Genomic DNA, 112,701 nt, shown 5'->3' on the forward strand with positions numbered 1-112,701 from the left:
TCGCCAAGCTGCGCGACATCATCGACGACCAGGGGGAACCGTGGGAAGCATCATGAGCACCGAGCCGACGCACAGCCCCGACGAGCCGCTCGACGCCGTCGACCTCGCCCTCCTGGCCGACCTCGCGCGGATCGCCGAGGAGATCGACCCCGTCCCGGACGGCCTCGTCGAGCGGTCGCTCTTCGCGATCACGCTCGCCGGGCTCGAGGCCGAGGTCATGGAGCTGGAGTACGTCCAGGCTCCCGCGACGTCCGTGCGCGGCGACGCGCCGCCCGTCGAGGCGCGCACGATCACGTTCACGTCCGAGTCCGTCACGGTGATGATCTCGCTGTCCCCGACGGACGACGGCCGCATCCGCATCGACGGCTGGGCCGCCCCCGCGACGGCGCTGCGCGTCGAGCTGCACCGCCCCGGCGTGGTGAGCGAGACGACGAGCGACGACGACGGCCGCTTCGTCTTCGAGGCCGTCGACCGCGGCCCGGCGAGCCTCGTGGTCCGCCGCGCCGACGGCGCCGGCGGCGCCGTGAGCACGCCGGTCGTCGAGCTCTAGCACCCGGTGGGCCGCGGGCGACGCCCGCGGCCCACCGGCCGCACCACCACCAGCAACCCTTCCCCGCGCAGCGGTGCGCGGGCGGCCGCCCGTCGACGACGACGCGCGCGGCACCGGACGAACGTCATCTCCCGAGGAGGAGCACGTGAGCGAGACCCCTGAGCCCCCCGCAGCGGCGGACCCCGGCTTCTTCGGCGACCGGCCGAGCCGGCTCCAGTGGCGCACCCGCACGATCGACCCGGTCGCCGCGCAGCGTCGCGCCGGGCAGCAGTCCCCGCACCCGACCTGGTACGTGGGCGACCGCATCCTCATCCCCGAGTCGCCGTTCGACCGCGAGGGGAACCGCTCGCTGCGGTGGCTCGAGCGCGCGGCCGAGCGTCTCGGCCTCCGCGTGGAGGTGCAGCAGGAGAGCCTCGACGACGCCGAGCTCGTCCGTGAGGCGGGCCTCGACCCGGAGACGACGACCGACCTGCTCCGCACGTTCGGCTACTCCGTGCGCCTGCGCTACCGCGACGACGCCCAGGGACAGCTCCCGGACGCCTGGCACCTCGTCGAGGAGCTGCGTGGACGGCTGTGCCCCGACGACCGGCACAGCCCGCGGCTCGCGCTCGACCACATGGTCGCGCCGACCCCGTTCATCGGCGGCCAGCCGTACACCCAGCCGTTCCCGTACACGCAGCCGCACCCGTACACCCAGCCCCACCCCTACACGCAGCCGCACCCGTACACCCAGCCCCACCCCTACACGCAGCCGCACCCCTTCGCGGGCACCGCGGAGTACTCCCTGCCGGGCTCGGGCGGCCGCACGCCCGTGAGCTGGATCGGGCCCGTGCCGCGCCGCGCGCTGCCCGCGGGGGACACTCCGTGGGTCGCGGGCGACGGTGTCCGTCGCCCCGTCGTCGCCGTGCTCGACACCGGCGTCGGCGAGCACCCGTGGTTCGACGACGACCTCGAGACGCGCGGCACGATCGTCGTGCGCGACCCCGAGCTGCTCGGTCAGCCGCTGTCGACGCTGCCGCCGACGGAGTACCCGTACGAGGACCCGGAGATCGGCGGCGTGTCGGTCTCGCCCCTCACCGGTCCGCTCGACCCGGTCGCGGGCCACGGGACGTTCATCGCGGGTCTCGTGCACCAGCTCTGCCCGGACGCCGTCATCCTCGCCCCGCGCCTCTACGGCGGGTCGGGCGTCGTGCCGGAGCGCGACCTCCTGCGGACGCTGCGCCGCGTGCTCCTGTGGCACGTGCTCGGCCTGTCCGGTCACGACGGCTACGCGCCGATCGACGTCCTCGTGCTCTCGCTCGGGTACTACCACGAGCGCCCGGAGGACGCGGACTTCGACGCCCCCTTCGGGGCGCTCATCCGCGCGCTGCGCCGGTACGGCGTCGTCGTGGTGGTGTCGTCGGGCAACGACGGGCAGACCCGCCCGACCTACCCCGCGGCGTTCGCCCCGCGGATCAACCGGAAGGCGGAGCCGCCCGTGCCGCTCGAGGGGGTGACGCTGCTCCTCGACGAGCCGCCGGTCCTCACGGTCGGTGCGGAGAACCCCGACGGGACGGTGTCGCTCTTCAGCAACGACGGCCCCTGGATCACGTGCACCCGCCCGGGCGCGGCCCTCGTGTCCACGATCCCGCGCACGATCGACGGCGCCGTCGCGCCGTCGCGCCACGTCCAGGAGCTGTGGGGCCCGGGATACCGCGCGACGATCGACCCCGAGGGGTTCCAGGGCGGGTTCGCGACGTGGAGCGGGACGTCGTTCGCGGCGCCCGTCCTCGCGGGCGAGCTCGCGGCGTCGCTGCTCGAGCGGATCGCCGACGACCCGACGGACCCGGGCGTCCTGCAGCCCGGCCAGGGCGCGCCGGACCGCTGCGCCTGGCTGTGGCCGTCCATTACCCTGGCGACGGGTCTGGTCCCGACCCCGGGTGACGACGCATGAGGTGATGAGCGGTGGTGCGCAGCGGCCGGGAGGTGCTCGAGGCCCGACTGGCTGCTGCGCAGGCCGTGAACGCGCGCGGCCAGCACCGGCGCGCGAGCCGTGCGTTCGCGCAGATCGTCCAGGACGTCGACGCCGCGGGCGAGGACGCGAGCCGGGACGACGCCTACCTGGCCGCGCGCGCCCTGCTGGGGCTCGCGCTCGCCGAGTTCGAGCTGACGGGCGACGTCGACGGCGCCTACGAACGGCTCGCCGAGGTCGAGGCGCGCGGTGCCGCGCTGGCCATGCGCGACCTGGCCCTCGTCGTGCGGTCGCAGCGCGGGCTCCTGCGGCTGCGGACCGGCGACGTCTCCGCCGCGCTGGACGAGCTGGAGACGGCGGCCGAGGTCATCGACGACGCGCGCCCCCTCGACGCGGCCGTCCTGCTGCTCAACCTCGGCTCCCTGCGCCTCGAGCTGGGCGACGCCGAGGGGGCGAGCCGCGACCTCGACGACGCCGTCCACCGGGCCACCGCGCTCGGGGACGAGCTCCTGGTGTCCAAGGCCCGGCACAACCTCGGGTACGCGGAGTACCTGCGCGGCGACCTGCCGGTCGCCCTGCGCGCCATGGACGAGGCCGCGGCGCAGGCGCCGGACCGGCACGCCGCCGTCGGGCTCATCGACCGCGCGCAGGTGCTGCTCGACGCCGGCCTGCTCACGGAGGCGGACGAGGCGCTGAGCGAGGCGCGCGAGCACCTCTCCCGCTACCGCATGCTGCGCGACCTCGCGGAGGTCGAGCTGGTCCGGTCGCGCGTCGTGCTCGGCCTGCGGCGGTACGCCGAGGCGCGGCGCCTCGCCCGCTCGGCGTCGCGCCGGTTCGACCGCCTCGGCAACAGGCCGTGGGTGCTGCGCGCCCGCGTCGCGGAGCTCCAGGCGGCGCTCACGGAGCACCGCGCGACACCCGTGGGCCCGGCGCGCGCCCGTCGGCACGCGACCTGGGCGCTCGACCTCGCGCACGACGGCGAGAGCCTGGACAGCGTCTCGGGTCTCGGGATCACGGTCCCCGCGCGACTCCTCGCCGTCGAGTGGCTCGTGTCCGCGGGCGACGTGCGCGGGGCGCAGGAGGTCCTGCGGGCCGTGCCCCCGCGGCTCGGCCGCGCTCCGCTCCCCGTCCGGCTCCAGCACGAGGCGGTCCTCGCGCAGCTCGCGTTCGTGGCGGGCAACCGGCGTGCCGGCGTCCGCGCCGTGCGGCGCGGCCAGGCGGCGCTCGCGGACCACCGGGCGCGGCTGGGGTCCGTGGACGCGGTGACGGCGTCCGCGGTGCACGGCGTGCGGCTCGGCAACGTCGACGTCGAGGCCGCGCTGCGCACCCGGCGCCCCGGGACGATCTTCGACGCCGTCGAGCGTGGCCGGGCGGCGTTCGCCGGGACGGGCCGCGTGCGCCCGCCGGCGGACCCGGTCCTCGCGGACCTCCTCGCCGCCGCCCGGCGCGAGGTCGAGGCGGCCCGCGCGCTGGGGGCGCCCTCGGACGCGGCCAGCCTCGCGCGCCGGCAGGACCACCTCCAGGCGGCGCGGCGCCTCCAGGACGACGCACGACGGCGCTCCTGGCAGCACGGGGGAGGGGCCGCGGCCCCGGTCCCCGCGTCGGAACGGCGGCTGCGCGCCACGCTGGCCGACGCCGGGTCCGACGCGGTCGTGGCCGACCTCATGCTGGACGGCGACGACGTGCTCGCCGTCCGCGTCAGCGCCCGGGGTTCTCGGCTCGTGCGCCTCGCGTCGCGCGCAGCGGTCGCCGAGCAGGTGCGTCGTGCGCGCGCGGACTTCGCGGTCCTGTCGAACGTGCTCATCCCGGTCCCCATGCGCGAGGCCGCCGTCGGCTCGCTGTCCCGGACGCTGGCCGCGCTCGACGACGCGCTCGTCGTCCCGCTCGAGGCGGACGGCGACCTCCACGTCGCTGCCCGCGACCTGCTGCTCGCGCTGCCGTGGGCCTCGCTGCCCTCGCGGCGCGGGCTGCGCACGTGGGCGAACTCGTGGGTGGACCTGCGCGACGGCGAGCCGGTGCGTCGGACGGACGAGGCGCTCGTCGTCGCCGGACCGGGCCTGCGCTTCTCCGGCGCCGAGGCGAAGCTCGTCGCGTCCGTGTGGGAGGGGGCCGAGGCGCTCGCGGGGGAGGAGGCGACGTGCGAGGCCGTCGTCGACGGCCTGCGCACCGCGGGGGTCGTGCACCTGGCCGCGCACGGCACGCACGAGACCGACAACCCGTTGTTCTCGTCGCTCCGGCTCGCCGACGGCCCGCTGTTCGCCCACGAGCTCGACGGCACCGACCTGCACGGTGTGGTCGTCGTGCTGTCGGCGTGCGAGGTGGGGCTCTCGACGCCGCGCATCGGCGGCGAGTCGCTCGGTCTGACGAGCGTCCTGCTGCGGCTCGGCGCCCGCGCGGTGATCGCGAGCGTGGCCCCGCTGCGCGACGACGTCGCGGCGCGCGTCATGCCGTCGCTCCACGCCGAGCTGCGCGACGGCGCCATGCCGGGGACGGCGCTCGCCCGGGCGGTCGCCGACGAGCCCGAGCCGGTACCGCTGGTCTGCTTCGGCCCGCTGGTTCTCTGACGGCACGGGCCGCGGTTTGGAGCACGCGCCGTCGTCCCGTACGATGAGCGTGTACCCAAGACCGCCGGTCGTCCGACGCTGCCCGCAGACTCCGTCTGCAGGACGTGACGGACCGAAGTCCCGCCCACGAGGTGGAGGCCAGCGCAGGTAGCGAATCGACGACGTCCGCCCGGCCCCGCCGCGCGTGCGACTGCGAGCCCCGCGCCTGCGCGGGGCTCTTTCTCGTTCCGGGACGGACGCCGGTGGTACCACCACCGGAAGGATTGCCATGGCGAGGCCGGACAAGGCAGCCGCAGTCGCCGAGATCTCGGACAAGTTCCGCGACTCGAACGCTGCCGTGCTGACCGAGTACCGCGGGCTCACCGTCGCGCAGCTCAAGCAGCTGCGTCGGTCGCTCAGCGGCAACGCAACCTACGCCGTGGTGAAGAACACGCTGACCGCTATCGCGGCCAAGGAGGCCGGTGTCGAGGGACTCGACGCCGACCTGCAGGGCCCGTCGGCAATCGCCTTCGTCACCGGGGACCCGGTCGAGGCAGCCAAGGGTCTGCGTGACTTCGCCAAGGCGAACCCCGCGCTGGTCATCAAGGGCGGTGTCCTCGACGGGCGCCCCCTGACCGCCGCGGAGGTCACGAAGCTCGCGGACCTCGAGTCCCGTGAGGTCCTGCTGGCCAAGGCGGCCGGCGCGATGAAGGCCAAGCTCTTCCAGGCTGCCTACGTCTTCACCGCGAACACCGCCCAGGCCGCCCGCGTCATCGATGCCCTGCGTCAGAAGCAGGAATCGGAGGGCGCTGCCGCCTGATCCCGCGCCCGGGGCACGCCCCGGTCTCGTGATCCACGCAGCGCAAGCACACACCCCGCTTCTGGCAGGCCCGCACCGGGCCGCTGCCGAGCACCGACCGAAAGGAACGCCATCATGGCGAAGCTCAGCACCGACGAGCTCATCGAGCAGTTCAAGGAGCTCACCCTCATCGAGCTCAACGAGTTCGTGAAGGCCTTCGAGGAGACCTTCGAGGTCACCGCCGCCGCCCCCGCCGCCGTCGCGGTCGCCGCCCCCGCGGGTGGCTCGGGCGACGCCCCGGCCGAGGAGGAGAAGGACGAGTTCGACGTCATCCTCGAGGCTGCCGGCGACAAGAAGATCCAGGTCATCAAGGAGGTGCGCGCGCTCACGTCCCTCGGCCTGAAGGAGGCCAAGGACCTCGTGGACGGTGCCCCGAAGCCGGTCCTGGAGGGCGCGAACAAGGAGACGGCCGAGAAGGCCAAGGCTGCCCTCGAGGGCGCCGGCGCCACGGTCACCCTCAAGTGATCTCACCGGTCCCGTCCTGACGGGACCGGTCGCACGCCGCACGAGGCCCGCACCCCGCCCGGGGTGCGGGCCTCGTCGTTCCCCGGCGGCGGCGCCGGGCGGGCAGGAGGGCCCGGGGGCGGCCCCGCGGCGTCGCGCCGCGTCCCGGGGCGACCGGGATCCGACGGCGTCGGCGCACCGGCTTCACGGAACGGCCACGAGTGTGCCACCATGTGCGGGTCGACGACGCAGGACAGCGAGGTCGACAGCAACAGGTTCAGGCCCGCACGGTGGGCCGGAGGACGGGCGACGAGGCCCGTGCGAATACCGGCGAGGCGCGCAGCGTCCGGGGCCGGGTTGGGGGAGTGTGCCCCGAGGTTGTGTGGCGACGCCTTCTTGGGGTATGCTCACGCTTTGCGCTGTCCTGTGCCCCCGATCTCATATACCCCCGACCCCCTCGACGACGTACGTGCGCGTCCGCGAGGTGTCGTGGCGGCGGTGATCGTGTCCAGCCCGGCCGGTGCAGCGTTCTTTCGATCTGCAGGGAAGGACCCCTCTTGGCTGCCTCGCGCACCCCTTCTGCTCCGTCCGCCGACGCCATCGCGAACCGCACCGCATCGCGTCGCCTCTCCTTCGCCAAGATCTTCGAGCCGCTCGAGGTCCCCGACCTGCTGGGCCTCCAGACCGAGAGCTTCGACTGGCTGCTCGGCAACGAGGCGTGGCAGGCGCGCGTCGCCGCCGCGGCCGAGGCCGGGCGCCAGGACGTGCCCTCGACGTCGGGTCTCGAGGAGATCTTCGAGGAGATCTCCCCGATCGAGGACTTCGGGTCCTCGATGTCGCTGTCGTTCTCCAACCACCGCTTCGAGCCGCCGAAGTACACGGCCGACGAGTGCAAGGAGAAGGACTTCACGTACGCCGCGCCGCTGTTCGTCACCGCGGAGTTCGTCAACTACAACACCGGTGAGATCAAGAGCCAGACGGTCTTCATGGGCGACTTCCCGCTCATGACCGAGCGCGGCACGTTCATCATCAACGGCACCGAGCGCGTCGTCGTCTCGCAGCTCGTCCGCTCGCCCGGCGTCTACTTCGAGCGCGCCGCCGACAAGACGAGCGACAAGGACATCTTCTCCGCGAAGATCATCCCGTCGCGCGGTGCCTGGCTCGAGTTCGAGATCGACAAGCGCGACGCCGTCGGCGTGCGCGTCGACCGCAAGCGCAAGCAGTCCGTGACCGTGCTGCTCAAGGCGCTCGGCCTCACGGAGTCCGAGATCCGCGAGCAGTTCGCGGACTTCCCGTCCGTGCTCGACACGCTCGAGAAGGACCACGTCCACACGCAGGACGAGGCGCTCGTCGACCTCTACCGCAAGATCCGCCCGGGCGAGCCGCCGACGGTCGAGGCCGGCCGCGCGCTCCTCGAGAACTTCTACTTCAACCCGAAGCGCTACGACCTCGCGAAGGTCGGCCGCTACAAGGCGAACAAGAAGCTCGGCATCGACGCGCCGCTCAGCGACTCCACGCTGTCGGTCTCGGACGTCGTCGCGACGATCAAGTACCTCGCGGCGCTGCACGCGGACCACGCGAGCATCCCGGGCACCCGCAACGGCGAGGCCGTCGAGGTGCGCGTCGAGACGGACGACATCGACCACTTCGGCAACCGCCGCATCCGCGCCGTCGGCGAGCTCATCCAGAACCAGGTCCGCACGGGCCTGTCGCGGATGGAGCGCGTCGTGCGCGAGCGCATGACGACGCAGGACGTCGAGGCGATCACGCCGCAGACGCTCATCAACATCCGCCCGGTCGTGGCGTCCATCCGCGAGTTCTTCGGCACGTCGCAGCTCTCGCAGTTCATGGACCAGAACAACCCGCTCGCGGGCCTGACGCACAAGCGTCGTCTCTCGGCCCTCGGCCCGGGTGGTCTCTCGCGCGACCGCGCCGGCATGGAGGTCCGTGACGTCCACCCGTCGCACTACGGCCGCATGTGCCCGATCGAGACCCCTGAGGGTCCGAACATCGGTCTGATCGGCTCGCTCGCGTCGTACGGGCGCATCAACCCGTTCGGCTTCATCGAGACGCCGTACCGCAAGGTGACGGCGGGCAAGGTGACCGACGAGGTCGTCTACCTCACGGCCGACGACGAGGACCGCCACGTCATCGCGCAGGCGAACCAGACGCTCAACGCCGACGGCTCCTTCGCGGACGAGCGCGTGCTCGTGCGCACCAAGGGCGGCGAGGTCGAGATCGTCCCCGGCGCGCAGGTCGACTACATGGACGTCTCGCCGCGCCAGATGGTCTCGGTCGCGACGGCGCTCATCCCGTTCCTCGAGCACGACGACGCGAACCGCGCCCTCATGGGCGCGAACATGCAGCGCCAGGCCGTGCCGCTGGTCCGCTCCGAGGCCCCGCTCGTCGGGACCGGCATGGAGTGGCGCGCGGCCGTCGACGCGGGCGACGTCGTCGTCGCGACGAAGCCCGGTGTCGTCACCGAGGTCTCGGCCGACCTCGTGCTCGTCGCGAACGACGACGGCACGACCGGCAGCTACCGGATCGCGAAGTTCCGCCGCTCGAACCAGGGCACGAGCTACAACCAGCGCGTGCTCGTCGACGAGGGCCAGCGCGTCGAGCCCGGCTCCGTCCTCGCGGACGGCCCGGCGACCGACGAGGGCGAGCTCGCGCTCGGCCGCAACCTCCTCGTGGCATTCATGTCGTGGGAGGGCCACAACTACGAGGACGCGATCATCCTCAGCCAGCGTCTCGTGCAGGACGACGTGCTCTCCTCGATCCACATCGAGGAGCACGAGGTCGACGCGCGCGACACCAAGCTCGGCCCCGAGGAGATCACGCGGGACATCCCGAATGTCTCCGAGGACGTCCTGGCGGACCTCGACGAGCGCGGCATCATCCGCATCGGTGCCGAGGTCGGCGCGGGCGACGTCCTGGTCGGCAAGGTCACGCCGAAGGGCGAGACCGAGCTGACCCCGGAGGAGCGCCTCCTGCGCGCGATCTTCGGCGAGAAGGCGCGCGAGGTGCGCGACACGTCGCTCAAGGTGCCTCACGGCGAGTCCGGCACGGTCATCGGCGTGCGCGAGTTCAACCGCGAGGACGGCGACGAGCTGCCCGCGGGCGTGAACCAGCTCGTGCGCGTCTACATCGCGCAGCGCCGCAAGATCACGGACGGCGACAAGCTCGCCGGCCGTCACGGCAACAAGGGCGTCATCTCCAAGATCCTGCCCGTCGAGGACATGCCGTTCCTCGAGGACGGGACGCCGGTCGACGTCGTCCTCAACCCGCTGGGCGTCCCCGGTCGTATGAACGTGGGCCAGGTCCTCGAGACCCACCTCGGGTGGGTCGCGAAGCAGGGCTGGGACATCTCGCTCGCCGACGGCAAGGACCTCTCCTGGCGGGAGAACGTCCCGGAGATCGCCGCGACGTCCGAGCCCGGCCGTCCCGTCGCCACCCCGGTGTTCGACGGCGTCCACGAGGACGCGCTCACGGGCCTGCTCTCGACGACGATCCCGAACCGCGACGGCGACCGCATGGTCGGCGCCGACGGCAAGGCGCGCCTCTTCGACGGCCGCTCCGGCGAGCCGTTCCCCGAGGCCGTGTCGGTGGGCTACATGTACATCCTCAAGCTCCACCACCTGGTCGACGACAAGATCCACGCGCGCTCGACCGGCCCGTACTCGATGATCACCCAGCAGCCGCTCGGTGGTAAGGCGCAGTTCGGCGGTCAGCGCTTCGGCGAGATGGAGGTGTGGGCCCTCGAGGCGTACGGCGCGGCCTACACGCTCCAGGAGCTCCTCACGATCAAGTCGGACGACGTGCCCGGTCGCGTCAAGGTCTACGAGGCGATCGTCAAGGGCGAGAACATCCCCGACTCGGGCATCCCGGAGTCCTTCAAGGTCCTCCTCAAGGAGATGCAGTCGCTGTGCCTGAACGTCGAGGTGCTCTCGAGCGACGGCGTGTCCATCGAGATGCGGGAGTCGGACGACGACGTGTACCGCGCAGCCGAAGAGCTCGGCATCGACCTGTCGCGCCGCCCCAACGCGGCGTCCAGCGTCGACGAGATCTGATCTCGGGCAGGTGGGAGCGGGTCACCCCGCTCCGACCGACGACCCCCACACCAACCGTCTTTTTGGCGTCGGGGCCGGCCACGGCCGGTCCCGGCAGGCGAAGGAAGTAGGACAACTTGCTCGACGTCAACGTCTTCGACGAGCTGCGTATCGGCCTGGCCACGGCCGACGACATCCGTGCGTGGTCGCACGGTGAGGTGAAGAAGCCCGAGACCATCAACTACCGCACCCTCAAGCCCGAGAAGGACGGACTCTTCTGCGAGAAGATCTTCGGCCCCACCCGGGACTGGGAGTGCTACTGCGGCAAGTACAAGCGCGTGCGCTTCAAGGGCATCATCTGCGAGCGCTGCGGCGTCGAGGTGACGCGCTCGAAGGTGCGTCGTGAGCGCATGGGCCACATCGAGCTCGCCGCGCCGGTCACGCACATCTGGTTCTTCAAGGGCGTGCCCTCGCGCCTCGGCTACCTGCTCGACCTCGCCCCGAAGGACCTCGAGAAGGTCATCTACTTCGCGGCGTACATGATCACCTCGGTCGACGAGGAGGGCCGCCAGGAGGACCTCCCGAACCTCCAGAACGAGATCGACCTGGAGAAGAAGGAGATCGCGGACGCCCGCGACAACGACATCAACTCCCGCGCCCAGAAGCTCGAGGCCGACCTGGCCGAGCTCGAGGCCGAGGGTGCCAAGGCTGACGCGCGCCGCAAGGTCCGCGACTCGGCCGAGCGCGAGATGGCGCAGATCCGCAAGCGCGCCGACGCCCAGCTCGACCGTCTCGAGCAGGTGTGGGACCGCTTCAAGAACCTCAAGGTCGCCGACCTCGAGGGCGACGAGATGCTGTACCGCGCCCTCCAGGACCGCTACGGCACCTACTTCGAGGGCTCGATGGGCGCCGCGGCGATCCAGAAGCGTCTCCAGGACTTCGACCTGGAGGCGGAGGCCGAGTCCCTGCGCGAGACCATCCGCTCGGGCAAGGGCCAGCGCAAGACGCGTGCCCTCAAGCGCCTCAAGGTCGTCAACGCGTTCCTCACCACGACGAACTCGCCCACGGGCATGGTGCTCGACGCCGTCCCGGTCATCCCGCCGGACCTGCGCCCGATGGTGCAGCTCGACGGTGGCCGCTTCGCGACGAGCGACCTCAATGACCTGTACCGCCGCGTGATCAACCGGAACAACCGCCTCAAGCGTCTCCTCGACCTGGGTGCGCCGGAGATCATCGTCAACAACGAGAAGCGGATGCTCCAGGAGGCCGTGGACTCGCTGTTCGACAACGGCCGCCGTGGTCGTCCGGTCACCGGCCCGGGCAACCGCCCGCTCAAGTCCATCTCGGACATGCTCAAGGGCAAGCAGGGTCGTTTCCGTCAGAACCTGCTCGGCAAGCGCGTCGACTACTCGGGCCGTTCGGTCATCGTCGTCGGCCCGCAGCTCAAGCTGCACCAGTGCGGCCTGCCGAAGCAGATGGCGCTCGAGCTGTTCAAGCCGTTCGTCATGAAGCGCCTCGTGGACCTCAACCACGCGCAGAACATCAAGAGCGCGAAGCGCATGGTCGAGCGTGCCCGCCCGGTCGTGTGGGACGTGCTCGAAGAGGTCATCACCGAGCACCCCGTGCTGCTCAACCGTGCACCGACGCTGCACCGCCTGGGCATCCAGGCGTTCGAGCCGCAGCTCGTCGAGGGCAAGGCGATCCACCTGCACCCGCTCGTCTGCGCCGCGTTCAACGCGGACTTCGACGGTGACCAGATGGCCGTCCACCTGCCCCTGAGCGCCGAGGCGCAGGCCGAGGCCCGCATCCTCATGCTCTCGAGCAACAACATCCTCAAGCCGTCGGACGGCCGTCCGGTGACCATGCCCTCGCAGGACATGATCATCGGTCTGTACCACCTGACGAGCGACCGCGAGGGTGCCGAGGGCGAGGGTCGTGCGTTCGGCTCCGTGGCCGAGGCGATCATGGCGTTCGACCAGGGCACGCTGGACCTCAACGCCCGGGTGAAGATCCGCACCACGGACCTCGTCCCGCCGGTCTCCGGCTTCGAGGCTCCCGAGGGCTGGGAGGAGGGTCAGCCGATCCTCTTCGACACCACGCTCGGTCGCGCGCTGTTCAACGAGACGCTCCCCGTCGACTACCCGTACGTGAACTCGGTCGTCGACAAGAAGCGCCTCTCGGCGATCGTCAACGAGCTCGCGGAGCGCTACCCGAAGGTCGAGGTCGCGGCGTCGCTCGACGCGCTGAAGGCCGCCGGCTTCCGCTGGGCGACCCGCTCGGGCGTCACGATCGCGATCTCCGACGTGGCGACGCCCAAGGAGAAGGCCGTCATCCTCGAGCAGCACGAGGAGCGCGCGCTCAAGGTCCAGCAGCAGTACGACCGTGGTCTCATCACGGACGACGAGCGCCGTCAGGAGCTCATCGAGATCTGGACCCAGGCGACGGACAAGGTCGCGTCGGTCATGCGCGAGAACCTCGAGGCGAACGACCGCAACACCGTGTACCGCATGGTCGGCTCGGGTGCGCGTGGTAACTGGATGCAGGTCCGTCAGATCGCCGGTATGCGCGGTCTCGTGGCGAACCCGAAGGGCGAGATCATCCCGCGCCCGATCAAGTCCAACTACCGCGAGGGCCTGTCCGTCCTCGAGTACTTCATCGCGACGCACGGTGCCCGCAAGGGTCTGGCGGACACCGCGCTGCGGACCGCCGACTCGGGCTACCTCACGCGTCGTCTCGTGGACGTGTCGCAGGACGTCATCGTCCGCGAGGAGGACTGCGGCACCGAGCGCGGCCTGACCCTGCCGATCGCCGAGGAGCTCGCGGGCAAGCTCGTGCGCCACCCGAAGGTGGAGACGAGCGTCTACTCGCGCACCCTCGCGGCCGACCTGGTCGACCCCGACGGGAACGTCGTCGGCAAGGCCGGCGACGACGCGGGCGACGTCCTCATCGACGCCGCGGTCACCGCGGGCGTCCGCGAGGCCAAGGTCCGTTCGGTCCTCACGTGCGAGTCGCGCGTCGGCACGTGCGCCAAGTGCTACGGGCGCTCGCTCGCCACGGGCAAGCTCGTCGACATCGGCGAGGCGGTCGGCATCATCGCCGCCCAGTCGATCGGTGAGCCGGGCACGCAGCTGACGATGCGTACCTTCCACACCGGTGGTGTCGCCTCCGCGGACGACATCACGCAGGGTCTGCCGCGTGTCACGGAGCTCTTCGAGGCCCGCACCCCCAAGGGTGAGGCGCCCATCGCGGAGTTCTCGGGCCGCATCGCGATCGACGACTCGGAGCGCTCGCGCCGTCTGGTGCTCACGCCGGACGACGGCTCGGAGGAGATCGCCTACCCGGTGACGAAGCGTGCCCGCCTGCTCGTGCAGGACGGCGACCACGTCAACGTCGGCACGCAGCTCGTCCAGGGTGCGGTGGACCCGAAGAAGGTCCTGCGCATCCTCGGCCCGCGCGCCACGCAGAAGCACCTGGTGGACGAGGTCCAGGAGGTCTACCGCTCGCAGGGCGTGGACATCCACGACAAGCACATCGAGGTCATCGTGCGGCAGATGCTGCGTCGCGTGACCGTGCTCGACTCGGGCGACTCGCACCTCCTGCCGGGCGAGCTCGCCGAGCGCGGCCGCTTCGAGGACGCGAACCGTCGCGCGGTGGCGGAGGGTGGCCAGCCGGCCTCCGGCCGTCCCGAGCTGATGGGCATCACGAAGGCGTCGCTCGCGACGGACTCGTGGCTCTCGGCCGCGTCGTTCCAGGAGACGACGCGCGTGCTCACCGAGGCGTCGATGAGCGGTCGTCGTGACCCGCTCCTCGGCCTCAAGGAGAACGTCATCATCGGTAAGCTCATCCCGGCCGGTACCGGCCTTCCCCGGTACACCAAGGTCCAGGTCGAGCCGACCGAGCAGGCCAAGACGGAGCTCTACCCGAGCTTCGGCTACGACGAGATCGACTTCCCGGCGCTCGGCATGGGCTCTGGCGAGGCGATCCCGCTCGAGGACCTGGACTTCGGCGACTACCGCTGACGTCCCACGACGGGTGCCCGTCGGCTGCCGCGCCTCGTGCGCGGTGGCCGGCGGGCACCCGTCGTCGTCCCTCCTGCGGGACGACGACGAGCCCGGGGGAGCGGCCGTGCTCGCGACCTGCTCCTTTGACTCCTTGCCGGGTGGCAGGTAACCTGGTAAACCGTGCCCGCGCCGTCGGGCCCTCCGTGATGTCCCTGGCGGGACGGTGCGGGCGAGCGATCGTCGCACACCGCCGCGTGGCGGTCTCCGGACGGGCCGATGTGAGTGCCCGGGCACTCCGGATCCCGGTCCTGGTGGCGCGCTCGCGCCCACGGCCCGGAGCCGGACCATCGAGCCGGTGGTAGGTGGCTGCTGCAGCGTCTCTCGCGCTGCGGGTGCCTCGTGCGATCGGCTCCAGCAGCCAGCACGACCACCATCGGGGATAGCCCCGGTAGCTCGAGAAGACACGGAGACGTAGTGCCTACGATCCAGCAGCTCGTCCGCAAGGGGCGGACCTCGAAGGTGGGGAAGTCCAAGACTCCCGCCCTCAAGGGCTCCCCGCAGCGGCGCGGTGTGTGCACGCGCGTGTACACCACCACCCCGAAGAAGCCGAACTCCGCGCTGCGCAAGGTCGCTCGCGTGAAGCTCTCCTCCCAGGTCGAGGTCACGGCCTACATCCCCGGCGTCGGCCACAACCTCCAGGAGCACTCCATCGTGCTCGTGCGCGGCGGTCGTGTGAAGGACCTCCCGGGTGTGCGCTACAAGATCGTGCGCGGCGCGCTCGACACGCAGGGCGTGAAGAACCGCAAGCAGGCCCGCAGCCGCTACGGCGCCAAGAAGGAGAAGAGCTGATGCCTCGCAAGGGCCCGGCCCCGAAGCGGCCGCTCATCGTCGACCCGGTCTACGGGTCTCCCGTCGTCACGCAGCTCATCAACAAGGTGCTGCTCGACGGCAAGAAGTCCACCGCCGAGTCGATCGTCTACGGCGCCCTCGAGGGCGTCCGGGCGAAGACGGACGGCGACCCGGTCGTCGTCCTCAAGCGCGCGCTCGAGAACGTCCGCCCGGCGCTCGAGGTCCGCTCGCGCCGCGTCGGTGGTGCGACCTACCAGGTCCCGGTCGAGGTGCGCCCGGCGCGTGCGACGACCCTCGCGCTGCGCTGGCTCACGGACTACTCGCGCGCCCGTCGCGAGAAGACCATGACGGAGCGCCTCATGAACGAGATCCTCGACGCCAGCAACGGCCTCGGCGCCGCGGTCAAGCGCCGCGAGGACATGCACAAGATGGCGGAGTCCAACAAGGCCTTCGCCCACTACCGCTGGTAGTCCGCACGACGGGCCCCGGGGACCGGAGCGTCCCCGGGGCTGTCGGCGGGTCCGAGGCCGGTCATCCCGGTCCGAGCAGCGCCCCCGACTCAACCCATCTAACGAGGGAAGCAGACCGTGGCACTTGACGTGCTGACCGACCTGAGCAAGGTCCGCAACATCGGCATCATGGCCCACATCGATGCCGGGAAGACCACGACCACCGAGCGCATCCTGTTCTACACGGGTGTGAACTACAAGCTCGGCGAGACGCACGACGGCGCGTCCACGACCGACTGGATGGAGCAGGAGAAGGAGCGCGGCATCACGATCACGTCCGCCGCCGTCTCGTGCTACTGGAACAAGAACCAGATCAACATCATCGACACGCCCGGCCACGTCGACTTCACGGTCGAGGTCGAGCGCTCCCTGCGCGTGCTCGACGGCGCCGTCGCCGTCTTCGACGGCAAGGAAGGTGTCGAGCCGCAGTCGGAGACGGTGTGGCGCCAGGCGGACAAGTACAACGTCCCCCGCATCTGCTTCGTCAACAAGATGGACAAGCTCGGCGCGGACTTCTACTTCACCGTCGACACGATCATCAACCGCCTCAAGGCGAAGCCGCTGGTCATCCAGCTCCCGATCGGGGCCGAGAGCGACTTCACCGGTGTCGTGGACCTGCTCGAGATGAAGGCGCTCGTCTGGCACGGGGAGACCCAGCTCGGCGAGGCGTACGACACCGAGGAGATCCCCGCGGACCTGGTCGAGAAGGCCCAGCAGTACCGCAGCGAGCTCGTCGAGGCCGTCGCCGAGGCCGACGAGGAGCTGCTCGAGAAGTACCTCGGTGGCGAGGAGCTGACGATCGCCGAGCTCAAGGCCGGCATCCGCAAGCTCGTCATCGCGGGCGAGGCGTTCCCGGTCCTGTGCGGCTCCGCGTTCAAGAACAAGGGCGTCCAGCCCATGCTCGACGCGGTCATCGACTACCTGCCGTCGCCCCTCGACGTGCCGGCCATCGACGGTCACGACCCGAAGGACGAGGAGAAGGTCATCCAGCGTCACCCCGACGCCTCGGAGCCGTTCTCCGCGCTCGCCTTCAAGGTCGCGGCGCACCCGTTCTTCGGCAAGCTCACCTACGTGCGCGTGTACTCCGGTCGTGTCGAGCCCGGCCAGCAGGTCGCCAACTCGACCAAGGGCAAGAAGGAGCGCGTCGGCAAGATCTTCCAGATGCACTCCAACAAGGAGAACCCGGTCGACGAGGCGAGCGCCGGTCACATCTACGCGGTCATCGGCCTCAAGGACACCACGACCGGTGACACGCTGAGCGACATGGCGAACCCGGTCATCCTCGAGTCGATGAGCTTCCCCGAGCCCGTCATCGACGTGGCGATCGAGCCGAAGACGAAGGCCGACCAGGAGAAGCTCTCCACGGCGATCCAGAAGCTCGCCGAGGAGGACCCGACCTTCCGCGTCAAGCTGGACGACGAGACCGGCCAGACCGTCATCGGCGGCATGGGCGAGCTCCACCTCGACATCCTCGTCGACCGCATGCGTCGCGAGTTCAAGGTCGAGGCGAACGTCGGCAAGCCGCAGGTCGCGTACCGCGAGACGATCCGCCGCAAGGCCGAGAAGATCGAGTACACGCACAAGAAGCAGACCGGTGGGTCCGGGCAGTTCGCGAAGGTCCAGGTGACCTTCGAGCCGCTCGACACGTCCGAGGGCGAGCTCTACGAGTTCTCCAACGCGGTCACCGGTGGTCGCATCCCGCGCGAGTACATCCCCAGCGTCGACGCCGGCATCCAGTCCGCGATGGAGCTCGGCGTGCTCGCCGGCTTCCCGCTGGTCGGGGTGAAGGCGATCCTGCTCGACGGCGCCTACCACGAGGTCGACTCCTCGGAGATGGCGTTCAAGATCGCCGGCTCGATGGTCCTCAAGGAGGGCGTCAAGCGGGCGGACCCGGTTCTGCTGGAGCCGGTGATGGCGGTCGAGGTGCGTACGCCCGAGGAGTACATGGGCGACGTCATCGGCGACCTGAACTCACGTCGTGGAATGATCCAGTCCATGGAGGACGCGACGGGTGTGAAGGTCGTCCGGGCCCACGTACCGTTGTCAGAGATGTTCGGGTACATCGGTGACCTCCGGTCCAAGACCCAGGGTCGTGCGGTGTACTCGATGCAGTTCGACAACTACGCCGAGGTTCCTCGGAACGTTGCCGAAGAGATCATCAAGAAGACCCGGGGCGAGTGAGTCCCCACAGGTCGAAGACCCGCACAACCATCAACCTGTAGGAAACCGCAACGCCCCGCGGATGTAGGATCTCTCGGTCGACATTCGCAACGTTCGGCACATCTACCCAAGTCCCAGGAGGACCCCAGTGGCTAAGGCCAAGTTCGAGCGGACCAAGCCGCACGTCAACGTCGGCACCATCGGTCACGTCGACCACGGTAAGACGACGCTCACGGCGGCGATCTCGAAGACGCTCGCGGACACGTACCCGGACCTGCCGGCGAACACGCAGCGCAACTTCGACGAGATCGACGCGGCTCCCGAGGAGAAGCAGCGCGGTATCACGATCAACATCGCGCACATCGAGTACGAGACGCCGAAGCGCCACTACGCGCACGTCGACGCCCCGGGTCACGCCGACTACATCAAGAACATGATCACCGGTGCCGCCCAGATGGACGGCGCGATCCTGGTGGTCGCCGCGACCGACGGCCCGATGGCCCAGACGCGCGAGCACGTCCTGCTCGCCCGCCAGGTCGGCGTGCCGTACCTGCTCGTGGCGCTCAACAAGTCCGACATGGTCGACGACGAGGAGATCCTCGAGCTCGTCGAGATGGAGGTGCGCGAGCTCCTCTCCTCGCAGGAGTTCGACGGCGACAACGCGCCGGTCGTGCGCGTCTCCGGTCTCAAGGCGCTCGAGGGCGACCCCGAGTGGACCGCGAAGATCCTCGAGCTCATGGAGGCCGTGGACGAGAACGTGCCCGAGCCCGTCCGCGAGCTCGACAAGCCGTTCCTCATGCCCGTCGAGGACGTCTTCACGATCACCGGTCGTGGCACCGTCGTCACCGGCAAGGTGGAGCGTGGCACGCTCGACCTCAACTCGGACGTCGAGATCGTCGGCATCCGCTCGCCCCAGAAGACCACGGTCACGGGCATCGAGACGTTCCACAAGCAGATGGACCAGGCTCAGGCCGGCGACAACACCGGTCTGCTCCTGCGCGGCATCAAGCGCGAGGACGTCGAGCGCGGCCAGGTCGTCGTGAAGCCGGGCTCGATCACCCCGCACACGCAGTTCGAGGCGCAGGTCTACATCCTGGGCAAGGACGAGGGCGGCCGTCACAACCCGTTCTACTCGAACTACCGTCCGCAGTTCTACTTCCGCACGACGGACGTCACCGGCGTCATCACGCTGCCCGAGGGCACCGAGATGGTCATGCCCGGCGACAACACCGAGATGACGGTCGAGCTGATCCAGCCGATCGCCATGGAGGAGGGCCTCGGCTTCGCCATCCGTGAGGGTGGCCGCACCGTCGGCTCGGGCCGCGTCACCAAGATCCTCAAGTGATCTGACGCTGCCTCCGCAGCACCTCGTCGAAGGCCCGGTCCCGTCCGCGGGGCCGGGCCTTCGGCCTGCGGTCACCGTCACACCGGCGTCGCGTCGTCCGACTTGGACGACGGCGGCTTCGTGTGGCAGACTGTTCAGGTTGCCTGTTACGGGTGCGCTCTTTCACGTGTCGAACAGTGTGTTGAACCGGTCCTCTCGCCGAGGGCCAGGACCCCGGGACTTCCCCCGGGTCTGCGGGTTGAGCTCTCTGTGTCGCCATGGATCGAGTACCCCGCGGAACACACGTTCCGACAGGCTCGCACAAACGTTGTGGTCCGGTTCGCGGAGCCGTGCGTCAGCACGGAGCCCGGCGGGAGTCCACATATCCAACGGCCCTGCGCCTCTTGGCGTGTGCGCCCAGGTGCGTCGCGACTACGCGACACGCCCGAGCGCGGGGGTCGGACAGCTAGCGGTTCGAGAGAGAGAGTCAGACGACGCCATGGCGGGACAGAAGATCCGCATCCGGCTCAAGTCCTACGACCACGAGGTCATCGACAGCTCGGCGCGCAAGATCGTCGACACGGTGACGCGCGCTGGTGCAACGGTCGTGGGTCCGGTGCCGCTGCCGACGGAGAAGAACGTCTTCTGCGTCATCCGGTCGCCTCACAAGTACAAGGACAGCCGCGAGCACTTCGAGATGCGCACGCACAAGCGGCTGATCGACATCATCGATCCCACGCCGAAGGCGGTCGACTCGCTCATGCGTCTCGACCTGCCGGCTGACGTGAACATCGAGATCAAGCTCTGAGGCTGGAGGACATCATGACTACCCCCCAGCAGAACGCGCGCCCGGTCACCGCGGTGCTCGGCACGAAGCTCGGGATGACGCAGCTCTGGGACGAGGCCGGGCGCCTCGTGCCCGTCACCGTCGTCGCGGTCGGCACGAACGTCGTGACGCAGGTGCGCACGTCGGACGCCGACGGCTACGCCGCCGTGCAGCTCGCCTACGGCCAGATCGACCCGCGCAAGGTCACGAAGCCGCTCAAGGGCCACTTCGAGAAGGCCGGCGTCACGCCGCGTCGTCACGTCGCCGAGGTCCGCACCACCGACGCCACCGAGTACTCGCTCGGCCAGGAGATCACCGCGGAGGCCTTCGAGGCCGGCGCCGTGGTCGACGTCGTGGGCACGACCAAGGGCAAGGGCACCGCCGGTGTCATGAAGCGTCACGGCTTCTCCGGCGTGGGTGCCTCCCACGGCTCGCACCGCAACCACCGCAAGCCCGGCTCGATCGGTGGGGCCTCGACCCCGTCGCGCGTCTTCAAGGGCCTGCGCATGGCCGGTCGGATGGGCAACGTCCGTCAGACCACCCAGAACCTGACCGTCCACGCGGTCGACGCCGAGAAGGGTCTGCTGCTCGTCAAGGGCGCGGTTCCCGGCCCCAAGGGCGGCGTCGTCCTCGTGCGCAGCGCCGCGAAGGGAGCGTGAACCCCATGTCCGCTCTGACCGTTGACGTGCTGGACCCCAAGGGCAAGAAGGCCGGCACCGCCGAGCTCCCCGCCGAGGTGTTCGACGTCGAGCTCAACGTCCCGCTGATCCACCAGGTCGTCGTCGCCCAGCGTGCTGCCGCACGCCAGGGCACCCACGACACCAAGTCCCGCGGCGAGGTCCGCGGTGGTGGTCGCAAGCCGTACAAGCAGAAGGGCACCGGCCGCGCCCGCCAGGGTTCGACCCGTGCGCCGCAGTTCGCCGGCGGTGGCGTCGTCCACGGCCCGACGCCGCGCTCGTACGACCAGCGGACGCCCAAGAAGATGAAGGCCGCCGCGCTCCGCGGTGCCCTCTCGGACCGCGCCCGCAACGGCCGCGTCCACGTGGTGACCGGCTTCGGTGTCGACGGCGTGCCGTCGACCAAGACCGCCGTCACGACGCTCGCCAAGCTCTCCGGGCGCAAGCACGTCCTCGTCGTCACCGAGCGTGGCGACGAGCTGACGATCAAGTCGCTGCGGAACGTCGAGCAGGTCCACCTCCTGGTGGCCGACCAGCTCAACACCTACGACGTGCTCGTCTCCGACGACGTCGTCTTCACGCAGGGCGCGCTCGACGCGTTCCTGACGGGCCCGGCCACGGGTCGCTCCGCGAAGGCCGTCGCCACCTCCACCGAGGCGGACGAGACTGCTGCCGAGGAGGCCGCGAAGTGACCACCGTGACCAAGGACCCCCGTGACGTGATCCTCGCGCCGGTCGTCTCCGAGAAGAGCTACGGCCTGCTCGACGAGGGCAAGTACACGTTCGTCGTCGACCCGCGGGCCAACAAGACCGAGATCAAGATCGCCGTCGAGCAGATCTTCTCGGTCAAGGTCGCCTCGGTGAACACGATCAACCGCAAGGGCAAGACGCGTCGCACGCGTTTCGGCCTGGGCAAGCGCAAGGACACCAAGCGTGCGATCGTCACCCTCCGCGAGGGCACGATCGACATCTTCGGCTGAGCCGACGAGAGCAGATTGAGGACAGATCCCCATGGGAATCCGTAAGTACAAGCCGACGACGCCCGGCCGCCGCGGCTCGAGCGTCGCCGACTTCGCCGAGATCACGCGCTCGCAGCCGGAGAAGTCTCTGGTCCGCCCGCTCTCCAAGAGCGGCGGCCGCAACAGCTCCGGTCGCATCACCACCCGTCACAAGGGTGGTGGCCACAAGCGTGCGTACCGCGTGATCGACTTCCGTCGTCACGACAAGGACGGCGTGCCGGCGAAGGTCGCGCACATCGAGTACGACCCCAACCGCACCGCGCGCATCGCGCTCCTGCACTACGCGGACGGCGAGAAGCGCTACATCGTCGCGCCGGCCAAGCTCAAGCAGGGCGACGTCGTCGAGGCGGGCGCGGGCGCGGACATCAAGCCCGGCAACAACCTGCCGCTGCGCAACATCCCGACCGGTACGGTCATCCACGCCATCGAGCTCAAGCCCGGTGGCGGCGCGAAGATCGCCCGCTCGGCCGGTGCGTCTGTGCAGCTCGTCGCCAAGGACGGGCCGTACGCGCAGCTGCGCATGCCCTCCGGCGAGATCCGCAACGTCGACCTGCGCTGCCGCGCGACGGTCGGCGAGGTCGGCAACGCCGAGCAGTCGAACATCAACTGGGGCAAGGCCGGCCGCATGCGCTGGAAGGGCAAGCGCCCCACCGTCCGCGGTGTCGCCATGAACCCGATCGACCACCCGCACGGTGGTGGTGAGGGCAAGACCTCCGGTGGTCGCCACCCGGTGAGCCCGTGGGGCCAGCCGGAGGGTCGTACCCGCCGTCCCAACAAGCCGAGCGACAAGCTGATCGTGCGTCGTCGCCGTACCGGCAAGAAGCGCTGATAGGAGCCTGGAGACATGCCTCGTAGCCTGAAGAAGGGCCCCTTCGTCGACGACCACCTGCAGAAGAAGGTGGACGCTCAGAACGAGAAGGGGACCAAGAACGTCATCAAGACCTGGTCCCGTCGGTCGGTCATCACGCCCGACTTCCTCGGTCACACGTTCGCCGTGCACGACGGTCGCAAGCACACGCCGGTGTTCGTCACCGAGTCGATGGTCGGCCACAAGCTCGGCGAGTTCGCTCCCACGCGGACCTTCCGCGGCCACGTGAAGGACGACAAGAAGGGTCGTCGCCGCTGACCCCCGGGTCAGTCTGGTGACGACCTGGACGGTCAAGAGACAAGAAGGCAGGACAGCAATGGAAGCCAAGGCGCAGGCGCGGTTCGTCCGTGTCACGCCCCAGAAGGCCCGGCGCGTCGTGGACCTCATCCGTGGCAAGCAGGCCTCCGAGGCCGTCGCGGTGCTGAAGTTCGCACCGCAGGCGGCGAGCGAGCCCGTCCGCAAGGTCGTGGAGAGCGCCATCGCCAACGCCCGGGTGAAGGCGGACCGCGCGAGCGAAGCGTTCGAGGAGCAGGAGCTCGTCGTGCGTGAGGCGTTCGTCGACGAGGGCCCGACCCTCAAGCGTTTCCGCCCCCGGGCCCAGGGCCGTGCGAACCGCATCCTCAAGCGCACCAGCCACATCACCGTGGTCGTCGCTCCGCGTGAGAACACGAAGGGAAGTGCCCGATAGTGGGACAGAAGGTTCACCCGCACGGGTACCGCCTCGGCATCACCACCGACCACCGGTCGCGCTGGTTCGCCGACAGCACGAAGCCCGGCCAGCGGTACCGCGACTACGTCCGCGAGGACGTCCAGATCCGCAAGCTCATGAGCACGGGGCTCGAGCGCGCCGGCATCTCCAAGGTCGAGATCGAGCGCACCCGTGACCGTGTCCGCGTGGACATCCACACGGCGCGCCCGGGCATCGTCATCGGCCGCCGCGGCGCCGAGGCCGACCGCATCCGCGGCGAGCTCGAGAAGCTCACCGGCAAGCAGGTGCAGCTCAACATCCTCGAGGTGAAGAACGCCGAGACGGACGCGCAGCTCGTCGCGCAGGGCATCGCCGAGCAGCTCGCGAGCCGCGTCTCGTTCCGTCGTGCCATGCGCAAGGGCATCCAGTCCGCGCAGCGCGCCGGCGCGAAGGGCATCCGCGTGCAGGTCTCCGGCCGCCTCGGTGGCGCGGAGATGAGCCGGTCGGAGTTCTACCGCGAGGGTCGTGTGCCGCTGCACACGCTGCGCGCGTACATCGACTACGGCTTCTTCGAGGCCCGCACCACGTTCGGCCGCATCGGCGTGAAGGTGTGGATCTACAAGGGCGACGTCACCGAGAAGGAGTTCGCCGCGCAGCAGGCCACGGCCGCTCCGCGCCAGGGCCGTGGCGGCCCGCGCGGTGAGCGCGGCGGCGACCGTCGTGGTGGCGGCCGTCGTCCCGAGCGTTCGGCCGAGCGGACCCCCGCGTCCGAGTCGCCGGCGGCGCCCGAGCAGGCTGCTCCCGCCGCAGAGGCGAAGGCCCCTGAGACCGGAACGGAGGCCTGAGTCATGCTGATCCCGCGCAGGCTCAAGCACCGCAAGCAGCACCACCCGTCGCGCTCCGGCGCGGCGAAGGGTGGCACCCAGATCTCGTTCGGCGAGTACGGCATCCAGGCTCTCGAGCCGGCGTACGTGACGAACCGCCAGATCGAGGCTGCTCGTATCGCGATGACCCGCCACATCAAGCGTGGCGGCAAGGTCTGGATCAACATCTACCCGGACCGTCCCCTGACCAAGAAGCCTGCCGAGACCCGCATGGGTTCCGGTAAGGGTTCGCCCGAGTGGTGGGTCGCCAATGTCAAGCCCGGCCGGATCGTCTTCGAGCTGGCGGGTGTCCCGGAGGACCTGGCTCGCGAGGCCATGCGCCGCGCGATCCACAAGCTCCCGATGAAGTGCCGTTTCGTGGTGCGCGAGGGTGGTGGCAACTGATGGCAATCGGAACGAAGGGGCTCGCCCCCGTCGACCTCGACGCCATGGACGACGAGACGCTCGTCGCCGAGCTCAAGAAGGTCAAGGAGGAGCTCTTCAACCTCCGCTTCCAGTCGGCCACCGGCCAGCTGGAGAGCCACGGGCGCCTCAAGGCCGTCCGCCGCGACATCGCGCGGATCTACACGATCCTGCGTGAGCGCGAGCTCGGCATCCGAACCGCGCCGAGCGCCGAGTGAGTGAGGCTGGAATGAGCGAGAACGCAACGAACGCGCCCGAGGCGGCCGAGGAGCGCGCGCACCGCAAGACGCGCCGCGGCTACGTCGTGAGCGACAAGATGGACAAGACCGTGGTGGTCGAGGTCGAGGACCGGGTCAAGCACCCGCTCTACGGCAAGGTCATCCGCCGCACGAGCAAGGTCAAGGCGCACGACGAGCAGAACTCTGCCGGCGTGGGCGACCTGGTGCTCATCATGGAGACCCGCCCGCTGTCCGCGACCAAGCGGTGGCGCCTCGCGGAGATCCTCGAGAAGGCCAAGTGATCCACCGGTCGTGACGGGCGGGCCCCGGCTCGCTCGTCACGACCGCTCTCGTGCCGCACCGCGGTGCGGCAACCAGTGAGGACAGGTCCGGCGGGTCCACCGCCCGGTCCTGGCCGGTTCACCCGCGAGGGACCCGGCACTGACAGCTATCCGTTCGGCAAGGCTCGCCCACGGCGAGAACCGGCTCGACGACAGGAGTTCATTACATGATCCAGCAGGAGTCGCGACTTCGTGTCGCCGACAACACGGGTGCCAAGGAGATTCTCTGCATCCGTGTTCTCGGTGGCTCGGGCCGTCGCTACGCCGGAATCGGCGACGTCATCGTCGCAACCGTCAAGGACGCGATCCCGGGCGGCAACGTGAAGAAGGGCGACGTGGTCAAGGCCGTCGTCGTCCGCACCGCCAAGGAGCGCCGTCGTCCGGACGGTTCCTACATCAAGTTCGACGAGAACGCCGCCGTGATCCTCAAGAACGACGGCGAGCCGCGCGGGACGCGCATCTTCGGCCCGGTCGGGCGCGAGCTGCGCGACAAGCGGTTCATGAAGATCATCTCGCTGGCTCCGGAGGTGCTCTGACCATGGCCAAGATCAAGAAGGGCGACCTCGTCGTCGTCATCGCGGGCAAGGACAAGGGCAAGCAGGGGCGCGTCCTCGAGGTGCTCACCGACCGTGACCGCGTCATCGTCGAGGGCGTCCAGCGCGTCACCAAGCACACCAAGGTCGGCCAGTCGCAGCGCGGCACGCGGACCGGTGGGATCGAGACCGTCGAGGCCCCGATCCACATCAGCAACGTGATGGTCGTCGACCCGGAGACCAAGAAGGGCACCCGCGTCGGGTACCGCACCGAAGAGGTCGAGCGTGACGGCCGCAAGCGCACCGTGCGCGTGCGTGTCGCCAAGCGCTCCGGGAAGGACATCTGATGAGCACCGAGATCGTCGCCCCCGAGGTGCCCCGCCTGAAGCAGCGCTACCGCGAGGAGATCGTCGCCGGTCTGCGCGAGGAGTTCGGGCACGAGAACGTCAACCAGGTCGCCCGCGTCACGAAGATCGTCGTGAACATGGGTGTCGGTGACGCCGCCAAGGACTCGAAGCTCATCGAGGGCGCCATCCGCGACCTGTCCGCGATCACCGGCCAGAAGCCGCAGGTGACCAAGGCCCGCAAGTCCATCGCGCAGTTCAAGCTGCGCGAGGGCATGCCGATCGGCGCGCACGTCACGCTGCGCGGCGACCGCATGTGGGAGTTCCTGGACCGCCTGCTGTCGATCGCCCTGCCGCGCATCCGCGACTTCCGCGGCCTGTCGCCCAAGCAGTTCGACGGGAACGGCAACTACACGTTCGGTCTCACGGAGCAGTCGATGTTCCACGAGATCGACCAGGACAAGATCGACCGTGTCCGCGGTATGGACATCACGATCGTGACCACGGCGACGACCGATGACGAGGGCCGCTCCCTGCTGCGCCGTCTCGGCTTCCCCTTCAAGGAGAACTGACATGGCGAAGAAGGCCCTGATCAACAAGGCGGCCGCCAAGCCGAAGTTCGCGGTCCGCGCCTACACCCGGTGCCAGAAGTGCGGTCGCCCGCACTCGGTGTACCGCAAGTTCGGCCTGTGCCGCATCTGCGTGCGCGAGATGGCCCACCGTGGTGAGCTTCCGGGCGTCACCAAGAGCAGCTGGTAACAACTACGTCGTAGGTCCTGGCGGAGCGCGTCGCTCGACGCGCCCCGCCCGGATACCACGTCGAGGAAGGGCTAGAGCCCGATGACGATGACCGACCCGATCGCAGACATGCTGACGCGTCTGCGGAACGCGAACTCGGCTTACCACGAGACGGTGACCATGCCGTACTCGAAGCTGAAGTCGCACATTGCCGAGATCCTCCAGGCCGAGGGCTACATCTCCGGCTGGAGCGTCGAGGACGCGACGGTGGGCAAGAACCTCACCATCCAGCTCAAGTTCGGCCCGAACCGTGAGCGCAGCCTCGCCGGCGTGCGCCGCGTGTCGAAGCCCGGCCTGCGCAAGTACGTCAAGTCCACCGAGCTGCCGAAGGTTCTCGGCGGCCTGGGCGTGGCGATCCTGTCCACGTCCTCCGGTCTGCTCACCGACAAGCAGGCCGCCACGAAGGGCGTGGGCGGCGAAGTCCTCGCCTACGTCTGGTAACCCGGAAAGGAGATACGCCATGTCTCGAATCGGCAAGATCCCCGTTCCGGTTCCCGCCGGAGTGGACGTCACCATCAGCGGCGCGCTCGTGACCGTGAAGGGCCCCAAGGGCTCGCTCGAGCACCACGTGCCCGCCCCCATCCAGGTCGCTCAGGAGGACGGCACCCTCGTGGTGTCGCGCCCGAACGACGAGCGCGAGTCCCGCGCGCTGCACGGCCTGACCCGCACCCTCCTGGCGAACCTCGTGCAGGGCGTGACGCAGGGCTACGAGAAGAAGCTCGAGATCGTCGGCACCGGTTACCGCGTGACGGCCAAGGGCTCGGACCTCGAGTTCGCCCTCGGCTTCAGCCACCCGGTCGTCGTGACCCCGCCCGCGGGCATCACGTTCGCGGTCGAGAGCCCGACGAAGTTCTCGGTCTCCGGCATCGACAAGCAGCAGGTCGGCGAGATCGCAGCGAACATCCGCAAGATCCGCAAGCCCGAGCCGTACAAGGGCAAGGGTGTGCGTTACGCCGGCGAGGTCGTCCGCCGCAAGGCTGGAAAGGCTGGTAAGTAACGATGGCTCTGAAGGTTCTCGGCAAGGGCAAGGCCGTCGCGCGTCAGCGCCGGCACCTGCGCCTGCGCAAGAAGATCAAGGGGACCGCCGGTCGTCCGCGCCTCGTGGTGACGCGTTCCACGCGTCACATCACGGCTCAGGTCGTGGACGACACGATCGGTCAGACGCTCGCGTCGGCCTCGTCGCTCGAGGCGGACCTGCGTGCGCTCGACGGCGACAAGAGCGCCAAGGCCCGCAAGGTCGGCGAGCTCGTCGCCGAGCGTGCGAAGGCCAAGGGCGTCGACTCCGTCGTCTTCGACCGTGGCGGCAACAAGTACCACGGTCGGGTCGCTGCGGTCGCCGACGGCGCTCGCGAGGGCGGTCTGTCCCTGTGACGACGCCGACCATCCCCACACGGAAGCAAAGGATTCTCTGATGGCTGCAGGGCAGCGCAGCAACACCGGCGCCCCCACGGGTGCCGCCAACGAGTCGAGCGACCAGAACGCGCGCGGGGGGCGCCGCGACGACCGTCGCGGTGACCGTCGCGACGGTCGCCGTGGCGACGCAGCCGAGAAGAACGCCTTCGTCGAGCGCGTCGTCACCATCAACCGCGTCTCCAAGGTCGTCAAGGGCGGCCGCCGCTTCAGCTTCACCGCGCTCGTCGTGGTGGGCGACGGCGACGGCACCGTCGGCGTCGGCTACGGCAAGGCGAAGGAGGTGCCCGCGGCGATCGCCAAGGGTGTCGAGGAGGCCAAGAAGAACTTCTTCAAGGTCCCGCGCATCCAGGGCACCATCCCGCACCCCATCCAGGGTGAGGCCGCCGCCGGCGTCGTGTTCCTCCGTCCGGCCGCTCCGGGTACCGGTGTGATCGCCGGTGGTCCGGTGCGCGCCGTGCTGGAGTGCGCGGGCATCCACGACGTGCTGAGCAAGTCGCTCGGCTCGTCCAACGCGATCAACATCGTGCACGCGACCGTCGAGGCCCTGCGCAACCTGGAGCAGCCTGAGGCTGTCGCCGCGCGCCGTGGTCTCCCGCTCGAGGACGTGGCCCCGGCCGCGCTCCTGCGTGCCCGTGCTGCGGGGGTGAACGCCTGATGGCCAGGCTCAAGGTGACCCAGACGAAGTCCGCCATCGGCGGCAAGCAGAACCAGCGCGACACGCTGCGCACTCTGGGCCTCAAGCGGATCGGCGACACCGCCGTGAAGGAGGACCGCCCGGAGATCCGCGGCATGGTCGCGACGGTGGCGCACCTCGTCACCGTTGAGGAGGTCGAGTGACCATGGCTGAGAAGGCCACCAAGGAGACCGCCGAGGCTCCGAAGAAGAAGACCGCTGCGAAGGCGTCTGCTCCGGCGAAGGCCGAGCAGACCCCCGCGCAGACCGATGGTGCCGGCGGCACGCTCAAGGTCCACCACCTGCGTCCGGCTCCCGGCGCCAAGAAGGCCAAGACCCGCGTGGGTCGTGGTGAGGCGTCGAAGGGTAAGACGGCGGGCCGCGGTACCAAGGGTACGAAGGCTCGTTACCAGGTTCCCGAGCGCTTCGAGGGTGGGCAGATGCCTCTGCACATGCGCCTCCCGAAGCTGCGCGGCTTCAAGAACCCGTTCCGCACCGAGTACCAGGTCGTGAACCTGGACAAGCTCGCGGCGCTGTACCCCGAGGGTGGCCAGGTCACCGTCGAGGACCTCGTCGCGAAGGGCGCGGTCCGCAAGGGCCAGCTCGTCAAGGTGCTCGGCACGGGAGAGATCACCGTCAAGCTCGAGGTCGCGGTCGACGCCCTCTCGGGCGCGGCTCGCGAGAAGATCCTCGCGGCCGGCGGTTCGGTCTCGGAGGACTGACACCCCTGGACAGGGCCGGTGGCGCGTACGCGCCGTCGGCCCTGTCCGCGTCTGAGGGCGCCTCCCTGCACGACCCGTGGTCCGTCCGGCAGCGCACCACGGTCTAGACTCTCCGACGGCTGTCTCCCCGCACCCCGGGGGTGACCGCCGTCACTCCCAGGTCCACGGCCGGCCCGTCCGGTGATCGGGACCGACTTGCCGTTCGACGCGGCGCTACGGCTAGGGTGCCTCTTGGCGCCCGTGCCGTGCGTCACACCTCGCCGGGCCTCCCGGCGACACGACATCCCGCCTCGGCGGGCCAGGAGGATAGGTGCTCAGCGCATTCGCCCGGGCTTTCCGGACGCCCGACCTGCGGCGCAAGCTGCTGTTCACGATCGCGATCATGGCGATCTTCCGGGTGGGGTCGTTCATCCCCACGCCCGGCGTGGACTACCCCAACGTGCAGCAGTGCATCGCGGAGACCGCCGACGGCAACGACCTGCTCAGCCTGGTCAACCTCTTCAGCGGCGGCGCGCTGCTCCAGCTGTCGATCTTCGCGCTCGGCATCATGCCGTACATCACCGCGAGCATCATCGTCCAGCTGCTGCGCGTCGTGATCCCTCGCTTCGAGGCGCTCCACAAGGAGGGCCAGTCGGGCCAGGCGAAGCTGACGCAGTACACGCGCTACCTGACGATCGCGCTCGCCATCCTCCAGTCGACGACCGTCATCACGACGGCGCGCAACGGCCTGCTCTTCCAGGGCTGCTCCGTCGACGTCATCCCGGACGCCAGCTTCGTCACGATGGCCCTCATGGTCATCACGATGACCGCGGGCACCGGCCTCATCATGTGGCTCGGCGAGCTCATCACGGAGCGCGGCGTCGGCAACGGCATGTCGCTGCTCATCTTCACGTCCATCGCCGCGAGCTTCCCGACCGCCCTGTGGTCGATCGCCGGCGGCGCGAACGGCGCGACGAACTTCATCATCATGATCGCGGTCATCGTGCTCGTCATCGGTCTGGTCGTGTTCGTCGAGCAGTCCCAGCGCCGCGTGCCGGTGCAGTACGCCAAGCGCATGGTCGGTCGCCGCATGTACGGCGGCTCGAGCACCTACATCCCGATCAAGATCAACATGGCGGGTGTCATCCCGGTGATCTTCGCGGCCTCGCTGCTCGCGGTCCCGGGCCTCATCGCGCAGTTCGGCGACCAGAGCGCCGACTGGGTGATCTGGATCAGCACCAACCTGGCCGACCCGTCCGCGCCGCTGCACATCCTGCTGTACGTGCTGATGATCCTGTTCTTCTGCTTCTTCTACACGTCGATCACGTTCAACCCGGACGAGGTCGCGGACAACATGAAGAAGTACGGCGGCTTCATCCCGGGCATCCGTGCCGGCCGGCCCACCGCCGAGTACCTCGACTACGTCATCACCCGCATCACCTCCGCGGGTGCCATCTACCTCGCGCTCGTCGCACTGCTGCCGACGCTGGTCCTCATCGGGCTCGGCGTGAGCACGAACATCCCGTTCGGTGGCTCCTCGATCATCATCGTCGTCGGCGTCGGCCTGGAGACGGTCAAGCAGATCAACTCCCAGCTGCAGCAGCGCCACTACGAAGGGTTCCTCCGTTGAGCAACGCCACCGACGGCCAGTCCGCCGCGCGCCCCGCGCGCCTCGTCATCATGGGCCCGCAGGGCGCGGGCAAGGGGACGCAGGCCGCCCGGCTCGCCGAGCAGCTGTCCATCCCGGCGATCTCGACCGGCGACATCTTCCGGGCGAACATCAAGGGCGGCACGGAGCTCGGCCGCCTCGCGCAGGAGTACACCGCGAAGGGCGACCTCGTCCCCGACTCGGTGACGAACGCGATGGTCCGCGACCGTCTCGCGCAGGACGACGCCGCGCAGGGGTTCATCCTCGACGGCTACCCGCGCAACGCGGCCCAGGTCGTCGAGCTCGACGCGATCCTCGCCGACCTGGGCGTCGCGCTGGACGGCGTCGTGGAGCTCACCGCGGACCGTGACGAGCTGCTCGCGCGCCTCGCGAAGCGCGCGGAGATCGAGGGTCGCGAGGACGACACGGAGGAGGCCATCGCGCGCCGCCTCGACATCTACGCGGAGCAGACGGCGCCGCTCACCTCCGCCTACGCGGACCGCGGCCTGCTGGTGCGGGTCGACGGGATCGGCGACATCGACGAGGTCACCGGCCGCATCGTGTCGGCGCTGACCGCGCTCGTCGGCTGAGCGCCCGCACGTCTTTCCGTCGGTTCTGAGGAGCAGCAGGGTGTTCGGTCGCGAGCGCATCGAGTACAAGACGCACGACCAGGTCCGGTCCATGCGCAGCGCCGGCCTCGTCGTGGCGCGCGCGCTCGGGACGGTGCGCGACGCCGTCCGACCGGGCATGACGACCGCCGACCTCGACGCGCTCGCCGCCGCGGTCATCGCCGACGCCGGGGCGACGCCGTCGTTCCTCGGGTACGAGGGCTACCCGGCGTCGCTCTGCGTGTCGGTGAACGACGAGGTCGTCCACGGCATCCCCGGGCCGCGGGAGCTGCGCCCGGGGGACGTCGTCTCCGTCGACTGCGGGGCCGTCGTCGACGGCTGGCACGGTGACTCGGCGGTCTCGTTCGTGCTCGGTGAGGGCGACCCGCACGACGAGGCGCTCGTCGAGGCCACGCGCCGCGCCATGTGGGCCGGGATCGCCGCGCTCGCGACGAGCGAGCGGCTGTGCGACGTCGGGGCCGCCATCGAGGACTCGGTGCGTGTCTCGGGGGAGTCTGACGGCGTCACCTACGGCATCGTCGAGGACTACGTCGGCCACGGGATCGGGTCCGCGATGCACCAGCCCCCGGACGTCCCGAACTACCGCACGCGCGAGAAGGGCCCGCGGCTGCGCCCGGGCATGTGCCTCGCGATCGAGCCGATGCTCACGCGGGGCGAGCGGTTCACCGAGGTGTGCGAGGACGACTGGACGGTCGTGACGGACGACGGCACCCGTGCCGCGCACTGGGAGCACAGCGTCGCGATCCTCGACGAGGGCATCTGGGTCCTCACCGCGCCCGACGGCGGCGCCGCGGAGCTCGCGGAGCTCGGCGTGCGCGTCGCACCGCTCGCGGCCTGACCGCGCACCGGCCGGTCGCGGGCCGCCTCGCTCCCGTCCGGCAGCGCTCGACGGCACCCGGCGCGACGGGGGAGTGACGCGTCGCACCGCGCGTACGACCCGCCACGGTTTCCCGTCCCTTGCCGGATGCCGTAGGATGGTCCGTCGGGTGTAGTCCGTGCACGTCGTTCATCCGGCCCCCGTCCCTCGGGACCCGGGCGACCGACCACCGCACGCGGCTCCACGCACCTCCCACGATCGGACGACCCTCGGGTCGGGCGTGCGCGGGAGTCCTAGCAGTTCAGACGAGAGTTAGCGGAGGACATGGCAAAGAAGGACGGTGTCATCGAGATCGAGGGCAGCGTGGTCGAGGCCCTGCCGAACGCGATGTTCCGCGTGGAGCTGGCCAACGGGCACAAGGTTCTCGCGCACATCTCGGGCAAGATGCGCCAGCACTACATCCGGATCCTCCCCGAGGACCGGGTCGTGGTCGAGCTGAGCCCGTACGACCTGTCCCGCGGCCGGATCGTCTACCGCTACAAGTAGTCGTCACGCGTCCACCCACTCACCCGCCTCGCACCCGGGACCACCGGGGCCGCTCGTCGGTCGCGCCCGGAGCGGGGCACCACTGAGGGAACGAAGATGAAGGTCAAGCCCAGCGTCAAGAAGATCTGCGACAAGTGCAAGGTGATCCGCCGGCACGGTCGCGTCATGGTGATCTGCGAGAACCTGCGGCACAAGCAGCGCCAGGGCTGAGCCCTCACCTGCGCCACGGGTGACGGTCCTCCGGGACCGCGGTCACCAGGCCGCCCGTCACGACGACGGCCGGCCACCAGCGCACCACCACGAACCTGCTCGGCACCCCGGACGCGAGTCCGGGAGGAGAACGCCACAGGCAGGGGAACCCCCGGCTCGGAGGCCGGGGCCCACGGAGCTCCCCGTGGGAGGGCGGTGCGACAGACCTCCGACGAAGCACGAGGAGCCGAAAGGCACATGGCACGTCTCATCGGCGTCGACCTCCCCCGCGACAAGCGGCTCGAGGTCGCGCTCACCTACATCTACGGCGTCGGCCGTACCCGCGCCCAGCAGACGCTGGCCGCCACCGGCATCAGCCCGGACGCCCGCGTGAAGGACCTCGGCGACGCCGAGCTCGTCGCGCTCCGCGACTACCTCGAGGGCAACTACAAGCTCGAGGGTGACCTCCGTCGTGAGGTGGCCGCCGACATCCGCCGCAAGGTCGAGATCGGCACCTACCAGGGCCTGCGTCACCGCCGCGGCCTGCCCGTGCGCGGCCAGCGCACGAAGACCAACGCGCGTACGCGCAAGGGACCGAAGCGCACCGTGGCCGGCAAGAAGAAGGCCCGCTGAGCCAGTCCGCAGGGCGGGCCCTGCTCGCGCACTGACGCGGACCTCACGGTCCGTCCCGTGCCGGGTGGAGATCCCCGCGGTCAGACCACCTCAGACCAGGAGAGAAGAAGGACATGCCTCCCAAGACTCGCGCCGCCGCTGGGCGCAAGCCTCGTCGCAAGGACAAGAAGAACGTCCCCGCCGGCCAGGCGCACATCAAGAGCACGTTCAACAACACGATCGTGTCGATCACGGACCCGTCGGGCGCCGTGATCGCGTGGGCCTCCGGCGGCGACGTCGGCTTCAAGGGCTCCCGCAAGTCGACCCCCTTCGCCGCCGGCCTCGCGGCCGAGGCCGCTGCCCGCAAGGCGCAGGAGCACGGCATGAAGAAGGTCGACGTCTTCGTCAAGGGCCCGGGCTCGGGTCGCGAGACGGCGATCCGCTCGCTGCAGTCGGCCGGCCTCGAGGTCGGCTCGATCCAGGACGTGACGCCGCAGGCGCACAACGGGTGCCGGCCGCCCAAGCGTCGTCGCGTCTGACCCTCGTCGTCGGCGTGCCGTCGACGGGCCGCCCGGTCACCGACCGGCCGAGCCCGTCGACGGCGCCCGTCACGGGGCAGCCGCCTCCTGACGGGGCCGACGCACCCTTCCCGGCCGGGTGGACAGAGTCCCGGCCGGGGCCGCGTGCCGCAGGCACGCACCTCGCCTTGAACCGTGCAGCGTCATATGGCGGACGCTCACCGAAAGGAAACCACCAGTGCTGATCGCACAGCGCCCCACCTTGACCGAAGAGGTCATCTCGGAGAACCGTTCGCGCTTCTCCATCGAGCCGCTGGAGCCCGGCTTCGGCTACACGCTCGGCAACTCGCTGCGTCGCACGCTGCTGTCGTCCATCCCGGGCGCGGCGGTCACCTCCATCCGCATCGACGGTGTGCTCCACGAGTTCACCACCGTGCCGGGTGTGAAGGAGGACGTGACCGAGGTCATCCTCAACATCAAGAACCTCGTCGTCTCCTCGGAGAACGACGAGCCCGTCGTGATGTACCTGCGCAAGCAGGGTGCTGGTGCGGTCACCGCGGCGGACATCGTCCCGCCCGCGGGTGTGGAGGTCCACAACCCCGAGCTGCACATCGCCACGCTCAACGACAAGGGCAAGCTCGAGATCGAGCTGACCGTCGAGCGCGGCCGTGGCTACGTCTCGGCCTCGCAGAACAAGTCGTTCGACGCCGAGATCGGCCGGATCCCGGTCGACTCGATCTACTCGCCGGTCCTCAAGGTGACCTACAAGGTCGAGGCGACGCGTGTCGAGCAGCGCACGGACTTCGACAAGCTGGTCGTGGACGTCGAGACGAAGCCGGCGATCTCGCCGCGCGACGCGCTCGCGTCGGCCGGCAAGACGCTGGTGGAGCTCTTCGGCCTCGCCCGCGAGCTCAACGTCGAGGCCGAGGGCATCGAGATCGGTCCGTCGCCGACGGACGCGGCCCTGGCCGCGGACCTGGCGCTGCCGATCGAGGAGCTCAACCTCACGATCCGCTCGTACAACTGCCTCAAGCGCGAGGGCATCCACCAGGTGGGCGAGCTCGTCGCACGCAGCGAGGCGGACCTGCTGGACATCCGCAACTTCGGTGCGAAGTCCATCAACGAGGTGAAGGAGAAGCTCGCCGAGCTCGGCCTGTCCCTCAAGGACTCGCCGCTCGACTTCGACCCGTCGGCCGCCGCGTACTACGACGGCGACGACGACGAGGCGACGTTCTCGGACACCGAGCAGCAGTACTGAGCCTGCGGCTCTAGACACCTCAGCGCGTCCGGGTCCGCACCTGCGGCGCGATCACTTCCCAAGGAGCACATCCCATGCCTACCCCCGCCAAGGGCCCCCGGCTCGGCAGCGGACCGGCTCACGAGCGCCTGATGCTCGCGAACCTGTCCACCCAGCTCTTCGAGCACGGCCGCATCACGACCACCGAGACCAAGGCGAAGCGCCTGCGCCCGGTGGCCGAGCGCCTCATCACGTTCGCCAAGCGCGGCGACCTGCACGCGCGCCGTCGCGTCCTGCGCGTCGTCCGCGACAAGTCCGTGGTGCACACGCTGTTCACCGAGATCGCCCCGCAGATGGCGGAGCGTGAGGGTGGCTACACGCGCATCACGAAGGTCGGCACGCGCAAGGGCGACAACGCGCCCCTCGCGGTGATCGAGCTCGTGACCGAGCCCGTCAGCCCGAAGCAGGCCGTCGTCCGCGAGGCGGAGAAGGCTGCCGAGAAGGCGAGCAAGAAGAAGGCCGACAAGCCGTCCAAGAAGGCCGACAAGGTCGAGGACGCGCCCGTCGAGGACGCCGCCGTCGAGGACGCTCCCGCCGAGGACGTCCAGGACGCGCCCGTCGAGGACGCCACGGAGGAGAAGAAGGAGGCCTGAGCCTCCTCTTCCCGCCCGAGCCCTCCGGGGCTCGTCGCGCAGGGCCCGGGACCGTACGGTCCCGGGCCCTGCTGCGTCTCCGGCTCTGCCGAGTCTCCGGCCCTGCCGCGTCCCTGGCCTGCCGCGTCCCGGCCGCTCCGGGGGAGGGGCACCGTCGGGCCGGGACGGGCCGAGCGAGCGGCCGGGTTCGACCCGGACGGCGGAGACCGGCCTGCCCGAGGTCGGCCTCGTGCCCCCTCGGGTCGATCTCGCGTGGAGCAGGGCCTACGGTCGAGACGTGACCTCCACCGACGCGTCGCCCGGGACCGGGGCGTGGCCGCCCGTCGTCCTCGTGCACGGGTCGCGCACGTCGCGCTCGATGTGGCGCGACCAGCTCGCGGCGCTGCGTCGCGCCGGTGTGCGGGCCGTCGCGGTCGACCTGCCGGGCCACGGCGTGCGGCGCAGCGAGGCGTTCACGCTTGACGGCGCGGTCGAGGCGGTCGCGTCCGGGATCGACGAGGTCGGCGGCCGCGCGCTCGTCGTCGGGCTGTCGCTCGGGGGCTACGTCGCGATCGAGACGCGCGCGCGGCACCCCGAGCGCGTCGTGGGGCTCGTCGCCGCCGCGTGCTCGACGCCGCCGTCGACGCGCCTGCGCGGCGGCTGGCTCGTCCTCGCGCGCGGGATCGAGCGGCTCCCGGACGGGGGAGCCGGGCTGAACCAGGCGCTCGTCGACCGGGCGATGACGGCCCAGGCCGCCGCCGACCTCGCGGCCGGCGGGTTCGCCCTCGACGTCATGAGCGCGATCCTGCGCGAGGTGGGGTCGGTCGACCCGGTCCGGGCCCTCGCGGCGGCGGACTCGCCGGTCTGGCTCGTCAACGGGCGCTGGGACCACTTCCGGCTGGGGGAGCGCGGGTTCCTCGCTGCGGCGCACGCGGGCGGGGCCCCGGCCCGGCTCGTCGTCGTCCCGGGCGCGCGGCACCTGGTGAGCCTGGACGCGCCCGTGGCGTTCAACCGCGTCCTGCTCGACGCGCACGGCGCGCTCGCCGCGGGCGCGCCGCCGGGGGGCGGGGACGAGGGCGCGCCACCGGGCCTCCTCGAGCCCGCCGCGGCCGCGCCCAGGCCGCGCACCGCGGACGGGGCGCCGGGCGACGGCACGGCCGGTCGCTGAGGCGTCAGGCCGGCGGGAGGTCCCACGCGCGGGCGCCCCCGACGAGGGCCGCCGAGTTCGGCACCACGACGACGTCGTCGCCGAGCCGGTCGAGGACGCTCGGGGTGATGCGCCGCGAGTTGCCCCCGCCCAGGTAGAGGCGGTCCCACCAGAACACGGGCCGCAGCCCCTCGACGACCGCGAGGACGCGGCGCGACCAGAGCCCGTCGCCGAGGCGGCGGCGCTCGGGCTCGCCGACGTACTCGTCGTACGTGGTGCCCCGCCGCACCGGGGCGCGCGACCACTCGAGGTGCGGCGCGAGCCGGCCCCCGTGGAACAGCGCGGAGCCGAGCCCCGTCCCCAGCGTCAGCACCAGCTCGAGCCCGGACGCCGCGACGACGCCCGCGCCGTGCACCTCGGCGTCGTTGAGCACGAGCGCCGGGACGCCGAGCCGGCGCTCGACCGCCGCGCGGACGTCGAAGCTCGTCCAGGCCTCGACGAGCGCGGGGTCCACGCGCGAGCGGGGCCCGCTGCGCGTCACGTAGTGGGGCGTGTGCACGACGACTCCGCGCCGGATCATCCCGGGCATGCCCACCGTGACGCGGTCGGCGGGAGGCAGCGTGGCCGCGATGCCCGCGACCGTCTCGACGAGGAGGTCGGGCGGGAGGGGGTAGGGCGTGGGGACGCGCACCGCCGCGGCGTGCGCGGTGCCCGACGCGTCGAGCACGTTCGCCTTGATGCCGCCCCCGCCGCAGTCGACGGCGAGGGTGCGGACATCGTGCGGGTCGCCGGTCATGGGCGGCAGCGTAGGCACGGCGGCGCGCGCGGCGCACGGGCGGGCGACTACGGTGAACTCCCGTGACCGCCGTCCCGCCCCCCGCCCTCCCGGACCCCGACGCCCCGCGACCCGACGTGCCGGACGACGTCGTGCGCGTGCGCCTGGACCTCGCCTACCAGGGGACGGCGTTCGCCGGCTGGGCCCGGCAGCCGACGCTGCGCACCGTGCAGGGCACGCTCGAGGACGGGCTGGCGACGATCCTGCGGGGCGCGGCGCCGCGGCTCACGGTGGCGGGGCGCACGGACGCGGGCGTGCACGCGCGGGGGCAGGTCGCGCACGTCGACCTCACGCGGGCGCAGTGGGAGGCGCTGCCCGGCCGGTCCGACCGCGCGCCGGGGGACGCGCTCGTCGCGCGGCTGGGGGGCGTGCTGCCGGGGGACGTCGTCGTGCACCGTGCCGCGCCGGCCCCGACCGGGTTCGACGCCCGATTCTCCGCGCTGCACCGCGCGTACACCTACCGCGTCGCGGACGACCCGGCGCAGCGCGACCCGCTGCGCCGGGAGTGGGTGCTGTGGAACCGGCGACCGCTCGACGTCGCGGCGATGGACGCCGCCGTGCGGCCCCTGCTCGGGGTGCGGGACTTCGCGTCGTTCTGCAAGCCGCGACCGGGCGCGACGACGATCCGGGAGCTGCAGCACCTGTCGTGGTCGCGCCCGGCGGACGGCCCCGACGCGGGGCTCGTGGTCGCGCACGTCCGCGCGGACGCGTTCTGCCACAACATGGTGCGCGCGCTCGTCGGCGCGTCGCTCGCCGTGGGGGAGGGGCGGCGCGACGTCGGGTGGCCGGCGGAGCTCCTCGCGAGCCGGCGCCGGGACGCGGGGGCGGGCGTCGTGCCGGCGCACGGGCTCGTGCTCGAGGAGGTCACCTACCCGCCCGACGCGGAGCTCGCGGCGCGTGCCGACCGCATCCGCGCCGTGCGGAACGAGGAGGACGTCTGGGAGGACCCGCCGCCCCGCGAGCCGGCCTGAGCCGGCCGCGGGCGGGCGCTCGTCCTCAGGGCTCCTCGACGACGTGGACGGCGGCCTCCTCGGCGCCCGCGGCGCCCCCGGAGATCCCCTCGTCGTCGGCGTACGTGTCGTTCTGGCGCCCGTCGAGGGCGTCGGGGTCCGCGACGAGGCGGCCCGCGCGGGTCTCGTCGGGCCGCTCGGCCGGGTCGCGCTCCCACTCCTCCGGCTCCTCCTCGGCGAGGCGCTGGTCGAGCGTCTCGCCGTGCACCTCTTCCCACGGCGTCTCGCCGAAGTGGTTCGAGCGGGGGCGCTCGGGCGGGGAGTAGCCCTCGTCGAGCACGTCGTCCACGCCGCGGTCGAGGAGCGTCTCCTCGGGCTGGAGCTGGTCGGTGTCGCCCTCGGCGCCCGTCTCCGGGTCGGGGCTCGTGGCGGTGGTGTCTTCGCTCATGCGTCCCACCCTGGCACCTCACGGGGACGGACGCAGCCCCGGACGCGAGTGCCTGCGAGGGCGCCCGGCCGGGACTACGGTGGGGCCGCACCGCGCCCCGGTGCGCACCCGCTGGAGCACCCCTGAACCGGAGGACGACCCCATGGCCGGCATCGACGACATCCTGTCCACCGTCCCGCTCGACCAGCTCGCCGGTCGGCTCGGCGTCGACGAGGCGACGGCGCAGCGCGCGGTGGGCGCGGCGCTGCCCGCGCTGCTGGGCGGGCTGCGCGCCAACGCGCAGGACCCGGCGGGCGCGGCGTCGCTCGGCGAGGCCCTCGCGCAGCACGACCCGGCGCTCGTGGAGGGCGGCGTCGACCTCGACGACGTCGACACCGACGACGGCCGCAAGATCGTCGGGCACGTGTTCGGGCAGAACGAGCAGGCTGTCGTCGCGCAGCTCGCCCGGTCGACGGGCACCGGCAAGGACCTGCTCGCGAAGGTGCTGCCCGCGCTCGCGCCGATCGCGCTGGCCTTCCTCGCGAAGCAGCTCGGCGGCGCCGGGTCGTCGGGCGGCGTCCCGACCGGCACCTCAGGCGGCACGGCGGGCGGTACCGCGGCGGGGAAGGGCGCGGGCGAGCGGCCGGGCGCCTCGCAGACCGGCGGGGGCGGCCTGGGCGACGTCCTCGGCGGGCTCCTGGGCGGCGGGTCGGGCGCCGGCGGCGGTCTCGGCGACCTCCTGGGCGGGCTGGGCGGCCTCCTCGGCGGCGGCCGGCGCTGAGCCGTCCCGCCATCCCGCCATCCCGGCGTCCCGCCACCCGCCATCCCGCCACCCGGCGTCCCGCGTCTCGGCGCCCGCCGGCCGTGGTGCCGGGCGGCGGGTGGCGTCGGCCCGGCCGAAGTGCCGGACGCCGGGGTCCGCAAAGCGCGTGACCGCGCGGCCGACGTCGGGGACCATGACGGGGTGGGACACCTCGACCTCAGCGACGTCACGTATCACCTGCCCGACGGGCGCACCCTGCTCGACGGCGTCGACCTGCGGGTCGCGGACGGCGCGCGCGTCGCGCTCGTGGGGCCCAACGGCGTCGGGAAGTCGACGCTGCTGCGCATCGTCACCGGTGAGGTCGCCCCGCACGGCGGTGCCGTCGTGCGCAGCGGCGGGCTCGGGGTGATGCGCCAGGACGTCGGCCGCATCGACGACGACCGCACGGTGCGCGACCTTCTCGTCGGGCTCGCGCCGACCGCCGTCCGCGAGGCGGCGCTCGAGCTCGCGGCTGCCGAGCACGACATCATGACGGTCGACGACGAGCCCGCCCAGCTCCGCTACGCCCAGGCCCTCGTGGACTGGGCGGACGTGGGCGGCTACGACGCCGAGGCCGGCTGGGACGAGGTGACCGACGAGGTGCTGTCGGTCCCGTTCGAGAAGGCGCAGTGGCGCGACGTGCGGTCGCTGTCCGGGGGCGAGCAGAAGCGGCTCGCGCTCACGGCCCTGCTCCGCGGGCCGGAGGAGGTCCTGCTGCTCGACGAGCCGGACAACCACCTCGACGTGCCGACGAAGCGCTGGCTCGAGGAGCGGCTCGTCGCGTCGTCCAAGACGGTCCTCTTCGTGTCCCACGACCGCGAGCTGCTGTCGCGCACCGCGACCCAGGTCGCGACGCTCGAGCCGACGCCGGGCGGCGGCACGGTGTGGGTGCACGGCGGCGGCTTCGCGACGTACGCCCAGGCCCGTGCGGACCGGCGCGACCGGCTCGCCGAGCTCGCGCGCCGCTGGGACGAGGAGCACACCAAGCTCCAGGAGCTCGTGCGGACGCTCAAGACGAAGGCCGCGTTCAACGACGGCCTCGCGAGCCGGTACCAGGCCGCGCGCACGCGCCTGCGCAAGTTCGAGGAGGCGGGGCGTCCCGAGGTGGTCGCGCGCGACCAGAACGTGACCGTGCGGCTCACGGGCGGGCGGACGGCCAAGCGCGCGGTGACGTGCGAGCGGCTCGAGCTCACGGGGCTCATGAAGCCGTTCGACGTCGAGGTGTTCTTCGGCGAGCGCGTCGCGGTGCTCGGCTCGAACGGCTCGGGCAAGTCCCACTTCCTGCGCCTCCTCGCCGCGGGCGGGAGCGACCCCGAGCCGGGCACCGTGCCCGACGACGTGGCCGGCAGCCCGGCGGCGCCCGCTCCCGTGGCGCACACGGGCCGGGCCGTGCTCGGGTCGCGGGTGCGGCCGGGGTGGTTCGCGCAGAACCACGACCACCCGGAGCTGCGGGGGCGCACGCTGCTGGAGATCCTCCACCGCGGTGAGGGGCACCGGGCGGGCATGGGGCGCGAGGGCGCGAGCCGGGCGCTCGACCGGTACGAGCTCGTGGGCCAGGCCGAGCAGCGCTTCGAGACGCTCTCGGGCGGCCAGCAGGCGCGCTTCCAGATCCTGCTCCTCGAGCTCGACGGCGCGACGCTGCTCCTGCTCGACGAGCCGACCGACAACCTCGACCTGCACTCGGCGGAGGCGCTCGAGGCGGGGCTCGCGGCCTTCCAGGGCACCGTGCTCGCGGTGACGCACGACCGGTGGTTCGCGCGCGGCTTCGACCGGTTCCTCGTGTTCCGCGAGGACGGCGAGGTCGTCGAGGCACCGGAGCCGGTCTGGGACGTCGAGCGCGTCCGTCGGGCGCGCTAGCCCTCCCTATCCTGGTGGGCATGGCCGTCCACAAGATCGTGCTCTTCTACGCCTTCACGCCGCTGCGGGACCCGCGTGCCGTGCAGCTCTGGCAGCAGGCGCTGGGGGAGCGGTGGCACCTCACGGGTCGCGTGATCGTGTCGGAGCACGGGATCAACGCGACCCTCGGCGGGACGGTCGAGGACCTCAAGCAGTACGTGAAGACGACGCGCCGGTACCCGGGCTTCGAGGGCGTCGACGTCAAGTGGTCCGACGGCACGGGCCGCGACTTCCCGCGCCTGTCCGTCAAGGTGCGCCCCGAGCTCGTCGCGTTCGGCGTGCCGGACGAGGTCCGGGTCGACGAGCACGGCGTCGTCGGCGGCGGGGAGCGGCTGAGCCCGCAGGCCCTGCACGACCTCGTCGAGGAGCGCGGCGACGACGTCGTGATGCTCGACGGCCGCAACGCGTTCGAGGCGGCCATCGGCCGCTTCCGCGGGGCCGTCGTGCCCGACGTCGCGACCACGCGGGACTTCGTCGCCGAGATCGACTCGGGCCGCTACGACGACCTCAAGGGGCGGCCCGTCGTCACGTACTGCACGGGGGGCGTGCGGTGCGAGGTGCTGTCGGCCCTGCTGCGCGCCCGCGGGTTCGAGGAGGTGTACCAGCTCGACGGCGGCGTCGTGCGCTACGGCGAGGTGTTCGGCTCGCAGGGGCTGTGGGAGGGGTCGCTCTACGTGTTCGACGAGCGCATGCACGTCGAGCTCGGCCCGGGGTCGACGCCGCTCGGCGCGTGCACGGCGTGCGGGGCGCCGACGGCGAAGTACGAGAACTGCGCCGACCCGAGCTGCCGGACCCTGCGCCTGTACTGCCCCGGCTGCGTCCACGAGGCCCGCTCGACGCGCTGCGAGACGTGCGTCCGGGAGCGCCCGGCCGCTTTGACCGGCGGCCTGCCTCGCGGGTAGTCTGGTGAGTCGTTGTGCTCATCTCACGACACCCGTGTCGCTAGCGCGCCCACTCGCTGCCGGCCAAGGAGCGGGTGTCGACCGAGCCCGCCGCGCAACGACCTGCCCTCTCGGCCGCACGCTTCAGCGGTCGAAGAAGACATCCTGAGACAGAAACGAAGGCTACGACCGTGCGTACGTACACCCCGAAGCCCGGCGACGTCCAGCGCGACTGGTACGTCATCGACGCGACCGACGTCGTCCTGGGCCGCCTGGCCACCCACGTGGCCACCCTGCTGCGCGGCAAGCACAAGCCGACCTTCGCTCCGCACGTCGACGGCGGTGACTTCGTCATCGTCATCAACGCCGGCAAGGTCGCCCTGAGCGGCAACAAGCGCGAGCAGAAGATGGCCTACAACCACTCCGGTTACCCGGGTGGTCTGCGTGCCGTCGCCTACGGCGACCTGCTCGACAAGCACCCCGAGCGTGCCGTCGAGAAGGCCGTCCGGGGCATGCTCCCCAAGACGACCCTCGGTCGCGCCCAGTTCGGCAAGCTGAAGGTCTACGCGGGTGCCGAGCACCCGCACGCCGCTCAGCAGCCGAAGCCGTTCGAGATCACCCAGGTCGCGCAGTAATCGCCGCCCAGGCGTAGCGCACAGAGAGACGCGAGGACACCACCCGTGGCCGAGACCACCGTCGACACCGACACCCTGGGCGACGAGACGCCCAGCACCTACACCTCCGAGTCCGCCGCCCCCACGGGCCGCGGCCAGAGCATCACCGCCCCCGGCCAGGCCCTGGGCCGCCGCAAGGAGGCCGTGGCGCGCGTGCGCCTCGTCCCCGGCACCGGCACCTGGAAGGTCAACGGGCGCACGCTCGAGGACTACTTCCCGAACAAGGTCCACCAGCAGCTCGTCAACTCCCCGCTGAAGCTGGTCGACGTCGAGGGTCGCTTCGACGTCGTCGCCCGCATCACGGGCGGCGGCTCCTCGGGCCAGGCCGGCGCGCTGCGCCTGGCGATCGCGCGCGCGCTCAACGCGATCGACGCCGAGCACAACCGCCCCGCGCTGAAGAAGGCCGGCTTCCTCACTCGCGACGCCCGCGTCGTCGAGCGCAAGAAGGCCGGTCTCAAGAAGGCCCGCAAGGCACCGCAGTACTCCAAGCGCTGATCCTGCGCTGTGCGCTCGTCGGCCCCGGTGGACCTCGTCCACCGGGGCCGACGGCGTTTGTGAGGAGCGGTGACCAAGACCCGTCGACGGCGGGCAGCGGCTGACGGTCGTACGGTCGGCGTACGGCCGGTACGAGGGGAAGGACTTCCATGGGACGGCTTTTCGGCACCGACGGGGTGCGCGGTCTCGCGAACGGCAACGTGACGGCGGAGCTCGCGCTGGACCTCGGCGTCGCCGCGGCCCGCGTGCTCGCGAGCGGTCAGGAGGAAGGGCACCGCCCGCGCGCGGTCGTCGGGCGCGACACGCGCGTGTCCGGGGAGTTCCTCGGCGCGGCGCTCATCGCGGGGCTCGCGAGCGCGGGCGTCGACGTGAAGGACGTCGGAGTCCTGCCGACCCCGGCGGTCGCCTACCTGACGAGCACCATGGACGTCGACTTCGGCGTCGTCATCTCGGCGTCGCACAACCCCATGCAGGACAACGGGATCAAGTTCCTCGCGCGCGGCGGCGTGAAGCTCGACGACGCGGTCGAGGACCGCATCGAGAGCCTCCTGGGCCAGGAGTGGGAGCGCCCGACGCACGGCGTCGTCGGCCGCATCTCCCCGGACTCGGGCCGCGCGGGCGGCGCGTACGTCGAGCACCTCATGTCGAGCATCGGCGCCGACGAGGACCACAAGCCGCTGGCCGGCCTGCGGATCGCGGTCGACTGCGCGAACGGCGCGGCGAGCGACGTCGGGCCCGCGGCGCTGCGTGCGGCCGGGGCGGACGTCGTCGTCATCAACGCGAGCCCCGACGGCCGCAACATCAACGCGGCGTGCGGCTCGAACCACCCGGAGCAGCTCCAGGCCGTCGTCGTCGCGTCCGAGGCCGACTTCGGCGTCGCGTTCGACGGCGACGCGGACCGCTGCATCGCGGTCGACCACGGGGGCACCGTCGTCGACGGCGACCAGATCATGGGCGTCCTCGCCCTCGCGCTCAAGGACGAGGGCGCGCTCCCGCACGACACGCTCGTCGTGACGGTCATGAGCAACCTCGGGCTCCTCCTCGCGATGCGCGCGGCGGGGATCAGCACCGTCCAGACGGCGGTCGGCGACCGGTACGTGCTCGAGGAGATGCGCGCCCACGGCTACGGCCTGGGCGGCGAGCAGTCAGGCCACATCGTCATGTCGCGCTACGCGACGACGGGCGACGGCGTGCTCACGGCCCTCCAGCTCGCGGCGCGGGTGCGCGCGACGGGCCAGAAGCTCGCGGACCTCGCGGGCGTCGTGCAGCGGCTCCCGCAGACCCTGCTCAACGTCCCGGGAGTGGACAAGGCGCGCGCGTCGACCGACGAGGCGCTGCTGGCCGCGGTCGCCGGTGCGGAGCGCTCGCTCGGCGAGACGGGGCGGGTGCTCCTGCGGCCGTCGGGCACCGAGCCGCTCGTCCGGGTCATGGTCGAGGCGGCGACGCAGCAGCAGGCCGACGCGGTCGCCGGGCAGCTCGCGGGCGTCGTGCGCGAGCGGCTCGCCCTGTGAGCGCGTCGGGACGGCCGACGGGACGCGAGGCGGGCACGAGCGTGAGGCAGGGGGTCGACGAGGCGCTGCGCGAGCACGTGCTCGCGCTCCTCGCCGCCTACCCCGACGGCGTCCTGCCGATCGTGCAGGCCGGCCACCCCGTGCTGCGCACGCCGGCCGTGCCGTACGCGGGCCAGCTCGGCGACGCGCTGCCGAGCTTCCTCGACGCGATGCGCGCGACCATGCGCGCGGCGCCCGGAGTGGGGCTCGCCGCGCCGCAGGTCGGCCTCGGCCTCGCGGTGGCCGTGGTCGAGGACCCGGGTGCCCCGGACGTCGACGACGACCGGGAGCGAAGCCCCCTGGAGTACCGGGTGCTCGTGAACCCGCGCTACGAGGTCGTCGGCGAGGAGACCCGCACGTTCTTCGAGGGCTGCCTCTCCGTGCACGGCTGGCAGGCCGAGCGGACGCGCGCCCACGCCGTCCGGCTCACGGGCCAGGACGAGGCCGGCGAGCCGTTCGACGACGTGCTGACCGGGTGGCCCGCGCGCATCGTCCAGCACGAGACGGACCACCTGCGGGGCGAGCTCTACCTCGACGCCGCCGACCTGCGCACGCTGTCCTCGACCCTCGGGGTCGCGCGGCTCCCGGGCGCCGGGAACTAGCCCACCGGGCGTCCGCGGCCCCTGGTCCTCACGACGTACGGGCCCGCCGCGGGAAGTCGTCCGCCGGGATGACGACCCTGCCGCGACGGGCACGGCAGAATCGTCACGGGCGCGGCGCCGTCGCGCCCGGGGTCCTCAGGGGTGAACCGGGGGTCTCCCTGATGGTCGTCGTCCTCGTGCTCCGTAGGCTTGTCCTGGTGCAGGACGACCGACCTGCCGCCACCGCCCGCCTGGCCTCCCCGCCAGCAGACGAACGAGGACGCCGTTGCCGGACGCCGTGTCGACCTTCCTGGAGAATCTCGAGCACTGGATTCTCGCCCTCGCGGCGTCCGCGTGGATCTATCCCGCCCTGTTCGGCTTCGCGACGATCGACGGGTTCTTCCCGCCGGTCCCCAGCGAGTCGGTCGTCATCACGCTCGCGGTCTCCGCGCACGCGACCGGCGAGCCGAACCTCGTCCTCGTGCTCCTCGTCGCGGCCCTGGGTGCCTGGACCGGGGACCAGATCGCGTTCGCGATCGGTCGCGCCGTCGGCACGGAGCGTCTGCGCATCCTGCGCACGCCCCGCGGGCGGCGCGCCGTGGGGTGGGCCGAGCGCGCCCTCGCGCACCGCGGGGCGTCGTTCATCCTCGCGGCGCGCTACATCCCCGTGGGCCGCGTCGCGGTGAACATGACGGCCGGCGCCGTCGGGTACCCGCGGCGTCGGTTCATGGCGTTCTCCGGCATCGCGGCGGTGACGTGGGCCGTCTACTCGGTGCTCATCGGGCTCGTCGCCGCCCGCTGGCTGGGCCACGAGCCGCTGCTCGCGATGGTCGTGGGCATCGTGCTGGGCGTCGGGAGCGGGTTCGTCATCGACCGCGTGCTCATGATGCGCGCGCGCCAGCGCGGCGAGCTGCCGCCGACGGCGCGGGTGCCTGTCGGAGAGGATGCGACCGACCCGGCCGGGGCCGCGCCGACGACCGGCGGGACGCCGGCCGCGACCGCGCCCGGCGGGGGCGCGACGGCCGGCGGGAACCCCGCGACCGGGCCGGTGACCGGCGCGCCCGCGCCCCGTCCGCGCGCGGCGGACGCCTCCGGGACGGTGCCGCCCGGGTCGTCGGGGGCGACGTCGTCGGGCACGCCGCCCCGCGCGACCTGACCCTGCCCTGTGCTGAGCGTGCCGCCTCAGAGCTTGCGCAGGCGGACGCGCTGGACCGAGTGGTCCGAGCCCTTCGTGAGGACGAGGGTCGCGCGGCCGCGCGTCGGCAGGATGTTCTGCTCGAGGTTCGGCGCGTTGATCGCGTCCCAGATCGACTTCGCCCGCTCCACCGCCTGCTCGTCCGTGAGGTCGGCGTAGCGGCGGAAGTACGACTCGGGGCGCGCGAACGCGGTGCGGCGCAGCGCGAGGAACCGGTCGACGTACCACTGGCGGATGTTGCGCGTGCGGGCGTCGACGTAGATCGAGAAGTCGAAGAAGTCCGACACGGCGACGGTCGACTCGTCGTGCGCGCTCGGGCGCGCCGGCTGGAGCACGTTGAGGCCCTCGACGACGAGGACGTCGGGCTTGCGGACGACGGCCTCGGCGCCCGGCACGATGTCGTACGTGAGGTGGTCGTAGACGGGGGCCCGCACCTCGGCGTGGCCGGCCTTGACCTTGGACAGGAACCGGATGAGCGCGCGACGGTCGTAGGACTCGGGGAAGCCTTTGCGGTCCATGAGGCCCCGGCGCGCGAGCTCCGCGTTGGGGTAGAGGAAGCCGTCGGTCGTGATGAGCTCGACGCGCGGCGTCTCCGGCCAGCGGGCCAGCATCTCGCGCAGCACGCGCGCCGTCGTCGACTTCCCGACGGCCACGGAACCGGCCACGCCGATGACGTACGGCGTGTTGCCGGTCTCCTCGCGCAGGAACGTCGACGTCGCCTCGTGCAGGCCGGACGTCGCGGTGACGTAGAGGTTGAGCAGGCGCGAGAGCGGCCGGTACACGGCGTCGACCTCGGCGAGGTCGATCGGGTCACCGAGGCCGCGCAGGCGCGCGACGTCGTCGCCGGTCAGCGGCAGCGGCGTCGACTCCGACAGCCGGCTCCACACGGCCCGGTCGAGATCGACGTACGGCGAGGACGACGGCGCGGCCAGGTGGGCCCGCAGGAGGTCGGACGGGTCGTCGGCGGGGGAGGACACCCGCCCGATTCTGCCGGATGCGCGCCCGTGCCGGTGCACGGGGCGGCTTCGCGCCCCGACGACGGCACCGCGGGGCCGCCCTCCCCGGGTCGCCTCAGCGGGCGTCGTCGGCCCCGCGCGCGGCCCGACGGCGGCGCGGCGCCGGCTCGACGGCGTGCCCCGGGCCGGGGAGCGCGAGGTCGGGCAGGCGGGCCATGAGGGCGAGCGCGTCGGCCGGGGCGTGGGCGTCCACGTCGTTGTCGAAGTAGACCTCGATGTCGTGGCCCGCGGCGTGCCAGGCGCGCACGCGCTCGGCCCACGCGTCGAGCACGTGCGGCCGGTAGCCGCTGCGGTAGAGCTCCTGGTCCCCGTGCAGGCGCACGTACACGAGCGGGCTCGTGACCGCCTCGACGAGCGGCCAGCGGCCCGCGCCGTCCGACACGGCGAACGCCACCCCGTGCCGGCGCAGGAGGGCGAGCGCTTCCGGCGTGGCGAACGACGCGTGCCGCGGCTCGAGCGCGTGCACGATCGGGCGGTCCGCGTCCGCCTCCGTCCAGGCGGGCGCGCGCAGGCGGTCGTCGTGCTCCTGCGCGAGCCGCGCCGCCTCGCCGGTGGTGCGCGGCAGGAGCGTGAGGAACGCGTCGAGCAGCTCGTGGTCGAAGGCGGTGCGCGCGGGGAGCTGCCACAGGACGGGCCCGAGCCTGCTGCCGAGCGCGAGGACGCCGCTCGCGACGAAGTTGGCGACCGGCGTCCGCACGTCCCGCAGCCGCTTCATGTGGGTGACGAAGCGCGGTCCCTTGACCGCGAACGTGAAGCCCTCGGGCGTCTGGTCGCGCCACGCGACGAACGACGACGGCCGCTGCAACGAGTAGAACGACCCGTTGAGCTCGACGGCGGGGAAGAGCGAGGCGACGTGCTCGAGCTCGCGGCGCTGGGGGAGCCCCGCGGGGTAGAACGGTCCGCGCCAGTCCGCGTACCGCCACCCCGAGAGACCGATCCGGACGGTGGGCACGAGCACCAGCCTCGCGGTGCCGCGCGTCCCACGCCCGGTGAACGCGTCACGGACCGGGACGCGACGAGGCTCCGGGCTCGGGGAACGGTCCGCGCGCCGCGCGGGCCTCGATTAGGCAGCGGACCTCACGAAGAACCGCGGGATCGCGCGGCCCCGAAGGGGTGCGGGTCCGTGGCTAGACTCGATCACCATGTGCGGAATCGTGGGCTACGTGGGCCCTGGAACCATGGTCGGAGAGGCCTCGGGGCGACCCCTCGACGTCGCTCTCGAAGGACTCGGACGGCTCGAGTACCGCGGCTACGACTCGGCCGGGGTCGCGCTCGTCGCGCCCGGCGTCGACGCCGTCGCGTTCGCGAAGAAGTCCGGCAAGCTCGCGAACCTCGTGCAGGAGATCGAGACGCACCCGTTGCCCGCGGCGACCGCGTCGATCGGCCACACGCGGTGGGCGACGCACGGCGGTCCCACGGACACCAACGCGCACCCCCACCTCGCGGACGACGACCGCCTCGCCGTGATCCACAACGGCATCGTCGAGAACTTCGCGACCCTCAAGGCCGAGCTGCTCGCCGAGGGCGTGACGTTCCGGTCCGAGACCGACACCGAGGTCGCGGCGCAGCTCCTCGCGCGTGCGTACCGCGACACCAAGGACCTCACGCTCGCGATGGGGCAGGTGGCGCGGCGGCTCGAGGGCACCTTCACGCTCCTCGCCGTGCACGCCGACGCCCCGGACACGGTCGTGGGCGCGCGGCACGACTCGCCGCTCGTCGTCGGGCTGGGGGAGGGCGAGAACTTCCTCGGCTCCGACGTCGCGGCGTTCATCTCCCACACCAAGGAGGCGCTCGAGCTCGGGCAGGACCAGATCGTCACGATCACGCCGACGTCGGTCGAGGTGACCGACTTCGACGGCAACCCGGCCGAGGCGAAGCGCTACACGGTCGACTGGGACGCGGCTGCCGCGGAGAAGGGCGGCTTCTCGTCCTTCATGGACAAGGAGATCCACGACCAGCCGCACGCCGTCGCCGACACGCTGCTCGGCCGCACGGACCCGTCGGGCAAGCTCGTGCTCGACGACCTGCGCATCGACGAGGCCGTGCTGCGCTCGGTCGACAAGATCATCGTCGTCGCGTGCGGCACCGCGGCCTACTCGGGCCACGTCGCGAAGTACGCGATCGAGCACTGGTGCCGCATCCCGGTCGAGGTCGAGCTCGCGCACGAGTTCCGCTACCGCGACCCGATCGTCGACGAGAAGACGCTCGTCGTCGCCGTGACGCAGTCCGGCGAGACCATGGACACGCTCATGGCCGTGCGCCACGCGCGCGAGCAGGGCGCGAAGGTCATCTCGATCGTCAACACGCACGGCTCGACGATCCCGCGCGAGTCCGACGCCGTGCTCTACACGCACGCCGGCCCGGAGATCGCGGTCGCCTCGACGAAGGCGTTCCTGTCGCAGATCACCGCCGCGTACCTCCTGGGCCTCTACCTCGCGCAGCTGCGCGGGAACAAGTTCCCCGACGAGATCGCGGCGATCCTCGAGGACCTGCGCGAGATGCCGCGCAAGATCCAGACCGTCATCGAGCGCGGCGAGTACGTGCGCGCGACCGCGCGGTCGATGAAGGACGCCTCGTCCGTGCTGTTCCTCGGGCGCCACGTCGGGTTCCCCGTCGCGCTCGAGGGCGCGCTCAAGCTCAAGGAGCTCGCGTACATCCACGCGGAGGGCTTCGCGGCCGGCGAGCTCAAGCACGGGCCGATCGCGCTGATCGACGAGGGCCAGCCGGTGTTCGTCGTCGTGCCGTCGCCGAAGGGCCGCGAGGGCCTGCACTCCAAGGTCATCTCGAACATCCAGGAGATCCGGGCGCGCGGCGCACGCACGCTCGTCATCGCCGAGGACGGGGACGACGCCGTGCGTCCCTACGCGGACGAGATCTTCTGGATCCCCGAGTCCCCGACGCTGCTCTCGCCGCTGCTGGCCGTCGTGCCGCTGCAGATCTTCGCGATGGCGCTCGCGACGGCGAAGGGCCTCGACGTCGACCAGCCGCGCAACCTCGCGAAGTCGGTCACGGTCGAGTAGCCCTCCCGGCCCCGCCCCCGCCCACGCGTCGACCAGGTGGTCCTGGTTCGTCCGGTCTCCCGGACGAACCAGGACCACCTGCTCGTGGAGGCGGGGAGGCCTGATCGCCACCGTAGGGTGGACGCATGATCAAGGGCGTGGGGATCGACGTCGTGGACGTCGCGCGGTTCATGGAGACCCTGGAGCGCACGCCCCGGCTCCGCGAGAAGCTGTTCACCGAGGCCGAGCGTGACCTGCCTCCCGCGTCGCTCGCCGCGCGGTTCGCGGCGAAGGAAGCCATCGCCAAGGCGCTGGGTGCCCCCGCGGGCATGCGCTGGCACGACGCGACGGTGCACCGCGTCGTCGGCGGCCCGCCGGAGGTCGAGATCACCGGCACGGTCGCGGCACGTGCGGACGCGCTCGGCATCACGGCCTGGCACCTGAGCATCTCGCACGACGCCGGCATCGCCTCGGCGATGGTCGTCGCGGAGGGCTGACCCCATCCCGCCGAACATGCCGTTGCCGCCCGTCAACGAAGCCGGACGGGCTCCCACCGCATGGTGAACGGCGGCCGTGGGGTCTCGGCGTCGTCCACAGGACGCGACGTCGGGTCGTTGTCCACAGGTCAGTCGCCTGGCCCGACGACGAGGGGTCCTCGTGCGGTGGGGTGGCACCCGTGCGTCGTGCTCAGATTCCCCCGTCACTGCTCTCCGTCGCCGCGGTCCAGGGCGGTCTCGTCTCCATCGTTCAGTGCCGAGGGCACGGCCTGAGCGACAAGGACGTGGCCGGCCTAACGCGCCGGGCGACCCTCGTGCGCGTGACGCGCGGCGTCTACGACGTCAGTACCGCGCCGCTCGCCGACCGGTCGTGGGACGAGCGCCGAGCCCGGGCCGCGTGGACGGGCCTGCTCGCCTTCGGCGAGGACGCGGTGGCGGTCGGGCCCTGTGCGCTCGTCCTCCACGGCGTCCGTGGGCTGCCGCCGACCCTCCGGCCCGAGGCAGCCGTCCCTCGTGGGCGCAACCGGCTCGACCGCGACGGGATCGCGCTACGGCAGTTCGACGCAGGCATGACGGCCGTCGAGATTCGGGGCAGGCGGGTCGTGACGCTCGACTGGGCGCTCGCGCAGGCTGTCCCCGAGCTCCCGCGCGCGAACGGCCTCGCCGTGCTCGACTCCGCCCTCCACCAGGACCTCATCGACGCGGACGGGCTGCGCCGCGCGCACGAGCACGCGCGCGGGAGACGCGGTGTCGCCAGTCGACACACGCTGTGGGAGATGGCCGACGCGCGGGCCGAGTCACCCCTCGAGTCCTTCGCCCGGCTCGACTGCATCGACGAGGGCGTGCCGCCGCACACGCTGCAGCTTCCCGTCCACGACCACGGCGGGAGGGTCGTCGCACGGGGCGACCTGGCCTGGCGCTACCGCGACGGTCGGTGGCTCGTCGCCGAGCTGGACGGTCAGGATGTCCACAGCACTCCGCATGCGGTGTTCTCAGACCGAACCCGGCAGAACACTCTGGTCGCGACGGGAAGGATCGACGTCCTGCGCTTCACAGGTCGCGACGTCGGGACGATCGGCCGTACTGTCCGGGCGGCTCTGCACAGAAACGGCGGAAGGCCCCCGCCGAGCATGGGGTCGTGGCCCGTCGGGTCGCTCTGACAGGCCACGACCCCATGCTCGGCGGACTGCCCGAGGAGGGGGAAGGGGAGAGAGTCAGCGCTGGAGGGCCGGGATCACCTGGCGCTGGAAGAGCTCGAGCTGGTCGCGGTCGGTCGCGGCGAAGGGGAAGTAGCCGATCGCGTAGCCGAGGCCCTGGGCGCGCAGCGCCGTGAGGGTCTCGACGATCTGCTCCGGTGTCCCGACGAGGGGGCCGTTCCGCCACGACGCGATGCTGTCGTCCGCCTTCTCGGGGAAGTACCGGCGGGCGTGCTCCTCGACGCGGGCGAGGCGGTCCGCGACGTCCTGCTCGGTCTCGCCGATGACGACGTTGTAGTTGGCCGACCGCGTGATCTCCCCGAAGTCGCGGCCCAGGTCGCGGCAGTGCTGCTCGAGCACGGCGGACTTGTGGGCGAAGCCCTCCGGCGAGCCGTCGAAGTTCGTGTACTGGGCGTGCTGCGCCGCGATGCGCAGCGTCTTCTTCTCGCCGCCGCCCGCGATCCACAGGGGGATGCTCGGCACGGCACCCTCGCCGTCGACCGCCACGCGCTGCAGCGGCTGCGGGTAGCACAGCGCGCCGTCCACCTGGTAGCGCCGGCCCTCGAACGTGCCCGACGACCCCGTGCGCCACATGCGCGCCATGATCTGCACGCCCTCGTCGAGCGCGCGCAGGCGCTCGCCCGCACTGGGGAAGCCGTACCCGTAGGCGCGCCACTCGTGCTCGTACCAGCCCGCGCCGATGCCCATCTCGAGGCGGCCGCCCGAGACGTGGTCGACCGTCGCGGCGACCTTCGCGAGGTAGGTCGGCTCGCGGTACGCCATGCACGTGCACATCTGGCCCAGGCGCACGCGCTGCGACGCCGCGGCGAACGCCGCCATGAGCGTCCACGCCTCGTGGGTCGCCTCGGTGCTCGGGGTCGGCGTCGTGTGGAAGTGGTCGTAGACCCACACCCCGTCCCACGCGAACTCGCCGCCGGGCAGGGGCTCGCCCGCCGCCGCGTTGTCGGCGTAGTGGAGCAGGGAGAGCATGGTCTTCCAGTGGTCCTCGGGCGCGACGTCGACGAGGTCGTAGCGCCAGCCCTGCGGGATGAAGAGTCCGAATCGCATGCTCGTCACCCTATGCGGGTCCGCGCGGCCCGCAGCGCGCCCGTGGGGACCGTCTCAGCCCTCGGCCGTCCCGGCGGTCGTCGCCCCGGCCGGCTCGGCGCGGGCGCCGCGCAGGCGGCCTCGGCGCCCGGTGGGCAGGATGAGGTCATGATCGAAGCCTGGTCCGTCGCCGACGTCCGCGCCGCCGAGGAGCCCCTGCTCGCCGCGGGCGTGCCCCTCATGGAGCGTGCGTCGTTCGCGCTCGCCACCGTCGTCGCGCGCGACCTCGCCCGACGGCGGTCGGTCGCACTGCCCGACGGCGGCCGCCGCGACGGGCGCGTCACCGGCGCCCGGGCGGTCCTGCTCGTCGGCTCGGGCAACAACGGCGGGGACACGCTGTACGCGGGCGCGTACCTCGCGCGCCGCGGCGTCGAGGTGCTGGCGGTGCTCACGGGCGAGCACGCGCACGCCGGTGGTCTCGCGGCGCTCCGGGACGCGGGCGGGCGCGTCGAGGTGCTCGTCGGCAGCCCGGACGGCACGGCGCACGGCGACGGTCACGACGACCGCCACCGAGACCACCTCGATCCGCACGTCGCCGACCGGGTCGCCGCCCAGGCGGCGCGCGCCGACGTCGTGCTCGACGGCCTCGTCGGGATCGGCGCCCGGGGCGCGCTGCGCGGGGTCGCGGCGGACCTCGTGGAGCGGCTGGCCGCGGTGCTCGACGGCGACTCCGCGCACGGTCCCGAACGCCCCGGGCGGCCGTGGGTCGTCGCGGTGGACGCGCCGAGCGGCATCGGCGTCGACGACGGCACGGTGCCGGGCCCGGTGCTGCGCGCCGACCGCACGGTGACGTTCGGCGCCGCCAAGCCCGGGCTGCTCCTGCCGCCCGCGACGCACCTCGCGGGGCACGGCGCGGTCGTCGACATCGGGCTGCGCCTCGGCGCACCCGGCTCTCACGCACCCGGCCTCGGCGCACCGGCCCCTGGTGCACCCGGCCCCGGCGCACCGGGCCCCGGCGTCGCCGGCCCCGACGCGCCCGCCCCGGACCGGGGGAAGACGACACCGGTCGTGCGTCGGCTCGAGCCGGCGGACGTCGCGGCCCTCTGGTCCGTGCCCGGCGCGACCGACCACAAGTACACGCGCGGCGTCGTCGGCGTCGTGGCGGGCACGCCGACCTTCCCGGGCGCAGCGGTGCTCGTCACGACCGCGGCCGTCCGCACGGGTCCGGGCATGGTGCGCTACGGCGGGCCCGACGACGCCACGCGCGCCGTCCTCGCGGCCCGCCCCGAGGTGGTGCCCGCCGCGGGCCGCGTCCAGTCCTGGGTGCTGGGCCCGGGCGTCCCGGCGGTCCCCGGCCCGGGCGACGACCCGGTCGACGACGGCGGCCAGCACGAGCGCGTGCGGACCGCGCTCGCCGCCGCGACGGCGACCGACGCCACGACCACCGACGCGACGACCACCGACGCCACGACCACCGACGCGACGACCACCGGCGCGACGCCGGAGCGCGTGCCCGCGGTCGTCGACGCGGGCGCTCTGTCCCTGCTGCCCGAGCGCTGCCCGCCGTCGGTCGTGCTGACCCCGCACGCCGGGGAGCTCGCGACGCTCCTGCGGGCGCGCGGCGACGACGTGGCGCGGACCGACGTCGAGGCCGAGCCGCTGCGCTGGGCGCGCCGCGCGCACGACGCCACCGGCGCGACGGTGCTGCTCAAGGGGTCGGCGACGGTCGTCGTCGGGCCGGAGGGCGCGTGGTCGCAGGCGGACGCGCCTGCGTGGCTCGCGACCGCCGGGGCGGGCGACGTCCTCGCCGGCATCCTCGGCACGCTGCTCGCGGCGCACGCGGAGCGCGTCGTGCGAGAGCCGGGCCTCGCCGCGCGGCTGGCCGCGGCGGCCGCCGTCGTGCACGGTCTCGCCGCCGAGCGCGCGAACCCGGGCGGTCCCGTCGCGGCGCTCGACGTCGCGGACGCGGTCCCGGGCGTCGTCGCGGAGCTGCTCGCCGCGCGCTGACCGCGCCCACGGCGTGCCGCGCCACGCGCCGAGCGCGCCGGTTGCGCCCGCGTGCCGACCGCGCCGCCGCGCACCCCACCGCACCCACGCGCGACCCGCACCGACCGCGGGGACGCCGCCGGTACCGTGGAGGGCGTGGTCCCCCTCCCCGTGCGCGACGGCCTCAACCCGACGCGCCTCGTGCTGCCGCACGACGCCGAGAGCGTCGCGCGGTACCCGCGCACCCTCGACTACGTGCGCCACCGCTTCCCCGACGACGCCGCGCGCCTCGCGGAGAAGGTCGCGGCGGGGGAGGTCGTCGACGGCCGCGGGCGCCCGGTGGACGCACGCACGCCGTACGAGCCGCGCGGGTTCGTGTTCCTCTACCGCGACCCGCCCGTCGAGCCGGACGTGCCGTTCGAGGTCCGCGTGCTGCACCGCGACCGGGACCTGCTGGTCGTCGACAAGCCGCACTTCCTCGCGACCATCCCGCGCGGGGCGTACGTCGCGCGGTCGGTGCTGGTGCGGCTGCGCCGCGACCTCGACCTGCCCGAGCTCAGCCCGGCGCACCGACTCGACCGCGTGACCGCGGGCGTCCTGCTGCTCACGCTGCGCCCGCAGGTGCGCGGGGCGTACCAGGAGCTCTTCGCGCGCCGCGAGGTGCGCAAGACCTACGAGGCGGTCGCGCCGTGGGACGCGTCGCTCGACCTCCCCGCGACCGTGCGCAGCCGCATCGTCAAGCGCCGCGGCGTCATGCGGGCCGAGGAGGTGGACGGCGAGCCCAACGCGGAGAGCCGCGTCGACGTCGTCGAGACCGACCCGGCGCGCGGGCTCGCGCGGTACCGGCTCGAGCCGCACAGCGGCAGGACGCACCAGCTCCGCCTGCACATGGCGCGGCTCGGCGTGCCGATCGTGCACGACAACTTCTACCCCGAGCCGTACGACGTCTCGCCCGAGGACTACTCGCGCCCGCTCCAGCTCGTGTCGCGGTCGCTCGTGTTCACGGACCCGTTCACGGGCCGCGAGCGCCGCTTCGCGACGGACCGCGCGCTCTCCGCGTGGTGACGCGCGGGTGAGAGAATCGACGACCGTGAGCGACACCCAGCGCACGACCTCTCCCGGCACACCCGCCGGCGCCCCCGGCACCGTCCCGACCGGCGCGCGGGCGGGCTCCCTCGCGGGCCCCGCCCCGACGTCCCGCGCGAGCGGCTCCGACGGCCCGGACCCCCGCGCCTACCCGGCCCGCGCCGTCGTCGACCTGGCGGCGGTCCGCGACAACGTGCGCGCGCTCGCGGACCTGGCGCCGTCGTCCGAGGTGATGGCCGTGGTCAAGGCGGACGCGTACGGGCACGGGCTCGTCGCGAGCGCGCTCGGGGCGCTCGCGGGCGGCGCGACGTGGCTCGGGACGGCGCAGCCGGGCGAGGCGCTCGCGCTGCGGGCGGCGGGCGTCGGCCCGGACCGCGCGCGCGTGCTCACGTGGTTGTACCCGCCGGGCGCGCCGCTGCGCGACCTCGTGGAGGCGGACGTCGACGTGTCGCTCGCCGCGCGCTGGGCCGTGGACGAGGTGGTCGCGGCGGCGCGGGCCGCGGGCCGGACCGCGCGGGTGCACCTCGCGGTCGACACGGGCCTGGGCCGCAACGGGATCATGCCCGCGGACCTGCCGGACGTGCTCGACGCCGTCGCGCGCGCCGAGGCGGAGGGTGCCGTGCGCGTCGTCGGCATGTGGTCGCACCTGGCGTTCGCGGACGAGCCCGGCCACCCGACCGTCGTCGCGCAGGCCGACGTCTTCGACGAGGCCGTGCGCGAGGCCGAGCGGGCGGGCGTCGTGCCGGAGCTGCGCCACCTCGCGAACTCCGCCGCGACGCTCACCGCCCCCCGCACCCACTACGACCTCGTGCGCCCGGGCCTGGCCGCGTACGGGATGACGCCCGTGCCGCAGCTCGGGCCGCCGTCGCGGTTCGGCCTGCACCCCGCGATGACGCTCGAGGCGAGCCTCGCGACGGTCAAGCGCGTGCCCGGCGGTCACGGCGTCTCCTACTCGCACCACTACACGACGCCGCAGGACACGACGCTCGGCGTCGTGCCGCTCGGCTACGGCGACGGGATCCCGCGCCACGCGTCGGGCGGCGGGCCCGAGGGCTCGCCGGGCGGGCCGGTGCTGGTCGGCGCCCGCCCGGGCGAGCCCGGCGGGCGCGTCGTGCGCGTCGCGGGCCGGGTCTGCATGGACCAGCTCGTGCTCGACCTCGGCCCGGACGCGACCGAGCGCGCGGGCGACGTCGTCACGCTGTTCGGCGCGGGCGACGGCGTGGCGCGCGGCGGGGTCCCCACGGCCGAGGACTGGGCGCAGGCCGCGGGCACCATCAGCTACGAGATCACGACGCGCCTCGGTGCGCGCGTGCCGCGCGAGCACGTGGGGACGCACGTGCTCGACGACGGCGCGCGGGCGCTCCTGGCGCGCGACCCGAGCCCGCACGACAGCACGGAAAGGACGGTCCGCGCGTGAGCGACGACCCGAACCACTCGACCCCGGCGCCCGCCGCCGGGGGGACTGCGTCCGACGACGCGCCGGGCGGCGTCGTCGTGCTGCCCGACGCCGAGGCGACCCGCGCGTTCGGCCGCGCCCTCGCCGCGGTGCTGCGCGCGGGGGACCTGGTGATCCTCACGGGCGACCTCGGGGCGGGGAAGACGACGCTCACGCAGGGGATCGGGGCGGGGCTCGGCGTGCGCGGCCAGGTCGCGTCCCCGACGTTCATCGTCGCGCGCGAGCACCCGTCCGTCGTCGGGGGACCGGCCCTGGTGCACGTGGACGCGTACCGCCTCGGGTCGCTCGACGAGGTCGACGCGCTCGACCTCGACTCGAGCCTGGACGAGTCGGTGACGGTCGTCGAGTGGGGCAGCGGCCTCGTCGAGGCGCTCGCGGGCGACCGCCTGGAGATCGTGCTCGAGCGCCCGCGCGGCGGGGTCGGCGCGGAGCAGGGCTCGGACGACGACGCCCCCGAGGCGGGGGAGCGGCGCGTGACCGTGCGCGGCGTGGGGGCTCGCTGGGCCGGTCTCGACGTCGCCGCACTCACCCGGTAGCGCCCGGCGACGAGGACGGCCCCGTTCCCGGCCGTAGGCTGGAGCCGTGGCTGTTCTCGCGCTCGACACCTCCGCCTCCGTCACCGTCGCCGTCGTCTCCGACGACGGCGCTCGTCTCGCCCGCCGCGACGCGCCCGAGCGTCGCCGGCACGCCGAGGCGCTCGCCCCGCTCGTCGAGGCGGCGCTCGCCGAGGCCGGCGTCGACCGCCGCGACCTCACGGCGGTCGCCGTCGGGACGGGCCCGGCGCCGTTCACCGGCCTGCGGGTCGGGCTCGTCACCGCCCGGGCCCTGGGCTTCGCGCTCGGCGTCCCCGTGCTGGGCGTCCCGAGCCTCGACGCCGTCGCCGCGCAGGCCGTGAGCGACCTCGGCCTCGCGCCCGACGACGAGCTCCTCGTCGCGACCGACGCCCGCCGTCGCGAGGTCTACTGGGCGCGGTACCGCGTCGTCGCGCACGAGGGGCCGCACGCCGTCCCCGTGCTCGAGACCGTCGCGGGGCCCGACGTCGGCCCCGCCGCCGACGTCGCGACGCACGCCGCGGGCGCCGTCGTGGTCGGGGAGGGCGCCGAGCTGTACCCCGACGCGCTCGACGTCGCGCAGGACGCGCCGCAGGTCCCCGACGCCGCCGTGCTCGCGCGCCTGGCGATCGCGCGCCGGGCGGCCGGGCTCGAGCAGCCGACCGAGCCGCTGTACCTGCGCCGCCCCGACGTCCAGGAGGCCGCGGCGCGCAAGCGCGTGAGCGACGCGTCGCCGGAGCGGTCGCGATGAGCACGCGGTCGTACGAGATCCGGCTGCGGCCCCTCAAGGCCGCGGACCTCGACCGCGTCGTCGAGCTCGAGCGCGAGCTGTTCGGGCGCGGCGCGTGGACCTACGGGATGCTCGCCGACGAGCTCGCGGGGTTCGGGCGGTGGTACGTCGCCGCCGAGCCCGTGCGGCTCTACGCCGCGGGGCCCCAGCCGCTCGTCGGGTACGCGGGCCTGTGGTTCGACGGCGACGTCACCCAGGTCATGACCATCGGCGTCGACCCGGCGTTCCAGCACCAGGGCGTGGGCTCGGTGCTCCTGGAGGCGCTGGTCGAGCGGTCGCGCGAGCTCGGGGCGAGCGCCGTGCTGCTCGAGGTGCGCGTCGACAACGACCCGGCGCTCGCCCTCTACGCGAAGCACGGGTTCGAGCAGCTCGGCATCCGCAAGCGGTACTACCAGCCCGAGGACGTGGACGCGTACACGATGCGGCTCGAGCTGGGTCCTCCGCCGCCGCGCGACGAGCCGGACTACGGGACGGCGTCCGCCGACGTGGTCGCGTGACGGGCGACCTCGCGCGGCGCGACCGCGTGCTCGTCGACGCGCCCGGCCTCGCCGCGGCGCTCGCGGGCGACCGCCCGCCCGTCGTGCTCGACGTGCGGTGGGCGCTGGGCGTCACCGACGGGCGCGAGCAGCACCGCGCCGCGCACGTGCCGGGCGCGGTGTACGTGGACCTGGAGACCGAGCTCGCGGCGCCGCCGTCGCCCGCCGCCGGCCGCCACCCGCTGCCGGAGCCGGGCGACCTCCAGGCGGCTGCCCGGCGCTGGGGCGTCCGCGCCGACCGGGGCGTCGTCGTGTACGACGCCGTGGGCGGCACGTCGGCCGCGCGCGCCTGGTGGCTGCTGCGGTGGGCGGGCCACGACGACGTCCGCCTCCTCGACGGCGGCCTGCCCGCGTGGCGCGCGGCGGGGTACCCGACCGAGGAGGGGGACGTGCGGCCCGAGCCGGGCGACGTCGTCGTCTCCCCGGGCGGGATGCCGGTGCTCGACGCCGACGGCGCGGCCCGGCTCGCGGCGTCGGGCGTGCTGCTCGACGCGCGCGCGGGCGAGCGGTACCGCGGGGAGGTCGAGCCCGTCGACCCGCGGGCCGGTCACGTCCCGGGCGCGGTGAGCGCCCCGACGACGGGCAACCTCGCCGCCGGCGGGACGTTCCTCGACCCGGACGCGCTCCGCGCGCGCTTCGTCGCGCTCGGGGTGGCCGCGCAGCCCGGGAGCACGACCGAGGGCGCCGCCGGGGAGGGGCAGGCGTCGCGCCCCGTCGGGGTGTACTGCGGCTCGGGCGTCACCGCCGCGCACGAGGTCGCCGCGCTCGCGACGCTCGGCGTCGACGCGGCGCTCTACGCGGGGTCGTGGTCGCAGTGGTCGAACGACCCCGACCGCCCCGTCGCGACCTGACGCACGCCGCGCCTCCCGCACCGCGGAGCGCGCGCAGCCCCCGGACGCGACGAGGCGGCACCCCGGTGGGGTGCCGCCTCGGCTCGGACGGTGCGGGACGGGCTCAGAGGACCTCGGCGACCTGGTGGAAGTCGAGGCGCGCCTGGCGCGGGAAGTGCGCGCCCTCGTCGGCCGGGTAGCCCACGTTGATCGCGACGAGCGTGCGCCAGCCCGACTCGCCGAAGAACTCGGCGTCGATCCCGGCGGCGTCGAAGCCCGTCATGGGGCCGACGGACAGGCCGGCGGCGCGCAGCCCGACGATGAGGTAGCCGATCTGGATGAGGGCGTTGGTGCGGGCCATGCCCTCGCGCAAGTCGGCCTGCGGGTCGAGCTGCTCGGCGATGCCCTCGCGGAACGGCGCGAGCGTGCCGAGGTGCTGGTGGAACGACGGGTCGGCGGCGGCGACGATCGTCACCGGCGCGGCGAGCGTCTTGTCGCGGTTGAAGTCCGCCATGTGCGCGCCGAGGCGCTGCTTCGCCTCGGGCGTGCGCACGACGAGCAGCCGCAGCGGGAGGGTGTTCATCGCGGTGGGCGCCCAGCGGACGAGGTCCCAGGCGGCCTGGATCTGCGCGTCCGTGACGGGCTCGTCCGAGAACGCGTGCGTGGTGTGCGCCGCGCGGAACAGGCGGTCCGCGGCCTGCGCGTCGATCGCGAGCTGGTCGGCCTGCTCGCTCGGCGCGGCAGAGGACTCGATGAGGGTGTCGGTGCTCATGACTGGCACAAACAGTTGAACCCTTGATCATCTTCCGAGCAGACGGTGTGACGTGCGCGACACGGACGGTCCGGCCCCCGCGCGCGACTACCCTGGACGCCATGGTCCCCACTGCTCCCGCGAGCTCCGGCGAGCCCCTGGTGCTCGGCATCGAGACGTCCTGCGACGAGACGGGCGTGGCGCTCGTCCGCGGTCGCGAGCTGCTCGTCGACACGGTCGCGAGCTCCATGGACGAGCACGCGCGCTACGGCGGGATCATCCCCGAGGTCGCGTCGCGCGCCCACCTCGAGGCGATGATCCCCACGCTCGAGCGCACGCTCGGCACGGCCGACGTCGACCTCTCCGAGGTCGACGCGATCGCCGTCACCGCCGGGCCGGGCCTCGTCGGCCCGCTGACCATCGGCGCCTCGGCCGCGAAGGCCCTCGCGCTCGCGCTCGGCAAGCCGCTCTACGGCGTGAACCACGTCATCGGCCACGCGGCCGTCGACGAGCTCGTGCACGGCGCGTTCCCCGAGCGCGTCATGGCGCTCGTCGTGTCCGGCGGGCACAGCTCGCTCCTGCTCGTGGACGACGTCGCGACGGCCGTCACCGAGCTCGGCTCGACGCTCGACGACGCCGCGGGCGAGGCGTTCGACAAGGTCGGGCGCCTGCTCGGCCTGCCGTACCCCGGCGGCCCGCACATCGACCGCCTCGCGCGCGAGGGCGACCCCACGGCGATCCGGTTCCCGCGGGGCCTCACCGCGCGCAAGGACCAGGAGAAGCACGCGTACGACTTCTCGTTCTCGGGCCTCAAGACGGCCGTCGCGCGCTGGGTCGAGGCCCGCCAGGACGCGGGGGAGGAGATCCCCGTGCACGACGTCGCCGCCTCCTTCGCGGAGTCCGTCGCCGACGTGCTCACCGCCAAGACCATCGCCGCGTGCGAGCGGCACGGCGTCTCGACGCTCGTCGTCGGCGGCGGGTTCAGCGCGAACTCCCAGCTGCGCGACATGGCCGCGGAGCGCTGCGCGGAGGCGGGCATCGAGCTGCGCATCCCGCCGATCCGCTACTGCACCGACAACGGGGCGATGATCGCCGCGCTCGGCTCGGCCGTCGTGCGGGCGGGCGTCGCGCCGTCGAGCCTGGACATCGGCGTCGACTCGTCGATGCCGCTCACCGTCACGCACGTGTGACGGCCCGGCCGGGTCACAGGGGCCGGCCGGCCCGCATCTCGGCGACGAGCGAGCGCACGACGGCGTCCAGCTCGCCCCCGTGGCGCCGCGCCACCGCGCGCTGCCGCTGGTAGGACGCGCCGCGCCGCACGATGGTGCGCACGCCGTCGAGCTCGTCGAGGCAGCCGAGGCGCGCCGCGACGGGCTCGAGCTCGACGAGCAGCCGCCCCACGGCGTCGGTCACGAGCTCCTCGTTGCCCTCGCGGTCGAGGATGATGATCGCGTCCATGCCGTAGCGCGCCGAGCGCCACTTGTTCTCCTGCGCGTACCACGGTGGGATGCTCGGCAGCTCGCGCCCCTCGTCGAGCATCGTCGAGAAGTGCTCGACGAGGCAGTGCGTGAGGGCGGCCAGCGCCAGGAGCTCGGAGATGTTCGTGACGCCGTCGCAGATGCGCGTCTCGAGCGTGCCGAACTGCGGCGCGGGCCGCAGGTCCCACCGGACCTCGTCGAACGCGTCGATGACGCCGGTGTGCAGCATGTCGGCGACGTAGCCCTCGAGCTCCTCCCACGTCCCGAACTGGAACGGCAGGCCCGCGGTCGGCAGCTGCTGGAACATGAGCGCGCGGTTCGACGCGTAGCCGGTGTCCTTGCCGCCCCAGAACGGCGAGCTCGCCGAGAGCGACTGGAGGTGGGCGAACGTCGTGAGCATCGCGCGCTGGATCGGCAGCACCTTGGCGCGGTCCTCGATGCCGACGTGCACGTGCACGCCGTAGATGAGCATCTGCCGCCCCCACCACTGGGTGCGGTCGATGAGCGTGGTGTAGCGCTGCTTGTCGGTGACCTTCTGCTGCGCCCAGCGCGCGAACGGGTGCGTGCCCGCGCTCATGAGCTCGACGCGCAGCGGGTCCGTCACGGCGCGCAGCTCCTCGACCGAGCGCTGCAGGTCGCGGCCGGCCTCGCCCACCGTGCGGCACACGCCGCTCACGACCTCGACGGTGTTGAGCAGGAGCTCCTGCTTGATCGACGGGTGCGGCCCGCCGTCGGCCGGGCGCACGGCGTCGAGCACGGTCTGCGCGACCTGCCGCAGGTCGCCCGAGTCGGCGTCGACGAGCGCGAGCTCCCACTCGAGCCCGACGGTCGAGCGCTCCGAGCGGGCGAAGGGGATCGCCGTGCGGCGCGGGAGGGCGCTCACCGGAGCCCGTCCTGCCCGGCGCCGGCCGGGGGAGCGGAGAGCGGCTCGACGACGAGCACCTGCTGGGAGCCGCCGACGCGCGTGAGGAGGATCGTGGCGGTCGCGTCGCCCGTGAGGGCGAGCTGCCGGCGGAGCTGCTCCGGCGTGACGGCGGTGCCCCGCTTCTTGATCGTCAGACGACCCACGCCGCGCTCGCGCAGGTAGGAGCGCAGCCGCTTGAGGCCGAACGGCATGGTGTCGAGCACGCGGTAGCCGCGCGCGAGCCCGTCCGCGAGCCCCGTCGCGTCGAGCGGCGCGGGGGAGTCGGTGGTCACGTACGCGATGGTCCGGTCGAGCAGGCGACCGCCCAGCCCGCGCGCCGCGTGGGCGACGAGCCCCGCGCGGATCACGGCGCCGTCGGGCTCGTAGAGGTACTGCCCGACGGCGCCCACCTCGGGCACCACGTCCGCGTCGCCCGGGCGGTGGGCGATCCGGCGCGTCGTGGTGCGCGCGGTCCCGTCGGGCCCGGTCCACGACGACAGGACGAGCGCCGAGCGGCCCGGGCCCTCGGGGGCGAGCGGGCCGAACCAGAGCCCGGCCTCCACGACGTCCCCGTCGACGGACACCCACTCGGTCTCGGCGTCCTCGGGCAGTCCGGCGTGGGGGATGCCCGGGCCGACCTTGATCCCGACCGCGGGCACGCGCTCGCGCAGCGCCCACACCGCGTCGAGCGGCGGGGCGTAGGCCTTCGGGTCGAACACGCGCGTGCCGGCGCGCGTGCGGCGCGCCGGGTCGGCGTACACGCCCTCGATCCGCTCGCCCTCCAGGTCGAGCGCGAGCCCGTCGCCGTGGCGCACCTCGGCCTCGGGGAAGTGGCGCAGGTTGACGGTCGCGATCGCCGCGGTGAGCTCGTCGACGTCGGTCGCGAGCACCTCGAGCTCCGCGGCGGCGAACGCGAGCGCGTCGACGCCGATCCCGCTCGTGAGGTCCGCGACGCGCCGGATCCCCGCCTCCTGGTACCGCCGGGCGTGCAGGCCCGCGACGACGAGCCGGCTCGCCTGCTCCAGCCCCGCCTGCGTGAAGAGCATGCCGTCGGCGAACGCGCCGAGCTTGCCGTGCGCCGCGGCGCGCAGCCGGGACTGGGTGAGGGCCGCGGCGGCCAGGTCCGGGTCGACGCCCTTCGCGCGCAGCCCTGCCGAGAGCACGAGCGCCTGCTGCTCGTCGTACGGCGGGAGCGCGCCGAGCAGGGCCCAGCCCTCGGGGCTGAGCAGCTTGGTGAGCGTGGCGGCGTCCATGGCGTCGATCCTTCCACGGGGGCCGGGGACCACGCGCAGCCGGAGCCCGGATCGTCCGCAGGGCGGACGTTGGCACTCGCCTTGACCGAGTGCTAACCGGGACCTAGATTTGAGACGTGCCGCCACCGCTCGCGGAGGCGGCACCACGTGCGACCAGGCTGTCCGGCACCCGCGACGACGGCCAGCCGGTGCGCTCGACCCATCCGTTGCAGTTCTCACCGCGAAAGGGGAGGTCCGACGTGTCGGTCCCCATCAAGCCGCTCGAGGACCGGATCGTCGTGAAGGCCCTCGAGGCCGAGACCACGACCGCATCCGGCCTGGTCATCCCGGACACCGCCAAGGAGAAGCCCCAGGAGGGCGAGGTCCTGGCCGTCGGTCCGGGCCGTGTCGACGACAACGGCAACCGCGTCCCGCTCGACGTGACCGTCGGCGACAAGGTCATCTACAGCAAGTACGGCGGCACCGAGGTCAAGTACGGCGGCGAGGACTACCTCGTCCTGTCCGCGCGCGACATCCTCGCCGTGGTGGTCGGCTGACGCCGACCCGGTTCAGCAGCAGGGCCCCGCGACCGTCGGTCGCGGGGCCCTGCTGCGTTCCGTGGCCGGTCGCCCCACCGGTGGTCCCACGGGTCGTGCGCACGTGCGCCCGGTACGACGTCGGACCGGGGCCGTGCAGGTCTGCTGGTGGCGCGGAGGCACCGAGGACGGTGCCCGGGGAGGGGTGCGTCAGCCGGTGCGGCGGGCGCCGCCCGCGAGGATGGCGGCGCGCTCGTCCTCGCTCAGGCCGCCCCACACCCCGTACGGCTCACGCACGCGGAGCGACTGCTCGCGGCACTGCATCATCACGGGGCACGAGTGGCAGATCGCCTTCGCGGCCTCCGCTCGCCGTCGTCGCGTCGAGCCGCGTTCACCCTCGGGGTGGAAGAACAACGTGTCGTCCGCGTCGCGGCACGAACCCTGGTACTGCCATTCCCACAGCTCCATGACGGGCCCGGGGAGCCTCGAGATCTCTGCCATGCCGAACAACCTACAAGCGTTGCAAGGGTTGTTCAAGTCCCCTGTGAGGAAAAAGTGAACGAGCAGGTTGAACCGCTCGTGGAGCGGTGCGGGTCTGCTCAACCGCGTCGGCTGGTCCTGCCGCGCTGACGCGATCGGCGGCGCCCGGCGCGTTTGCGCGTGCAGCGAACAAATACGGCACGGGTCTGGCGCGAAGGGTGCACGACTGTGACCTCTACGAGGTGGCGAGACGGGTGCCCGCTCGGCAGAATCGATCCATGACCTCAGTCCGGTCCGCCCCCGACCCCGAGGGAGCCCGACCGAGCATGACCTCGTCCCCCGGCCTCGCCGTCGCCGCCGTCGCGCGCCGGCTCGGCGTCGCGCCCGCGACCCTGCGCACCTGGGACCGTCGCTACGGCCTCGGCCCCTCGCAGCACCGGGCCGGCTCCCACCGGCGCTACACCGACGACGACGTCGCTCGCCTCGTCGTGATGCGCCGCCTCACGCTCGACGGCGTCGCGCCCGCCGACGCGGCCCGCGCCGCGCTCGCCGCCGACGAGGAGGAGCTCGCCGCGAACCGTGGGGCGATCTCCTTCGACGACCGCGGCGCCGACGGCGCGGGCGACCTCGACGCCGACGAGCCCGAGGCCGACGACGAGGCGCCCGAGCCGCCGCCGTCGCGCCCGTTCCTGCGCGCCGTCCCGGGGGGCGAGCCCGCACGGGCCGCCGGTCCCCGTCCGGTCGGCGTCCGTGAGGGACCGCGGCCCACGCGCGTCTCCGACGTCGTCGACGCGGCGATCGCCTACGACCAGCGCGCGTGCGACCGGCTGCTACGCATCCCGACGGGCGGCGACCCGGCCGCGTGGTGGTCCGACCTCGTCGAGCCCGCGCTCGAGCGCCTGGCCGAGCGCACCGTGCTCGCCGGCCCGGGCGAGGTGCCCGAGGTCGTGCTCGCCAACGCGACGCTCGTCGCGCTGCGCGAGTACACGCAGGCGAGCGAGGACGCGATCGTGGCCGCCGGGGGGCCGCCCCGGAACCACCCGAGCCGCATGCGGCGGATCGTCCTCGTGTTCGCGGCGCCCGACGAGCCGCTCCCGCTGGCCGCGCACGCGCTCGCCGCGTCGCTCGCCTCGCACGGCGCGATGGCGCGGATCGTCACCGGGCCCGCGAACGTGCACCGCACGCTGGAGATCGTGACGATGGTGCGGCCGTCCGCGGTGGCGATGGTGACCACGCAGGCGCGTCCCGACCTGGGCATCGTGCACGCCGCGCACGACGCGAACCCGAGCCTGCCGTTCTTCGTCGGGCTCCCGAGCGACCAGGCCGCGGAGGAGCTCCCGCTCGCCGCGACCGTCCACCGGGTGCGCAGCTTCACGGGCCTCCTGCACGAGCTCCTCGCCGTCGTGCGCTGAGCCGTCCGCGGGGCCGCCCGGCCGGGTGCGGCGCGCGCCTGCCCGCCCACGTGCCTCCCGCCCGTCCGTGCCTCCCGGGCCCCGGGCGGGCGGGGACCGGGCGGGAATACGGCGAGGGCCCCCGGCGTAGAATCCTGGTGTGACCGCCTCGCCCGTCCCCGCCGCCGTCCCCGACCGTGACCCCTTCGGATTCCTGGGTCTCACCTACGACGACGTCCTGCTGCAGCCCGGCTACTCGGACCTGGCGCCGTCGGACATCGACACCACGACGCGCCTGACGCGCGAGATCTCGATCCGCGTGCCGCTCGTCTCGGCGGCCATGGACACCGTGACCGAGTCGCGCATGGCCATCGCGATGGCGCGCCAGGGCGGCATCGGCGTGCTGCACCGCAACCTCTCGATCGAGGACCAGGCGCTCCAGGTCGACCTGGTGAAGCGCACGCAGACGGGCATCATCGACAACCCGGTGACCATCGGGCCCGACGCGACGCTCGAGGAGCTCGACAAGACCGCGGGCGAGTACCGCATCTCCGGCTTCCCGGTGCTCGACGCCGAGCGCCGCCTCATCGGCATGGTGACCAACCGCGACCTGCGCTTCACGCCCGTCGCCGAGTGGGCGACGACGAAGGTCGACGAGGTCATGACGCCCCAGCCGCTCATCACGGGCCCGGCGGGCATCTCCCGCGAGGAGGCGACCGCGCTCCTGCGCAAGCACAAGCTCGAGCGCCTGCCGCTCGTCGACGCGGACGGCCGCCTCACCGGGCTCATCACGGTCAAGGACTTCGTCAAGTCGGAGCAGTTCCCCAACGCGTCGAAGGACGGCCAGGGTCGCCTGCTCGTCGGCGCCGCGATCGGCTACTTCGGCGACGCGTGGCAGCGCGCCACGACGCTCATCGACGCGGGCGTCGACGTGCTGGTCGCGGACACGGCGCACGGCAACGTCCGGATGCTCATCGAGATGGTCGCGCGCCTCAAGTCCGACCCGGCGACGCGCGACGTCCAGGTGATCGGCGGCAACGTCGCGACGCGCGAGGGCGCGCAGGCGTTCGTCGACGCGGGCGCGGACGCGGTCAAGGTCGGCGTCGGACCGGGCTCGATCTGCACCACGCGCATCGTCACGGGCGTCGGCGTCCCGCAGGTGACCGCGGTCTACGAGGCGTCGCTCGCCGCGCGCCCGGCCGGGGTCCCGGTCATCGCCGACGGCGGCATGCGTCACTCGGGCGAGATCGGGAAGGCGATCGTCGCGGGCGCGGAGACGGTGATGCTCGGCTCGATGCTCGCGGGCACCGAGGAGTCCCCGGGCGAGACGATCCTCGTCAAGGGCAAGCAGTACAAGGCGTACCGCGGCATGGGCTCCATGGGCGCCATGTCCTCGCGCGGCAAGAAGTCGTACTCGAAGGACCGCTACTTCCAGGCCGAGGTCACGAGCGACGACATGATCGTCCCCGAGGGCGTCGAGGGCCAGGTGCCCTACAAGGGGTCGCTCGGCACCGTCGCGCACCAGCTCGTCGGCGGCCTGCACCAGACGATGTTCTACGTCGGCGCCCGCACCGTGCCCGAGCTCCAGGAGAAGGGGCGCTTCATCCGCATCACGTCGGCGTCGCTCAAGGAGAGCCACCCGCACGACGTGCAGATGACGGTCGAGGCCCCCAACTACACGGGCTTCTGAGCGCGCAGCACCACGACCGACGGCCCGGCACCACCCTCGCGGGTGGCGCCGGGCCGTCGTCCCGTCAGCGCTGCGTGCGGTCGGCGGTCACGACGCCATGACGCGCGCGTGCAGCGCCTGGACGGCGTAGCGCGCGGCCCAGAACGCGCCGTGCTGCCAGGCCGAGATCTCGGACATCCAGTCGCCCGCGAAGTACACGTTCCCGGCGCCCTGCTGCAGGAGCTTGAAGCGCGACGACTGCGTGTTCGGGTAGGCCCAGGCGCCCTCGATGTAGGGCACCTTGTGCCACGCGATGGAGAACGAGCTCTCGAGCTCCGTCCGGTACTTCTCGCCGTGGATCTTCACGCCCTGCTCGACGGCGCGCATCTCCCGCTGCCGCGGCGTCATGTCCGCGTAGGCGCGCGCGTTCGCGCCGGTGTTGTAGTAGCCCACGACGAGCCCGCGGCGCTCCCCGTAGCCGTAGGACGGGTACCAGACGTGGGCGAGGTCCATGTCGGTCTCGGTGATGCCGCCGTAGATCCGGTGGTCGTCCTCCCAGAACCGCGACCGGTACTGGAGCCCGATCTTGCCCGCGGGCGACCCGACGGCGAACTCGCCGAGCGCGGCGTCGACGTCGGGCCCCCAGTTCGTGTCCCAGCGGCGCATGAGCCCCGCGGGCGCCGAGACGACGGCGAAGTCGGCGTCGATCTGCCGCGCCTTGCCGTTGGGGGCGGTGTACGTGACCGAGACGCCGCGCGGCGTGTTCTTCACCGCGGTGACGGGCGAGCTGAGCTGGACGTTCTGCTTGCCGATCGCCTTGACGAAGTAGTCGTAGGTGGTGTCCATGCCGCCCTTGGGCTGGAACATGAGCATCGACTGCTCCCAGTTGATCTCGAACGGGAAGTACTGCCCGACCTTCGAGGCGAGCACCTCCGACACCGAGCCCGGGCCGGGCAGGGGCGTGCCGTGCTCGTTCCACGCGGACGGGTAGACCGCGTACCCGCGGTTGCTCCCGCCCCGGTAGCTCCCGTCGGCCTGGAGCGACCCCCACGACCGGAGGAACGCGCGCAGGTTCTCCTTGTCCGCGGCGGTGAGCTTCTGGTCGAGCGCACCCTGGTCGGTCGCATAGCCGAGCAGCTCGGACGTATAGCCGAACACGTCGGCCTTCGCGGTGCGGTATCGGACCGGGTTGCCGGGGGTCGCGCCGGAGCGCTCGTTGTAGAGGTAGGCGTCCGCGTTGGCGTTCGTGAACACCTCGTAGGGGACTCCGAGCTCGCGCAGGTAGTCCATGGTGACCATCCACTGGGCGATGCGCCCCGCGCCCGCGTTCATGTAGACGCCGTCGGCGAACTGCGCCTTCTGCGTGACGCCGTTGACATCGGTCTCCGCGTCGCCGCCGCGTATCGTCAGCGTCCGGCCGCCGACGCGGTGCCGCGCCTCGAGGACCGTGACGCGGTAGCCGGCCTTCTGCAGCTCGTACGCCGTGGCCAGGCCCGCCGGCCCGGCGCCGACGACGACGACCTTCTTCGCGGAGCGGCCCGTGAGGCTGAAGTCGCTGCCCCGCGGCGGTGTCCACGACTCGTTCCGCGGCTGGGCGGCGGCCGTCGGGGCGAGGCCGACCGCGCCCATCGTCGCGAACATGACGCCGGCGCTGGAGCCGACCCCGACGGCCTGGAGGAAGTTGCGGCGCGAGACGCCGGTCGTCTTCTCGTCAGTGACCATGTGGCTGGAGCCCTCTCGTCCACGGCCTGACGGGCGGCGAGCCCGGCCCACGATGCCGGGTGCCGCCGTCAGCACCGGGCCCGACGCTAGGGACGTGTCGTCGCGAGCACGGGTCCGGCGCGTTTCGCGTCGGTCAACGGTTCGCGGCTCTCGTAAACGTCTCGTGTCGCGGCCCTCGGCGGCGCCCGCGGGACGGCGCGCCGCGGCGTCCGGGCGCGCGGTGGCACCGGCGACGACCCGACACGTGGCGGTCACGGCGCGGAAACGGAGGCTGGCTAGCGTCGCGGCCCCGGCGGTCCTCGCGACCGGCCGGAGCCCGGGCGCCAGGGTGGCGCCCGTCGTCCCCCTGGGAGGCATGCATGAAGAACCGCACCAAGGTCGTCGTCGCCGTCGCCCTCACCGCCGCCGTCTCCGTCCCCGGCACCGCCGTCGCCGCCGGGAAGCTCTTCGAGCCGAGGCCGACCGAGGCCCACTCCTTCGTCACCGGCGACACCCCGTCCATCGCCGACGGCGTCGCGATCGGGAAGAACGTCTCCTGGTACAAGTCGTCCGGCCTCGGTCCCGCCGCGATGAACACGACGCCCGGCGCGACGGCCGAGCAGCGCTACGTCCCGACCGACGTCTTCCCCGGCGGCGTCCTGCCGGCCGGCGTGACGATCACGGAGGCGCAGGGCATCAACGTCCTCATGCGGATCGGCGAGAACCTCGAGCGGGCCGGGCTCTCCTACGACGACGTCGTCTCCATGCGGGTGTTCCTCCAGAATCCCGCGGGCCAGGAGAAGATGGACTTCGCCGGCTGGAACCGCGCCTACCGCCAGTTCTTCGCGAACACGAACCTCGCGACCGGCGCGACGCTCGAGGTCCAGCTCGGCTCGGCCCGGACGGCGCCCATGGTGGTCAACGCGGCCCGGCCGTCGCGCTTCGCGCTCGAGATCGAGAACCTGCCGGTCGACGGCTGGCTCGTCGAGGTGGAGGTCGACGCCGTCTACCCGAAGTGACGACGACGGGCCGCCCTCCCGCAGGAGGGCGGCCCGTCGTGGTCGTGCCGGCGTCGTGGGCACCGAGGGCTCGAGGGCCCGCGGGCGCCGAGCGTGGCGAGGGGTCAGTCCCGGAACGTCTCGATGTTCGCGCCGAGCTCGCGCAGGCGCTCGGTGAGGCCCTCGTAGCCGCGCGCGATGATGTCGACGCCGCGCAGGACGGAGGTGCCCTTCGCGGCGAGCATCGCGAGCAGGATGACGACGGCGGGGCGCAGGGCGGGCGGGCAGCTCACCTCGGCGCCCGACCAGCGCGTGGGGCCCGTCACCTGGAGCCGGTGGGCGTCCAGGAGCCGCACGTCGGCGCCGAGCCGCGTGAGGTCGGTGAGGTGGATTGCGCGCCCCTCGTAGACCCAGTCGTGGATGAGCGTCGTGCCCTGCGCGTTCGCGGCGATGACCGCGAAGAACGGCAGGTTGTCGATGTTGAGGCCGGGGAACGGCATGGGGTGGATCTTGTCGATCGGCGCGTGCAGCTCGCTGGGGTGCACCGTGACGTCGACCAGGCGCGTGCGGCCGTTGCGCGCCACGTACTCGGCGCTCAGCGTGTACCGCAGCCCCATCTCGGCGAGCGTCGCGAGCTCGATCTCCATGAACTCGATCGGGACGCGGGCCACGGTGATCTCCGAGCCCGTGACGATGCCCGCCGTGAGCAGGCTCATCGCCTCGACCGGGTCCTCCGAGACGGCGTACTCCACGTCCACGTCGATGTCGGTGCGGCCGTGCACGCGCAGGGTCGTCGTGCCGATCCCCTCGACCTGCACGCCGAGCAGCTCGAGGTAGAAGCACAGGTCCTGCACCATGTAGTTCGAGCTGGCGTTGCGGATCGTCGTCACGCCCTCGCGGCGGGCCGCGGCCATGAGCGCGTTCTCGGTGACGGTGTCGCCGCGCTCGGTGAGCACGACCGACAGGTCCGTGCCCGACGCCGGGGCGACGGTCGCGTGGTAGTTCCCGCCCGTCGCGGTGACGGCCAGGCCGAAGGGCCGCAGGGCGATCATGTGCGGCTCGACGGTGCGGGTCCCGAGGTCGCAGCCGCCCGCGTACGGGAGCTCGAACGTGTCCCGCAGCCCGAGCAGCGGCCCGAGGAACATGATGATGGAGCGCGTGCGGCGCGCGGCGTCGACGTCGATCGCGGCGAGGTCGAGGCGCTCCGGCACGACGATCTCGAGGTCCCGGCCGCCCGTCGTCCAGGTCGCCCGCACGCCGATGGAGCGCAGCACGTCGACGATCCGGTCGACCTCGACGATGCGGGCCACGCCGCGCAGGGTGGTGCGACCGCGGTTGAGGAGCGAGGCGCACAGCAGCGCGACCGCGCCGTTCTTGGAGGAGTTCACCTCGATGCGGCCGGAGAGGGTCTGGCCGCCCTGGACGCGCAGGTGCGCGTGCTTGGGGCCGCCGAGGCTGATGATCTCGGAGTCGAGCGCGAGGCCGATGCGGTTGAGCATCTCCAGGCTGAGGTTCTGCGAGCCCTGCTCGATGCGGTGCACGGCGCTCTGGCTCGTGCCGAGCCGCTCCGCGAGCTGCGTCTGGGTGAGACCCCGGTTCTGGCGGGCGCCGCGGATGAGCGCGCCGACCTGCGTGAGAGGTGCGTCGTCGATCGCTGTCATGAGAGCGACGATAACTCATGGATGAGATATCGACGCGGCAAAGGTTCGCGTGCGGTCCGCCATCATGCCTCCCTCACACGACCTTCACCCGCATCATGAGATATGCCCGCAGGTGGCGACGCGGGCGTCTGCCCGGGTCAGCCCGGCCAGCGGCCGTCGGCGCCGGCGCCGACGTAGGGCTGGTCGCGGTCCGGGTCCAGGGCGTCGACCCACTGCCGGTGCGCGACGACCTGCAGGTCGTGCAGCGCGACCGGGCCGAGCCCGGCCAGGTCCGGGTACGCGCGGGCGAGCGCGTCGAGGAGGTCGAGCGTCGCGAGCACGTCCCCGTCCGCCGTGTGCAGGGGCCCGACGTCGAGCACCTCGTAGCGCGCGCACAGGTCGACGAGCCGGCGCTTGCCCTCGCGGGCCGGGTCCCACGCCCGGTCGAGCACGAGCGGGTCGAGCACCGGCCGCACGGGCCGCCCCAGGCGGGCGGCGAGCGTCGGCAGCCCGTGCCGCGCGAGCTCGGTGTCGAGGATCGCGAGGTCGAACGCGGCGTTGTAGGCGACGAGGGGGACGCCGTCGCGCTGGGCGTCGACGACGAGCGTCGCGATCTCGTCGAGCGCGACGGCGGGGGCCGACCCGTGCGCCGCGGCGTGCGCGGTCGTGATGCCGTGGATCCCCGTGGCCTCCGCCGGGATCTCGACGCCCGGGTCGAGGAGCCACGTGCGCACGTGCGTGGCGCCCGGCTCGCGGAGCACGAGCGCGGCGGTGACGACGCGGTCGACGTCGACGTCGAGGCCCGTGGTCTCGGTGTCGAGACCGAGCAGCGGTCCCGCCGTCCAGGGCGTCGTCGTCATGGTCCACCTCTGCCGTCCGGTCGGGGCCCGGGGCGCCCGGCGCTCCCGTCGTCGCCGGACGTCCCGGCGACGAGCGTCACCCTGCCAGCGCCCACCCACACGGTGGTCGGTGCAGGTGGCGGGCACGGCCCGCCGGTAGGCTGACCCGGTGAGCAACGAGATCGAGATCGGACGTGGCAAGCGCGGTCGGCGCGCGTTCTCCTTCGACGACGTCGCCGTCGTGCCCTCGCGGCGCACGCGCGACCCGGAGGAGGTGTCGGTCGGCTGGCAGATCGACGCCTACCACTTCGACCTGCCGATCCTCGCGGCGCCCATGGACTCGGTCATGAGCCCGGCCACCGCCGTCGCGCTCGGCAACCACGGCGGCCTCGGTGTCCTCGACCTCGAGGGCCTGTGGACGCGCTACGACGACCCGACCGCGCTCCTCGAGGAGATCGCCGGGCTCGAGCCGCTCGAGGCGACGCGCCGCATGCAGGAGATCTACGCCGAGCCCATCAAGGCCGACCTCATCACGCAGCGCCTCAAGGAGATCCGCGCGGCGGGCGTCACCGTCGCCGCGGCCCTGTCGCCGCAGCGCACCCAGGAGCACTACCAGACGGTGGTCGACGCGGGCGTCGACCTGTTCGTCATCCGCGGCACGACGGTCTCCGCCGAGCACGTGTCCGGCGTCGCCGAGCCGCTCAACCTCAAGCGCTTCATCTACGAGCTCGACGTCCCGGTCGTCGTGGGTGGCGCGTCCACGTACACCGCGGCGCTACATCTCATGCGCACGGGCGCCGCGGGCGTCCTCGTCGGCTTCGGCGGCGGCGCCGCCCACACCACGCGGGTCTCGCTCGGCATCCACGCGCCCATGGCGACCGCGGTCGCGGACGTCGCGGCGGCCCGCCGCGACTACCTCGACGAGTCGGGCGGCCGCTACGTGCACGTCATCGCGGACGGCGGCGTCGGCCGCTCGGGCGACCTCGTCAAGGCGGTCGCGTGCGGCGCCGACGCGGTGATGCTCGGCGCGGCGCTCGCGCGGGCCGAGGAGGCGCCGGGCAAGGGCTGGCACTGGGGCTCGGAGGCCCACCACGCCCAGCTCCCGCGCGGCGAGCGCGTGCGCGTCGGCACGGCCGGCACGCTCGAGGAGATCCTCTTCGGGCCGGGCCGCCAGGCGGACGGCACGCTCAACCTCGTCGGGGCGCTCCGCCGGGCCATGGCGACGACCGGCTACTCGGACCTCAAGGAGTTCCAGCGCGTCGAGGTCGTCGTCTCCCCGTACCAGCCTCGCTGAGCCCGCCGTGGCCGGACGCATCGCCGACGGTCCGCGCCTGACGCACGCCGGCGACGGCGCGCCGGGCGGCAACGGCTCCGTGCCCGCCGCGGGCGCGGCCCGCCCGGAGGCGGACGTCGCGGACGCGGCCTCGTCGGAGGACTCCACCGACCTGGTCTTCACGGAGGTCGAGGACGTCGATGTCGAGGCGGTCGTCGCGCTGTGGCGGGAGTGCGGGCTCACCCGGCCCTGGAACGACCCGTACCGCGACCTCGCCGACGCCCGCCTGGGGGAGACCTCGACGGTGCTCGTGGGCCGTGCGACGCGCGACCTGCCCACGGTGGCCCCGGACGGTGCTCCCGAGGCGCCCGGGGTCGCGGCGGGGGAGATCGTCGCGACGGCGATGGCCGGCGTGGACGGGCACCGTGGCTGGCTCTATTACGTAGCGGTCGACCCGCGCGTCCAGGGGCGCGGCGCGGGCCGTGCGACGGTCGTCGCGGCGGAGGCGTGGCTCGCCGCGCAGGGCGCGCGGGCCGTGCGCCTCATGGTGCGCGCGACGAACGACGCGGTGCGCGGCTTCTACGAGCGCCTGGGGTACGCGGACCAGGAGTGCGTCGTGCTCGGCCGCCCGCTCGGAGCCCCGGACGCCCGCGACGCCGGACGATGACCCCCGCCGCGTGGCGGCCGGACGACGACGACCTCGCCGCCCTCGAGACCGAGCACCGCGCGCGCGTCGCGGTGCTCGACCCGCTCGTCGCGGTCCCCGCTCTCGGTGCCACCGCGGACGACGAGCGTCTCCTCGCCGTGCGGCTCCCGGACGGTTCCCGGGCCGCGGGGCTCCTCGGGGTGGGGGACGTCGGACCCGGCTCCGCGGCGGCGGGGTTTCGCGCGCTGCGCGAGCACCGGCTGCGGGCGCGCGCGGCGGGACCGGACGTGGGCGGCGCGGTCCGCGCGCTCGTCGCGGCCTGGACGGCGCGCGTCGGGCGCGACCCGGGCAGCGCACCGCCGGGCGACGGGCTGCCCGAGCGGGGCCCCGCACCCCGCGACCACGGCCTGGCGCTCCTGTGGCCGAGCCGCGACGTCGAGGCCGTGGGTGCCCTCGCGGCGAGCGGCCTGCGCCCGACGGTGCACCTCGCCGCGCGCCGCGGCGTCCCGTCGGCCCGGACCCGCACCGACCTCCCCGGGCTCGTGCTGACCGACGCCGGCCCGGACGACGTGGCCGCCGTCGTCGAGCACCAGCGCGCCGAGCTCGCGTACGACGAGCTCGTGGGCGCGGCCCGCGTCCGGCCGTTCGCGGCCGAGCACCTCGCCGCCCAGGTCGCCGCCGCCGTCGAGAACCCGCGCACCACGGTCCTCGTGGCGCGCCGCCAGGCGCCGGGGGAGCGGGCGGGCGAGGTCGTGGGCGTCGTCGCGGTCGAGCCGCCGGAGCGCTCCGGGGCCGTGGCCGGGACGGTCATGGCGGGGCCGGTCGCCTACCTCGTCCTGCTGCACGTGACGGGCAGCGCGCGCGGTACCGGGGTCGGCGGGGCGCTCGTCGACGCGGCGCTCGCGCGCGTGCACGAGCAGGCCGGGCCGGGCGCCGTCGTCGTGCTGCACCACGGCGTGCTCAACCCGCTGTCCGCGCCCTTCTGGGCGCGGCAGGGGTTCCGGCCCGTGCTCACCACGTGGGAGCAGCCCGTCGACGCGCTGTCAGCGCCACGACGTAGCCTGTCCCCATGACGAGCTCATCCGGCACACCCGGCTCCGGGCGCGGCGACGGCGCCGCGCTGGACGGCCTGATCGACCCCGAGAACCCGGCCGCGACCTACGTCCTCGAGCCGGAGGTCGTGGCCCCCCTCGCGCAGCGCGTCGTCACGAGCAACGAGGCGGGCATGCACCGCTCCGTCCTGCCCTCCACGGGAGCCCCGCTCGCCGCGGTCCCCGTCTCGTCCGTCGCGGACGTCGCCCGTGCCGTGGCACGCGCGCGGGCCGCGCAGCCGGCCTGGGCCGCCCGCTCCGTGCGCGAGCGCGCGGCGGTGCTGCGGCGCTTCGGCGAGCTCGTGCTCGCGCGCCAGTCCGACGGCCTCGACCTCATCCAGATGGAGTCCGGCAAGTCGCGGCGCAGCGCGTTCGAGGAGGTCGCGGACGTCGCGATCCTCACGCGCCACTACGCCCAGCGCGGCCCGCGCTACCTCGCCGACCGGCGGGCGCCGGGGATGCTGCCCGTGCTCACCGGCACGCGCGTGCACCGCCGTCCCGTGGGCGTCGTCGGCGTCATCGCGCCGTGGAACTACCCGCTGACGCTCGCGTTCGCCGAGGCCGTGCCCGCGCTCGTGGCGGGGAACGCCGTCGTGCTCAAGCCGGACCCGCAGACGACGCTCACCGCGCTGTGGGGCGCGGAGCTGCTCGAGGAGGCGGGGCTGCCCGCCGACCTGTTCCTCGTCGTCGCGGGCGGGGGCGACGTCGGCGCTGCGGTGACCGACCACGTGGACCACATCGCGTTCACGGGCTCGACGGCCACCGGCCGCAAGGTCGCGGCGCGCGCGGGGGAGCGCCTCATCGGCGCGACGCTCGAGCTGGGCGGCAAGAACCCGCTCTACGTCGCGGCCGACGCCGACGTGCGCGCCGCCGCGCGTGGCGCCGTGCGCGCGTGCTTCTCCAACTCCGGCCAGCTCTGCGTGTCGATCGAGCGGCTCGTGCTGCACGAGGACGTGGCGGACGCGTTCCTCGACGAGTTCGTGCCCCTCGTGCGTGAGATGCGTCTCGGCGCCGGGCTCGACTACTCGGCCGACATGGGGTCGCTCACGTCGCAGGCGCAGCTCGACCGCGTGGTCGCCCACGTCGAGGACGCCATCGCGCGCGGCGCGCGCGTCCTCGCGGGCGGCGTGCACCGCGCGGACATCGGGCCGTGGTTCTACGCGCCCACCGTCCTCGACGACGTGCCCGACGACGCGGCGTGCGCGCGCGAGGAGACGTTCGGCCCGGTCGTCTCCGTGCGCCGGGTCGCGAGCGACGACGAGGCCGTCGAGGTCATGAACGACACCGAGTACGGGCTCAACGCGAGCGTGTGGACGCGCGACGCCGCCCGGGGCCGTCGGATCGCGGCGCGCGTCGAGGCCGGGACGGTCAACGTCAACGACGGCTACTCCGCGACGTGGGGCTCCGTCGGGGCACCGATGGGCGGGTTCAAGGCGTCGGGCCTCGGGCGCCGCCACGGGCGCGAGGGCATCGAGGCGCTCACCGAGGCGCAGACGATCTCCGTGCAGCGCGGCGCGAACCAGGGCCTCACGCTCGACACGCTCTACCAGCTCGGCGGGGAGCTGCCGAGCAAGGTCCTCACGTCGGCGCTCGACGTCATGCGCCGCCTGCGGCTGCCCTGACGGAGCCCCGCTCAGCGGAGCACGGCGTCGAGCACGGCCTTCGTCGCCGCGGGAACCTCGCGGGCGCGGTAGAGCACGGCCTTCCACGGCTCCACGCTCGCCGCGCTGACGCCGACCCCCACGGCGTCGAGACCTGCGACGCGGCACGAGAACAGCGTGCGCGGCAGGTGGTACCCCTGCGTGACGACCACCGCCGTGCCGACGCCGAACTCCGACGCCGCGCGCGTGCACGTCGCGTGGGTGTCGAAGCCCTCGCGGTCGAGCAGGATCGCGTCGTCGGGCACGCCGCGGCCCAGCAGCCATGCGCGCATCGAGCCGGGCTCGTCGTAGTCGTCGTGCGCGTCGCCGCTCACGAGCACGACGGGCGCGACGCCCCGGTCGTAGAGCTCGGCCGCCGCGTCGAGCCGACGGCGCAGGTACGTAGACGGAGTCCCGTCCGGCCGCAGCCCCGCCCCCGGGACGACGATCGCGTCGCTCGGCGGCACGTGCGCGGGGTCGGCGACGTGCGAGCGCCCCACGGCCTGCACCACGACGAACGGCGCCAGCACGAGCACCACGAGCCCGGCGGCCGTCCCGAGGGTCAGGCGCCGCCGTCGGGACCGGCGCGGACGCCCCGACGAGGCCCTGTCGGACGACGGCGCTGTCGGGCCTGCTGCTGACGCCGTAGTGGCGGGCGGCGACGCCGGTTCGTCGGTCACGCCCCGACCCTAACCTCGCCGCCGCGTCGACCAGGCGCTCCTGGCCGGCCGAGCAGGTGGTCCTGGTCCGTCCGCCGTCCGGGACGGACCAAGACCGCCTGTTCGGCGGGTGGGGGTGGGGAGGGGGGGGAGGGGAGGGAGAGAGGGTCAGGTGGGGGAGGTGAGGGTCGTGAGCTCGGCGGTGAGGTTGGCTCGGGCGCGGTCCTCCCAGAGCGCGGCGGCCTGCGGGGTGCGGAACAGCGTGCCGCCCCCGAGCAGCGCGCGCAGGACGGCCGCCCGCCCGGTGCGGAAGGCGTCGTCGGGCACGTGGGCGTACTCGGCGCGCACCTGCCGGGCGTAGCGCGCGTACCGGTCCGGCGCGGACCCGAGGACGGCGAGGTCGGCGTCCGAGACGAGCGCTCCGGGCCCGTCGCCCGGCGCCGGGGCGTGGTCGGTCGTCACGAGCACGAGCCGCACGACCTCCTCGACCTCGTGGGCGCCGAGGTGGCCCGCCAGCCGGGCGTCTGCGAGCTCGGCCGACCGCTCCTCGTCGCGGCCCGCCTCGCCGTCGTGCACGGCGTCGTGGAACCACAGCGCGAGCTGCGTCACCGCAGGCATCGAGCCCGTGACCGACGCCGCGCCGTCCGACACCGCGCCGCCCGAGGCGCCGCCCGGCGACGCGGCGGCACCTGCGCGGCCTGGGGGCCGGGCGGCGTCGGGCACGCCGGGCGGGCGTCCCTCGAGGAGCGCGAGGGAGTCGAGGGCGTGCACCAGGTGCTCGGGCCCGTGGTAGACGCGGTGCGGCTCGTGCCAGCGCTCGACGAGCTCGACGCCGACGTCGCGCGCGCCCGGGAGGAGCGCGTCCCAGCGTGCGAGGAGCGCGTCGGCCTTCGCCGCGCGCCGCGCCCGGCCGGGCACGCGCAGGCCGGAGGCGCCGAGGCGCCGGGCGAGCTCGCGCCCCCCGACGGGCACCGCGCCCGCGGCGACCGCGACGTCGTACCGCTCGGCGGCGACGTCGTAGTGGTCGAGGTCGAACGCCCGCGGGCTCACGCCGATCGACGCCGCGAACGCGTGCAGCTCCGCGAGCGACGCGTCGGACACGAGATGGCTGAACAGCGTCCCGTGCGCGGGCCACGCGGGCGGGTCGATGAGAACGGTCACCGCCCGAGCATGCCACCGACCGGCGAGCCGACGCGCGGGCGTCGGCTCACCGGCCGGGGAGCGGCCTGAGCCGCGCAGGTGTCACCCGGACGAGTCCGGGCGTGCGGGGATCAGCCGGCGCGCGAGGCCGCCTCGACGACCTCGACCGACTGGCGCGCGATGGCGAGCTCCTCCATCGTCGGGACCACCATGACGAGCGTGCTCGTCCAGTCCGGCGAGATGACGCGCGGCTCACCGGAGTCGACGGCGTTGCGGTCCGGGTCGACCGCGAGGCCGAGCGGCTCGAGCCCCTCGACGACGGCGGCGCGCACCTCGGCGTCGTGCTCGCCGACGCCCGCGGTGAAGGCGACGACGTCCACGCGGCCGAGCACGGCGGCGTACGCGCCGACGTACTTGCGCAGCCGGTGGATGTACACGTCGAACGCGAGGCGGGCACCCTCGTGGCCGGCCTCCATGAGCCGGTGCAGCTCGCGGAAGTCGTTCACACCGGACAGGCCCTTGACGCCCGAGCGCTTGTTGAACAGGTCGTCGATCTCGTCGATGCTCATGCCCGCGTTGCGCGCGAGGTGGAACACGACCGCGGGGTCGATGTCGCCCGTGCGCGTGCCCATGACGAGCCCCTCGAGCGGGGTGAGGCCCATCGACGTCTCGACCGGCACTCCGCCCTTGACGGCCGACGCCGAGGCGCCGTTGCCGAGGTGCAGGACGATCGTGTTGAGACCCTCGATCCGGCGCCCGAGGACGCGCGCGACCTTCCCGGACACGTACTGGTGGCTCGTGCCGTGGGCGCCGTAGCGGCGGATCGCGTACTTCTCGGCGACCTCGGCGTCCAGGGCGTACGTCGCGACGTGCTGCGGCAGCCGCTGGAAGAACGCGGTGTCGAACACCGCGACGTGCGGCACGTCGCCGAGCAGCGACCGCGCGACCTCGATGCCCTTGACGTTCGCCGGGTTGTGCAGCGGCGCGAGCGGGGACAGCGAGCGGATCCGCTCGAGCACGCCGTCGTCGACGAGGACCGGGTCGGCGAACAGCGAGCCGCCCTGAACGACGCGGTGCCCCACCGCGTACACGTCGGCGTCCGAGAGGGTCGGGCCGACCTCGTCGAACATGCTCAGCGCGATGCGCAGCGCGTGCCCGTGGTCCGCGACGGGCTCCTCGCGCGTCGTCGTGTTCCCGGCGAACCGGTGCTTGATGATCCCGGACTCCTCGCCGATGCGCTCGATCGTGCCCGCGGCGATCGCCTCGCCCCCGACGGGGTTGACGAGCTGGTACTTGAGCGAGGACGACCCCGAGTTCATGACGAGCACGGACCCGTGCGCGCCGTACGCGCTGTAGGGGTTGGGGCGCTCGCCCTCGGGCAGGATCGTCATGACGTGGCTCCCTGGGAGTCAGAGGTGGGGTCGGCGGCGTCGGCCGGGGCCTGCGCCTGGATCGCGGTGATCGCGACGGTGTTGACGATGTCCTGCACGAGCGCGCCGCGCGAGAGGTCGTTCACCGGCTTGTTGAGGCCCTGGAGGACCGGGCCCACCGCGACGGCGCCCGCCGAGCGCTGGACCGCCTTGTAGGTGTTGTTGCCCGTGTTGAGGTCCGGGAAGATGAACACGGTCGCGCGCCCCGCGACGTCCGAGCCCGGCATCTTCGACGCCGCGACGGACGCGTCCACGGCCGCGTCGTACTGGATCGGGCCCTCGACGAACAGGTCGGGGCGCCGCTCGCGCACCAGCGCGGTGCCCCGGCGCACCTTGTCCACGTCGGCCCCCGAGCCGGACTCGCCGGTCGAGTACGACAGCATCGCGACCCGCTGGTCGACGCCGAACTGCTGCGCCGTCGCCGCCGAGGAGATCGCGATGTCCGCAAGCTGCTCGGCCGTCGGGTCGGGGATGACCGCGCAGTCGCCGTAGACGAGCACGCGGTCCTGCAGGCACATGAGGAACACGGACGAGACGACGGACACGCCCGGCTGGGTCTTGATGATCTCGAACGACGGCTTGATGGTGTGCGCCGTCGTGTGCTTCGCGCCCGACACCATGCCGTCCGCGAGCCCCAGGTGGACCATCATCGTGCCGAAGTAGGACACGTCCTGGACGCGCTCGCGCGCCTCCTCGAGCGTCATGCCCTTGTGCGCGCGCAGCCGCTGGTACTCCGCGGCGAACCGCTCGACGAGCTCCGGGTCGTGCGGGCTGACGACGTGCGCGGCGTCGATGTCGAGGCCGAGCTCCGCCGCGCGGGCGCGGACCTTCTGCTCCTCGCCGAGGATCGTCAGCTCCGCGACCTGACGGCCGAGCAGCGTGGACGCGGCGCGCAGGATGCGGTCGTCGTCGCCCTCGGGCAGCACGACGTGCTTGCGGTCCGCACGGGCGCGCGACAGCAGCTCGTACTCGAACATCAGCGGCGTGACGACCTCGGGCCGGGGCACGTCGAGCCCCGCGAGGAGCGCCGCGCCGTCGACGCTCTGCTCGAACAGCGCGAGCGCCGTGTCGACCTTGCGCTGCGACTCCTTGGTCACGCGGCCCCGGGCGCTCGCGGCGGCGCTCGCCGAGCGGAACGTCCCGAGGTCGGTGCGGATGATCGGCAGGCTCGGGTCGAGGTCCGCGACGAGGCGCGCCGTCGACTCGGGCGGGAAGAACCCGCCGTTGAGGATGACGCCCGCGAGCGACGGGAAGCCCGACGCCGAGTGGGCGGCGAGCAGCCCGATGAGGATGTCCACCCGGTCGCCGGGGGTGATGACGACGGCGCCGTCGGTGAGCCGGTCGAGCAGGTGCTCGAACGACATCGCTCCGACGAGCAGGTCGGTCGCCTCGCGAGCGAGGAGCTCCTCCTCGCCGAACGCGAGCGTCCCGCCCACGGCCTCCATGAGGATCCGCACGGTTGGCGCGTCGAGGAACGGGTCCTCGGGCACCGCCCAGCCCGGCAGCCGCGTACCCGGGGCGGGCTGCGCCGTCGGGCCCGACGACGTCCCGCCCGCGAGCGGCTCGCCGTCCGGTCCCAGCGACCCGAGCAGCGCGCGCACCGCGTCGAGGTCGTCCGGCTGCACGCGGTTCGCGACGACGCCGATGGGCTGCGCGTGCTGCGAGCGCAGCTCGGCGACGCTCACCTCGATGAGGTTGCCCACGGCGTCGGGCGTGCGGCCCTTGCCGGAGACGACGAGGAGGACCGGTGCGCCGAGGTTCGCCGCGACGCGCGCGTTGAACGACAGCTCGGTCGGCCCGGCGACGTCGGTGTAGTCCGTGCCCACGACGACCACGAAGTCGCACTGGCTCGCGACCTCGTGGTACCGGGCCACGATCCGCGAGAGCGCAGCCTCCTGGTCGGCGTGGACGTCCTCGTACGTGACGCCGATCGCCTGCTCGGCGGTGACGTCCACGCCGTCGTGCGCGAGCAGGAGCTCGAGCACGTAGTCCTGCACGTCCGGGCCGGCGGCCCGGGTGACCGGCCGGAAGACCCCGACCCGCTGGACCTTGCGGACCAGCAGGTCGAGGACCCCCAACGCGATCGTGGACTTGCCCGTCTCGCCCTCGGGCGAGGTGATGTAGATGCTGCGAGCGGTGTCGCTCACTCGTTGTCTCCTCCGGTGTCCTGCACGGCGGCGCTCGCGCCGTTGTACTGCGGGCCACCCTCCTCGGTCGCCGTCTCGCCGACGTCCGGCCACACCCAGTCGCGCACCTCGGGGATGTCCTCCCCGTGCTCGCGGGTGTACTGGCGGGCCGTCAGCCGCGCGTCGACCATCTCCTGGCGCAGGCCCGCGTAGGTCGAGCGCAGGGACGGCACACGGTCGATGACGTCGATCACCAGGTGGTAGCGGTCGATGTCGTTGAGCATGGCCATGTCGAACGGGGTGGTGGTGGTGCCCTCCTCCTTGTAGCCGCGCACGTGGATGTTCGCGTGGTTCGTGCGGCGGTACGTGAGGCGGTGGATGAGCCACGGGTAGCCGTGGTAGTTGAAGATGACCGGCCGGTCCGTCGTGAAGAGCGTGTCGAAGTCCTTGTCCGACAGGCCGTGCGGGTGCTCCTTCTCGTCCTGGAGCCGCATGAGGTCCACGACGTTGACGACCCGGACCTTGAGGTCGGGGATGCGCCGGCGCAGGATGTCCGCCGCGGCGAGCACCTCGAGCGTGGGCACGTCGCCCGCGGCGCCGAGCACGACGTCCGGGTCCTCGCCCTCGACCTCGGTGCCGGCCCAGTCCCAGATGCCGAGGCCGCGCGAGCAGTGCGCGATCGCCTGGTCCATCGACAGGAACTGCGGCGCGGGCTGCTTGCCCGCCACGACGACGTTCACGTACTGGCGCGAGCGCAGGCAGTGGTCGTACGTCGAGAGCAGCGTGTTCGCGTCCGGCGGCAGGTAGACGCGGACGATCTCGGCCTTCTTGTTCACGACGTGGTCGATGAAGCCCGGGTCCTGGTGGCTGAAGCCGTTGTGGTCCTGGCGCCACACGTGGCTCGACAGCAGGTAGTTGAGGCTCGCGACCGGGCGCCGCCACGGGATGTGGTTCGTGACCTTGAGCCACTTCGCGTGCTGGTTGAACATCGAGTCGACGATGTGGATGAAGGCCTCGTAGCTCGTGAACAGGCCGTGCCGCCCGGTGAGCAGGTAGCCCTCCAGCCAGCCCTGGCACTGGTGCTCCGACAGCATCTCCATGACGCGGCCGGCGCGCGCGAGGTGCTCGTCGACGTCGGGCCCGAAGAAGTCGGCGTTCCACTGCTTGTCCGTGACCTCGTACACGGCCTGGAGGCGGTTCGACGCCGTCTCGTCGGGGCCGAAGATCCGGAAGTTGTCCGGGTTCTTCCGCACGACGTCGGTGAGCCACTGGCCGAGGACGCGCGTCGACTCGGCGATGCTGCTGCCCGGCCCCGTGACGTCCACGGCGTAGTCGCGGAAGTCCGGCAGGCGGAGGTCCTTGAGCAGGAGGCCGCCGTTCGCGTGCGGGTTGTCGCTCATGCGGAGCGTGCCCTCGGGGGCGAGCGCGGCGACGTCGTCGACCAGGCGGCCGTCCTCGTCGAACAGCTCGTCGGCCCGGTAGGACTCGAGCCAGCCGCGCAGCACCTCGAGGTGCTCCGGCGTGTCCCGGGCGCTCGCGAGCGGCACCTGGTGCGCGCGCCACGAGTCCTCGGTCTTCTTGCCGTCGATGACCGGCGGGCACGTCCAGCCCTTCGGCGTGCGGAACACGATCATCGGCCACGCGGGACGCTCGTCGTTCCCCGCCGCGGCGTCGGCCTTGATCTGCGCGATGTGGTTGAGCACCTCGTCGAGGAGCTGCGCGAAGCGGCGGTGCACCTCGAAGTGGTCCTCGCCGTCGAACCCGCCCGTGAAGAAGTAGGGCGTGTGGCCGTAGCCGATCATGAGGTCGCGCAGCTCGTCGTCGCTGATGCGCGCGAGCACCGTCGGGTTGGCGATCTTGTAGCCGTTGAGGTGCAGGATCGGCAGGACGACGCCGTCGTTGCGCGCGTTGACGAACTTGTTCGAGTGCCAGCTCGTCGCGAGCGGGCCCGTCTCCGCCTCGCCGTCGCCGACGACCGCGGCGACGAGCAGGTCGGGGTTGTCGAACGCGGCGCCGTACGCGTGGGAGAGCGCGTAGCCCAGCTCACCGCCCTCGTGGATCGACCCGGGCGTCTCCGGCGCGACGTGGCTCGGGATGCCGCCCGGGAAGGAGAACTGGCGGAACAGCCGGCGCAGGCCCTCGGTGTCCTGGGTGACGTCCGAGTAGGTCTCGGAGTACGTCCCCTCGAGGTACGCGTTCGCGACGAGGCCGGGGCCGCCGTGGCCGGGGCCGGCGACGTAGATCGTCGACTGGCGGCGCTGCGCGATCGCGCGGTTGAGGTGCGCGTAGAGGAAGTTGAGGCCCGGCGTGGTGCCCCAGTGGCCCAGGAGGCGCGGCTTGACGTCCTCGCGGTCCACCGGCGTGCGCAGCAGCGGGTTGTCGAGCAGGTAGATCTGGCCGACCGAGAGGTAGTTCGCCGCGCGCCACCAGGCGTCGACCCGACGCAGGGTGTCGTCGTCGAGCGGTGCGATCTCGGCGGGCTGCCAGGCGGTGGACTCGGTGACGGTGGTCGTGCTCATCTCACGCTCCTGCGGGGGAAGGGTCCGTGAACGACTACGGCTTCATACAACCCCATCGACCGGGGGCCTGCACTATTCCTCCTGGCGCCCGGCGGTGTGACCTGCGCCCACGACGGCACAAAAGGTCCAAGGTCCCGCGCCCGGGAACCACGGCCGAGGACGTTGTCCCCGGCCCCGAGGGCCGGTGGGCGGCGTGTGACGTTCGCCCGCCAGGCGGTCCGGATGCGGGGACCCGCCCGCGCCCCGGATACCGTGGGGTCGTGCCCGAGCCCACCGCGCCCCGCTCGTTCTGGGCGGTCGCCCGCCAGCCCCGGGTCGTCGGGCTGCTCGTGCTCCTCCTCGTCGCCGCGGCCGTGTGCGCGCGGCTCGGCGTCTGGCAGCTCGACCGCGCCCAGCAGCGTGCCGAGCTCGCGGCGCAGCACGAGGCCGCCGAGCTCGAGGCCGCCGGCCCCGAGGGCGTCGGCGTGCTGCTCCCGCCGCAGTCCACGTTCCCCGGCGAGCTCGTCGGGCGGCAGGCCTGGGTCGAGGGCGAGTACGACGCGGAGGGGCAGCTCCTCGTCGAGGGCCGCGCGCTCGACGGCCGCACCGGCTACCTCGTGCTCACCCCGCTCCACGTGACCGACGACGGCACCCAGGGCGCGTCGTGGGCCGACCTCTCGGGCGCCCCGGTCCTGCCTGTGGTGCGGGGCTGGGTCGAGTCGCCCGACGCGCGCGCCGCGCTCGACCCGCCGGACGGCGTCGTGCGCCTCACCGGCTACCTCCAGGCGTCCGAGGCCGCCGGGCAGGGCGGCTCCGCCCCCGGCCGGACCGACGCGATCTCCACGGGCGAGCTGGTCAACGCGTGGGGCGGGCCGATGTACTCGGGCTACCTCGTGCTGCTGTCCTCGGACCCGGCGCAGCCGTCGGCGGCCGACGGCGGCCCGGCCCAGCTTCCGCGCCCGACGATCGAGGGCGGCACGGGGCTCAACCTCCAGAACCTGTTCTACGCGCTCCAGTGGTGGGTGTTCGGCGGGTTCGCCGTGCTGCTGTGGGTCCGGCTCGTGCGTGACGAGGCGGCGGGTGGCAAGCGCCGCGCGCGCGGGGAGGACGCCGGGATCGCCGGCCTCCCCGGGCCGGCCGACGTCGACGCGACGGGCCCGCGAACGACCCCCTGAGAGCGGCGGGCCGGGAGCGCACGCGCCGCGTCCCGGGCCGGGAGCGAACGGACCGCCGTCTCACCACGTGACACAGCGCTTGCCGGACATATGTACGGACCTCAGTCTTATCCCGCCCGGACAGAGCGTCCGGGCGGTCCGCCGGTCGACGTCGCCCGGCGGTCGGAGAGACACGGGGGTACTCCATGAAGAAGCGTCTTGCACCGTTCGCGGTGGCAGCGGTCACGATCGGTCTGGTCCTCGCCCCGGCGGCGAGCGCGAGCGCGGCGAGCAGGACCACGCCGTACAACTGCGGCACCCGCGACGCGAAGATCACGGCGAGCGCGCCGACGAACGTGTCGCTCCGGGTCAACGGGACGACCAACAGCGCGCGCAACAGCGCGGGCGCGGCGGTGACGATGTACGACTACGACGGCCAGGGCACCGCCTACGCGACGTCGACCGACGCGTCGGTGGCGATCCACGTCTCGTGCTTCTGACGCGCTCGTCCCGTCGGGTCGGCTGACTCCGTCAGGCCACCCGACGCGGCGTCACCCGGTGCCCGGTCGTCGTCCGCGACGGCCGGGCACCGGCGCGTCCGGCCCCGGCCCCGCGACCGGGCCCGGCCCCGAGTCCGGGCCCGGGCCCCCGACCCGGCTGCGCGTCCCGGCCGCCCGCGGTCAGCCGTCGAGGTCGAGGTCCTTGAACCACGACTCGGTGACGTAGTCCGTCTCCCAGCCGAGCGAGCGGTAGAGCTGGTCGGCCTTGGTGGGGGAGTCGGCGTCGACCTCGAGCGCGACGCGGTCGCGACCGTCCCGGGCGGCGTCCGCGATCACCGTCGCGAGCAGCGACTTCGCCACGCCGCGGCCGCGGGCGGCGCGCGTCACCCCGATGTACTCGACGTAGGTGCCCGGCGCGCCGCTCTCGCCCGCGGCGATCGACGAGCACACGACCGTGCCCGCGGGGACGCGGTGGCCGTCGTCGGTGTCCACGTACGCGAGCCACCAGTGGTCCCAGCTGTGGCCCGGGTCCTCGCGGAGCCGCTGCACGAACTCCGAGAAGCTCTCCCGGTAGGAGTTGAAGTGGTCCTGGAAGGACGTCTCCAGCATCTGGTGCACGACCTGGAGGTCGGCCGCGACGGGCATCCCGTTCTCGTGCCGCTCGACCGGGCGGACCGTGACCCCGGCGCGCGGGGCGAGCGCGGCCTCGTCCGGGACGACGGGGCGCGTCATGTGCAGCCAGCTCCGCCGCCGCGCGTACCCGGCCCGGGTCAGCCACTGCGCCTGGCGCGCGTCGTCGGCGAACGGGCTCTCGTCGAGGCGCGTCGCCGTCACGCCGCGCAGGCGCGCCATCGCGACCGCGGTGCGCTCCGCCCAGCGGTAGAACGCGTCCGCGATCGCGTCGACCTCGGCCACGTCGCGGTCGAAGTAGCCCCAGACGGTGGCCCGCCCGGCGGCGCGGTCGTGCACGGTCACCCAGGCGCGGGGGACGTCGTCGGGCCCGACGGCGACCAGCTGGCGCCGCGTCCAGGAGGCCAGCCCCGCGACCTCGGACTCGATCCCGGCGGGGTCGACGTGCGTCGAGCCCGTCCCCTGGAGCTCGTCCAGGCGCCGCAGCCGGACGAGCGCGTCGATGTCGGCGTAGCCGGGGACCCGGGCCCGCCAGGGGCTCGGGAGGGTCGGGAGGTCGTGCGGGGTGGCGCTCGTGGTTCCAGGCATCGGCACCATCTTGGCACCGACCGGTGCTACTCCTGCTGCCAGGAGTGCCACAGCCGCGCGTAGTCGCCGCCCGCGGCGACGAGCTCGTCGTGCGGGCCGATCTCGCTGATGCGGCCGCCGTCGACCACGGCGACGCGGTCGGCGTCGTGCGCGGTGTGCAGGCGGTGCGCGATCGCGACGACCGTCCGGCCGGCCAGCACGGCGTCGAGCGAGCGCTCGAGGTGGCGAGCCGCCCGGGGGTCGAGGAGCGACGTCGCCTCGTCGAGCACGAGCGTGTGCGGGTCGAGCAGCACGAGGCGCGCGAGCGCGAGCTGCTGCGCCTGCGCCGGGGTGAGCACGTGCCCGCCCGACCCCACGGTCGTCGCGAGGCCCTCGGGCAGCGACTCGGCCCACCCGCGGGCGTCGACGGCGTCGAGCGCGTCGAGCAGCTCGCCCTCGTCCGCGTCGACCTTCGCGAGGCGCAGGTTGTCCGCGAGCGTGCCCACGAACACGTGGTGCTCCTGCGTGACGAGCGCGACCTCGCGCCGCAGGTCCTCGAGCGGCAGGTCGACGAGCCGCACGCCGCCGGAGCGGACGGAGCCCGCCGTCGGGGGGTGGATGCCCGCGAGCATGCGTCCGAGGGTCGACTTGCCCGCGCCCGACGGCCCGACGACGGCGAGCCGCTCGCCCGGCTCGAGGTCGAGCGAGACGCCGTGCAGCACGGGGTGGCCCTCGCGGTAGGCGTACTCGACGTCGCGCGCGACGAGGCGGTCGCCGTCGGGCACGTCGCCCGTCGGGGTGCGGTCGCCGGGCACCTGCGCGACGCCGACGATGCGCGCGTACGACGCCGCGGCCACCTGGATCTCGTCGAGCCAGAAGATGAGGTTCCACACCGGCCCGGCGAGCTGGAACGCGTAGGTCGTCACCGTGGCCACGGCGCCGAGCGTCGTCTGGCCCTGCGAGAGCAGCCACGCGCCCCACACGAGCGCCGCGACGGGCGCGATCGCGATGGCCAGGTCGATGCCCGGGAACAGCACGGTGCGCAGCCCGAGTGTGTACCGCTCCGCCTCGAACGCCTCGGTGAGGTCGGCGCGCACGCGCGCCTGGCGGCGCTCGGTGAGCGAGAGCGCGTCGACCGTGCGCGCGCCCTCGACGCTCTCGGTGATGGTGCCGTTGAGCGTCGCGTAGGCGGCGGCCTCGCGCTGGTAGCCGGCCGACGCGCGCTTGAGGTACCACCGCGACACGACGACGAGCAGCGGCACGCCCACGAACAGCGCGAGCGCGACGAGCGGCGCGACGACGACGGCCGCGACCGCCGTGAGCACGAGCGTGACGACCGCGACGAGGAGCTGCGGCACGCCGAACCGCACGGCGTGCTGGATGCGGTCGACGTCGTTCGTCGTGCGCGCCACGAGGTCGCCCGTGCCCGCGCGCTCGACCGTGGACAGCGGCAGCGACGTCACCGTCTCGACGAGGTCCTCGCGCAGCTCGGCGAACACCGTCTCGCCGAAGACCATGGACAGGCGCTGCGCGTACCGGCGCAGGACGGCCTGCGCGACGACCGCGCCCGCGCCCACGGCGACGACCGTCGTCACGTACGACGACGTGGTGCCCTCGGTGACGGCGTCGACGAGCCGGCCGAGGAGCCACGGCCCCACGAGACCCGCGACCGCGGCCAGGGTGTGGAGGACGGCGATGAGCACGAACGTGCCGCGGTGCCGGGCGAACAGGCGTCCGGCGGCGGCGCGGACGGCGGGGCCGTCGGCGACGGGGAGCCTCATGCAAGGCCTCCTTCGGGTGCGGTGCGGGCGAGGGCGGGGGTGTCGTCGAGCGAGCGCCCGACGACGCGCAGGTACCGGGCCGCGTCGTCGTCCGGCGCGGTCGCGGGGGAGTGGGCGCGGTCGACGAGGTCGCGGTGCGTGCCGCGCGCCGTGACCCGGCCGTCCTCGAGGAGCAGCACCTCGTCGACGTGCTCGAGCACGAGCGGCGACGCCGTGACGACGAGGGTCGTGCGCCCGCGGCGGGCCTGCGCGAGGCTCGCGGCGATCCGCGCCTCGGTGTGCGCGTCGACGGCGCTCGTCGGCTCGACGAGGACGAGGATCTCCGGGTCCGTGAGGAGCGCCCGGGCGAGCGCGACGCGCTGGCGCTGGCCGCCCGAGAGCGACCGCCCCTTCTCGGGCAGCTCGCCCGCGAGGCCGTCGGGCACGGAGTCGAGCACGTCGTGCGCGTCGGCCGTGCTCACCGCGGCGAGCACCTCGGCCTCCGTCGCGGTGCCGCGCGCGTCGAGCTCGTCGCGCAGCGCGCCCGAGAAGAGCTGGGGCGTCGCCTCGGCGACGACGACGCGGCGCCGGAGCGCGTGCTTGTCGAGCGCAGCGAGCGGCGTGCCGCCGAGCCGCACGGGCGTGGCCGCCTCCGCGGCGTCGTCGAACCGACCCAGCCGGGTCGCGACGGCCGCCGACGCGTCCGGGTCCGCCGAGACGAGCGCGACGACGCGCCCCGGCTCGAGCACCAGGCCGCTCGTCTCGTCGACCAGGGGGCTGCCCTCGGGCGGCATGGGCGCGGTGGCCGGGGTCGCGCCCGCGGCCGGCTCGACCGCGAGGACGCGCACGATCTTGCGCGCGGCGACGTGGGCGCGCGTCGCGATGTTGAGCATCTGCGTCGCGACCTGCAGCGGCCAGCCGAGGAACGCCGCGTACCCGTAGAACGCGACGAGCTGCCCGGGCGTGATCTCGCCGCGCAGGGCCGCCGTCGCGCCGAGGTAGACGACGAGCACGACGAGCAGGCCGGGCAGGAGCACCTGGAGCGCGTCGAGCGTGGCCTGGGTGTGCGCGACCTTGACGCCGGCCTCGCGGACCTTCTGCGACTGCCGCGCGTAGCGGCCCACGAACACGCCCTCGCCGCCGATCCCGCGCAGGATGCGCAGGCCCGAGACGGTGTCCGCGCCGAGCGTCGTCAGGCGGCCCTGCGCCTCGCGCTGCGCGGCCTGGCGCTGCTGGAGCGGCTTGACGAGCAGCGCGAGCACCGCGGCGACGACCGGCAGGCCCAGCACGACGACGAGCCCGAGCTGGAGCGACGTCGAGAGCATGATGACCGCCACGACGACGTACGCGCCGAGCGCGCCGAGGAACTGGCCCATCATCGAGAAGAGCTGGCCGACGCGCATCGCGTCGCTCGCGACGGTGGACACGACCTCGCCCGTCGGGAGCTCCTCGGTGATCGCGTCGCCCGAGCGGGCCGTGACGTCGCCCACGAGCTGCGACGTCGTGAGCGCCGAGCGCAGCCAGTTCGCGATGTCGAACCGGTGCTGCGTCACGCCCGTGACGACGATGCCCAGGCCCAGCGCGAGCAGGAGGCCCGCCCAGCGCCACAGCTCGGCACCGAACCCGGCGGTGAGCCCCTCGTCGAGCGCGCGGCCGAGCATGTACGGCTGGAACGCCTGGCACGCGAAGTTCACGAGGCCGAGCAGCACGGACACCGTGAGAACCGTCCACTGGCGCCGGGCGATCCAGAGGAGGTAGCGGGACGGGCCGCGCAGGTCGGGGGTCCCCGGGTCGGGGAGAGGGAGGGGTCGCACGGTGTTCTACCCTAGGTTCGGCGTCCGACACGCGGCGACGGTTTAACGCGGCGACCGCGTCACGCCACCGCACGCGGCGGAGACCGCCGCGGCCGTCTCGCCCGGAACGAGGACCTCTCCCATGACCACGCAGGACCCGGCCACCCCCACCGACGCGCCCGTCGTCGCCCCCGCCGACGCGGCGGCCCCCAGCGCGGAGGCCGCGCGCACCGCGATCCGCAAGGCGCGCGGCGCGCTCGCGCGCTACCGGGTCCTCGCGATCATCACCGGTGTGATGCTGCTGATCCTGTGCGTCGAGATGCTCGTCAAGTACGGCGTGGGCCAGTTCGTCGACGTCGACGGGATCATGCGGTACGTGTCCTGGATCCCCTTCGCGCACGGCTGGATCTACGTCGTGTACCTCGTCACCGTGCTCGACCTGTGGACCAAGATGCGCTGGGGCTGGGGCCGCCTCGCGACGATGGTGTTCGCCGGCGTCGTGCCGGTCATGTCGTTCATCCTCGAGAAGAAGGTGCACGCCGAGGCCGACGCGAAGCTCGTCGCGCTGGAGGAGCAGTACGCGGCATGACCACGCCGCTCGCGCCCCTCGTCGCGCCCGGTCCCGAGCTCTCGACGCCGGAGCTCGAGCGCTACGCGCGCCACCTCGCGCTGCCGGGCGTCGGTACCGAGGGCCAGCGGCGGCTCGCGGCCGCGCGCGTGCTCGTCGTCGGCGCGGGCGGCCTCGGCAGCCCCGCGCTGCTCTACCTCGCCGCCGCGGGCGTCGGCACGATCGGCATCGTCGACGACGACGCCGTCGACACGTCCAACCTCCAGCGCCAGGTCATCCACGGCGGGTCGGACGTCGGACGTCGCAAGGTCGACTCCGCGCGCGAGAGCATCGCGGACGTCAACCCGCACGTCCAGGTCGTCGAGCACGCGCTGCGGCTCGACGCGGACAATGCGCTCGACGTGCTGCGCGGCTACGACGTCGTGCTCGACGGCGCCGACAACTTCCCGACCCGCTACCTCGTCTCCGACGCGGCCGAGGTCCTCGGCCTGCCCGTCGTCTGGGGCTCGATCTACCGCTTCCAGGGACAGGTCAGCGTCTTCTGGGCCGCGCCCCGGTTCGCCGTGCCCGACGACGCCCCGCACCCGGACGCCGCGGGTCCCGACCCCGCGGGGTCGGGGGAGCAGGGCCCGCGCGGGGTCACCTACCGCGACGTGTTCCCCGTCCCGCCGCCCCCGGGCGCGGCACCCGACTGCGCGACCGGCGGCGTGTTCGGCGCGATGTGCGGCACCGTCGGCTCCGTCATGGCGACCGAGGCGATCAAGCTCGTCACCGGCGCCGGCACCACGCTGCTGGGCCGCCTCGCCGTCTACGACGCCCTCGACCTCTCGTGGCGCCAGCTCATCGTGCGCGCCGACCCGACGCGCGAGCCCGTCACCGCGCTCCTGCCGGGCGACGACGCCTACGCCGCGTTCTGCGGGCTCCGGCCGGTGGCTCAGGCCGCGACGGTGTCCGGTGCCGGGGCGGGGCCGACCGGGGCGGCGGGGGCTGCGCCGCGGGACGTGTCCGCGCCCGACGCGGCCGCCCTGCTGCGGGCCGACGACGCCGCACCCTTCCTCCTCGACGTCCGCGAGGACTGGGAGGCGCAGGTGCGCCCGCTCCCCGGGGCGACGCTCGTCCCGAGCGGCGCGTTCCTCGGCGGCACGCAGGACCCCGGTGCCGCCGCGGCGCTCGCGGACCTGCCCGCCGACCGCCCGGTGCTCGTGGTGTGCGCGGTCGGCGGCCGGTCGGCCCGCGTCGCCGATGCCGCCCGCGCCGCGGGCCTCGACGCCCGCTCCGTCGTCGGCGGCGTCCAGGCCCTCCTCGACGCCCTGAAGACCCCCACCCTCTAGCCCCTGCACGTCGACCAGGTGGTCGTGGCGCGTCCTGGTCGACGGACGAGCCGGAATGGCCTGCTCGGCCCGCCGGGACGGCCTGGTGGACGGGGTCAGAGGGCCAGGTCCAGGCGGCCTTGCGGGGACGAGCTCGCCAGGGCGCCCTCGCGGCGGGGGATGCGCCCGGCGCCCGCGGCGAGCCGGCCCGACTCGACGGCGAGGCGCATCGCGCGGGCCATGCGGACCGGGTCGGCGGCGCGCGTGACGGCCGTCGCGAGGAGCACGCCGTCGCAGCCGAGCTCCATGGCGAGCGTGGCGTCGGACGCCGTGCCGATCCCCGCGTCGAGGATGACGGGCACCCGGGCCGCGGCGGCGATCGCCTCGATGTTGCGCGGGTTGAGGATGCCGAGCCCCGTGCCGATGGGTGCCCCGAGGGGCATGACGGCGGCGCAGCCGACGTCCTCCAGCCGGCGCGCGAGGATCGGGTCGTCGTTCGTGTAGGGCAGCACGACGAACCCGTCGCGCACGAGCTGGTCGGCCGCCTCGACGAGGCCGACCGGGTCGGGCAGGAGGGTCACGTCGTCGGCGATCACCTCGAGCTTGACCCACTCGGTGCCGCACGCCTCGCGCGCGAGGTGCGCGGTGAGGACGGCCTCCCGCACGGAGAAGCATCCGGCGGTGTTGGGCAGCGCGCGGATGCCGAGGCGGGCGAGCAGCGCCCAGATCCCCGCGTCGGGGCTCGCGTCCCCGCCGGCGCGGACGGCGACGCGTCGCATCGCGACGGTCGTCAGGGCGGTGCCCGACGCGACGAGCGCGTCCTCGAGCGTGAGCAGGTTCGCGGCCCCGCCGGTGCCCATGACGAGGCGCGACCCGATCGGGGTGCCGGCGACGACGAGCGGGTCGTCGGCGTCGGCCGGGCCGCTCGCGGTGGCGGGGGAGACGTCGGTCGTGGTCATGGGTCCTCCTCAGCCGCCCTGGACGGCGGTGACGATCTCGATGCGGTCCCCGGGCGCGACGACGGTCGTCGCCCAGGCGCCGCGCGGCACGACGGCGTCCCCGACGGCCACCGCGACGCCCTGCGGCGTGCCGTCGGCGACGTAGGCGGGGACGAGCGCGGCGACGAGCCGCTCCAGGTCGACGTCGCCGTCGAGCGGGTACGGCTCGCCGTTGACGAGCGCGGTGGGTGCGGGTGCGGTCACGGGTCTCACCTCGGTGTCGTGGCGGTGCGGGCGAAGCGGTCGGTCCGGGCGGTGGCGAGGGCGGTCGCGACGTCGTCCCTGGGCTCGGTCCCGCCCAGGCCGGAGAGCCCGCCGAGCCCGGCGACGACGGCGTCGGCCGTGAGCGGGGCGAGCAGGATGCCGTTGCGGCCGTGGCCCGTCGCGAGGTGCAGCCCCGGGACGTCCGTCGGCCCGACGAGCGGGAGGTTGTCCGGGGTCGCGGGACGCCCCCGCGGCGTCACCTCGACCAGCGCGGCCTCGTCGATCCCCGGCAGGAGGGCGCGCGCGTCCCGCAGGAGCGCGAAGACCCCGCCGGCGGTGGCGCGGCGGTCGTCCGGGTTCTCCTCGGTGGTCGCCCCGACGACGACCTCCCGGTGACCCGCGCGCGGCCCCGCCGGCTCGGCGTCGCGCGGCACGACGTACACCGGCCGGCCCTGCACGAGCCCGCGCACGACGTGCTCCAGCGCGAGGTCCGGGCCGGCGTCGAGCCGCAGCGTCTGACCCTTCACCGGGCGCGTGGGCACGACGACGCCCGGCACGTCCGCGAGGAGGGCGCCCGACTGCCAGCCCGCCGCGACGACGACCGCACCCGCGCGGTGGAGCCGGCCGGCGTCGTCGTGCACGCCGACCACGCGCCCGGCATCGAGCACGAGCCGGGTCGCGGACGCGCGGACGACGCGCGCCCCGGTGGCCGAGCCCGCACCCGCGGCGTCGCGCCCGCCGACCGCCGAGAGCAGCGCGGCGTGCGTCGCGCGCGGGTCGACCGCGTGGTCCGCGGGGGCCCACGCCGCCCCGGCGACGCGCGGGCCAAGGTACGGCTCGCGGCGGCGCGCGTCGGCGACGGTGAGCTCGTGCGACGCGAGACCGTGCGCGGCGTGCAGCGCGAGGACGCGGCGGAGCAGCGCGAGGTCGTCCGCGTCGTAGGCGAGGGTGAGCGTCCCGGCGGTCCGCAGCCCGACGTCCGCCCCCGTCGCCGCGCGCAGGTCCGCGGCGAACGCCGGCCACGCCGCGGCGGCCGCGAGGTGGAGCCGCAGGGCGGCCTCCTCCCCGAAGTCGGCCTCGGTCACCGGCGCCAGCATCCCCGCGGCGGCATGCGTCGCGCCCGCGCCCGGCGCCGGGTCGAGCACCGTGACGGTCAGGCTCGCGCGCGCCGCGCGCCACGCGACGGCGAGACCCACGATCCCGCCCCCCGCGACGACGATGTCACGCGCGCCGTCGGGCACGACGGAGCCACCCGCGGACGGGTGGACGGACAGGCTCATGTGCGCTCCCTTCGCTGGCATGACCCAGATCAGGTTCGACGGTCGGCGGCGACGCCCTCTCAGCCCCGTGCGGGGCTCCCGTGCTGTCGGCCACAGTACCTCCTGCCGTGGGCCAGCCGAGGTTAGGCTCCTGCGGGTGAGCTCCGAGACCTCCACCACCCCGGCCTCTCCCGCCCCGTCGGCGGCGGACGCCGCACGCGCCCGGCTCGCCGACGCGCGGCTCTACCTCTGCACGGACGCGCGCGAGGAGCGCGGCGACCTCGAGGACTTCCTGCGGGCGGCGCTCGCGGGCGGGGTGGACGTCGTGCAGCTCCGCGACAAGACGCTCGACGTCGCGCGGGAGCTCGAGCTCCAGGAGCTCGTCGCGCGCGTCGCGACGGAGCACGGCGCGCTGTGGGCCGTGAACGACCGGGCGGACGTGGCGTCGGTCACGGGCGCGCCGGTCGTGCACATGGGCCAGGGCGACCTGCCGGTCCCGGCCGTGCGGGCGCTGCTCGGCGCGGGGCCCGTGCTCGGCCGGTCCACGCACTCGGCCGCGCAGGCGGCCGCGGCGGAGGCCGACCCGGCGGTGGACTACTTCTGCGTGGGCCCGCTGTGGGCGACCCCGACGAAGCCGGGGCGGGCCGCCGTCGGCCTGGACCTGCTGCGCGACGTCGCGGCGACCCGGCCCGCGACGCCGTGGTTCGCGATCGGCGGGATCGACGCGGACCGGCTCGACGCGGTCCTCGACGCGGGCGCGACCCGGATCGTGGTGGTGCGCGCGATCACGGCGGCGAGCGACCCGGAGGCGGCCGCCCGCGCCCTGCGCGAGCGCGTCGCGGCGCGCGCCGAGGTGCGCACCGACGCCTGAGACGCGGGACGAGCCCCGCCGCACGGCGACTATCCTGGACGGGTGACGTCACCCGCCACCGCTCCCGACACCCCCACCACCGCCGAGGTGGCCTCGACCCCGCGGCCCGTGCTCGTCGTCGACTTCGGCGCCCAGTACGCGCAGCTCATCGCGCGCCGCGTGCGCGAGGCCAAGGTCTACTCCGAGATCGTGCCGCACACCTTCACGGTCGAGCAGATGCTCGCCAAGGACCCAGCCGCGATCATCCTCTCGGGCGGTCCCTCGTCCGTGTACGCCACGGGTGCCCCGTTCGTCGACCCGGCGCTGTTCGAGGCCGGCGTGCCCGTCATGGGCATCTGCTACGGCTTCCAGGCCATGGCGAAGGCCCTCGGCGGCGAGGTCGCCCAGACGGGCCTGCGCGAGTACGGCGGCACCGAGGTCGAGGTGTGCGCCGCGGGCGTGCTGCTCGACGGCACGCCGCAGAACCAGACCACGTGGATGAGCCACGGCGACGCCGTGCACCGCGCGCCCGAGGGCTTCGAGGTCCTCGCGACGTCGTCGGGCTCGCCGGTCGCCGCGTTCGAGGACCGCGAGCGTCGCCTCTACGGCGTGCAGTGGCACCCGGAGGTCAAGCACTCCGCGCACGGCCAGACGGTGCTGGAGCACTTCCTGTACGACGGCGCGGGCCTGGCCCCGGACTGGACGCCCGGCAACGTCATCGCGGACCAGGTCGCGGCGATCCGCGCCCAGGTCGGCGACGCGCGCGTCATCTGCGCCCTCTCGGGCGGCGTGGACTCCGCCGTCGCCGCGGCGCTCGTGCAGCGCGCGGTGGGCGACCAGCTCACGTGCGTGCACGTCGACCACGGGCTGATGCGCGCGGGCGAGGTCGAGCAGATCGAGCGCGACTTCGTCGCGGCGACGGGCGTCAACCTCGTGATCCGCGACGAGAAGGAGCGGTTCCTCACCGCGCTCGCCGGGCACAGCGACCCGGAGACCAAGCGCAAGATCATCGGTCGCGAGTTCATCCGCGTGTTCGAGGACGCGGCGCGCCAGATCGTCGAGGACGCGGGCGAGCACGGCGCCGAGGTGAAGTTCCTCGTGCAGGGCACGCTCTACCCGGACGTCGTCGAGTCCGGCGGCGGCGAGGGCGCGGCGAACATCAAGAGCCACCACAACGTGGGCGGCCTGCCCGACGACCTGCAGTTCTCGCTCGTCGAGCCGCTGCGCACCCTGTTCAAGGACGAGGTCCGCGCGGTCGGCCGCGAGCTCGGCGTGCCCGAGGAGATCGTCGCGCGGCAGCCGTTCCCGGGCCCCGGGCTGGGCATCCGCATCGTCGGCGAGGTCACGGCGGACCGCCTCGAGACGCTGCGCGCCGCCGACGCGATCGCGCGCGAGGAGCTCACGAAGGCCGGCCTCGACCAGGAGATCTGGCAGTGCCCGGTCGTGCTGCTCGCCGACGTCCGCTCGGTCGGCGTCCAGGGCGACGGCCGCACCTACGGCCACCCGATCGTGCTGCGCCCCGTCTCGTCCGAGGACGCGATGACGGCCGACTGGACGCGCCTGCCCTACGACGTGCTGTCCGTCATCTCGACGCGCATCACCAACGAGGTCTCCGAGGTCAACCGCGTCGTGCTCGACGTGACGAGCAAGCCCCCGGGCACCATCGAGTGGGAGTGACCCCCTAGCGGGACGGGCGGGCCCGACGATCCACGGCGATCGTCGCGGCCCGTTCGTATGCCCGCTCCACGTCGGCGAGCACGCGCGGCCAGCCCGCCGACGACGGCACGTCCCGGTTGTGGGCGACGATCCGGTCGAGCAGGCCGTCCTCGGTCGCGAGGCGTACGAGCGCGTCGGCGAGGCCCGCGTCGTCGTCGGCCACGAGCGCGTCGACGCCGTCGGTGAGGCGCTCCGCGACGCCCGACTGCGAGCGCGTGAGCACCGCCAGCCCGGCGGCCTGGCCCTCGAGCGCGGCGATGCCGAACGCCTCCTCGACGGCGGGCGCGGCGAACACGTCGGCGCGCGCGTAGAGCCGCTGGAGGCCTGTCGCGTCGAGGCGGCCGGGGAGCGACACGACCGACCCCAGCCCGTGCTCGGTGACGAAGCGCCGCGCGTCGGCCAGCTCGGGGCCGTCCCCGGCGAGCGTCACGTGCAGCGCCCCCTCGGGGAGGCGCGCGACGGCGTCGCGCACGACCTCGAGGAACGGCAGCACGCGCTTGCGGGGCGCGAACCGCGTCGCGGCCACGACGTGGACGGCCGAGCCCTCCATGCGGTCGGCGCGCTCGGTGCGCGGGACGCGCCACGCGTCGAGGTCGAGGCCGTTGTGCAGCACCACGACCTCGCCGTGGTCGCCGACGATGCGGCGCAGGGGAGCGGCGGTCAGCTCGCTCACGGCCGACCACAGCACGGGCAAGCGGGACCAGCGGACCACGCGGTCGAGCCCGGCGAACGCGCGCTCCGCGCCGCCCCAGACGCTGTGCACGGTGAGCACCGCGGGCAGCCCCGCGCGCACGACCGTCCGCAGCGACGCCTGGGTGGAGGGCGTCAGCACGCCCATGTGCAGGTGCACGACGTCGGGCGGTTCGGTCCGCAGGACCTGCGCCACGTGGTGCGGCGCGCGCGGGTGCACGGGGTAGCCGCCCGGGACGCGCGCGGCGAGCCGGTGCACCGTGACGTCACCGTCCCGCTCGGTCGACACGCCGTGCGCGCCGGGGCGCGCGGGCGTCGTGCAGACGACCGCGACGTCGTGACCGGCGGCCGCCTGCTGCTGCGCGAGCCGCGCGACCTGGGTCTCGATGCCGCCGAGCAGCGGCAGGTAGCAGTCGGTCAGGTGGGTGATGCGCACGGACCGCATCCTCCCATCCCGGCCCCGGCGGGCCGCGCGGTCGTCGCCGCGCCCGCCCTGAGGTGCGCGTTCGCCGCGCGGTGGGCGTCTCCCGTCGCTACCGTGGGCCCCGTATGGGTGGTTCGACCGTCCCGTGACCGGCCCGCACCCGCGGGCCGTCTCGCGCGGGCGGCTGCAGGTGGGTCCTGACGAAGGGGAGAACGCGCCATGTCGAGCACCGTCACCGTCACACCGACGAAGGGGGCACGGGGCATCGGCCTCGTGTCGATCGTCGCGGGCATCATCCTTCTCCTCGCGGGCATCGGCACATGGATCGTCGTGTCGAACCAGCTGTCCGCCGAGGAGATCACCGTCTCCGACGACGCGTCGTTCCTCGCGGGGCGCCACGTCAACGGGCCGCTCACCGCGTATGCGCAGGCCGAGGTCATCAACAAGCACGCGCTCGAGGCGAGCGACGGCAAGACCTACGCCGAGCTCGACCAGGACGACCCGACGCGCCAGACCGTCATGACCGCCTCGTTCCTGCGCGCGTCGCTGTTCACGTCCGTCGTCGCGTTCGGGGTGTGCGCGCTCGTCATCGGGCTGGGCATCCTGTTCATCCTCGTCGGCATCGCGCTGCGCCGGCTCGCGGGCGGGCCGAGCGTCGCCGTCGAGACCCCGGGCGGCTACTCGTCGTCGGGCGACCTGTCGGACGCCGGTCGGCACGCCGCGCCCGCGCACGCCACGCCGGGGCACGTCGAGCCGTCGCCTACGGCGCCTCCCGTGCGTCCCGAGCCGACCTCCCCGGGCCGCCCCTCCGCGCTCTCGACACCCGGCGCCGAGGCCCGCGCGGCCGCTCCCGGCACGACCGCGACGCCCGTCGAGCCGACCGGTGCCGCCGGGACGGGCACGCCGAGCGCTCCGGGCTCCTCGCCCGCGGCGTCGCCCGACACCCCCACGACGACGACCGGGCCGACCACGCCCGAGCACCGGGCCGACGGCCCGACGCGGCGGGGCGACGAGCCGACCCCCTGACCGTCCCGGCAGCCCGTCCGGGCGCCGAGGACCCGCTCCCACCGGGTCGCACCGGGGAGAGCGTGCGGGGCGGCGTCGCTCGGGCACACCGAGGGCCGTGGCACGACGTGCCACGGCCCTCGGCGTACCCGGAGGTCCCGGTGCGGCTCAGCCCCGGCGGCGTCGTGCCCCGGAGACGATCGACCCGACGACGAGCGTGACCCCCGCCGCGGCGAGCACGACGATCGTCGCGAGCCCCAGGTCGACCCGGGCACCGAGCGCGGCCGCGAGCACCACGACGGCGAAGGCGACGATGACGAAGCCCCACACGATCGTCGCGACGCGCGGGCCGCGGCGCGGGAGCGGGCCGGGGTCCGCGACCCCGCCCGCGCCGGGCCCTCCGCCCGCGCCGGGCGCCCCGCCCGTGGGCGACGGGGCGGCGCCCGACGTCGTCGGGGCCGCGCCGTAGAGCGGCGCACCGACGGACGGCGCACCGACGGACGGCGCACCGACGGACGGCGCCCCGACGGGTGGTGCCCCGGCCGGCGGGGCACCCACGGGCGGCGCGTCGGCGGACGGTCCGTCGACCGACAGCGGGTCGGCCGGCGGCATGGCGGGCAGCGGCGTCGTGGCCCCGGTGTCGGTGGACGGTGCCGCGGCCGGGAGCGGGGTCGTCGCGCGGGCGTCGGCCGCGGGCGTCACGGCGGGGAGCGGGACCGTCGCGTCCGTCCCGGACGCCTCCCGGCGTTCCTGCTGCTGAGCCGGCTCGGGGCCCTGCGCGGGGGCGGGGTCGAACAGCTCGTCCCCGAGCGGCCGCGTGTCGTCGTCGCGGCGGTTCTCGTCGTTCATCAGTCCTCCTCGATCGTGACCTGGCCGGCGCCGACCTCGACCTGCAGCACGAGCAGCGGGTCGTCGCCCGCCTGAACCTCGTCGTTGTCGAACGTCACCGGCTGCGTGCTGACCCCGCCGATCTCCTGACGGTCGCCGTCCACGTGCCAGCGCGCGTTGCCCGCGAGCACCTGGACCTCGGCGCGGACGGGGACGCCGTCCGGCACGACGACCGTCGCGTCGCCCGCGCCGAGCCGGACGGGGACCTCGACGGGCGAGCCGGCGGTCGCGTCAGACAGGTCCAGGTCGGACAGGTCGATGCGCGGGTCGCCGAACGACACGCCGAACCCCTGCTCGGCGACCTCGGGGTCGGTGATGCGGTGCGTGCCGTCGGTGACGGTCCGCACGGAGTCGTCGACGAACACGGTGAACGGGGTCGTGCGCCACGCCGAGGCGGGGAGCGCGACGACGAGCAGGACCACCGCGAGCCAGCCGAGGCCGCCGCTCGTCCGGCCCCGGAGCCCGCTGACCACGATCGCGAGGCCCGCGAGGATCCCGCTGAGGCCCGCCCAGGTCAGGAACACCGGCCAGGGCAGCGCGCCCTGGCGGTCGAGCACGAGGAGCAGCGCCCCCAGGAGGAGGCTCAGCCCGACGACGACGCCGGTCGTCGTCGCCCCCGGGCCGCGCGGGCGCGGGGGCTTCGGCGGGCGCGGGGCCCGCGCGGCCTGCGGAGGGAGCGGCGGCTGCGGTGCGCCGCCCTGCGGGGACGGGGCGTACGGCGCGTGCGGGGGGAGGGGCGCGGTCACGCCGGGCGCGGGGGCGGCGTACGGGCTCGCCTCCGCCGACCAGACCGCGTCGTCCTGCGTCCCCGTCGGCGCACCGCCCACGGGCGACCCGCCGGGGGTGCCGGACGTCGTCGGGCCGCCCGGGTACGTCGGGCCGGGGCTGCCCCACGGGGCGTCCGAGGGTGCGCCGCCCGCGGGGGCGCCGGGGGTCGCCGTCGGGCCGTGGCCCGGGGCGTACGGGCCCTGCGCCGGACCGGCGCCGCCCGGGCCGTGACCCGGACCACCCGGGCCGTGACCCGGACCGCCCGGCCACGGCGGAGCCTGCGGAGGCGTGCCCTGGCCACCGCGGGGGCCGCGCTGCGTGAGCGCCGAGACCGCGACGACCGCCACGGTGACGAAGGCCGCGACCCAGAACAGGCCGGTCAGCCAGCCGAGGTGGAGCGCGTCCCACCACGACCACCAGCCGCCGCCCCACGAGAACCCGACCACGACGAACGCCGCGGCGCCGAGCAGCGCGACGTCGACGTTGCCGCGGAACGCCTCCTGAAGGTGGATGCGGCCGTCGCGACGCTCGGGCAGCAGCGCCCACGCCGCGCCGTACAGGACGAGCCCGGCGCCGGTGAGGAAGAACGTCACGAACAGCAGGCCGCGCACGACGAGCGGGTCGATCCCGAAGCGCTCCGCGACACCGGACGCGACGCCGCCGATCCAGCGGTCGTCCGACCGGTAGATGCCGACGCGGCGCACCGCGTCGAAGAAGCCGTCGGCGCCGCTCGGACGCCGGGGCGGCTCGCCCGGCGCCGCGCCCGGTGCACCCGGGGGCGGGCCGGCGGGGCCGGTCCAGCCCGGTCCGCCGCCGTGGTCGGGGTCGCTCGGCCCCGGGGGGACGGTGCCGGGCTGCGCGCCGGGTGTCTCGGTGTCGCCGCCGGAGCTCCCGGGCTGGGCGCCGGGTCCGGGGAGGTCGGGAGTGCTCATGACCACCATGCTGGTGCGCGGGGCGCGCCGCCGGTATCGGGTGCCACCCTGACCCGACCCTGAACCGTCCGGGGCCCGACCCTGGTTTCCCCGCCCGAGGGCGCTCGAGGCGTCCGCGCCGTGTGACGATCGGGGGGTGACGACAGCAGCCCGGCCCGGCGCCCGACCGCGCGACCTGCCGCTGCGCCGCCCCGAGCGCGGCCGGTGGGTGGGTGGCGTGTGCGCGGGCCTCGCGGCGCACCTCGGCGTCGGCGTCGGGGTCGTGCGCCTCGTCATGGCGCTCCTCGCGCTCGCGGGCGGCGCGGGCGTCGCGCTGTACGTGTTCTGGTGGCTCACCGTCCCGTCCGGCGACCCGCTGGCCGCGCGCGACGAGCAGCGCCCCGCCTCGCTGTCCCGGCTCGCGCCGCGCCTCCAGGGGAGCGTGCGGCGCCTGCCCGTGCGCGACGTCGCGATCGGCGTCGTCCTCCTGGGCGGCGCCGCGCTGCTCGTGGCGCTGCGCACGGGCGTCGACGTCGAGGTCTCCTGGGTCATCCCCGTGCTCATCGCGCTCGCGGGCGCGGCGCTCGCGTGGAGCCAGCTCGACGCCGTCGAGCGGGGGCGGCTGCTCACGCGGGCGGGCGGGCGCACGCCCGCCGGCGTCGTGCGCATCGCGGGCGGCGTCGTGCTCGTGCTCGTCGGCATCGTGCTGCTCGTGGGGCAGGACGCGCGGCCCACCCAGGTCGTGCGCGCCGCGGTGGCCGCGGTCGCGGTGCTCGCCGGCGTCGCGATCGTGCTCGCTCCGTGGTGGCTGCGGCTCGTGCGCGAGCTCGGCGACGAGCGCGCCGCCCGGGCGCGCGAGGCCGAGCGGGCCGACATCGCCGCGCACCTGCACGACTCCGTGCTCCAGACGCTCGCCCTCATCCGCGCCCGGTCCTCCGACGCCGACACCGTCGCGCGCCTCGCGCGCGCCCAGGAGCGCGAGCTGCGCGAGTGGCTCTACGACGACCGCCCCTCGCCGGGGACGTCGCTCGCCGCCGAGCTGCGCGCGCTCGTCGCGGAGGTCGAGGACGGGCGCGTGGGCCGGCGCGCCGAGCCGATCGGCGCGGCGCCCGGTGCGCCCGAGCCGGGGCCCGTTGTCGTCGACGTCGTCGTGGTGGGGGACTGCACCCCGACGCAGGAGACGGCGGCGCTCCTCCAGGCGACGCGCGAGGCGCTCGTCAACGCCGTCGCGCACGGCGGACCGCCGTACTCCGTCTACCTCGAGGTGAGCGACGCCGCGGTCGAGGTGTTCGTCCGCGACCGGGGCGAAGGCTTCGACATGGACGACGTCGCCCCCGACCGGTTCGGGGTGCGCGAGTCGATCCTCGGGCGCGTGCAGCGCCGCGGGGGCAAGGCCGAGATCATCAGCAGGCCGGGGTGGGGCACCGAGGTACGGTTGCGCGTGCCGCGGGCCGTGTCGACGGACGTGCCGACGGACCCCGGCCCGGCGCGGACCGCACCGAGCGAGGAGACCCCGTGACGACCATCCCCAGCGCGACGCCCGACGGCGCACCCGCCACCGGGCCGGTGCCCGTGGTGCTCGTCGACGACCACCACATGTTCCGGGCCGGTGTGCGCGCGAGCCTCGACCCGGCGCTCGTCACGGTCGTGGGCGAGGCGGACGACGTGGGGTCGGCGGTCACGCGCGTGCACGAGCTGCGGCCGCCGGTCGTGCTGCTCGACGTGCACCTGCCCGGCGGGAACGGCGGCGGGGGCGCGGAGGTCATCCAGCGCTGCGCCGACGTGCTGGGCGACGTGCGGTTCCTCGCGCTGTCCGTGTCCGACGCCGCGGAGGACGTCGTCGCGGTCATCCGCGCCGGCGCGCGCGGGTACGTGACGAAGGCGATCTCGGGGCCGGACCTGTCGGCCGCCGTCGGGCAGGTCGCGGGCGGCGACGCGGTGTTCTCGCCGCGGCTCGCGGGTTTCGTGCTCGACGCGTTCGGCACGGGCGCGGGCGACGTCGCCGTGCACGACGACGAGCTCGACCGGCTCTCCGCGCGCGAGCAGGAGGTCATGCGCCTCATCGCGCGCGGGTACACGTACCGCGAGGTCGCGTCGGAGCTGTTCATCTCGATCAAGACCGTCGAGACCCACGTCTCCGCGGTCCTGCGTAAGCTCCAGCTGTCGTCCCGTCACGAGCTCACCCGCTGGGCGGCCCAGCGCCGCCTCCTCTGAGCCCCGCCCACCGCTGAGTGCGGGAAACAGTCGCGCGGAACGGATCCGAGGGCGACTGTTTCATGCACTCAGCGCGGGGCGGGCGGGGTGCGGGGCGGCCAGGCGGGGGAGAGGGTGACCACGTCGCCGACGACGGTCACGGCCGGGGGCCGCACTCCGGCCTCGCGGGCCCGCTCGGCGATGGTCGCGAGCGTCCCGACCGTCGTCCGCTGGCGCGGGCCGTAGCCGTCCTCGACCACCGCGACCGGCGTGTCGGGCGAGCGGCCCTGCGCGACGAGCGCCTCGGCGGTCTCCGCGAGGCGCGAGACACCCATGAGCAGGACGACGGTGTGATCGCGCGCCGCGGGGACCTTCCCGACGTCCTCGTGCCCCGTGAGCACGGTGAACCCGCGCGACAGGCCCCGGTGCGTCACCGGGATGCCCGCGGCGGCGGGCACGGAGACGGCGCTCGTCACGCCGGGCACGACCTCCACCGGGACGCCGTGGGCGCGGCACGCGTCGAGCTCCTCGCCACCCCGTCCGAACACGTACGGGTCGCCGCCCTTGAGCCGGACGACCCGCTTCCCCACGAGCGCGTGGTGCACGAGGATCCGGTTGATCTCGTCCTGCGGCACGGGGTGGTTGCCCGACGTCTTGCCGACGTCCACCACGACGACGTCGTCGCCGAGCTCGGCGAGCAGCGCGCGCGGCGCGAGCCGGTCGACCACGACGACGTCGGCCTCCGCGAGCACCCGGCGCCCGCGCACGGAGATCAGGCCCGCGTCGCCCGGGCCCCCGCCGACGAGGGCGACGGAGCCCACGGGCCGCACGAGCGGCGCCGTGACGGCCCCCGCGGCAGTGGCCTCGTGCCCGGCGTCGCCAGACCCCGCGACGACGGCGCGTGCCGGCCGCACCGCACGCAGCGGGAGCTCGCCCGTCTCGAGGAGCACCGCGACGGCGTCGCGCACGCGCTGGGCGCGCCGCGGGTCGCGACCGGCGTTGACGGCCACCGTGACCTCGGCCTCCCCTGCCCCGGAGGAGGAGCCCGGCACGACCGTGCGCGCGACGGCCGGGACCCACGCGGTCGCGCGCTCGGCGTCGCCCGCGGTGACGCAGAAGACGCGGTCCGCCTCGGCGTCGGCCGCTACCTCGGCGTCGACGCGGGCGTCGCCCGTCGCGGTGTGGACGAGCCACGCGCCGTCGAGGTCGCCCGTGAGGTAGTCGCGCCGCACCCAGGAGAGCCGGGCGTCCCGCGCCGGGACCGCCGCCGGGGCGTGCGCCGCGTGACCGGCGGCCCCCGGGCCGTGGGCCGCGAGCAGCTCGGCGAGGTCCTCGCACACGTACGGCGCGACGACGGTCACGACCGCGCCCGCGTCGAGGACGCCTCGCGCGCGGCGTGCGGCGACGGGCCCGCCGCCGACGACGACGACGCGACGGCCGTCGAGACGCAGGCCCAGGGGGTACGTCTCGTGGGTGGGTACGGTCACGGTTCCGGCCTCGGTCTCGGTCTCGGTGGCGAAGGAGCTAGATGGCGTAGGAGCCGGGACGCTCGGCCGGCCGGCGGGCGGCGGCGAGCGCGTCACCGACCATGCCGGCGGCGAGCGTGCCGCCGTCCTGGGCGTCGACGAGCAGGAACGCGCCCGTGCGGCGCGCCACGACGTACTCCTCGGCCGCGACGGGCGACGCGAGCCGCAGCGTCACGCGGCCGATGTCGTTGAGCTCCAGGCGCTCGGCGGGCTCGAGCTCGGCCGTGTCCAGGTCGAGGCGCCCGACGACGTCGCGCACCACGGCCTGCACGGTGCGGGTCGTGTGCTTGAGCAGCACGCGCGCGCCGGGCAGGAGCGGACGGTCGCCCAGCCACGCGACCGTGCCCTCGACGTCCTGCGTGACGTCGGGGGCCTCGGCCGCGGACGCGAGGAGGTCGCCGCGCGCGACGTCCACGTCGTCGGCGAGGCGGATCGTCACCGACTGCGGGGCGAACGCCTCGGCGAGCTCCGTGCCGCTCGCGAGGGAGTCGGCGGTGTCGATCCCGACGACCGTCGTGCGGCGCCCGGAGGGCAGCACCACGACCTCGTCGCCGACCGTCACGACGCCCGACGCGACCTGCCCGGCGTACCCGCGGTAGTCGCGGTAGCGCTCGTCGGCCGCGGCCTGCGGGCGGATGACGACCTGGACGGGGAAGCGGAACGCCTCGGCCTCCGGGTCGTCGCCCGTCGGGAGCTCCTCGAGCAGCTCGAGCAGGCTCGGGCCGTCGTACCAGGGCGTGCGCGCGCTCGCCCGGTCCACGACGTTGTCGCCGACGAGCGCCGAGACGGGGATCGTGTGCACGTCGCCGACGCCGAGCGACGTCGCCGCCGCCCGGATGTCCGCGGCGAGCTCGGCGTAGCGCGCCTCGCTGTAGTCGACGAGGTCGATCTTGTTCACCGCGACGACGACGTGCGGCACGCGCAGGAGGCTCGCGACCGCGAGGTGGCGGCGCGTCTGCTCCAGCAGGCCCTTGCGCGCGTCGATGAGCAGCACGACGACGTCCGCCGTCGACGCCCCCGTCACGGTGTTGCGCGTGTACTGCACGTGCCCGGGGCAGTCGGCGAGGATGAACGAGCGGCGCGCGGTGGCGAAGTACCGGTACGCGACGTCGATCGTGATGCCCTGCTCGCGCTCGGCGCGCAGGCCGTCGGTGAGCAGCGCGAGGTCGGCGGTCTCCAGCCCGCGGTCGCGCGAGACGCGCTCGACCGCGTCGAGCTGGTCGGCGAGCACCGACTTCGAGTCGAACAGCAGGCGGCCCACGAGCGTGGACTTGCCGTCGTCGACGGAGCCCGCCGTCGCGAGGCGCAGCAGCGTGCCGCGGCGCGCGTCGTCGAGCGGGGGCGCCGCGTCCGCGGTGACGGTGCCGGTGGTGGTCTGGGTGCCCATCAGAAGTACCCCTCCTTCTTGCGGTCCTCCATGGCGGCCTCGGAGAGGCGGTCGTCGGCGCGGGTCGCGCCACGCTCGGTGACGCGCGTCGCGGCGACCTCGGCGATGACGTCGTCGACGCCCGCCGCGTCCGAGCGCACGGCGCCGGTGCACGACATGTCGCCCACCGTCCGGTAGCGCACGGTCTCCGTCCGCAGCGACGCGGTCTCGGCATCCGTGCGGGGCTCCGAGTACGGCCCGACGGCGAGGAGCATCCCGTCGCGGTCGAACACCTCGCGCTCGTGCGCGTAGTAGAGCGCGGGGAGCTCGATGCGCTCGCGCGCGATGTAGCGCCACACGTCGAGCTCGGTCCAGTTCGACAGCGGGAACACGCGCACGTGCTCGCCCGGGCGGTGCCGCCCGTTGTAGAGGTTCCACAGCTCCGGGCGCTGGTTGCGCGGGTCCCACTGGCCGAACTCGTCGCGCAGGGAGAACACGCGTTCCTTGGCGCGCGCCTTCTCCTCGTCGCGACGGCCGCCGCCGAACACGGCGTCGAACCGGTGCCCCGAGATGGCGTCGAGCAGCGGCTGCGTCTGGAGCGGGTTGCGCGTGCCGTCGGCGCGCTCGCGCAGCCGGCCGTCGTCGATGTAGTCCTGCACGCGCGCCACCTCGAGGCGCAGGCCGAGGCGCTCGGCCGTCGCGTCGCGGTAGGCCAGGACCTCGGGGAAGTTGTGCCCGGTGTCGACGTGCAGCACGGGGAACGGCACCGGGCCGGGCGCGAACGCCTTGACCGCGAGGTGGAGCATCACCACGGAGTCCTTGCCCCCGCTGAACAGCAGGACAGGTCGCTCGAACTCGGCGACGACCTCCCGCACGATGTGGATGCCCTCGCTCTCGAGCGCGTCGAGCTGGGCGAGGCGGCGCCCGCCGGGGAGCGCCGCGGCCGGGGTCGTGCCCGCGGCGGCGGAGGCGCCGGGGGAGCCCGGCGCGTCGGTCGTCAGGTCGATGGTCGTCATGCCCGTCCTCATACGTGGAGTCCGCACTCTGTCTTGTCGAGCCCCGCCCAGCGGCCGGCCCTCGGGTCCTCGCCCGGCGCGACGCGCCGGGTGCACGGCTGGCAGCCGATCGACGGGTAGCCGTCGTGGAGCAGGGGGTTGAGCACCACCTGGTGCCGCGCCGCGTACGCGAGCAGGTCGTCGAACGACCACGCCGCGAGCGGGTTGATCTTCACGAGCCCGTTCTTCTCGTCGAACGTGACGAGCGGCGTGCCGGTCCGCGTCGGCGCCTCGTCGCGGCGCACGCCCGTGACCCACACCTCGTAGCCCGCGAGCGTGCGGTGCAGCGGCTCGACCTTGCGCAGCTGGCAGCACAGCGCCGGGTCGCGACCGAACAGGTCCTTGCCGTGCGCCGCGTCCTGCTGGGCGACCGTGAGGTCGGGCCTGACGTCGACGATCGTCACGTCCAGCTGCTGCTCGACGGCGTCCCGCGTCCCGACGGTCTCGGCGAAGTGGTAGCCCGTGTCGAGGAAGAGCACGTCGACCCAGGGGACCTGCGCCGCGACGACGTGGGGGAGCACCGCGTCGGCCATGGAGCACGCGACCGCGACGGACGTCCCGAACTCGCGTG

The 112,701-nt window shown here is 73.7% G+C and carries 110 protein-coding genes and 1 riboswitch (2 of these 111 running past the window's edge); of the genes, 80 read left to right on the forward strand and 30 right to left on the reverse strand.

Annotation, left to right across the window (positions count from 1 at the left end; all coding sequences use genetic code 11):
* The 43 genes from GWJ10_RS00265 to GWJ10_RS00475 form a co-directional block, all read left to right on the forward strand.
* A protein-coding gene (locus GWJ10_RS00265; protein WP_034653623.1) for a sigma-70 family RNA polymerase sigma factor crosses the window boundary here: on the forward strand, nt 1–56 show its 3' end. Its footprint begins 580 nt before the window's first position; 56 of the gene's 636 nt are visible here — the last part of the coding sequence; its start codon lies beyond the left edge, outside the window; its stop codon occupies nt 54–56.
* Nucleotides 53–550: a hypothetical protein gene (locus GWJ10_RS00270; protein ID WP_034653625.1), complete on the forward strand. Its 498-nt coding sequence runs from the start codon at nt 53–55 to the stop codon at nt 548–550. Before GWJ10_RS00265 ends, GWJ10_RS00270 begins: the two co-directional genes overlap by 4 nt.
* Nucleotides 551–695: 145 nt before the next feature.
* On the forward strand, nt 696–2,483 hold the full coding sequence (locus tag GWJ10_RS00275; RefSeq protein ID WP_163184462.1) for a S8/S53 family peptidase: 1,788 nt from the start codon (nt 696–698) through the stop codon (nt 2,481–2,483).
* 11 nt (nt 2,484–2,494) lie between these two features.
* Nucleotides 2,495–5,065 carry a CHAT domain-containing protein gene (locus tag GWJ10_RS00280; protein ID WP_163184463.1) on the forward strand — a complete coding sequence of 857 codons (2,571 nt, stop codon included), beginning with the start codon at nt 2,495–2,497 and terminating at the stop codon, nt 5,063–5,065.
* Nucleotides 5,066–5,333: 268 nt separating this feature from the next.
* Nucleotides 5,334–5,864, forward strand: coding sequence for a 50S ribosomal protein L10 (gene rplJ / locus GWJ10_RS00285; protein ID WP_021483443.1), 531 nt, complete (start codon nt 5,334–5,336; stop codon nt 5,862–5,864).
* 114 nt (nt 5,865–5,978) lie between these two features.
* Nucleotides 5,979–6,368: a 50S ribosomal protein L7/L12 gene (rplL, locus tag GWJ10_RS00290; RefSeq protein WP_021483444.1), complete on the forward strand. Its 390-nt coding sequence runs from the start codon at nt 5,979–5,981 to the stop codon at nt 6,366–6,368.
* Between the two features lie 536 nt (nt 6,369–6,904).
* Nucleotides 6,905–10,417, forward strand: coding sequence for a DNA-directed RNA polymerase subunit beta (gene rpoB / locus GWJ10_RS00295; protein ID WP_021479867.1), 3,513 nt, complete (start codon nt 6,905–6,907; stop codon nt 10,415–10,417).
* A gap of 116 nt (nt 10,418–10,533) precedes the next feature.
* The gene (locus GWJ10_RS00300; RefSeq protein ID WP_021479868.1) at nt 10,534–14,415 is read left to right on the forward strand and encodes a DNA-directed RNA polymerase subunit beta'; all 3,882 of its coding nucleotides are present in this window, start codon (nt 10,534–10,536) and stop codon (nt 14,413–14,415) included.
* A gap of 456 nt (nt 14,416–14,871) precedes the next feature.
* Nucleotides 14,872–15,246, forward strand: coding sequence for a 30S ribosomal protein S12 (gene rpsL / locus GWJ10_RS00305; protein ID WP_021479869.1), 375 nt, complete (start codon nt 14,872–14,874; stop codon nt 15,244–15,246).
* Nucleotides 15,246–15,716, forward strand: a complete 471-nt coding sequence (gene rpsG, locus GWJ10_RS00310) for a 30S ribosomal protein S7 (protein WP_021479870.1) — start codon at nt 15,246–15,248, stop codon at nt 15,714–15,716. Before rpsL ends, rpsG begins: the two co-directional genes overlap by 1 nt.
* A gap of 117 nt (nt 15,717–15,833) precedes the next feature.
* Nucleotides 15,834–17,936 carry an elongation factor G gene (gene fusA / locus GWJ10_RS00315; RefSeq protein WP_021479871.1) on the forward strand — a complete coding sequence of 701 codons (2,103 nt, stop codon included), beginning with the start codon at nt 15,834–15,836 and terminating at the stop codon, nt 17,934–17,936.
* Nucleotides 17,937–18,063: 127 nt separating this feature from the next.
* The gene (gene tuf, locus GWJ10_RS00320) at nt 18,064–19,260 is read left to right on the forward strand and encodes an elongation factor Tu (protein ID WP_021479872.1); all 1,197 of its coding nucleotides are present in this window, start codon (nt 18,064–18,066) and stop codon (nt 19,258–19,260) included.
* A 478-nt stretch (nt 19,261–19,738) separates the two neighbouring features.
* Complete coding sequence (gene rpsJ / locus GWJ10_RS00325) at nt 19,739–20,047, forward strand: 30S ribosomal protein S10 (protein ID WP_012867945.1); 309 nt, start codon at nt 19,739–19,741, stop codon at nt 20,045–20,047.
* Between the two features lie 14 nt (nt 20,048–20,061).
* On the forward strand, nt 20,062–20,724 hold the full coding sequence (gene rplC, locus GWJ10_RS00330; RefSeq protein WP_021479874.1) for a 50S ribosomal protein L3: 663 nt from the start codon (nt 20,062–20,064) through the stop codon (nt 20,722–20,724).
* A 5-nt stretch (nt 20,725–20,729) separates the two neighbouring features.
* A complete protein-coding gene (gene rplD / locus GWJ10_RS00335) occupies nt 20,730–21,434 on the forward strand; it encodes a 50S ribosomal protein L4 (RefSeq protein ID WP_034654917.1) in 705 nt (234 codons plus the stop codon).
* A complete protein-coding gene (gene rplW / locus GWJ10_RS00340; protein WP_021479876.1) occupies nt 21,431–21,721 on the forward strand; it encodes a 50S ribosomal protein L23 in 291 nt (96 codons plus the stop codon). The genes rplD and rplW overlap by 4 nt, the downstream gene beginning before the upstream one ends.
* Nucleotides 21,722–21,752: 31 nt before the next feature.
* Nucleotides 21,753–22,589 carry a 50S ribosomal protein L2 gene (rplB, locus tag GWJ10_RS00345; protein WP_021479877.1) on the forward strand — a complete coding sequence of 279 codons (837 nt, stop codon included), beginning with the start codon at nt 21,753–21,755 and terminating at the stop codon, nt 22,587–22,589.
* A gap of 15 nt (nt 22,590–22,604) precedes the next feature.
* The gene (gene rpsS, locus GWJ10_RS00350) at nt 22,605–22,886 is read left to right on the forward strand and encodes a 30S ribosomal protein S19 (protein ID WP_021479878.1); all 282 of its coding nucleotides are present in this window, start codon (nt 22,605–22,607) and stop codon (nt 22,884–22,886) included.
* A 58-nt stretch (nt 22,887–22,944) separates the two neighbouring features.
* Nucleotides 22,945–23,316 (forward strand): 50S ribosomal protein L22, encoded by a 372-nt coding sequence (gene rplV, locus GWJ10_RS00355; RefSeq protein WP_021479879.1) that lies wholly within the window; start codon nt 22,945–22,947, stop codon nt 23,314–23,316.
* Nucleotides 23,316–24,161, forward strand: a complete 846-nt coding sequence (gene rpsC / locus GWJ10_RS00360; RefSeq protein WP_034654910.1) for a 30S ribosomal protein S3 — start codon at nt 23,316–23,318, stop codon at nt 24,159–24,161. Before rplV ends, rpsC begins: the two co-directional genes overlap by 1 nt.
* Before the next feature lie 3 nt (nt 24,162–24,164).
* The gene (gene rplP / locus GWJ10_RS00365) at nt 24,165–24,584 is read left to right on the forward strand and encodes a 50S ribosomal protein L16 (protein WP_021480428.1); all 420 of its coding nucleotides are present in this window, start codon (nt 24,165–24,167) and stop codon (nt 24,582–24,584) included.
* Nucleotides 24,584–24,820: a 50S ribosomal protein L29 gene (gene rpmC, locus GWJ10_RS00370; RefSeq protein WP_021480429.1), complete on the forward strand. Its 237-nt coding sequence runs from the start codon at nt 24,584–24,586 to the stop codon at nt 24,818–24,820. Before rplP ends, rpmC begins: the two co-directional genes overlap by 1 nt.
* Before the next feature lie 11 nt (nt 24,821–24,831).
* Nucleotides 24,832–25,122, forward strand: coding sequence for a 30S ribosomal protein S17 (gene rpsQ, locus GWJ10_RS00375; protein WP_021480430.1), 291 nt, complete (start codon nt 24,832–24,834; stop codon nt 25,120–25,122).
* A 206-nt stretch (nt 25,123–25,328) separates the two neighbouring features.
* On the forward strand, nt 25,329–25,697 hold the full coding sequence (gene rplN, locus GWJ10_RS00380) for a 50S ribosomal protein L14 (RefSeq protein WP_021480431.1): 369 nt from the start codon (nt 25,329–25,331) through the stop codon (nt 25,695–25,697).
* A gap of 2 nt (nt 25,698–25,699) precedes the next feature.
* On the forward strand, nt 25,700–26,041 hold the full coding sequence (gene rplX, locus GWJ10_RS00385; RefSeq protein ID WP_021480432.1) for a 50S ribosomal protein L24: 342 nt from the start codon (nt 25,700–25,702) through the stop codon (nt 26,039–26,041).
* The gene (gene rplE / locus GWJ10_RS00390) at nt 26,041–26,610 is read left to right on the forward strand and encodes a 50S ribosomal protein L5 (RefSeq protein WP_021480433.1); all 570 of its coding nucleotides are present in this window, start codon (nt 26,041–26,043) and stop codon (nt 26,608–26,610) included. The genes rplX and rplE overlap by 1 nt, the downstream gene beginning before the upstream one ends.
* Nucleotide 26,611: 1 nt before the next feature.
* On the forward strand, nt 26,612–26,797 hold the full coding sequence (locus GWJ10_RS00395) for a type Z 30S ribosomal protein S14 (protein WP_021480434.1): 186 nt from the start codon (nt 26,612–26,614) through the stop codon (nt 26,795–26,797).
* Between the two features lie 81 nt (nt 26,798–26,878).
* Nucleotides 26,879–27,277 carry a 30S ribosomal protein S8 gene (gene rpsH / locus GWJ10_RS00400; RefSeq protein ID WP_021480435.1) on the forward strand — a complete coding sequence of 133 codons (399 nt, stop codon included), beginning with the start codon at nt 26,879–26,881 and terminating at the stop codon, nt 27,275–27,277.
* Nucleotides 27,278–27,296: 19 nt separating this feature from the next.
* Complete coding sequence (rplF, locus tag GWJ10_RS00405) at nt 27,297–27,833, forward strand: 50S ribosomal protein L6 (RefSeq protein WP_021480436.1); 537 nt, start codon at nt 27,297–27,299, stop codon at nt 27,831–27,833.
* Between the two features lie 2 nt (nt 27,834–27,835).
* Nucleotides 27,836–28,207 carry a 50S ribosomal protein L18 gene (rplR, locus tag GWJ10_RS00410; protein WP_021480437.1) on the forward strand — a complete coding sequence of 124 codons (372 nt, stop codon included), beginning with the start codon at nt 27,836–27,838 and terminating at the stop codon, nt 28,205–28,207.
* A gap of 40 nt (nt 28,208–28,247) precedes the next feature.
* Nucleotides 28,248–28,904 carry a 30S ribosomal protein S5 gene (gene rpsE / locus GWJ10_RS00415; RefSeq protein WP_021480438.1) on the forward strand — a complete coding sequence of 219 codons (657 nt, stop codon included), beginning with the start codon at nt 28,248–28,250 and terminating at the stop codon, nt 28,902–28,904.
* Entirely contained in the window at nt 28,904–29,086 is a 183-nt protein-coding gene (rpmD, locus tag GWJ10_RS00420; RefSeq protein ID WP_021480439.1) for a 50S ribosomal protein L30, read from the forward strand. Before rpsE ends, rpmD begins: the two co-directional genes overlap by 1 nt.
* A gap of 2 nt (nt 29,087–29,088) precedes the next feature.
* Nucleotides 29,089–29,643 (forward strand): 50S ribosomal protein L15, encoded by a 555-nt coding sequence (gene rplO, locus GWJ10_RS00425; protein ID WP_163184464.1) that lies wholly within the window; start codon nt 29,089–29,091, stop codon nt 29,641–29,643.
* 310 nt (nt 29,644–29,953) lie between these two features.
* Nucleotides 29,954–31,252: a preprotein translocase subunit SecY gene (secY, locus tag GWJ10_RS00430; RefSeq protein ID WP_021480441.1), complete on the forward strand. Its 1,299-nt coding sequence runs from the start codon at nt 29,954–29,956 to the stop codon at nt 31,250–31,252.
* Nucleotides 31,253–31,302: 50 nt separating this feature from the next.
* Nucleotides 31,303–31,860, forward strand: a complete 558-nt coding sequence (locus tag GWJ10_RS00435; RefSeq protein WP_031315308.1) for an adenylate kinase — start codon at nt 31,303–31,305, stop codon at nt 31,858–31,860.
* Nucleotides 31,861–31,900: 40 nt separating this feature from the next.
* Nucleotides 31,901–32,737, forward strand: a complete 837-nt coding sequence (gene map, locus GWJ10_RS00440) for a type I methionyl aminopeptidase (RefSeq protein ID WP_061268495.1) — start codon at nt 31,901–31,903, stop codon at nt 32,735–32,737.
* A gap of 303 nt (nt 32,738–33,040) precedes the next feature.
* Nucleotides 33,041–33,262 (forward strand): translation initiation factor IF-1, encoded by a 222-nt coding sequence (infA, locus tag GWJ10_RS00445; RefSeq protein WP_012867920.1) that lies wholly within the window; start codon nt 33,041–33,043, stop codon nt 33,260–33,262.
* A gap of 96 nt (nt 33,263–33,358) precedes the next feature.
* Nucleotides 33,359–33,472 (forward strand): 50S ribosomal protein L36, encoded by a 114-nt coding sequence (gene rpmJ / locus GWJ10_RS00450; protein ID WP_009740505.1) that lies wholly within the window; start codon nt 33,359–33,361, stop codon nt 33,470–33,472.
* 237 nt (nt 33,473–33,709) lie between these two features.
* Entirely contained in the window at nt 33,710–34,084 is a 375-nt protein-coding gene (gene rpsM, locus GWJ10_RS00455; RefSeq protein WP_021479758.1) for a 30S ribosomal protein S13, read from the forward strand.
* 113 nt (nt 34,085–34,197) lie between these two features.
* On the forward strand, nt 34,198–34,602 hold the full coding sequence (rpsK, locus tag GWJ10_RS00460) for a 30S ribosomal protein S11 (RefSeq protein WP_021479759.1): 405 nt from the start codon (nt 34,198–34,200) through the stop codon (nt 34,600–34,602).
* 217 nt (nt 34,603–34,819) lie between these two features.
* Nucleotides 34,820–35,839: a DNA-directed RNA polymerase subunit alpha gene (locus GWJ10_RS00465; protein ID WP_021479760.1), complete on the forward strand. Its 1,020-nt coding sequence runs from the start codon at nt 34,820–34,822 to the stop codon at nt 35,837–35,839.
* Between the two features lie 74 nt (nt 35,840–35,913).
* Nucleotides 35,914–36,471 (forward strand): 50S ribosomal protein L17, encoded by a 558-nt coding sequence (gene rplQ, locus GWJ10_RS00470; protein WP_021479761.1) that lies wholly within the window; start codon nt 35,914–35,916, stop codon nt 36,469–36,471.
* A gap of 277 nt (nt 36,472–36,748) precedes the next feature.
* Complete coding sequence (locus GWJ10_RS00475; protein WP_241005607.1) at nt 36,749–37,618, forward strand: alpha/beta hydrolase; 870 nt, start codon at nt 36,749–36,751, stop codon at nt 37,616–37,618.
* 4 nt (nt 37,619–37,622) lie between these two features.
* Here GWJ10_RS00475 and GWJ10_RS00480 read toward each other — a convergent pair whose 3' ends face one another.
* On the reverse strand, nt 37,623–38,393 hold the full coding sequence (locus GWJ10_RS00480; protein WP_034654905.1) for an ROK family protein: 771 nt from the start codon (nt 38,391–38,393) through the stop codon (nt 37,623–37,625).
* Nucleotides 38,394–38,509: 116 nt separating this feature from the next.
* Here GWJ10_RS00480 and truA point away from each other — a divergent pair, with 116 nt between their 5' ends.
* Entirely contained in the window at nt 38,510–39,403 is an 894-nt protein-coding gene (truA, locus tag GWJ10_RS00485) for a tRNA pseudouridine(38-40) synthase TruA (protein ID WP_163184813.1), read from the forward strand.
* A gap of 25 nt (nt 39,404–39,428) precedes the next feature.
* Here truA and GWJ10_RS00490 read toward each other — a convergent pair whose 3' ends face one another.
* Nucleotides 39,429–39,830 (reverse strand): DUF5709 domain-containing protein, encoded by a 402-nt coding sequence (locus GWJ10_RS00490; RefSeq protein WP_043652004.1) that lies wholly within the window; start codon nt 39,828–39,830, stop codon nt 39,429–39,431.
* Nucleotides 39,831–39,972: 142 nt separating this feature from the next.
* On the opposite strand from GWJ10_RS00490, the gene GWJ10_RS19955 reads away from it, so the two are divergent.
* The 8 genes from GWJ10_RS19955 (at nt 39,973) to GWJ10_RS00530 (ending at nt 47,844) form a co-directional block, all read left to right on the forward strand.
* Nucleotides 39,973–40,590 carry a DUF937 domain-containing protein gene (locus GWJ10_RS19955; RefSeq protein WP_076405084.1) on the forward strand — a complete coding sequence of 206 codons (618 nt, stop codon included), beginning with the start codon at nt 39,973–39,975 and terminating at the stop codon, nt 40,588–40,590.
* A gap of 183 nt (nt 40,591–40,773) precedes the next feature.
* Nucleotides 40,774–42,468: an ATP-binding cassette domain-containing protein gene (locus GWJ10_RS00500; protein WP_163184465.1), complete on the forward strand. Its 1,695-nt coding sequence runs from the start codon at nt 40,774–40,776 to the stop codon at nt 42,466–42,468.
* A 20-nt stretch (nt 42,469–42,488) separates the two neighbouring features.
* Nucleotides 42,489–43,409: a rhodanese-related sulfurtransferase gene (locus GWJ10_RS00505; RefSeq protein WP_021479848.1), complete on the forward strand. Its 921-nt coding sequence runs from the start codon at nt 42,489–42,491 to the stop codon at nt 43,407–43,409.
* 170 nt (nt 43,410–43,579) lie between these two features.
* Complete coding sequence (gene rplM / locus GWJ10_RS00510; protein ID WP_021479847.1) at nt 43,580–44,023, forward strand: 50S ribosomal protein L13; 444 nt, start codon at nt 43,580–43,582, stop codon at nt 44,021–44,023.
* Nucleotides 44,024–44,068: 45 nt separating this feature from the next.
* Nucleotides 44,069–44,557 (forward strand): 30S ribosomal protein S9, encoded by a 489-nt coding sequence (gene rpsI / locus GWJ10_RS00515; protein ID WP_021479846.1) that lies wholly within the window; start codon nt 44,069–44,071, stop codon nt 44,555–44,557.
* A 149-nt stretch (nt 44,558–44,706) separates the two neighbouring features.
* Nucleotides 44,707–46,068, forward strand: coding sequence for a phosphoglucosamine mutase (gene glmM, locus GWJ10_RS00520; RefSeq protein WP_043658749.1), 1,362 nt, complete (start codon nt 44,707–44,709; stop codon nt 46,066–46,068).
* Nucleotides 46,069–46,109: 41 nt separating this feature from the next.
* The gene (locus tag GWJ10_RS00525; RefSeq protein WP_061268670.1) at nt 46,110–46,709 is read left to right on the forward strand and encodes a peptide deformylase; all 600 of its coding nucleotides are present in this window, start codon (nt 46,110–46,112) and stop codon (nt 46,707–46,709) included.
* A gap of 265 nt (nt 46,710–46,974) precedes the next feature.
* Entirely contained in the window at nt 46,975–47,844 is an 870-nt protein-coding gene (locus GWJ10_RS00530) for a DedA family protein (protein WP_082774672.1), read from the forward strand.
* A gap of 26 nt (nt 47,845–47,870) precedes the next feature.
* Here GWJ10_RS00530 and coaA read toward each other — a convergent pair whose 3' ends face one another.
* Both coaA and GWJ10_RS00540 read right to left on the reverse strand, forming a co-directional pair.
* Complete coding sequence (gene coaA / locus GWJ10_RS00535; protein ID WP_163184466.1) at nt 47,871–48,860, reverse strand: type I pantothenate kinase; 990 nt, start codon at nt 48,858–48,860, stop codon at nt 47,871–47,873.
* 94 nt (nt 48,861–48,954) lie between these two features.
* The gene (locus GWJ10_RS00540) at nt 48,955–49,851 is read right to left on the reverse strand and encodes a DUF72 domain-containing protein (RefSeq protein WP_163184467.1); all 897 of its coding nucleotides are present in this window, start codon (nt 49,849–49,851) and stop codon (nt 48,955–48,957) included.
* A gap of 190 nt (nt 49,852–50,041) precedes the next feature.
* On the opposite strand from GWJ10_RS00540, the gene glmS reads away from it, so the two are divergent.
* The 3 genes from glmS (at nt 50,042) to GWJ10_RS00555 (ending at nt 53,555) form a co-directional block, all read left to right on the forward strand.
* Nucleotides 50,042–51,919 (forward strand): glutamine--fructose-6-phosphate transaminase (isomerizing), encoded by a 1,878-nt coding sequence (gene glmS / locus GWJ10_RS00545; protein WP_061268657.1) that lies wholly within the window; start codon nt 50,042–50,044, stop codon nt 51,917–51,919.
* A 125-nt stretch (nt 51,920–52,044) separates the two neighbouring features.
* The gene (locus GWJ10_RS00550) at nt 52,045–52,395 is read left to right on the forward strand and encodes a holo-ACP synthase (RefSeq protein ID WP_021482029.1); all 351 of its coding nucleotides are present in this window, start codon (nt 52,045–52,047) and stop codon (nt 52,393–52,395) included.
* Nucleotides 52,396–52,715: 320 nt separating this feature from the next.
* A complete protein-coding gene (locus GWJ10_RS00555) occupies nt 52,716–53,555 on the forward strand; it encodes a hypothetical protein (RefSeq protein WP_163184468.1) in 840 nt (279 codons plus the stop codon).
* 54 nt (nt 53,556–53,609) lie between these two features.
* On the opposite strand, the gene GWJ10_RS00560 is transcribed toward GWJ10_RS00555, so the two are convergent.
* The gene (locus tag GWJ10_RS00560) at nt 53,610–54,659 is read right to left on the reverse strand and encodes a TIGR03560 family F420-dependent LLM class oxidoreductase (RefSeq protein ID WP_163184469.1); all 1,050 of its coding nucleotides are present in this window, start codon (nt 54,657–54,659) and stop codon (nt 53,610–53,612) included.
* Nucleotides 54,660–54,806: 147 nt separating this feature from the next.
* Between GWJ10_RS00560 and GWJ10_RS00565 the strand changes: the two genes are divergently transcribed.
* The 7 genes from GWJ10_RS00565 to GWJ10_RS00595 all read left to right on the forward strand — a co-directional run bounded on the left by GWJ10_RS00565 (nt 54,807) and on the right by GWJ10_RS00595 (nt 61,894).
* Nucleotides 54,807–56,645: a bifunctional ADP-dependent NAD(P)H-hydrate dehydratase/NAD(P)H-hydrate epimerase gene (locus GWJ10_RS00565; protein ID WP_163184470.1), complete on the forward strand. Its 1,839-nt coding sequence runs from the start codon at nt 54,807–54,809 to the stop codon at nt 56,643–56,645.
* Nucleotides 56,646–56,780: 135 nt separating this feature from the next.
* Entirely contained in the window at nt 56,781–57,689 is a 909-nt protein-coding gene (locus tag GWJ10_RS00570) for a pseudouridine synthase (protein WP_241005608.1), read from the forward strand.
* 193 nt (nt 57,690–57,882) lie between these two features.
* Nucleotides 57,883–59,127, forward strand: a complete 1,245-nt coding sequence (alr, locus tag GWJ10_RS00575; protein ID WP_241005632.1) for an alanine racemase — start codon at nt 57,883–57,885, stop codon at nt 59,125–59,127.
* Between the two features lie 77 nt (nt 59,128–59,204).
* The gene (gene tsaE / locus GWJ10_RS00580; protein WP_163184819.1) at nt 59,205–59,702 is read left to right on the forward strand and encodes a tRNA (adenosine(37)-N6)-threonylcarbamoyltransferase complex ATPase subunit type 1 TsaE; all 498 of its coding nucleotides are present in this window, start codon (nt 59,205–59,207) and stop codon (nt 59,700–59,702) included.
* Nucleotides 59,703–59,748: 46 nt separating this feature from the next.
* Nucleotides 59,749–60,468, forward strand: coding sequence for a tRNA (adenosine(37)-N6)-threonylcarbamoyltransferase complex dimerization subunit type 1 TsaB (gene tsaB, locus GWJ10_RS00585; protein WP_043660420.1), 720 nt, complete (start codon nt 59,749–59,751; stop codon nt 60,466–60,468).
* Entirely contained in the window at nt 60,465–61,004 is a 540-nt protein-coding gene (gene rimI, locus GWJ10_RS00590) for a ribosomal protein S18-alanine N-acetyltransferase (RefSeq protein ID WP_163184472.1), read from the forward strand. The genes tsaB and rimI overlap by 4 nt, the downstream gene beginning before the upstream one ends.
* The gene (locus GWJ10_RS00595) at nt 61,001–61,894 is read left to right on the forward strand and encodes a sulfurtransferase (protein WP_163184473.1); all 894 of its coding nucleotides are present in this window, start codon (nt 61,001–61,003) and stop codon (nt 61,892–61,894) included. Before rimI ends, GWJ10_RS00595 begins: the two co-directional genes overlap by 4 nt.
* 103 nt (nt 61,895–61,997) lie before the next feature.
* On the opposite strand, the gene GWJ10_RS00600 is transcribed toward GWJ10_RS00595, so the two are convergent.
* Nucleotides 61,998–62,645, reverse strand: a complete 648-nt coding sequence (locus tag GWJ10_RS00600; RefSeq protein WP_021482305.1) for a malonic semialdehyde reductase — start codon at nt 62,643–62,645, stop codon at nt 61,998–62,000.
* Nucleotides 62,646–62,746: 101 nt separating this feature from the next.
* On the opposite strand from GWJ10_RS00600, the gene tsaD reads away from it, so the two are divergent.
* Nucleotides 62,747–63,814: a tRNA (adenosine(37)-N6)-threonylcarbamoyltransferase complex transferase subunit TsaD gene (gene tsaD, locus GWJ10_RS00605; RefSeq protein WP_076405092.1), complete on the forward strand. Its 1,068-nt coding sequence runs from the start codon at nt 62,747–62,749 to the stop codon at nt 63,812–63,814.
* Between the two features lie 13 nt (nt 63,815–63,827).
* Here the strand turns inward: tsaD and GWJ10_RS00610 are convergent, their stop codons facing one another.
* Nucleotides 63,828–64,985, reverse strand: a complete 1,158-nt coding sequence (locus GWJ10_RS00610; RefSeq protein ID WP_021482303.1) for a glutamate--cysteine ligase — start codon at nt 64,983–64,985, stop codon at nt 63,828–63,830.
* Entirely contained in the window at nt 64,982–66,259 is a 1,278-nt protein-coding gene (locus GWJ10_RS00615) for an SAM-dependent methyltransferase (protein WP_163184474.1), read from the reverse strand. The genes GWJ10_RS00610 and GWJ10_RS00615 overlap by 4 nt, the downstream gene beginning before the upstream one ends.
* A gap of 239 nt (nt 66,260–66,498) precedes the next feature.
* On the opposite strand from GWJ10_RS00615, the gene groES reads away from it, so the two are divergent.
* Nucleotides 66,499–66,795 (forward strand): co-chaperone GroES, encoded by a 297-nt coding sequence (gene groES / locus GWJ10_RS00620; protein WP_021482870.1) that lies wholly within the window; start codon nt 66,499–66,501, stop codon nt 66,793–66,795.
* A gap of 189 nt (nt 66,796–66,984) precedes the next feature.
* Here the strand turns inward: groES and GWJ10_RS00625 are convergent, their stop codons facing one another.
* On the reverse strand, nt 66,985–67,275 hold the full coding sequence (locus GWJ10_RS00625; RefSeq protein ID WP_031316449.1) for a WhiB family transcriptional regulator: 291 nt from the start codon (nt 67,273–67,275) through the stop codon (nt 66,985–66,987).
* A gap of 257 nt (nt 67,276–67,532) precedes the next feature.
* Between GWJ10_RS00625 and GWJ10_RS00630 the strand changes: the two genes are divergently transcribed.
* Nucleotides 67,533–68,666 carry a MerR family transcriptional regulator gene (locus tag GWJ10_RS00630; RefSeq protein WP_061268651.1) on the forward strand — a complete coding sequence of 378 codons (1,134 nt, stop codon included), beginning with the start codon at nt 67,533–67,535 and terminating at the stop codon, nt 68,664–68,666.
* Nucleotides 68,667–68,805: 139 nt separating this feature from the next.
* Entirely contained in the window at nt 68,806–70,335 is a 1,530-nt protein-coding gene (gene guaB / locus GWJ10_RS00635) for an IMP dehydrogenase (RefSeq protein ID WP_021479849.1), read from the forward strand.
* Nucleotides 70,336–70,422: 87 nt separating this feature from the next.
* Here the strand turns inward: guaB and GWJ10_RS00640 are convergent, their stop codons facing one another.
* Complete coding sequence (locus tag GWJ10_RS00640) at nt 70,423–72,036, reverse strand: FAD-dependent oxidoreductase (RefSeq protein ID WP_061268650.1); 1,614 nt, start codon at nt 72,034–72,036, stop codon at nt 70,423–70,425.
* A gap of 359 nt (nt 72,037–72,395) precedes the next feature.
* Between GWJ10_RS00640 and GWJ10_RS00645 the strand changes: the two genes are divergently transcribed.
* The gene (locus GWJ10_RS00645) at nt 72,396–73,034 is read left to right on the forward strand and encodes a Rid family hydrolase (RefSeq protein ID WP_061268649.1); all 639 of its coding nucleotides are present in this window, start codon (nt 72,396–72,398) and stop codon (nt 73,032–73,034) included.
* 104 nt (nt 73,035–73,138) lie between these two features.
* Here the strand turns inward: GWJ10_RS00645 and GWJ10_RS00650 are convergent, their stop codons facing one another.
* Together GWJ10_RS00650 and GWJ10_RS00655 are read right to left on the reverse strand one after the other, a co-directional pair.
* A complete protein-coding gene (locus GWJ10_RS00650) occupies nt 73,139–74,674 on the reverse strand; it encodes a UDP-N-acetylglucosamine 1-carboxyvinyltransferase (RefSeq protein WP_194522185.1) in 1,536 nt (511 codons plus the stop codon).
* A gap of 137 nt (nt 74,675–74,811) precedes the next feature.
* A complete protein-coding gene (locus GWJ10_RS00655; protein WP_163184475.1) occupies nt 74,812–75,513 on the reverse strand; it encodes an exonuclease domain-containing protein in 702 nt (233 codons plus the stop codon).
* A 148-nt stretch (nt 75,514–75,661) separates the two neighbouring features.
* Between GWJ10_RS00655 and GWJ10_RS00660 the strand changes: the two genes are divergently transcribed.
* The 4 genes from GWJ10_RS00660 to GWJ10_RS00675 are packed head-to-tail and all read left to right on the forward strand — an operon-like array spanning nt 75,662 to nt 80,124.
* Nucleotides 75,662–76,786, forward strand: coding sequence for a GuaB3 family IMP dehydrogenase-related protein (locus GWJ10_RS00660; RefSeq protein WP_034653983.1), 1,125 nt, complete (start codon nt 75,662–75,664; stop codon nt 76,784–76,786).
* Nucleotides 76,787–76,793: 7 nt separating this feature from the next.
* The gene (locus tag GWJ10_RS00665) at nt 76,794–77,432 is read left to right on the forward strand and encodes a GNAT family N-acetyltransferase (protein WP_346773807.1); all 639 of its coding nucleotides are present in this window, start codon (nt 76,794–76,796) and stop codon (nt 77,430–77,432) included.
* Nucleotides 77,429–78,484, forward strand: coding sequence for a GNAT family N-acetyltransferase (locus GWJ10_RS00670; RefSeq protein ID WP_163184476.1), 1,056 nt, complete (start codon nt 77,429–77,431; stop codon nt 78,482–78,484). Before GWJ10_RS00665 ends, GWJ10_RS00670 begins: the two co-directional genes overlap by 4 nt.
* On the forward strand, nt 78,481–80,124 hold the full coding sequence (locus GWJ10_RS00675) for a succinic semialdehyde dehydrogenase (RefSeq protein ID WP_083711830.1): 1,644 nt from the start codon (nt 78,481–78,483) through the stop codon (nt 80,122–80,124). Before GWJ10_RS00670 ends, GWJ10_RS00675 begins: the two co-directional genes overlap by 4 nt.
* A gap of 11 nt (nt 80,125–80,135) precedes the next feature.
* Here GWJ10_RS00675 and GWJ10_RS00680 read toward each other — a convergent pair whose 3' ends face one another.
* The 5 genes from GWJ10_RS00680 to GWJ10_RS00700 form a co-directional block, all read right to left on the reverse strand.
* On the reverse strand, nt 80,136–80,822 hold the full coding sequence (locus GWJ10_RS00680) for an ElyC/SanA/YdcF family protein (protein WP_163184477.1): 687 nt from the start codon (nt 80,820–80,822) through the stop codon (nt 80,136–80,138).
* A gap of 147 nt (nt 80,823–80,969) precedes the next feature.
* The gene (locus tag GWJ10_RS00685) at nt 80,970–81,962 is read right to left on the reverse strand and encodes a DUF4031 domain-containing protein (RefSeq protein WP_163184478.1); all 993 of its coding nucleotides are present in this window, start codon (nt 81,960–81,962) and stop codon (nt 80,970–80,972) included.
* Between the two features lie 110 nt (nt 81,963–82,072).
* Nucleotides 82,073–83,332 carry an acetate kinase gene (locus tag GWJ10_RS00690; RefSeq protein ID WP_043656335.1) on the reverse strand — a complete coding sequence of 420 codons (1,260 nt, stop codon included), beginning with the start codon at nt 83,330–83,332 and terminating at the stop codon, nt 82,073–82,075.
* Nucleotides 83,329–85,518: a phosphate acetyltransferase gene (pta, locus tag GWJ10_RS00695; RefSeq protein ID WP_034654151.1), complete on the reverse strand. Its 2,190-nt coding sequence runs from the start codon at nt 85,516–85,518 to the stop codon at nt 83,329–83,331. The genes GWJ10_RS00690 and pta overlap by 4 nt, the downstream gene beginning before the upstream one ends.
* Nucleotides 85,515–88,016 carry a phosphoketolase family protein gene (locus GWJ10_RS00700; protein ID WP_163184479.1) on the reverse strand — a complete coding sequence of 834 codons (2,502 nt, stop codon included), beginning with the start codon at nt 88,014–88,016 and terminating at the stop codon, nt 85,515–85,517. The genes pta and GWJ10_RS00700 overlap by 4 nt, the downstream gene beginning before the upstream one ends.
* A 260-nt stretch (nt 88,017–88,276) precedes the next feature.
* On the opposite strand from GWJ10_RS00700, the gene GWJ10_RS00705 reads away from it, so the two are divergent.
* Nucleotides 88,277–89,170, forward strand: a complete 894-nt coding sequence (locus tag GWJ10_RS00705) for an SURF1 family protein (RefSeq protein WP_163184480.1) — start codon at nt 88,277–88,279, stop codon at nt 89,168–89,170.
* A 185-nt stretch (nt 89,171–89,355) separates the two neighbouring features.
* Nucleotides 89,356–89,649 carry a hypothetical protein gene (locus tag GWJ10_RS00710; protein WP_034654148.1) on the forward strand — a complete coding sequence of 98 codons (294 nt, stop codon included), beginning with the start codon at nt 89,356–89,358 and terminating at the stop codon, nt 89,647–89,649.
* Nucleotides 89,650–89,829: 180 nt separating this feature from the next.
* Here the strand turns inward: GWJ10_RS00710 and GWJ10_RS00715 are convergent, their stop codons facing one another.
* The 3 genes from GWJ10_RS00715 to GWJ10_RS00725 are packed head-to-tail and all read right to left on the reverse strand — an operon-like array spanning nt 89,830 to nt 94,420.
* Nucleotides 89,830–90,867 (reverse strand): GNAT family N-acetyltransferase, encoded by a 1,038-nt coding sequence (locus tag GWJ10_RS00715; protein ID WP_206158297.1) that lies wholly within the window; start codon nt 90,865–90,867, stop codon nt 89,830–89,832.
* Between the two features lie 26 nt (nt 90,868–90,893).
* Entirely contained in the window at nt 90,894–92,627 is a 1,734-nt protein-coding gene (locus GWJ10_RS00720; protein ID WP_163184482.1) for an ABC transporter ATP-binding protein, read from the reverse strand.
* Nucleotides 92,624–94,420 carry an ABC transporter ATP-binding protein gene (locus GWJ10_RS00725; RefSeq protein ID WP_163184483.1) on the reverse strand — a complete coding sequence of 599 codons (1,797 nt, stop codon included), beginning with the start codon at nt 94,418–94,420 and terminating at the stop codon, nt 92,624–92,626. The genes GWJ10_RS00720 and GWJ10_RS00725 overlap by 4 nt, the downstream gene beginning before the upstream one ends.
* A 121-nt stretch (nt 94,421–94,541) precedes the next feature.
* On the opposite strand from GWJ10_RS00725, the gene GWJ10_RS00730 reads away from it, so the two are divergent.
* Both GWJ10_RS00730 and GWJ10_RS00735 read left to right on the forward strand, forming a co-directional pair.
* Nucleotides 94,542–94,988, forward strand: coding sequence for a DUF3817 domain-containing protein (locus GWJ10_RS00730; RefSeq protein WP_163184484.1), 447 nt, complete (start codon nt 94,542–94,544; stop codon nt 94,986–94,988).
* Complete coding sequence (locus GWJ10_RS00735; protein WP_163184485.1) at nt 94,985–96,298, forward strand: ThiF family adenylyltransferase; 1,314 nt, start codon at nt 94,985–94,987, stop codon at nt 96,296–96,298. Before GWJ10_RS00730 ends, GWJ10_RS00735 begins: the two co-directional genes overlap by 4 nt.
* Nucleotides 96,299–96,393: 95 nt before the next feature.
* Here the strand turns inward: GWJ10_RS00735 and GWJ10_RS00740 are convergent, their stop codons facing one another.
* From GWJ10_RS00740 to thiO, 3 genes are all read right to left on the reverse strand, one after another.
* The gene (locus GWJ10_RS00740; protein ID WP_163184486.1) at nt 96,394–97,236 is read right to left on the reverse strand and encodes a thiazole synthase; all 843 of its coding nucleotides are present in this window, start codon (nt 97,234–97,236) and stop codon (nt 96,394–96,396) included.
* 9 nt (nt 97,237–97,245) lie between these two features.
* The gene (gene thiS, locus GWJ10_RS00745; RefSeq protein WP_076405108.1) at nt 97,246–97,479 is read right to left on the reverse strand and encodes a sulfur carrier protein ThiS; all 234 of its coding nucleotides are present in this window, start codon (nt 97,477–97,479) and stop codon (nt 97,246–97,248) included.
* A gap of 5 nt (nt 97,480–97,484) precedes the next feature.
* Nucleotides 97,485–98,759 (reverse strand): glycine oxidase ThiO, encoded by a 1,275-nt coding sequence (gene thiO, locus GWJ10_RS00750; RefSeq protein WP_241005609.1) that lies wholly within the window; start codon nt 98,757–98,759, stop codon nt 97,485–97,487.
* Nucleotides 98,749–98,851: riboswitch (TPP riboswitch) on the reverse strand. Its footprint overlaps the gene before it by 11 nt.
* A 44-nt stretch (nt 98,852–98,895) precedes the next feature.
* Here thiO and thiE point away from each other — a divergent pair.
* Together thiE and guaA are read left to right on the forward strand one after the other, a co-directional pair.
* Nucleotides 98,896–99,609, forward strand: a complete 714-nt coding sequence (gene thiE, locus GWJ10_RS00755) for a thiamine phosphate synthase (protein WP_206158298.1) — start codon at nt 98,896–98,898, stop codon at nt 99,607–99,609.
* A 42-nt stretch (nt 99,610–99,651) separates the two neighbouring features.
* The gene (gene guaA / locus GWJ10_RS00760; RefSeq protein ID WP_061268633.1) at nt 99,652–101,265 is read left to right on the forward strand and encodes a glutamine-hydrolyzing GMP synthase; all 1,614 of its coding nucleotides are present in this window, start codon (nt 99,652–99,654) and stop codon (nt 101,263–101,265) included.
* A 4-nt stretch (nt 101,266–101,269) separates the two neighbouring features.
* Here the strand turns inward: guaA and GWJ10_RS00765 are convergent, their stop codons facing one another.
* Complete coding sequence (locus GWJ10_RS00765) at nt 101,270–102,430, reverse strand: glycosyltransferase family 4 protein (RefSeq protein ID WP_163184487.1); 1,161 nt, start codon at nt 102,428–102,430, stop codon at nt 101,270–101,272.
* A gap of 207 nt (nt 102,431–102,637) precedes the next feature.
* Between GWJ10_RS00765 and GWJ10_RS20060 the strand changes: the two genes are divergently transcribed.
* On the forward strand, nt 102,638–103,444 hold the full coding sequence (locus GWJ10_RS20060; protein ID WP_346773808.1) for a hypothetical protein: 807 nt from the start codon (nt 102,638–102,640) through the stop codon (nt 103,442–103,444).
* A gap of 147 nt (nt 103,445–103,591) precedes the next feature.
* Here GWJ10_RS20060 and GWJ10_RS00775 read toward each other — a convergent pair whose 3' ends face one another.
* Both GWJ10_RS00775 and GWJ10_RS19960 read right to left on the reverse strand, forming a co-directional pair.
* Complete coding sequence (locus GWJ10_RS00775; protein WP_163184488.1) at nt 103,592–104,272, reverse strand: hypothetical protein; 681 nt, start codon at nt 104,270–104,272, stop codon at nt 103,592–103,594.
* Nucleotides 104,272–106,011, reverse strand: a complete 1,740-nt coding sequence (locus GWJ10_RS19960) for a PspC domain-containing protein (RefSeq protein WP_163184489.1) — start codon at nt 106,009–106,011, stop codon at nt 104,272–104,274. The genes GWJ10_RS00775 and GWJ10_RS19960 overlap by 1 nt, the downstream gene beginning before the upstream one ends.
* Nucleotides 106,012–106,147: 136 nt before the next feature.
* On the opposite strand from GWJ10_RS19960, the gene GWJ10_RS00785 reads away from it, so the two are divergent.
* Together GWJ10_RS00785 and GWJ10_RS00790 are read left to right on the forward strand one after the other, a co-directional pair.
* Nucleotides 106,148–107,509 carry an ATP-binding protein gene (locus GWJ10_RS00785; RefSeq protein ID WP_061266871.1) on the forward strand — a complete coding sequence of 454 codons (1,362 nt, stop codon included), beginning with the start codon at nt 106,148–106,150 and terminating at the stop codon, nt 107,507–107,509.
* Entirely contained in the window at nt 107,506–108,204 is a 699-nt protein-coding gene (locus GWJ10_RS00790) for a response regulator transcription factor (RefSeq protein WP_277394936.1), read from the forward strand. The genes GWJ10_RS00785 and GWJ10_RS00790 overlap by 4 nt, the downstream gene beginning before the upstream one ends.
* 68 nt (nt 108,205–108,272) lie before the next feature.
* Here the strand turns inward: GWJ10_RS00790 and cobA are convergent, their stop codons facing one another.
* The 4 genes in view from cobA to GWJ10_RS00810 are tightly spaced (at most 37 nt apart) and all read right to left on the reverse strand, a layout consistent with a single transcriptional unit that may run on beyond the window.
* Nucleotides 108,273–109,670, reverse strand: coding sequence for a uroporphyrinogen-III C-methyltransferase (cobA, locus tag GWJ10_RS00795; protein WP_163184490.1), 1,398 nt, complete (start codon nt 109,668–109,670; stop codon nt 108,273–108,275).
* Between the two features lie 37 nt (nt 109,671–109,707).
* Entirely contained in the window at nt 109,708–111,096 is a 1,389-nt protein-coding gene (locus GWJ10_RS00800; RefSeq protein WP_163184491.1) for a GTP-binding protein, read from the reverse strand.
* A complete protein-coding gene (cysD, locus tag GWJ10_RS00805) occupies nt 111,096–112,091 on the reverse strand; it encodes a sulfate adenylyltransferase subunit CysD (protein WP_163184492.1) in 996 nt (331 codons plus the stop codon). The genes GWJ10_RS00800 and cysD overlap by 1 nt, the downstream gene beginning before the upstream one ends.
* A gap of 8 nt (nt 112,092–112,099) precedes the next feature.
* On the reverse strand, nt 112,100–112,701 hold the 3' portion of the coding sequence (locus GWJ10_RS00810) for a phosphoadenylyl-sulfate reductase (RefSeq protein ID WP_163184493.1). The gene runs 286 nt beyond the window's last position; only the last 602 of its 888 coding nucleotides appear in the window; its start codon lies off the right edge, out of view — the gene reads right to left on this strand; its stop codon occupies nt 112,100–112,102.

Source organism: Cellulosimicrobium sp. SL-1 (genome assembly GCF_011033075.1).
In the GTDB taxonomy this organism is placed as follows: domain Bacteria; phylum Actinomycetota; class Actinomycetes; order Actinomycetales; family Cellulomonadaceae; genus Cellulosimicrobium; species Cellulosimicrobium funkei.

Bases quoted from the DNA above. Each gene is read 5' to 3' on its own strand.
- rpsH (WP_021480435.1), top strand. From the start codon at position 26,879: ATGACGATGACCGACCCGATCGCAGACATGCTGACGCGTCTGCGGAAC.
- rpsS (WP_021479878.1), top strand. From the start codon at position 22,605: ATGCCTCGTAGCCTGAAGAAGGGCCCCTTCGTCGACGACCACCTGCAG.
- rplJ (WP_021483443.1), top strand. From the start codon at position 5,334: ATGGCGAGGCCGGACAAGGCAGCCGCAGTCGCCGAGATCTCGGACAAG.
- rpsM (WP_021479758.1), top strand. From the start codon at position 33,710: ATGGCACGTCTCATCGGCGTCGACCTCCCCCGCGACAAGCGGCTCGAG.
- GWJ10_RS00710 (WP_034654148.1), top strand. From the start codon at position 89,356: ATGAAGAAGCGTCTTGCACCGTTCGCGGTGGCAGCGGTCACGATCGGT.
- rplP (WP_021480428.1), top strand. From the start codon at position 24,165: ATGCTGATCCCGCGCAGGCTCAAGCACCGCAAGCAGCACCACCCGTCG.
- GWJ10_RS00740 (WP_163184486.1), bottom strand. From the start codon at position 97,236: ATGACCACGACCGACGTCTCCCCCGCCACCGCGAGCGGCCCGGCCGAC.
- GWJ10_RS00775 (WP_163184488.1), bottom strand. From the start codon at position 104,272: ATGAACGACGAGAACCGCCGCGACGACGACACGCGGCCGCTCGGGGAC.
- GWJ10_RS00700 (WP_163184479.1), bottom strand. From the start codon at position 88,016: ATGAGCACGACCACCGTCACCGAGTCCACCGCCTGGCAGCCCGCCGAG.
- GWJ10_RS00800 (WP_163184491.1), bottom strand. From the start codon at position 111,096: ATGGGCACCCAGACCACCACCGGCACCGTCACCGCGGACGCGGCGCCC.
- cysD (WP_163184492.1), bottom strand. From the start codon at position 112,091: ATGACGACCATCGACCTGACGACCGACGCGCCGGGCTCCCCCGGCGCC.
- GWJ10_RS00505 (WP_021479848.1), top strand. From the start codon at position 42,489: ATGGCCGTCCACAAGATCGTGCTCTTCTACGCCTTCACGCCGCTGCGG.
- rplE (WP_021480433.1), top strand. From the start codon at position 26,041: ATGAGCACCGAGATCGTCGCCCCCGAGGTGCCCCGCCTGAAGCAGCGC.
- GWJ10_RS00550 (WP_021482029.1), top strand. From the start codon at position 52,045: ATGATCAAGGGCGTGGGGATCGACGTCGTGGACGTCGCGCGGTTCATG.
- rpsJ (WP_012867945.1), top strand. From the start codon at position 19,739: ATGGCGGGACAGAAGATCCGCATCCGGCTCAAGTCCTACGACCACGAG.
- rpsG (WP_021479870.1), top strand. From the start codon at position 15,246: ATGCCTCGCAAGGGCCCGGCCCCGAAGCGGCCGCTCATCGTCGACCCG.
- rimI (WP_163184472.1), top strand. From the start codon at position 60,465: ATGAGCACGCGGTCGTACGAGATCCGGCTGCGGCCCCTCAAGGCCGCG.
- GWJ10_RS00730 (WP_163184484.1), top strand. From the start codon at position 94,542: ATGACCACGCAGGACCCGGCCACCCCCACCGACGCGCCCGTCGTCGCC.
- GWJ10_RS00655 (WP_163184475.1), bottom strand. From the start codon at position 75,513: ATGACGACGACGCCCTGGACGGCGGGACCGCTGCTCGGTCTCGACACC.
- rpsK (WP_021479759.1), top strand. From the start codon at position 34,198: ATGCCTCCCAAGACTCGCGCCGCCGCTGGGCGCAAGCCTCGTCGCAAG.
- GWJ10_RS00560 (WP_163184469.1), bottom strand. From the start codon at position 54,659: ATGCGATTCGGACTCTTCATCCCGCAGGGCTGGCGCTACGACCTCGTC.
- rplD (WP_034654917.1), top strand. From the start codon at position 20,730: ATGTCCGCTCTGACCGTTGACGTGCTGGACCCCAAGGGCAAGAAGGCC.
- rplR (WP_021480437.1), top strand. From the start codon at position 27,836: ATGGCTCTGAAGGTTCTCGGCAAGGGCAAGGCCGTCGCGCGTCAGCGC.
- GWJ10_RS00715 (WP_206158297.1), bottom strand. From the start codon at position 90,867: ATGCCTGGAACCACGAGCGCCACCCCGCACGACCTCCCGACCCTCCCG.
- infA (WP_012867920.1), top strand. From the start codon at position 33,041: ATGGCAAAGAAGGACGGTGTCATCGAGATCGAGGGCAGCGTGGTCGAG.
- GWJ10_RS19955 (WP_076405084.1), top strand. From the start codon at position 39,973: ATGGCCGGCATCGACGACATCCTGTCCACCGTCCCGCTCGACCAGCTC.
- GWJ10_RS00625 (WP_031316449.1), bottom strand. From the start codon at position 67,275: ATGGCAGAGATCTCGAGGCTCCCCGGGCCCGTCATGGAGCTGTGGGAA.
- tsaD (WP_076405092.1), top strand. From the start codon at position 62,747: ATGGTCCCCACTGCTCCCGCGAGCTCCGGCGAGCCCCTGGTGCTCGGC.
- rpmD (WP_021480439.1), top strand. From the start codon at position 28,904: ATGGCCAGGCTCAAGGTGACCCAGACGAAGTCCGCCATCGGCGGCAAG.
- GWJ10_RS00630 (WP_061268651.1), top strand. From the start codon at position 67,533: ATGACCTCAGTCCGGTCCGCCCCCGACCCCGAGGGAGCCCGACCGAGC.
- rplQ (WP_021479761.1), top strand. From the start codon at position 35,914: ATGCCTACCCCCGCCAAGGGCCCCCGGCTCGGCAGCGGACCGGCTCAC.
- rplV (WP_021479879.1), top strand. From the start codon at position 22,945: ATGGAAGCCAAGGCGCAGGCGCGGTTCGTCCGTGTCACGCCCCAGAAG.
- rplF (WP_021480436.1), top strand. From the start codon at position 27,297: ATGTCTCGAATCGGCAAGATCCCCGTTCCGGTTCCCGCCGGAGTGGAC.
- rplX (WP_021480432.1), top strand. From the start codon at position 25,700: ATGGCCAAGATCAAGAAGGGCGACCTCGTCGTCGTCATCGCGGGCAAG.
- GWJ10_RS20060 (WP_346773808.1), top strand. From the start codon at position 102,638: ATGTCGAGCACCGTCACCGTCACACCGACGAAGGGGGCACGGGGCATC.
- GWJ10_RS00615 (WP_163184474.1), bottom strand. From the start codon at position 66,259: ATGGACGCCGCCACGCTCACCAAGCTGCTCAGCCCCGAGGGCTGGGCC.
- GWJ10_RS00490 (WP_043652004.1), bottom strand. From the start codon at position 39,830: ATGAGCGAAGACACCACCGCCACGAGCCCCGACCCGGAGACGGGCGCC.
- rplL (WP_021483444.1), top strand. From the start codon at position 5,979: ATGGCGAAGCTCAGCACCGACGAGCTCATCGAGCAGTTCAAGGAGCTC.
- GWJ10_RS00675 (WP_083711830.1), top strand. From the start codon at position 78,481: ATGACGAGCTCATCCGGCACACCCGGCTCCGGGCGCGGCGACGGCGCC.
- GWJ10_RS00645 (WP_061268649.1), top strand. From the start codon at position 72,396: ATGAAGAACCGCACCAAGGTCGTCGTCGCCGTCGCCCTCACCGCCGCC.
- GWJ10_RS00670 (WP_163184476.1), top strand. From the start codon at position 77,429: ATGACCCCCGCCGCGTGGCGGCCGGACGACGACGACCTCGCCGCCCTC.
- rpsQ (WP_021480430.1), top strand. From the start codon at position 24,832: ATGAGCGAGAACGCAACGAACGCGCCCGAGGCGGCCGAGGAGCGCGCG.
- GWJ10_RS00480 (WP_034654905.1), bottom strand. From the start codon at position 38,393: ATGACCGGCGACCCGCACGATGTCCGCACCCTCGCCGTCGACTGCGGC.
- thiO (WP_241005609.1), bottom strand. From the start codon at position 98,759: ATGAGCCTGTCCGTCCACCCGTCCGCGGGTGGCTCCGTCGTGCCCGAC.
- GWJ10_RS00435 (WP_031315308.1), top strand. From the start codon at position 31,303: ATGGGCCCGCAGGGCGCGGGCAAGGGGACGCAGGCCGCCCGGCTCGCC.
- GWJ10_RS00735 (WP_163184485.1), top strand. From the start codon at position 94,985: ATGACCACGCCGCTCGCGCCCCTCGTCGCGCCCGGTCCCGAGCTCTCG.
- rplC (WP_021479874.1), top strand. From the start codon at position 20,062: ATGACTACCCCCCAGCAGAACGCGCGCCCGGTCACCGCGGTGCTCGGC.
- rpsE (WP_021480438.1), top strand. From the start codon at position 28,248: ATGGCTGCAGGGCAGCGCAGCAACACCGGCGCCCCCACGGGTGCCGCC.
- rplN (WP_021480431.1), top strand. From the start codon at position 25,329: ATGATCCAGCAGGAGTCGCGACTTCGTGTCGCCGACAACACGGGTGCC.
- glmM (WP_043658749.1), top strand. From the start codon at position 44,707: ATGGGACGGCTTTTCGGCACCGACGGGGTGCGCGGTCTCGCGAACGGC.
- rplO (WP_163184464.1), top strand. From the start codon at position 29,089: ATGGCTGAGAAGGCCACCAAGGAGACCGCCGAGGCTCCGAAGAAGAAG.
- GWJ10_RS00565 (WP_163184470.1), top strand. From the start codon at position 54,807: ATGATCGAAGCCTGGTCCGTCGCCGACGTCCGCGCCGCCGAGGAGCCC.
- GWJ10_RS00395 (WP_021480434.1), top strand. From the start codon at position 26,612: ATGGCGAAGAAGGCCCTGATCAACAAGGCGGCCGCCAAGCCGAAGTTC.
- rplB (WP_021479877.1), top strand. From the start codon at position 21,753: ATGGGAATCCGTAAGTACAAGCCGACGACGCCCGGCCGCCGCGGCTCG.
- GWJ10_RS00720 (WP_163184482.1), bottom strand. From the start codon at position 92,627: ATGAGGCTCCCCGTCGCCGACGGCCCCGCCGTCCGCGCCGCCGCCGGA.
- glmS (WP_061268657.1), top strand. From the start codon at position 50,042: ATGTGCGGAATCGTGGGCTACGTGGGCCCTGGAACCATGGTCGGAGAG.
- GWJ10_RS19960 (WP_163184489.1), bottom strand. From the start codon at position 106,011: ATGAGCACTCCCGACCTCCCCGGACCCGGCGCCCAGCCCGGGAGCTCC.
- GWJ10_RS00600 (WP_021482305.1), bottom strand. From the start codon at position 62,645: ATGAGCACCGACACCCTCATCGAGTCCTCTGCCGCGCCGAGCGAGCAG.
- GWJ10_RS00270 (WP_034653625.1), top strand. From the start codon at position 53: ATGAGCACCGAGCCGACGCACAGCCCCGACGAGCCGCTCGACGCCGTC.
- rpmC (WP_021480429.1), top strand. From the start codon at position 24,584: ATGGCAATCGGAACGAAGGGGCTCGCCCCCGTCGACCTCGACGCCATG.
- GWJ10_RS00640 (WP_061268650.1), bottom strand. From the start codon at position 72,036: ATGGTCACTGACGAGAAGACGACCGGCGTCTCGCGCCGCAACTTCCTC.
- rpmJ (WP_009740505.1), top strand. From the start codon at position 33,359: ATGAAGGTCAAGCCCAGCGTCAAGAAGATCTGCGACAAGTGCAAGGTG.
- GWJ10_RS00690 (WP_043656335.1), bottom strand. From the start codon at position 83,332: ATGACGATCCTGCCCGAGGGCGAGCGCCCCAACCCCTACAGCGCGTAC.
- GWJ10_RS00650 (WP_194522185.1), bottom strand. From the start codon at position 74,674: ATGACAGCGATCGACGACGCACCTCTCACGCAGGTCGGCGCGCTCATC.